Here is a 112729-nt window from a genome sequence, read left to right as displayed (position 1 = left end):
GCTGACCACCGCCGCCACCGCGAACCCCGCCAGTGACAGCACGGACTCCAGGACCGTCCAGGTCCGCAGCGTGTCCCGCTCGCTGATGCCGAAGTACTTGGCCACCATCCAAAAGCCGCCGTCGTTGACATGGGAGGCGAAAATGGAGCCCGCCGAGATGGCCATGATGACGAGGGCGACGAATGCCTGCGAGTGGTGACCCTCCGTCAGAAGCGGGGCCACGATGCCGGCGCTCGTCACGATCGCCACCGTCGCCGAGCCCTGGGCCACCCGCAGCACCAGCGAGATCAGGTACGCCAGGACGATCACTGGCAGGCCCACGTCGTGGAAGGTGTCCGACAGCGCCTGGGCGACCCCGCTGGCCTTGAGGACGGCGCCGAAGACACCGCCCGCGCCGACGACCAGCAGGATGTTGCCGACCGGCTTGAGGGACGCCGTCGACACCGTCTCCAGGGACTTGCGGGACCAGCCGCGGCGGATGCCGAGGAGGCAGTACGCGAGGAGCAGGGCGATGGTGAGGGCGACGAAGGGGCTGCCGAAGAACTCCAGGACCGAGCGGCCGGGGGACGGATCGAGGGCGATCGAGGAGAAGGTCGCGGCGAGGATCAGCACCAGGGGCGTACCGATGATGGCGAGGACCGTGGCCAGGGGTACCGGCCTCTCCTGCGGCTCCACGCCCTGCGCGCGCTGCTCGGCCACGACCGCCTGCCTGGCCTCTTCCGCCGCCTCCACCATGTCCTGCGGTACGGCGACGAAGATCCGCCTGCCGATCCAGGCGGCGTACGCCCAGGCGGCCAGTACGGCGGGCAGACCGCAGACGATGCCCATGAGGACGACCCAGCCGAGCTGCACGTGCAGCAGTCCGGCGGCGGCGACCGGGCCCGGGTGCGGCGGCAGGAAGGCGTGGGTCATGGACAGACCCGCGAGCAGGGGCAGGCAGTAGAGCAGGATCGACTTGCCGGATCGTCTGGCGGCGGCGTACACGAGCGGCGCGAGGACGAAGATGCCGACATCGAAGAAGACCGGGATACCGAAGATGAGGCCGGTCAGGCCCATCGCGAGGGGGGCTCGGCGGGCACCGAAGAGGGCCAGCAGGCGGGAGGCCAGCACCTCGGCCCCGCCGCTGACTTCGAGGATCGCGCCGAGCATGGTGCCGAGGCCGATGATGATCGCGACATGGCCGAGGATGCCGCCCATGCCGGACTCGATGGTGGAGACGGCGTCGGAGCGCTGGACGGTGCCGAAGAGTTCGGTCACCGAGAGGCCGGCCAGCAGGCCGACGGCTATGGAGACGGCGAGCAGGGCGACGAAGGGCTGGAGCCTGACTCTGATGATCAGGAAGAGCAGCAGGGCTATGCCGAGGGCGGCGACGGTGAGCAGGCCCGTGGTGCCGTCGAGGAGGAGGAGCAGGCCGCCGGTGTGGGGCGGGGCGGCGGGGGCGGGGGCGGGGGCGGCGAGCGGGAAGGACATACGGGGGTCCTCTGGATAAGTGCATCGTGCTTTCGGGCAGGGCGGATCGCGGCACGGCGGCCCAGGTGGGCGCCGTGCCGTACGGGATGTGCGGAAGCCGGGGAGTCGTCAGCTCAGGACGGCGAGGACGTCGTCAGCTCAGGACTGCGAGGACGTCGTCAGCTCAGGACGGCGAGGGAGTCGTCAGTTCAGGACGGCGAGGACGTCGATCTCGATGAGGAGGCCGGCCGGCAGACCGACGTAGACCGTGGTGCGGGCGGCGGGCGGCTGGGTGAGGCCCTGCTCCTCGAAGTAGGTGTTGTAGATCTCGTTCATCTCGGCGAAGTGGTCCACGTCGGTGAGGTAGACGCGGATCATCATCGCGTCGTCCCAGGTCGCGCCGCCTTCTTCCAGGATCGCCTTGACGTTGGCGAGGGTCTGCAGGGTCTGCTCGCGCAGGGTCGGGCCGGCGGGCGTCGGGGGCTTGCCCTCCTCGGCGGGCAGGAAGCCGACCTGGCCGGCCACCTGGAGGATGTTGCCCTTCCGCACGCCGTGCGAGAACTTCGCGGGCGGGGTGATGTGGGTCTTGGGGGTGAGCGCGGTCTTCTCGGTCATGCGGGGGTGCCCTTCACTGGCGTTCTTCCGGAGTACTCGCCGCTGATCGCGTCCGCCGTGCGGCGGACCAGCGGGAGCAGGGTGAGGAGTTCCTCGGCGGTGACGACCACGTTCGGCGCGGACACCGACATCGCGGCGACCACCCGGCCGTCGGCGCCGCGGATGGGGGCGGCGACGCAGTTGATGGACTCCTCGTGGCCACCGAGGTCGGTGGCCCAGCCCTGTTCGCGCACCGTGGCCAGTTCCTTGAGGAACGCCTCGGCGTTGGCGGTGGAACGGGCCGTGTACATCGGGTAGTCGAGCTGCTCGGCGAGTGCGCGGCGCTCGGCCGCGGGCAGGTCGGCGAGGAGCAGTTTGGCGACGGCCGCCACGGTGATGGCCACCGGCTTGCCGATCCGCGAGTACATGCGGACCGGGTAGCGGCTGTCCACCTTGTCGATGTACAGCACCTCGTTCTCCTCGTGGACCGCGAGGTGGACGGTGTGTCCGCACTGCTCGTTCAGCCGCGCGAGGTGGGGGTGGGCGATCTCGCGGATGTCGAGGTTCTCCATGGCCTCCTGGGCGAGGGCGAAGAGCCGGGCGCCGAGGCGGTAGCGCTGGTCGGACTGGCGGTAGACCAGGCCGTGTTCGTGCAGGGTGCGCAGGAGACGCAGGGCCGTGGACTTGTGCACGCCCAGGCGGTCGGCGACCTGTCCGAGGTCGGCGGGGCCCTCGGCGAGCAGCGGCAGGATGCTCAGGGCGCGGTCGACGGTCTGACTCATGGGATGTTCGCCTCCTCCTCGGCCTGCTCGGCTTGCGTCCAGCCGGGGCCGAGTCGAAGTCTCCCCCATGCGTCGTCGTCCAGGGCGGCGAGGCGGTCGGCGTGGCCGCGGGCGGGGGGTGCGGCGAGGTCGCCGGGGGTGGTGAGGGCGGCGGCGGCGAAGAGGTGCCCGTGGCGGAGGCGGTCCCGCAGGGGCAGCCCCCGGAGGGTCGCGGAGAGGAAGCCGGCGGCGAAGGCGTCCCCGGCGCCGACGTGGGCGACGACGTCCACGCCGGGTGCCCGGACGAGGACGGCGCGGCCGTCGGCGTCCGCGGGTCCCTCGGTGTTCCTCTCGAAGGCGGTGGCTCCGCCCTTGCCCTGTTTGATGACCACGATCGACGGTCCGGGCAGCGCCTCCAGGACGGCCCGGCCGCCGCGCAGCCCCCAGGCCCGGCGTGCCTCGTCGTCGCCGACGAACACGATGTCGGCGCCTCTCGCGAGCTCCAGCAGCACCTGTGGTCCGTCGGCGTCCGGCCAGAGCGCGGGCCGGTAGTTGACGTCGAAGGAGATCAGCGGCCGGCCGGGCCGGCGCGCGGTCAGCTCGCGCAGCAGCTCCAGGCAGGTGCCGGACAGCGCGGCGGTGATCCCGGACAGGTGCAGCACCCGCCCCGACCGCGCCGCCGCCAGGTCGACGTTGTCCGCGGCCATGGCGGAGGCCGCGGAGCCGGCCCGGTAGTACGCCACCTCGTGGGCGTCGGTGTCCCGGTCGGCCGCGGTACGGAAGTAGATGCCCGTGGGCCGGGCGGGGTCGGTGCGCACGGCGCCGGTGTCGACCCCGTATCCGGCGATCCGCTCCACCAGGTGCTGCCCGAAGCCGTCCGCGCCCACCCGGCTCACCCATCGTGTGGAGTGCCCGGCGGCCGCCAGCACGCAGGCGACGTTGGACTCGGCGCCGCCGATCGCGCGGTGGAAGGCGGGGACGTCCGCGAGGCGGCCCGGCCGGCTGGGCAGGAAGGTGACCATGGACTCGCCGAGTGCCACGACGTCCACGGGATCCCCCGGCTCCGCCCGGCCCACGGGTTCGTGCGGAACGGCTGAGGCGTAAGCAGCGTCGTCGATGATGACTCCTGTCGATGACCGGGCGGCGACTCCGTTGACCCGGTGTTCGCCGAGATGCTAGACACCAGTAAGCACCGCATGCAATGACCGTTGCACATCCCGCAACGGTCGAGAGAGGGGCTCGATGAGCAACGAAGCGCTCGCCCGCCAGGCCACGGAACGCCTCGCCCGCCTTGCCGAGGAACGCGTCGACCACCGCTTCAAGGGCCTCCCCGCGGACGCCGACGGACTGACGGTCGCCGAGCTGGCCGCCCAGCGCCGCAACCTCTTCCGGGACGGAGACGGCTTCACCTCCCCCGTCCTCGCCCTGTCCGCCGAGCGCCTGGAGCACAACCTCGCGCTGATGGAGACGTACACCTCCCGGCACGGCCTGGCGTTCGCCCCGCACGGCAAGACCTCGATGGCCCCGCAGCTCTTCCACCGCCAGATCGAGCACGGCGCGTGGGGCGTCACGCTGGCGGTGCCCCACCAGGTGCGGGTGGCGCGTGCGTTCGGTGTCCAGCGGGTCTTCCTCGCCAACGAGCTGGTGGACGCCCCCGCCCTGCGCTGGATCGCCGGCGAGCTGGCCGCCGACCCGGAGTTCCGTTTCGTCTGCTACGTCGACTCCGTGCGCGGGGTGGAGCTGATGGACGCGGCCCTGCGCGGCGCCGCCCGCCCCGTGGACGTGGTCGTGGAGCTGGGCGCGGGCGAGGCGGCCCGGACCGGTGTGCGTACCGAGGCGGAGTGCGCGGCCGTCGCGCAGGCCGTGACCGCCGCGACGACCCTGCGCCTGGTCGGGGTGGCGGGCTACGAGGGCGAGGTGCCGAAGGCCGATCCGGAGCGCGTGCGGTCGTATCTGCGGCGGCTGGTCGCGCTGGCCGCCGAGCTGGACAAGGGCGGACGGTTCGAGGGCGTGGAGGAGATCGTGGTGAGCGCGGGCGGCAGCGCCTGGTTCGACGCGGTGGCCGACGTCTTCGCCGGGATCCCCGAACTCTCCGCGCCCGTGCTGAAGCTGCTGCGCTCGGGGGCGTACGTCTCCCACGACGACGGGCACTACCGCAGGCTCACCCCGTTCGCCCGGGTCCCGCAGGAGGGTGCTCTGGAGCCCGCCTTCCGGCTGTGGGCACAGGTCGTCTCCCGGCCCGCCTCCGGGCAGGCTTTCGCCAACGCGGGCAAGCGGGACGCCGCCTACGACCTGGACCTGCCGGCCGCGCAGGTGGTACGCCGCGACGGTGTCGAGCGCCCGGCCACCGGCGTCACCGTGACCGGTCTGTCCGACCAGCACACCTGGCTGCGCACGGACCCGGAGGCGGACGTCGAGGTCGGGGACTGGATCGGCCTCGGCCTGTCCCACCCGTGCACGTCCTTCGACAAGTGGCAGCTGATCCCGGTCGCCGAGGCGGACGGCACGGTCGTCGACTACATCCGCACGTTCTTCTAGGAGGCCCCCCGTGGAGGACCTGGTCATCCGGGACGCCGACGTCGTCGACGGCAGCGGGGCGGACTCCTACCGCGCCGACGTCGTGATCGACGGCGGCCGGATCGTCTCCATCGTCAAGGAGGCGGCCGCCGCGGGCTGCCAACGGCCGCGTGCCGTGCGCGAGATGGACGCGGAGGGCCTGGTCCTCTCCCCCGGCTTCATCGACATGCACGCCCACTCCGACCTGGCCCTGCTGCGCGACCCCGACCACAGCGCGAAGGCCGCGCAAGGGGTCACGCTGGAGGTGCTCGGCCAGGACGGGCTGTCGTACGCGCCGGTGGACGACCGCACCCTGGAGGAGGTGCGGCGGGCGATCACCGGGTGGAACGGGTACGGCGACGGCATCGACTTCGACTGGCGGTCGGTCGGCGAGTACCTCGACCGTCTGGACCGGGGCATCGCGGTCAACGCCGCCTACCTGATCCCGCAGGGTACGGTCCGGGCGTTGGCCGTGGGCTGGGCGGACCGCGAGGCGACGCCCGAGGAGCTGGACCGGATGCGGCGGCTGGTGGCCGAGGGGCTGGAGCAGGGCGCCGTCGGGCTGTCCTCCGGACTCACCTACACCCCGGGCATGTATGCCGGGGACGTCGAACTGACCGAGCTGTGCCGGGTGGTGGCCGGGTACGGCGGCTACTACTGCCCGCACCACCGCTCCTACGGCGCCGGCGCCCTGGAGGCGTACGCCGAGATGGTCGAACTGACCCGGGAGGCCGGCTGCCCGCTGCATCTCGCGCACGCCACGATGAACTTCGGCGTGAACGAGGGCCGGGCGCCCGAGCTGCTGGCCCTGCTCGACCGGGCCCTGGACGAGGGCGCGGACATCACGCTGGACACCTATCCCTACACCCCCGGCTGCACGACCCTCGCCGCGCTGCTGCCGAGCTGGGCGAGCGAGGGCGGCCCGGAGGAGATCCTGGCCCGGCTCGCCGACCCGGTGACGGCCGCGCGGATCCGGCACGACCTGGAGGTCACCGGCTCCGACGGCTGCCACGGGGTGCCGGTGGAGTGGGAGACGATCGAGATCTCCGGGGTGAGCGATCCGGCCCTCGGTGACCACGTGGGCCGCAGTGTCCGCGAGTCGGCGGACTCGCGGGGCGAGTCCCCGTGGGTCACCGCGCACCGCCTCCTGGTGGCGGACCGGCTCGGCACGACGATCCTCCAGCACGTCGGCCACGAGGAGAACGTCCGCGCGATCATGCGGCACCGCGCGCACACCGGCGGCTCCGACGGCATCCTGCGGGGCACCAAGCCGCACCCGCGCGCGTACGGCACTTTCCCGCGCTATCTCGGGTACTACGTACGCGAGTTGGGCGTGCTGTCGCTGGAGGAGTGCGTCGCCCGCCTCACCTCCCGGCCCGCGGCGCGGCTGCGGCTGCCGGACCGCGGGCTGGTGCGCGAGGGGTACCGGGCCGACCTGGTGCTGTTCGACCCGCGGACGGTCGCCTCCGGCGCCACCTTCGCCGAGCCCCGGACGCTGCCCACCGGGATCCCGCACGTGCTCATCGACGGCCGGTTCGTCATCGAGGACGGCAGGCGGACGGACGTACTGGCGGGGCGGGCGGTCCGCCGTACCCCGGTGTGACCGCCCGCCGCCGGTGGCTACGGCTTGGGCAGGGTGCAGCCCGCCGCGGTCAGGTTGAGCGTGTTCCCGGTGGTGAAGCAGGCCGGGATGAGGTAGGTCTCCTGGGCGTAGTTGATGCCCTGGCGGACGGTGACGTTGCCGTTCGCGTCGACCTCGCACGGGTTGTTCACCGTGCACCGCTCGCCGTCCTCGTTGCCGGTGTTGTTGACGGCGACGACCTTGCCGGTGGCGGTGTCGACGACCGGTGAGCCGGAGGTGCCGCCGATGGTGTTGCAGGCGGAGGTGTAGCGGACCGAGTCCTTGAAGGTCCAGTCGCCCTCCTTCAGCCGGTAGACGAACCCGTCGACGTTGCAGCCGTAGATGCGCTTCCAGTAGCCGGAGACCACCTTGATGGTGGTGCCGGCCGTGGGGTGCGTGTCCTGCACGGTGAGCGGGCTGATCCCGTACGAGCTCTTGATCTTCGCGTACGTGGTGGTCAGCCGGTAGATGGTGACGTCCGTGTCGGTCATGGTCGAGTAGACGACCTGGTTGGCGCGGAGGGTGGCGATCTTGGTGCCGGCGGAGTTCAGCAGACCGAAGGAACGGCTGGAGGACTGGCCGGTGATGACCTCACCGGCGTCCGGCATGCCGGTCTCCAGGCAGTGGCCGTTGGTCAGCACGAGGGCCGGGTCGGTGTCGGCGGAGCCGGGGAAGCGGATGACGGAGCCGGAGCAGTTGCTGAGCGAGACGGTGCCGGCGAAGTCGACCGTGGCCTTGGCGGCCTTCGCGGTGTGCGGGGCGGTCTTGACGTCGGTGTGCGGGGCGGCCATCGCCGGGGTCGCGCCGAGCCCGGCTATCGCCAGGGCGGAAAGCGCGGCAAGGAGAGGCTTGTTCACGTGGGGGTCCCCTCTTACGACGTGGGCGACCGGAGGTGTTCCGGTCGCCCCGTTGGTTGTCATGCGCATTGTCGGCAGGGAAGAGGGGCGGGGACAAGAAGCCGCGTCAGGTCATAGGGGTTTCCCTCTGCCGAACGGCAACCGCTGCCTGTCCGCCCGGACTTGACGACGACGTTCCCGGACGGGGCGGGGGGCCGGACGGTTCGTCAGGTCAGTACGGGCGGCCCGGCCAGTCGTGGCCGTGGTGCCGGTGACCGGGGTTGCCGGGGCCGGACGTCGTCGGCGCGGCGGACGGCACAGTGGGTGTGGGGGAGACGGGGGCCGAGGTCGCGGCCGCCGGACTGCCGCTCGGCTCACGCGAGCTGCCCCCGGTGCCCCCGGATCCCGGGCCGCCGGCCGGGAGGGCGGCCGTAGGGGTCAGCGGGGCCGCGGCGGACCGGACGGCGGTGGCCGGGGCCGTCACGGCGGAGCCCGTGCCGGCCGGCGACGCCGAGGCCGGGGCGGTGGCGGCCGGGGACGCCGAGTCCGGGGTGGCGCCGGCCGTGCCGGCGGCGGGGCCGTCGGCGACCCGTCCGCCGTCCGCGGGGCGAGACCCGTCCGGGGAGCCCGATCCGGCCACAGCGGCGATCACCGCGACGGTTCCGGCCACCGCCCCCAGGGCGCCGGCGACGACCGCCACCCGTCGGCGGCCTCCCGGGCGCCGCCGCGCCCGGCGGCGCCCGGCGCGCCCCTCGCCGACGGCCGGCGGCCCGGGCTCCGGGGGCACCGGGGGCAGCTCGCGCGTCTGGTCGTACGCGTTCTGCCAGCCGTGCGCGGCGGCGGGGTCGGCGTACTCCTCGTACGCGGGGGCCGCAGCCGGCACCGGTCGGTACACGTTCGGCCGGATCCCGGGCGCGCCGCCCCCTGCGTCCATGCCGTACGCCCCCGCCTCATGCTCCCGTTCCGTGGACATGCCAGCGGATTCTAGGGACGCAAGTGACTCCCGAGACAGTCGGCGGCGTTTTCCGGGCAAATCTTCGTGTCTCACGTGGCGGAAAACACGACCCGTGAGGCATGACCGGGTCGTAAGCTCACGGACATGCAGGTGATCCAGTCGACCAAGCTCGCCAACGTCTGTTACGAGATCCGGGGTCCGGTGCTCGAAGAGGCCATGCGGCTGGAGGCGGCGGGTCACCGCATCCTCAAGCTCAACACCGGCAACCCGGCCGCCTTCGGTTTCGAGTGCCCGGCGGAGATCCTGGAGGACATCCTCCGCAACGTCTCCACCGCGCACGGCTACGGCGACGCCAAGGGCCTGCTCGCCGCCCGCCGCGCGGTCGTCATGCACAACCAGACCCTCGGCATCGAGACGGACGTCGAGCACGTCTTCATCGGCAACGGCGTCTCCGAGCTGATCGTGATGGCGATGCAGGGGCTCCTCGACGACGGCGACGAGGTCCTCGTACCGGCACCGGACTATCCCCTCTGGACGGCGGCCGTCTCCCTGTCCGGCGGTACGGCGGTGCACTACCGCTGCGACGAGCAGTCCGACTGGATGCCCGACCTCGCCGACATCGAGCGCAAGGTCACCGACCGCACCAAGGCGATCGTCGTCATCAACCCGAACAACCCCACGGGCGCCGTCTACGACGAGGCGATGCTCAAGGGGCTGACGGACATCGCCCGCCGGCACAACCTGCTGGTCTGCTCCGACGAGATCTACGACAAGATCCTCTACGACGGAGCCACCCACACCCCGACCGCGAAGGTCGCCCCCGATCTGCTCACCCTCACCTTCAACGGCATGTCGAAGGCGTACCGGGTGGCGGGCTACCGCGTCGGCTGGATGTCGATCTCCGGCCCGCGCGCCCACGCCGACTCCTACATCGAGGGCCTGACGATCCTGGCGAACATGCGGCTGTGCGCCAACATGCCGGGCCAGCACGGGGTGGTCGCCGCGCTCGGCGGTCGCCAGTCGATCAACGACCTGGTGCTGCCGGGCGGGCGGCTGAAGGAGCAGATGGACACCGCGTACGAGCTGCTGACCCAGATCCCCGGGGTGAGCTGCGTACGGCCGAGGGGCGCGCTGTACCTGTTCCCGCGCCTGGACCCGCAGGTCTTCAAGGTCAAGGACGACCGGCAGCTGGTCCTGGACCTGCTGCGGCAAGAGAAGATCATGGTCGTCCAGGGTTCCGGCTTCAACTGGCCGGAGCCGGATCACTTCCGCGTGGTGACCCTGCCGACGGTCGGCGATCTGCGCGACGCGGTGACCAGGATCGGGAACTTCCTGGACGGGTACGGCCAACCGTAGTCGACGGACTTCACTCCGTGACTCGACTCAACTTTAGACGAAATCTAAGCTAGGATGGCTTCCTGTCAGAGCACAGGAGGCCATCCGCCATGTACGAGCCGATCCGCACCAAGTCGGTCCACAGCACGATGGCCGGCACCACCTCGGACTTCCCCCACCGATCGCGCGAGGAGGAGCTGGACATCCAGCTCGCCGGTCACCTCGCCGCACTGCTCGCGGTCACCGACGAGCTGCGCGCCCTGACTCCGTCCGCCGGCCTGGACACGGCCGCCGAGCGCCTCACCGCGCAGGTGGCCCGGCTGCGCGGAGGACGTGCGCCGCTGCGCGCGGCGCCGGCCGCGGCGGGCGATCCGGGCGCACTGCACCGGCGGGCGCACACGCTCGCCGGCCGGGCGCTGGTGGTCGCCGCCTCGCGCGCGGACACGGCGGCGGCGATCCTCGCCGCCGAGCGGATGGACGCGCACACAGCCGCCCTGGCCGACCCGAAGGAACTCAGCGCTGCGCGCTGATCCCCGCCGGGTCCCCCGATCGGCCCCGGTCCGCGTGCACCCGCAGCGACGCGCGGACCGGGCGCCACACACCACGCCGCCCCGGCCGGCCTCCCGGGCCGCGACGCACCGATCACGAGGGGCCCCGCACGTCCTCGTGCGGGGCCCCTCGGGGTTGCACCACGGCCGGTCGTGACGATCGCTGGTCAGGGCACACCCCGGCCGGCCGTGGGGTCTTCGGTGGGAGTCAGCCCAGGCGCTCCACCAGCGCGCGGTACTGGTCCCACAGCTCCTTCGGGGTGTGGTCGCCGAAGGTGTCGAGGTGCTCGGGGATCAGGGCGGCCTCCTCGCGCCAGACCTCCTTGTCCACCGTGAGCAGGAAACCCAGGTCGGACTCGGACAGTTCGAGACCGTCCGTGTCGAGGGAACCCTTGGCCGGCAGGACGCCGATCGGGGTCTCGACGCCCTCGGCCCTGCCCTCCAGCCGCTCCACGATCCACTTCAGGACACGGGAGTTCTCGCCGAAGCCCGGCCAGACGAACTTGCCCTCGTCGTTCTTGCGGAACCAGTTGACGTAGTAGATCTTCGGCAGCTTGGACTGGTCCTTGTCCTTGGCGACGTCGATCCAGTGCGCCATGTAGTCGCCCATGTTGTAGCCGCAGAACGGCAGCATCGCGAACGGGTCGCGGCGCAGTTCGCCGACCTTGCCCTCGGCCGCGGCCGTCTTCTCGGAGGCCACGTTGGCGCCGAGGAAGACGCCGTGGTTCCAGTCGAAGGACTCCGTCACCAGCGGCACCGCGGTGGCGCGGCGGCCACCGAAGAGGATCGCCGAGATCGGCACGCCCTTGGGGTCCTCCCACTCCGGCGCGATGATCGGGCACTGCGAGGCGGGCACCGTGAAGCGGGCGTTGGGGTGGGCGGCCGGGGTCTGGGACGCCGGCGTCCAGTCGTTGCCCTTCCAGTCGGTCAGGTGGGCCGGGGACTCCTCGGTCATGCCCTCCCACCAGACGTCGCCGTCGTCGGTGAGCGCGACATTGGTGAAGACCGCGTTGCCCCACAGGGTCTTCATCGCGTTGGCGTTGGTGTGCTCACCGGTGCCGGGCGCGACGCCGAAGAAGCCGGCCTCGGGGTTGATCGCGTACAGCCGGCCGTCCTCGCCGAACCGCATCCAGGCGATGTCGTCGCCGATGGTCTCCACCGTCCAGCCGGAGATCGTGGGCTCCAGCATGGCGAGGTTGGTCTTGCCGCAGGCGCTCGGGAAGGCGGCGGCGACGTACTTCGACTCGCCCTGCGGCGGGGTGAGTTTGAGGATCAGCATGTGCTCGGCCAGCCAGCCCTCGTCACGGGCCATGACCGAGGCGATGCGCAGGGCGTAACACTTCTTGCCGAGCAGGGCGTTGCCGCCGTAGCCGGAGCCGTAGGACCAGATCTCGCGGTCCTCGGGGAAGTGCGAGATGTACTTGGTGGAGTTGCACGGCCAGGGGACGTCCTCCTGGCCCGGCTCCAGCGGGGCACCGAGCGTGTGGACGGCCTTGACGAAGAAGCCCTCGTCGCCCAGTTCGTCCAGGACGGCCTGGCCCATGCGCGTCATCGTGCGCATGGAGACGGCGACGTACGCGGAGTCGGTGATCTCCACGCCCAGCGCGGACAGCGGGGAGCCGAGCGGGCCCATGCAGAACGGGACGACGTACATCGTGCGGCCCCGCATCGAGCCCCGGAACAGACCCTTCTCACCGGCGAAGATCTCCCGCATCTCGGCGGGGGCCTTCCAGTGGTTGGTCGGACCGGCGTCCTGCTCCTTCTCGGAGCAGATGAAGGTGCGGTCCTCGACGCGCGCGACGTCGGTCGGGTCGGAGGCGGCGTAGTAGGAGTGCGGGCGCTTGACCGGGTCGAGCTTCCTGAACGTTCCCTTGGCGACCAGTTCCTCGCACAGCCGCTCGTACTCGGCCTCGGAGCCGTCACACCAGACCACGCTGTCCGGCTGCGTCAGTTCGGCGATCTCGTTGACCCACGAGATCAGTTCCTGGTGGTTGGTGGGGACGACGGGGGGAGCCGCGATGTCGCGCGCCACGATTGCTCCTAAATGAGGGATTTTTTGTCTTGTCCGCCCCGTGGGGGCCTCGACCCGGACGCTTCGTAGCCGCTCATCCGGTGCCGACCGCACTCATTTGATCATCCGAGTTTAGTGCCCATCTGTCCAGAGTGCATCACAGGTGAGCGGAGTGACGAATCCCACGGTTACCGTGACTCTTTGCGTCCACGTTGGGTTCAGCTGAAGGACTTTTTGCCCGGTGGCTTGGTCGACCGCGCATTGACCGGTGACTTACGGCGACGTCGGTACCATGCGGCCCATGACTGCGTCCGCCTCCGACGCGCCTCTGGACACGCCGGCCGCCGGCCGCGGTCCCGTCGCGCTCCCCCTGCCGCATCCGGTCAAGCCCAAACTCCGCGGCTGGCTGCACCTGGGCATGTTTCCGGCCGTACTCATCGCGGGCCTCGCGCTCACCGCCCTCGCCGACTCGACCAGAGGCCGCATCGCCTGCGGGATCTACGCCCTGACGGCCTGTCTGCTCTTCGGGGTCAGCGCGCTGTACCACCGGGGCGACTGGGGCCCGCGGATGGACGGCGTGCTGCGCCGCCTGGATCACGCCAACATCTTCCTGATCATCGCGGGCACCTACACCCCGCTGACCATGCTGCTCCTGCCCGGCACCAAGGGGCAGTGGCTGATGTGGGGGATCTGGGCCGCCGCGGCGGCCGGCATCGTCTTCCGCGTCTTCTGGGTCGGCGCCCCGCGCTGGCTCTACACGCCCTGCTACATCGCGATGGGCTGGGCGGCCGTCTTCTTCCTGCCCGACTTCCTGCGCACGGGCGGGGTCGCCGTCCTGGTCCTGGTGGTCGTCGGCGGTCTGCTCTACAGCGCCGGCGGGGTGATCTACGGCATCAAGCGCCCCAACCCCTCACCGCGCTGGTTCGGATTCCACGAGGTCTTCCACTCCTTCACCCTCGCCGCGTTCGTCGTCCACTACGTCGGCATCTCGCTGGTGGCCTACCAGCACGCCTGACCCCTCCCACCCGCCCTCACGGCCACGGCTCATCCGAGCCGTGGCCGTCGTGCGTTCCCCCCCCGCACGGCCACGGCCCGGACGAGCCGTGGCCGCTTTCCATCCCCTGACACCTCCCATCCATTGACAGTCCCTCGATTTTGATAGTTACTCTCATTTCATGGCTACTGTCATTCAGACTCCTGAGTCGCGGCCCGACCCCCGCCGCTGGTGGGCCCTCGGGGCCCTGATCGCGAGCATGCTCACGCTCGGCTTCGACATGACGATCCTCAACGTGGCGCTGCCGACCATGGCCGGCGACCTCGGCGCCACCACCGGCCAGCAGCAGTGGATGGCGGACGCGTACGTCGTCGTCTTCGCCGCGCTGATGCTTCCCGCCGGCCTCCTCGGCGACCGTTTCGGGCGACGGCTGATGCTGATCACCGGACTCGGTCTCTTCCTCGCCGGCTCACTGGTGGGCGCGCTGGCCGGCGACGCGCACTGGGTCATCGCCGCCCGCGCGTTCATGGGCGTCGGCGGCGCGCTCGTCACGCCGCTCGCCCTCTCGGTGCTGCCCTCGCTCTTCGGCCCCGCGGAGCGCACCAAGGCCGTCGGCGTCATCTCGGCCGCCTCGGCACTGGGCATGCCACTCGGCCCGATCATCGGCGGCTGGCTGCTGAACCACTTCTGGTGGGGCTCGGTCTTCCTCGTCAACGTCCCCATGGCCGCGATCGGCATCGCCGCCTGCGTCCTGCTGCTCCCCGAGACCAGCGACCCCGCCTCCCCGAAGGTCGACGTCCTGTCCACAGCGCTCACCGCCACCGGCCTCGGCGCCCTCATCTACGCGATCATCGAGGCACCCGACCGCGGCTGGGGCGACGCGCTGGTCCTGGCGGCGTTCGCGGCGGCCGTCGTCCTGCTCACGGCACTGGTGCTGCGCGAACGGCAGGCCACCCGCCCCATGCTCGACATGACGCTGCTGGCCCACCGCGGCTTCCTCTTCAACACGCTCGCGGCCACCCTGGTGATGTTCGTGCTGTCGGGCCTGCTGTTCGTGCTGCCCCCGTACCTCCAGGCCGTGCTCGGCCACGACGCCTTCGGCACGGGTCTGCGCCTGCTGCCGATGATGGGCGGTCTGCTGCTGGCCGCGCGGGGCGCGCAGCCGGTCGTCGCCCGGTTCGGTCCCCGGGCCGTGGTGAGCGCCGGCCTGGCCGTGCTGGCGTTCTCCGCGCTGCTCGGCAGCCGTACGACGGTCGACTCCGGCTACGGCTTCACCGCGCTGTGGCTCTCGGTCGCGGGCGTCGGGTTCGGTTTCTCCGTGGTGCCCGCGATGGACGGCGCCCTCGGCACTCTCCCCCGCGACCGGGCCGGCAGCGGTTCCGGACTGCTGATGACGTTGCGTCAGGTCGGCGCGGCGGTCGGTATCGCCCTGCTCGGCAGCCTGCTGGCGAGCGCCTTCCGCGACCGGATCGACGTGGCCGGGCTGCCGGCGAAGCTCGCGGACACCGTGGGCGACTCCGTCGTCGCCGCGCACACAGTGGCCCGGGACGCGGGCTCCGCCCACCTGGCGGCCTCCGCGAACAGCGCCTACGTCCACGGCATGGACCTGGTCCTCCTGGTGTGCGGGATCGCCGCCCTGGTCTCGGCGCTGCTGGCCGCCACGTGCCTGCCGGGCCCGGCGCCCGCCGCGCGGAACGAGTCGCGCCGCACCCCGGAGATGGTCACCTCCGGGACCGATGCCGGAGAATGACCCCCATGACGGCCGCACCTTCCCCCTACTCCCCCGCCGACCGCCCCCGACTCGGACTGCGGGAGCGGAAGAAGATCAAGACCCGTGAGGCGATCCGCGCGGCGACCTACGCGCTGGTCAAGGAGCAGGGGTACGACGCCACGACGATCGAGCAGATCGCCGACCGGGCCGAGGTGTCGCCGTCGACCGTCTTCCGTTACTTCCCGACCAAGGAGGACATCGTCCTCACGGACGAGTACGACCCCCTGATGCTGGAGGAGCTGCGCGCACGGCCCGAGGACGAGCCGTGGATGGACTCCCTGCGGCACGTGATGCGCAGGGCCCTCGGCCTGAGCGAGCGGGAGGACCCGGAGGTGCTCCGGCTGCGCGCCCGCCTCGGGGTCCAGGTCCCCGCCATCCGCTCCCGCTACTTCGAGAGCATGACGGAGACCGGCCTCATGCTCCGCCAGGCCATCGCGGAGCGCACGGGCCTCGACCCGGAGAGCCTCGAGGTGCGCGTCAGCGCGATGGCCCTCATCGGCGGGATGATGGAGGTCTCCATGTACTGGGCGGAGAACGGCTTCGAGGGCGAGCTACGGGACCTCATGGAGCGCGCCCTGGACGTCATGGAGCACGGTCTCCCTCCCGCGAACCCCTGAGGCCCACGGCACCGCCCGTGACATCCTGGCGGGGTGAACGGAACGGAGATCCACGTCGAAGTCGCCCCCGAGCTGCGTCTGTTCGTGTCGGCCGCCCGCCGTGGCGGGGCCACGGTGCTGGCCACGGACGGCGTCTCGACGCTCGGGCACGTCGTCGAGTCCCTCGGGGTCCCGCTCACCGAGGTCGGCGCGCTGGTCGTGGACGACCGCGAGGTGCCCGTCTCGCACGTCCCGGCGGCAGGAGAGCGCGTCTCGGTCCGTGCGGTGGAACGTCCCCAGCACGTCCCCGGCGCCCCCCTCCGCTTCCTCCTCGACGTCCACCTCGGCACGCTGGCCCGCCGGCTGCGGCTGCTCGGCGTGGACGCGGCCTACGAGTCGACGGACATCGGCGACCCTGCGCTGGCCGCACGCTCGGCGGCCGAGAAGCGGGTCATGCTCAGCCGCGACCGGGGCCTGCTGCGCCGCCGGGAGCTGTGGGCCGGCGCGTTCGTCCACAGCACCCGCCCCGACGACCAGCTCCACGACGTACTGGACCGCTTCGCCCCCGACCTGCGCCCCTGGACCCGCTGCACCGCCTGCAACGGGCTGCTGAAGGAGGCCACCAAGGAGGAGGTCGCCGACCAGCTCAAGGACGGTACCCAGCGGTCGTACGACGTGTTCGCCCGGTGCACGGCCTGCGGTCGCGCTTACTGGAAGGGCGCCCACCACGAGCAGCTGGAGGCGGTCGTGGAGCGGGCGTTGCGAATGCGCACCCAGGGCAGCTGAGGAGGGCCGCCGGTGCGCGGGGACCCGGCCGCGCGGCGGCCCGGGCCGGTGGACGCGCGCCGGGCCCGGGGCCGTGCTGTCGCGGTGAGGCGCCGGGCCCCTGCCGGCCCCGCTGCCCCTCAGCTGCGCCTGACGTCTCCCTTCCCGCAGGCGATGCCGTCCTTGTCGCGGTCCAGGTGGTGCCGGTCGCGGCCGTGCACCGGGAGGCGGCCGTAGCCCTTGGCGAGCAGCCACGCGCACCGATCGGCCTGCGGCATCTTCGGGAACGTCCACGGCACGCACTGGTTGATCCGGCCGTAGGCGTGGTCGCAGCCGTCGTAGCCCTCGGCCATCTTCACGTCGGGGTGCCGGTGCGCCGACCCGTGCCCCATACCGCTCATGCTGTCCGTGCCGCTCGTGCCGTCAGTACCGCTCGCACCGCTCGTGCTCGGCTCGCTCGCCGTGAGTTCGTCGGCGAAGGACTGCACCCGGGCCGCGGCGACCTGGCCCTCGGAGCCGACGCGCACCCACTTCGCCACCGACGGCACGCCGTTCGCGTCGACCACCGACAGCATGTACCAGCCGGGCGGTGCCAGGTTCGGGTTGCTGGTCAGGCTGAGGTCGATGGTGTTGCCGTCGACCGTCATCGGCAGGTCGACATAGCGCTGGTTGGGGTCGGTGGAGTGGGTGACGGCGGCCGGACGGATCAGGGACGCCTTCACCACCGGCTTGTCGACGGTGATGCGCTGCGCGGTGCCGTACGTCCAGCGGGTGCCGGCGAGCGAGGTGATCTTCGGCCGGTCTCCCTTGAACAGGTACGGCGGCTCGTAGATCGACACGCGCTGGTCGAAGGAGCCGTCACCGGGGTTGTTGCCGATGCTGAGCACCCGGCCGTCCGGCAGCAGCGTGGACGAGGAGTGGTAGGTCCGCGGGACCGGGTCGGTGGCCAGGCCCGCCTGGAAGGCGTTGGTGGCCGGGTCGTACAGGGACGCCTCGAAGACCGGGTCCTCGCGGTAGGTGTGCAGGGCGCCACCGGTCTCCAGGACCTTGCCGTCGGGCAGGATCACGGCGGAGACGTAGACCTTGCCCTGGGCGCCGGTCTGCGGACTGCCGTCGGTGTAGTGGCCCTGCGGCAGGTCGGGGGCCGGCACGTACCGCGGGGAGTCGGCCTTCATGTCGATCAGGTCGACCAGCCGGTGGGCGTCCGGGGAGACGGTGTGGTTGCCGCCGCCCATGGTGAGGACCCTCTGGTCCTGGGCGGGAGGCAGCAGGACCGACATGGACTCGTCGCGCTCGTCCTTCTTGCGCAGTCCGGGCACCTCGCCGATCGTCCCGGTGTCGTAGTCGTAGACGGAGGCACCGGTGCCGGGCAGGCCGGGGCCGAAGACATGGCTGCCGGTGTAGAAGAGGCGGCCGTCCTGGAGCAGGATCATCGACGGGTACAGGCCCCAGAAGGACCACGCCTGCCTGGCCTCGCCCATCGGCAGCCACGTGTTCCGGGCGTAGGAGAAGTGCTCGTTGACGACCGTGCCGGTGGAGTCCTCGCCGAGGCCGCCGAGCGCGACGACGTCACCGTTGCCCATCTCGGTGGCGGACGGGTACCAGTGGCCGGCCAGCATGTCGTTGACCTTGAGGTACTTGTTCTGGGCCGGGTCGAAGACGTAGCTGGTCCGCAAACCCTTGTAGCCGACGCTGCCGTCCGGGGAGGCGTAGTCCTTGTTGCCGCCGACCACCAGCACCCGGCCGTCCGGGAGCTGGACATGCCCGGCGCAGAAGAAGTCCTCCGGGGTCGGGATGTCGGTGTAGGTGCCGGTGGCCGGGTCGAACAGGGTGGTCTTGAAGGTACCGGCGGCGAACGCGGCCCGGTCGTTGCCGGAGCCCGCGATCAGCAGCACCTTGCCGGTGTGCAGGAGCACCGAGTGGATGGCGCGCACCGGGGAGTTGGTGGACTGCACGGTCCACTTGCCCCGGCACTCGGGGCCGGTGCCCCCCGTCGTGCAGGGTTCCGGGTCGGCGAGGACGGTGGCGTCGGTCATCGCGTAGTCGTCGGTGGTGAGGGTGCCGGCGCCGTACAGGGCGCCGCCCCAGGTGATCTGGTCGGTGTGGGGCGGGATGACCGGGGTGCGTACCTCGGTGCGGGTCCAGCCGGCCGCCTGGGGCAGGGTCTTCAGGTCGGTCCAGTAGACCCAGCCCTGTGCGGTGTCGTGCCGGAACAGGGTGAACGCCACGTTCGGTGTCGTGGACTTGTACCAGAACGACAGGTCGTACTGGTGGTCGGGAGCGACCCGCGGGGCGCAGGAGTTCTCCAGCATCATCGTCTTGCGGTCGCCGTCGCCGCGCCGGGTCAGCTGGATACGGACGGCGCGGCTGCCGCCGTGGGCGTCGGAGGTGACGGCGAAGGAGAAGTCGTTGTCGCCCCAGCCCGACTTCTCGAAGCACTGCGGGAACTGTGACGAACCGTCGAGGACCTCGAGGCCCGGGTTCTGCACCAGGTTGCTCACGGCGGTGGCGCGCTGGGCGCCGAGCGGGCCGAGGCCGAGTGCGGCGGTGAACAGCAGCAGGGCGGTCAGCAGCAGGCGGGTCCGGCTCGGCCGGGCTCTGGACGGTCTGCCCGGGCGGTGCGTGCCCGGACGGTAGGGCATGACGGTGTACGGCATGGCGGGTCCCCCCTCGATCGGTGACGGGTCCTGCGGATCAGCCGGCGCGGCCGATCCGGAGGATGTCGATCCGGCCGCCGCCCTCCCCGAAGGTGGCGACCGGAGTGCCGTGCGCGAACAGGGCCCGTAGCGTGGGCAGGTGCTCGCGCTCGCCGCGCAGGGCAGGTGTGGACACCACGTAGTCGATGTCCTTCCAGCCGTGCGGCAGTGTCCTGGTGACGGCCGGGTCCTGGTCCAGCTTGTAGTGCCAGATGACGCCGGTGCCGGGCCGGTATCCGGCGTCGACGGCGTCCAGCCAGAGCACGCCGTCGGTGACCAGGCGGACCTTGTCGCGGTCGCCGGTGTCCGTCTCGCGCAGCCAGCGGGCGGCGTCGCGGTAGACGCGGTTGTCGTCGGCGGTGGTGGCGAGCCGGTCCTGGTGGTACCAGGCGGGGCCGGCGACCGCCGCGGCGGCGAGGACCGCCGCGAGTGCGGCGGCGGCCCGCAGCCGGGGCCGGCCGGGCAGCCGCTCGCTCAGGACCTGGACGAGTCCGGCGAGGGTCAGCGCGAGGAAGGGCAGCACCTGCGCGATGTACATCTGCGGCAGGTAGCCGCCCGGCCGGAGCGCGACCAGGGCGAGCACCAGGACGGCGAGGGCGGCGGGCCGCAGCCTGCGTACCGGCAGCGCGCACAGGGCGGCGACGGCGCCGCCGATCAGCAGGTACGGGTCCCGGGTGAGCCAGTCCGTGAACAGCTGGTGGGCGTCGGTGCCGGCCTGGAGGGCGGAGCCGCTGCCCTCGCGGCCGCCGAGCTGGAACGTGAGCGTGCCGAGCAGCGAGACATGGCCGGCGCCGGGCAGCAGCTCACCCTTGAGCAGGGCGTACAGCGGATAGAACAGGCCGGTCAGCACGAAGCCGGAGAAGAAGCCGGCCAGGGAGAACTTGCGGGTGCTGGAGTGGCTGCCCTGCCACATCGCCACCAGCAGCACCGGCAGCAGGACGCCGATGGTCTCCTTGGAGAGCACCGCGAGCGCGAAGGACATGCCGGCCGCGACGTGGTGCCACAGGTGGCGGCGCGGCGAGAGGGCGAAGGCGAACGCGGCGAGCGCCCACAGGACGGCGAAGTTGTCCAGGTAGATCTGCCGGTGCAGGACCACCGCGAGCGGTGAGAGCGCGTACAGCAGGACGGCGCCCGCGGTGGTGGGCCGGGCCAGGCCGAGCCGGCGGCCGACGAGGTGGACGAGGACGCAGGTCACGGCGGCCACCGGGAGCATGGCGAGCCGGCCCTGGACGAAGGTGGGCAGACCGGGCCGGAGCAGGTCGGGCAGCCAGGAGACCGCGGAGAGTTGTATCCAGCCCAGCGGCGGGTGGTCGTACCAGTAGGTGTAGTGCGCGAGTTGCCCGTGCCGGACGGCCCAGGCTTGCGCGAGATAGGTGCCCTCGTCGTCGTTGGGGAACGGGTATTTCCCGATTCCCCACGCGCGTACCAGGAGCGCGATGATGATTACCGGCGCAACCCAGAAATAATCCCGTCGAAACAATGTGCGGCGCGCCGCAGCCCGTTCCTCGTGCGCATTATCGGCCGCCGGTCGGGAAACAACAGCAGTCCCCATGCGGAATCCCCCACCCCCACTTATGGCCCGACACACCTCAGGGACCTCCCCCTTGAAACCCCTGAGAAATCGGGCAGGCCGCAGCATGATGGCACAGGTCACCCTCCCTCATGTGCGGAACATAAGATTCCGATCGTGGCCGGAGGCCACATTGCCGAAGAAATACGGAACCTGCTAGCTTCACTGGAAAGCTCGCTGCGATCGCTTTCCGTTCACGCGGAAAAACCCCCGGAAGACTGGGGGTAGTACCATCCACAGGGCCCGGGGGGAACCGGGGGGTTTGATTCGGGCCCGAACGATCGCGTTCCACTGCGCGAGCACGAGGAAGACCAGGGAACCGAGGGGGGAATTCGTGGTCTCCGCTGTCCTGTTCATCGATTCCGTCGTCCTGATGATCGCCGCCGGTGTCACGCTGTGGTGGATGCTCCATGCCTGGCGCACCCCGGAGACGCTTGAGTCCACGGCGTTCGCCGAGCCCGACGGCACGTCCGGCCTGTCCTTCTCGCTGCTGGTCCCGGCCCGGCACGAGGAGGCCGTCCTGCGGCACACCGTCGAGCAGATGCTCCGCATCGACCATCCGTCCTACGAGATCCTGGTGATCGTCGGCCACGACGACCCGGGCACCGCCGCCATCGCCGAGCAACTCACCCGGGAGCACCCGGAGAGGGTCCGCACGGTCGTCGACACCCACAAGGTGAAGAACAAGCCGCGCGCCCTCAACACGGCGCTGCCGCACGCCCGCGGGCAGGTCATCGGGGTCTTCGACGCCGAGGACGTCGTCCACCCCGAGCTGCTCGGCCACGTCGACTTCGCCTTCCGGCGCGACGACGCCGACGTCGTCCAGGGCGGCGTCCAGCTCATCAACTACCAGAGCAGCTGGTACAGCCTGCGCAACTGCCTGGAGTACTTCTTCTGGTTCCGCAGCCGGCTGCATCTGCACGCCCGCAAGGGCTTCATCCCGCTGGGCGGCAACACCGTCTTCGTCCGCTCCGAGCTGCTGCGGCGGACCGGTGGCTGGGACGGCGACTGCCTCGCCGAGGACTGCGATCTGGGCGTACGGCTCTCCAGTGGCGGCGCCAAGGTCGTCGTCGCCTACCACTCCGCGCTCGTCACCCGCGAGGAGACACCCGACTCCCTCAAGGGCCTCTACAAGCAGCGCACCCGCTGGAACCAGGGCTTCCTCCAGGTGCTGCGCAAGGGCGAGTGGCGCCGGCTGCCCGGCGTCGGCCAGCGACTGCTCGCCCGCTACACACTGAGCACCCCGTTCGTGCAGGCCGCGACCGGCGTGATGATCCCGCTCGGCATCGTGGCCGCGCTGATCGGCGGCGTACCGCTGCCGTTCTCACTGTTCGCCTGGCTGCCCATGATCCCGATGGCCGCCATGGTGGTCTTCGAGGCCGTGGCGCTGCACGACTTCGGCAAGGAGTACGGCTTCCGCATCGGCGTCCGGCACTACGTCAAGCTCATCGCCGGCGGGCCGGTGTACGCGGTCGTCCTGGCCGCCGCCGCGCTGCGTGCCGTGTGGCGCGAGTACACCGGGCGGCACGACTGGGAGCTGACCTCCCATGTCGGCGCCCATCTGCCCGTGCAGACCCCGCAGCCCCAGGAGGCCCGGTGACGGCGCTGCCCGCCGATGTGTCGATCGTCGTCCCGACGTTCAACGAAGCCGACAACATCCACGCGTTGCTCACCCGCATCGCCGCCGCCGTCCCGGCGGGGCTGCGCGCGGAGGTGGTCTTCGCCGACGACTCCACGGACCGCACCTGCGCGGTGATCGAGGAGGAGGCGGCGTGCTGCCCGCTTCCCGTGGTGCTGCACCACCGGCCGGAGCCGGCCGGCGGACTGGGCGGCGCGGTGGTGGAGGGGTTCACCCGCGCCACGGCGCCCTGGATCGTCGTCATCGACGCCGACCTCCAGCACCCGCCCGAGCTGATCCGCGAGCTGATCGCGCGGGGTGAGTCGACCGGCGCGGAACTGGTCGTGGCCAGCCGCTACGCCGCCGGCGGCGACCGCGGCGGCCTGGCGGGCGGTTACCGCAAGCTGGTCTCCAGCTCCTCGACCCTGCTGACCAAGTCCCTGTTCCCGCGCGCCCTGAGCGGGCTCACCGACCCGATGAGCGGCTTCTTCGCCATCCGCCGTACGGCCGTGGACCGGGCCGCCGCCGAGGACGAGGGCCTACAGCCGCTCGGCTACAAGATCCTGCTGGAACTGGCGGTACGGTGCCGGCCGCACGGGATCGCCGAGGTGCCGTACGCCTTCGGCGAGCGGCACGCGGGCGCGTCCAAGTCCACGGCGAAGGAGGGCATGCGCTTCCTGCGCCATCTGATCACCCTGCGCACCGCCGACCCGCGGGCCCGCGCGGTCGTGTTCGGGCTGATCGGCCTGTCCGGCTTCGTCCCCAACCTCGCCCTGCTGTGGCTGCTGACCGTGACCGCCCCCGGACTGTCGTACGCCCCGGCCGAGATCATCGCCAACCAGGCCGGGCTGCTGTGGAACTTCGCCCTGATCGATTCCTTCGTCTACCGCAACCAGCGGCGCCACCACCGGCGCTCGGTACGGCTGCTCACCTTCGGGGGCGTCGGCAACGCCGACCTGGTGGCGCGGATCCCGCTCGCCGCCCTGCTCATCGCGGGCGCGGGCATGACGGCGCTGCCGGCGACCGCGCTCAGCATGGCGATCGTGTTCACGGCCCGCTTCCTGGTCGTGGACCGCTGGCTGTACCGGCGGCTGGGCGGCCGGGCGACGGCTCCCACGGTGGTGCCGACGACGGCTCCCACGGTCGTGCCGCGTGTGGTGGAGCCGGTGCCGGACCCGGTACCGGACCCGCTCGGCTGACCGTCCTGCCGCCTGCCCGGTCCGTGCCTCGCGGGCCGGGCAGGCGGCTTGTTCAGCCGGCTCACCCGGACGGCTCACCCGGACTGTTGGTCCCGGGCGGCTCGTCCGGACTGCTGGTCCCGGGCGGCTCACCCGGACTGCTGGTCCGGGCGGCTCGTGCGGCTTGTTCAGGAGGCCGACAGCTTCGCCCGCAGGGCCTCCGGGTCCGCCACCGGCAGATCGCAGACGAAGCCCCGGCAGACGTACGCGGTCGGCGCGCCGTCGACGAGGGTGCGGTCCGCGAGGAGCGGGAACTCGTCGCTGCCCGGGGTGCCGCAGGCGACGACGGCACCCGGGGCGGCGCCCAGCAGCGCCGTACGGTGCAGGGCGGCCGTCCGCTCGTCGTCCAGGGCCGGTCCGACGACGGCCACCTCGCGCGGGCCGTCCAGCAGTGCCTCGGCGACGGCGAGCCCCCACCCGATGAACCGGGGCACGCGCGGCCCGAGGGTCTTCACCACTCCCAGCGCCCGCTCGGCCGCGGTCCGGTGCGCTGCGGAGCCGGTGTGGGCGGCGTAGCTCAGCAGCGCGCCGGCCGCGGCGGTCCAGCCGGAGGGCGCGGCGTTGTCGGTGGGGTCCTGGGGCCGGCGGATGAGCTGCTCGGCGTCGGAGGCGGTGTCGTACAGGGCACCGGTCTCCGGGTCGGTGAAGCGGGCGAGCACATGGTCGAGCAGCAGTCCGGCGAATTCCAGCCAGACGCCCTCCCCGGTCACGGAGGCGAGCGCGAGGAAGCCCTCGGCGACGTCGGCGTAGTCCTCCAGGACGCCCGCGTTGGGGCCGACGCGGCCGTCCTTGCTGGTGCGGGCGAGCCGGACGTGTTCGTCCAGGTGGACGCGGACGAGCAGGTCGGCGGCGCCGAGGGCGGCCTCGGTCAGGTCGGGCCGCCCGAAGTAGGCGCCGGTCTCGGCGAGCGCGGCGATCGCGAGCCCGTTCCAGGCGGCGACGACCTTGTCGTCCCGGCCGGGGGCGGGCCGCCGCACCCTGGCGGAGAGGAGCCGCTCCCGCACCGAGGCGACCTTCCCGGCGTCGAAGACCGACTCGGTCTGCGGGAGCTGAAGGACGGACTGGCCGTGCTCGAAGGTGCCCTCGTCGGTCACTCCGAAATACCGGGCGGCGAGTTCGGCGTCCTCGCCGAGGACCTCCCGGAGCTGTCCGGGTGTCCAGGCGTAGTACGCCCCCTCCACATGCCGTCCGGTGCCGTCGTCGCTGTCGGCGTCGAGGGCGGAGGCGAAACCGCCTTCCGGCGTGCGCAGTTCGCGGACCATGAAGTCGGCCGTCTCCAGCGCGACCCGCCGGGCGAGGTCCGAGCCGGTGACCCGCCACAGGTGGGCGTACACCCGGCAGAGCAGGGCATTGTCGTAGAGCATCTTCTCGAAGTGCGGCACGATCCAGTCGCGGTCGACGGAGTACCGGGCGAACCCGCCGCCGAGCTGGTCGTAGAGACCACCCCGTGCCATCCGCTCGCAGGTGTCCCGGGCCATCTGCAACGCGCCCTCGGCGCCGGTGCGCGCGTGGTGCCGCAGCAGGAACTCCAGCACCATGGACGGCGGGAACTTGGGCGCGCCGCCGAATCCGCCGCGCTGCGCGTCGTACTCGCGGGTGAGCCCGAGGAGGGCCTGGGCCAGCTCCTGCTCGCCGGGTGCCTCGGCGGCCTGCCGGACGATCTCCCGCTGGGCGAGATCGCGCACGATCTTCCCGGCGACCTCGCTGACCTCGTCGTGCCGGGTGCTCCACGCCTGCTGGACGCCCTCCAGCACCTGCCGGAAGGAGGGCATGCCGTGGCGCGGGGCGGGCGGGAAGTAGGTGCCGAAGTAGAACGGCTCCGCGTCCGGGGTGAGGAACACGGTCATGGGCCAGCCGCCCTGCCCGGTGGCCGCCTGGACGGCCTCCATGTAGACGGCGTCGACGTCCGGCCGCTCCTCGCGGTCGACCTTGACGCTGACGAAGTGCTCGTTGAGGTAGTCGGCGGTGGCCTGGTCCTCGAACGACTCATGGGCCATGACGTGACACCAGTGGCAGCTGCTGTACCCGACGCTCAGCAGCACCGGTCTGTGCGTCCTGCGGGCCTCGTCGAAGGCACCGGCCGACCACGGCCACCAGTCGACGGGATTGTCCGCGTGCTGGAGCAGATACGGCGACGTCTCATGGGCCAGTCGATTCGGCATGACTCCATCCTGCCGCAGTACGCGGACGTCGGCCGTCAGGCCCAGAGGGTGACCTCGAGTTTCGCCAGACCGGAGGGCGGAGCGGTGATGACCTTGAAGTACACGGTGCGGCCCTCGGTCGTGGTCAGGCAGAAACGGCCGCCGCGGGTCGCCGGCAAGGTGTAGGTGCCGTTGCGCTCCACGCTCTGGGCGCACTCGTCGGCCGTCGGAGCGGCACCCGAGCCGGCCAGCGGGGCGAGTGTCGCATGGGAGTCCGGCACGAACAGGTCCGGAACACCCCCGGTCGTCGCGTTGATGATGAGGTCCGCGCCCTTGAGGGTGGAGTTCGCCACCGCGATCGGTTCGGACGTGTCGAACTCGATGTACGACCCCGAGTTGGTCGTGTCGGCCTCGATGACCTTGGGCCCGAACGCCGGCTTCGCCGCCCGGGCGCTCTCCCCGGGCTGCTCCGCCGGCTGGACGGCGGACTGGGTGGCGTCGGTGGAGCGGGACGCGGCGGACGACCGGGTGGGCGCCGGCGTCGCGCCCTTGTCGTCCGACGAACCCGGCCGGCTCACCAGGACCGTGACGATGATCCCCACCAGCGGGATCACGATCCCGACGACCCACCAGGCCCAGCGAGGCTGGTGCGGATGGTGCGGCTGGTGCGGCTGCTGTGGTCCCGGCGGCGACCCCGTGAACGCGCCGTTGTCCGCGGACATGTGCTCCCCCGACTTCCCCGGTCCTCGCCCTCGATGCGGGGATCACGATAGCCACACCCGCGAGCCTGCACGCCAACTCACCCGGCCCCCGGGCCCCCCGACGCCGTCCGCCGCGGACAAGGGCCCCACGTCCTCTGTCATGACGCCCACGGCGAGTTGCCACACTTCCCCCACAATCCGCCGATCGCCGCCCCCTCGCGCCGGCGCCTCCCGCCAAGGACACTCGTATCCCAGTGGAGTTGCCGCCGGAGGGGGACGGGACATGCGGGACGACCATCGGGCGGAGGCCGAGCGGCTGCTGGTGCGGGCCGTGGAGGAGGAGGTACGGCGTTCGGACGGGCGGATCGACGGTCAGCTGCTGCTGTCGCGGGCGCGCGGTGCGCTGGAGGCGATGTCCGGCGCGGCCGGTGAGGAGTACGAGGCGTATACCCGCGCCCTGGACGAGACGGAGGCCGGGCGGCTGACCTTCGGCCAGCGCTACGCGCGCGCCGGCGCCGGAACGGCCCTGCTGGTGGCGGCCGTTGCCGCCGTGGCCGCTGCGGTGGCCGACCTCTCCCTCGGTACCGGCGCCGGACCGGCCGTCGGCGCGGGCGTCACCGCGGCGGCGGTGGGCGCCGCCGCCACGGTGGTGAAGGTGGCCGGTGCGCATCTGCCCGCCGCCCACCACCGCGCGGGCGCGGCCGGCCAGCCGGGCGGCCCTGAGCAACTGCGGCTTCAGTGGCTGACGGCACTGGAGGTACGGGGCATCCGGCCGTTCCTCGACCAGCAGCGGGTGCTCAGCTCCTCGACGGGCGCGAAGAAGAACGGCGGCCCGGCGCTGCGCGGCACGGACAAGAGCGCGGCGGCCCGCCGGCGATCGGTGCTGGAGCAGTCGTTCGGTCATCTTCCGCAGGCCGGCGGCCCGTTCGCGGGCCGCCGGGCGGAGCTGGGCCGGATCAGACAGTGGGCGCAGGCCGCCCGGGCGGCCACCGAGACCCGGCCGACGGTGGTCGTGCTGCACGGCGAGCCCGGCTCCGGCCGGACCACGCTCGCGGTGCGCGCGGCGCACGAGCTGCGGGACCACTTCCGGGGCGCGGTGGTGGTGGACCTGCGCGGCGGCAGCCGGGAGGAGGCGCCGCTGGCCACCCGGGACGCCCTGCTGCACTTGCTGAACCGGCTGGGCGCACCGCGGGAACAGCTGCTGTTCCGGGAGCGCTCCTCCCCCGACCAGCAGGTCAAACGGCTCGGCGAGCTGTACCACCGGCATCTGACCGGTCTGCCGGTGACGATCGTGCTGGACGACGCCTCGGACCCGGAACAGGTACGCGCCCTGGTCCCGGAGCGCTCCGACAGCCTGGTGCTGGTGACGAGCCGTACGGCCCTCGAACTGCCCGCCGGCCTTCAGGCGTGGGTGCACGAGCTGCCGGTGCGGGCGCTGGACGCGGCGGGCGCCGAGGAGTTGCTGGCCGCGGCGGCCGAGGACGCGTCGGGGCCGTGCGACGCCGACTCCGCCGGCCAGGTCGGCCAGTTGTGCGGGGGGCTGCCGCTGGCACTGCGGATCGCGGGCTCGGCGCTGGGCCCGCGCTCACCGCGGCAGCTGGCCACGGACCTGGGCGCGTACGGCCCGGTGGAGCCGGTGGAGCGGGCGCTGTGGCTGCGCTACACCGACCAGCCGGAGCCCACGCGCCGGCTGGTGCGCAGGCTCGCCCTGGCGGGCCGGGCCTCGCTGGGCGCGGCGGCGGCGGCCGCGCTGCTCGCCACCGACGAGGCGGAGGCCACCCGGCACCTGGTGACGCTCGCCCGGGCCGGACTGATCGACCATGTGCGCGGCAACCGCTACCGGCTGCACGATCTGGTGCGGGCCTTCGCGCACGCGCGGCTGCTGGACGAGGAGGACCCCGCGGAGCGCGCGGCGGCGCAGGAACGGCTGATCGTGAACTACGCGGAGCTCGCCGACTCGGTGCTGCGCCTGGTCGACGGGAACATGTCGACGAGGTCGCACCAGTTCGGCTCGCACGGCTTCCCCTCGCTCGACGAGGCGCTGCGCTGGCTGGACGACGAGTCGAGCTTCATCACGGCGACCCTGCGGCACGCGGAGGGCGTGAACCAGGCACCGGTGCTGAACCTGCTCGGCGCGCTGTGCGACTACTGCCTGCTGCGCGGCGACCTGTACCGGCTCGGTGAGATCAGTGAGCTGGCGCAGTCGGTGGACCAGGGGCTGCTGGTGCGCTCGGTGCAGTGGCGTACCGGTATCGCGGCCCGGCAGCTGGGCGAGCTGGACAAGGCGCGCGCCACGCTCGCCTCGGTCGTGGACCTGTACCGGGAGGCCCATCACGACGCGGGTGCGGCTCGCGCGCTGTGCTCCCTCGGGATCACGCTGCACCACCAGGGCAACCTCGTGGAGGCGGCGGCCAGGCTCCAGGAGGCGCTGGATCTTCAGGCGGCGCCAGAGCTGGCGACGGACCGGGCGTGGACGATGCACGCGCTGGCGGCGGTCCAGCGGGACCGGGCCCGGCTGGCTCAGGCACAGGACCTGCTGGACAGCTCCCTGGTGCTGCACCGCGAGGGCGGCTCGGTGCACGGCGAGGCGTGGGCGCACTTCCAGCTGGGCCAGCTGGCGCTGCGGCTGGGGGACGTGCCGCGCGCGGAGACGGAGCTGCGGGCCGCCCTGGAGCGGTACGGCCGGACCCAGGACGCCCGCGGGGAGGCGTGGGCGCTGACCCAGCTGGCCCGGGCCCGGCTGGTGGCCGGCGAGCCGTCCGCCGCCGTGGACGGCCTGCGCCAGGCGGTCGCCCGGCACCGGGACAACGAGGACGCGCGCGGTGAGGCGTGGACGCTGTACCACCTGGGGCAGGCGCTGGAGGAGGCCGGTGAGCTGGATCAGGCGGTGCGCGATCTGGAGCGGTCCCGGACGATGTTCTCCCGGATGCGGGACGTGTACGGCCTGGCCTGCGCCCGGCACCATTCGGCGCGGGTGACCCGGGACCAGCGGGCCGCGCAGACCGGCTCGCTGCGCAACTCCGGGTTCGCCCGTCAGCTGCTGGTGGACGCGCGCGCCGACTTCCAGCGGATCGGCGTCGCCCACGGCGAGGCGTGGACCTGCCTGGAGCTGGCCGTGGTGGACGCGGGCAACGCCCGGACCCAGCAGGCGCTGGGACTGTGCGACGAGGCGCTCACCCTGTTCACGTCCTACGGCGACCGGCGCGGCGAGGACTGGGCCCGCTTCCTGCGCTGCACCCTGCTGCCGTACGCGGCGCCGGGCGGGGTGGAGGTGGGCACGGCGGTCGCCCAGGAGGAGCTGGCCCAGCTGGCCCGCGCCACGCATCCGCTGCGGGACGAGAAGCTGGGCGACTACGCCTCGGCGTACGCCCTGCTGCTGGAGCGGGGTGTCCGGCTGGAGGACGGCTGGCAGGCGTGGCGGCTGCGCATGACTCCGGACCGCCACGCCCGGGAGGTGATGGGGGTGGCGGTACCGGCGGGGCGGTGACCTTCGGGTCAGCCCCGCTCTGCGGTGGAGTCGGCCTTCTCCCCGGCCGGCTCCCCTTCGGCGGCCGGGGACTCCTTGAAGTCGACCTTCCGCATGTGCTTGCTCATCGACTTCATCAGGCCCCACACGGCCAGGGCCATCACCGCGAAGACGATGAAGCCGAGGACGCCGGGGGTGACCTTGTTCTCGTCCACCTCCTTGGCGAGGGGGACGAGATGCGTCACTGCCAGGCTCACGCTTGCGCTCATGTCAGGCATTGTCCCGGATGCCCGCGAAGAGGTCGTCCTCGGGGATGGAGGTGTCGACGAGAGACTTCGCCAGCTCGTACTCCTCGGTCGGCCAGACCTCCCTCTGGAGCTCCAGCGGCACCTTGAACCAGCCGCCGTCCGGGTCGATCTGCGTGGCGTGGGCGATCAGCGCCTTGTCACGGATCTCGAAGAAGTCCGCGCACGGCACGTGCGTGGTGAGCGTGCGCTCCGAGCGCTCGATCTCGTCCCACCGCTTGAGCCAGTCCCCGTACGGCGACTCCAGGCCGCGGTCGAGCATCGCCTGGTGCAGCGCCTCGGTGCGGGGGCGGTTGAAGCCCTGGTTGTAGTAGAGCTTCAGCGGCTGGTAGGCGGGCCCGAACTCGGCCTCCGGGTACTTCTGGGGGTCCGCCGCGCCCTCGAACGCCACCATGGAGATCTTGTGGGTCATGATGTGGTCGGGGTGCGGGTAGCCGCCGTTCTCGTCGTAGGTGGTGATCACCTGCGGGCGGAAGGAACGGATCTTGCGCACCAGCTCACCGGCGGCCTTGTCGACGTCCTCCAGGGCGAAGCAGCCCTCCGGCAGCGGCGGCAGCGGGTCGCCCTCGGGCAGGCCGGAGTCGACGAAGCCGAGCCACTCCTGCTCGACGCCGAGGATCTCGCGGGCCTCGTCCATCTCCTTCTTGCGCACCTCGTGGATGTGCTCCTCGATGTACGCGTCACCCTGGAGCTTGGGATTGAGGATGGACCCGCGCTCTCCGCCGGTGCAGGTCACCACCAGCACGTCCACCCCCTCGGACACGTACTTCGCCATGGTGGCCGCGCCCTTGCTCGACTCGTCGTCGGGGTGCGCGTGAACGGCCATCAGTCGCAACTGGTCAGTCAAGACTCAATCCTCGGTAAGTCGGCGCCCCGGGTTCGTGGGGCAATCAATGATGGCGTCCCGGAGGGACGGCGTTGAGGGGTGGCGGTCGAGCGGCGGACGAACGCTTCTATAGTGACCGAATCGGGGGACGAATAATTCCGCGGAGAGGACGATCATGAGTACCGCGAGCACGCGGCTGCCCGAGGGCCGCTACGGCCGCCCCTCGGAGGAGCGCGCCGACCGCAAGCTCAAGATCGCCGGCTCGGTGCTGGGCGCGGTGCTGCTCGCACTGATCGGCTACTTCGCCTACCACTATGTCGTGCAGAACGAGATCAGCGCCGAGGTCATCGCCTTCCAGGCCACCGACGACGCGGTCAAGGTCCATCTGGAGGTCCGCAAGGACGCCGGCGCCTCCGGGTACTGCACCCTGCGGTCCCAGTCGGCCGACGGCGCCGAGGTGGGCCGGGCCGACTTCCGCTTCTCCGGCTCGGCCACGCGGATCGACAGGGTCGTCACGCTCCGTACGACCGCGGAGGGGACGACGGCGCAGCTGCTGGGCTGTCACGCCGGCTGACGGCCGGCGGACACTCTCCGGCTTCACCCGGAATCTGCAGGCCCCGACCTGCGTTGATGTGATTCTGATGGCTTATGTCCTCCCCCTTCCGCTCGTGAATTGTTAGGCTCGTGGTTTCGCCCATCCATGAGGGAACATGCTTCTGGGTAGGGCGATGCTTTGTATTCCCAGTACCGACGAGGAGCACCCTGTGACCCAGACCAGCGAGAACGTCACCTGGCTGACCCAGGAGGCGTACAACAAGCTCAAGGACGAGCTTGCGTACCTTACTGGTCCTGCGCGCACGGAGATCGCCGCCAAGATCGCGGCCGCGCGCGAGGAGGGCGACCTGCGCGAGAACGGCGGCTACCACGCGGCCAAGGAGGAGCAGGGCAAGCAGGAGCTGCGTGTGCGCCAGCTGACCCAGCTCCTCGAGAACGCCAAGGTCGGCGAGGCGCCGGCCGCGGACGGCGCCGTCGCGCCGGGCATGGTCGTCACGATCGCCTTCGACGGTGACGAGGACGACACGATGACGTTCCTGCTCGCCTCGCGCGAGTACGCGAGCGCCGACATCGAGACGTACTCACCGCAGTCCCCGCTCGGCACGGGTGTCATGGGGCACAAGGTCGGCGAGGACGCGGAGTACGAACTGCCGAACGGAAAGAAGGCGTCCGTGCGGATCCTGAAGGCCGAGCCCTACACGGCCTGAGCCCTTCCCGGTTCGCTTCCGGCCCCCGGCAGCCCCTTGGGGCGCCGGGGGCTTGGTCATGCCCGTGAGGCGGCGGGCGGGCCGGTTCCCCCGCCGCCGGGCGCTCGCCGGGGGTGGACGCGCATCACGAGGACGAACGGACGGTGACGGCGCGCGCCCGGCGCGGTGCGCCGGGCCGGGCGGAGGCGCCGGGCCGGGCGGAGGTCAGTCGATGACCGTGTAACCGGCGTCCCGCAGAGCCTGGACGACCTCGACGCAGTGCGCCGGGCCCTTCGTCTCCAGGTGCAGCTCCACCTCTGCCTCGGTGAACCCGAGCCGGGGATCGGTACGGACATGACTCACGTCGAGGACGTTGGCGTCGACCTCCGGCAACACCCCGAGGAGTGTGGCGAGCGCGCCCGGCCGGTCCGTCAGCCGCAGCCGGACAGCCAGGTAGCGGCCCTGCGCGGCCATGCCGTGCCGCAGCACGCGCTGCATCAGCACCGGGTCGACGTTGCCGCCGGAGAGCACCGCGACGACCGGGCCCTCGAAGGCGTCCGGCGCGGCCAGCAGCGCGGCGACCGGGCTCGCCCCGGCCGGCTCGACCACCAGCTTGGCCCGCTCCAGGCAGAGCAGCAGCGCCGCCGACAGCTGGTCCTCGCTGACCGTGCGGACCTCGTCGACCAGCTCGCCGACGATCCCGAACGGCACCATGCCCGGCCGCCCCACCTTGATGCCGTCGGCCATCGTCGCCGGGTTCCGCAGCGACACCGGGTGCCCGGCGGCCAGCGAGGGCGGATAGCAGGCGGCCCCCTCCGCCTGCACGCCGACGATCCGGACCTCCGGACGGATCGCCTTCACCGCCACCGCGATACCGGCCGCGAGCCCGCCGCCGCCCATGCCGACGACGATCGTGCGCACCTCCGGGCACTGCTCCAGGATCTCCAGGCCGACCGTGCCCTGGCCGGCGATGACGTCCGGGTGGTCGAAGGGGTGGATGAACACGGCGCCGGTCTCGGCCGCGTACTCCTGGGCGGCGGCCAGCGTCTCGTCGACCACCTGGCCGTGCAGGCGCACGTCGGCGCCGTAGTCCCGGGTCGCACTGATCTTCGGCAGCGGCGCGCCCTTCGGCATGAACACCGTCGAGTGCACGCCCAGCAGCGACGAGGCCAGCGCCACGCCCTGCGCGTGGTTGCCGGCGCTCGCGGCCACCACACCGGCCGCCCGCTCCTCCGGCAGCAGCCCGGCGATCCGCACATAGGCGCCGCGCAGCTTGAACGAGCCGGTCCGCTGGAGGTTCTCGCACTTCAGCTGCACCGGCGCGCCGATCAGCTGGGACAGGTGCCGGCTGCCCTCCATCGCCGTCACCCGTGCGACGCCCGAGAGCATCTTCTGGGCGCCGCGCACGTCGTCGAGGGTCACGGAACGCAAGGGGTCGGCCGTGCGGTAGCTCATGACTCCAGCATCGCAGTTCACGTTTGCGCACGATGGGTGTGACCAAGCAGCGAGACCGGTTTGCGCAGCGCCGGTACGGTCCGGCGCCCGGCCGCGTACCCTGTCCCCCAACCCAGCAGCCTTTGATGAAGCGAGCCTCCGGCCATGCCCACAACACCTGAAATGTCGATGGACATGACGACCGTCGGTGACACCGGTCTTCTCGACACCCTCCAGCACGAGGTGGCGGTGTTCGCCCGCCGTGCCGAACAGACCCGGCTCGGCGGCGTGGGCCAGGTGCGCAACTCCATGGACCGCGCCGCGTACCTGCTGCTCAACCGCCTCGACAAGGAAGGCCCGATGGGCGTCAAGGCGCTCGCCGCGAGCATGGGGATCGACTCCTCCACGGTCACCCGGCAGGTGGCGCCCCTGGTCGACACCGGGCTCGTCAAGCGCACCTCGCACCCCGAGGACGGGCGCGCGGTGGTGCTCCAGCTGTCCCCGCGCGGCGCCGCCCGGCTGGAGGAGGTGCGCTCGTCCAGGCGTCAGCTCATGGCCGAGCTGACACACGAGTGGGCGCCGGAGGAGCGCGAGCAGTTCTGCACGCTCCTCACCCGCTTCAATCGCGCGCTCTCCGCGCGGATGACGGTGCAGGGCGTTCCGGCGGCGGAGCAGCCGCCGGCCTCCTGAGCCGGGGCACCGCACAGGAGGGCCACGGAGTCTTGACCCCGGGCCGCCGCTGGCCTCATATGAGACCGGGTCCGGGACAGGGCCCCGGCACGGGGAGGCGTGGTGCGTGATCGGCAGCTGGCCCGCGGTGCCCGCCGGGTCCGGGAGTTCGAGGCGTTCGTCGCCGGCGCGGCGGGGCGCCTGCTGCACGCGGCCACGCTGCTCACCGCGGAGGCGCCGGACGCCAACCCGCGCGCGCGACGCCTGCTGACGCTCGCCCTCGCCCACACCTACGCCCGCTGGGACCGGTTGCGCGGCGAGGACCCCTACGACTGCGCCCGCCAGTACCTCGCCACCCGCTTCGCGCGCAGCGCCTGGCACCGGTACGGCGCTCTCGGTCGCGCCCGGCCGGATCCGCGCAGTCCGCTCGCCGCGCTCTCGCCGCGGGAACGGCTGGTCCTCGTCCTGCGGCTGTACGACGGTGTGGCCGAGGAGCAGGCGGCGGCCCTGCTGGGCCTGCCCGCGGAACGCGTCCACAGCATCTGCGACCGCGCGACGGCGACCGTGCTGCATCCCGCCCCGCAGACGCCCCCACCGCCCATGAGCGGAAGGGTGGCACCGTCATGAGGCACACCGGCACGTCCCCCCGCCCACCCGGCCGCCCCGCGCGCGAAGGCCACACCACCAAGAGGCGCACCGGCGGACCCTCCCCGCTGCCCCGCCCCGCGCGCGGTCGGTGGGAGATCGGCGCCGTGGTCCGGGCGGGCGGGGGTCGGCCTCGGAGGCCGTGGTGAAGCGGGGCGAGCGGGAGGACGCCGTGCGACGGATCATGGAGCGGGCCGTGGCGCCGGTGCCTCCTGAGCTGTGCTCCGGCGCGGTGCGCCGCGGGGACCGTCTGCTGCGCCGGCGGCGGTTCGTCCGCCGGGTGCTGTGGCTGCTGGCGTGCGCGGCGGTCGTCGCGTTCGCCGTGTGGGCGGTCGGCGCCCAGCCGTGGGTGGAGCCGCCCTCGCAGACGACTCCACCGATCACCGGCTGGTGAGCCCGGCCGAGCCGACTGCTAGCCGAGGGCCTGCTTGAGGTCCTCCAGCAGGTCGTCGACGTTCTCGATGCCGACCGACAGGCGCACCAGGTCGGCCGGGACCTCCAGCAGGGAGCCGGCCACGGAGGCGTGCGTCATCCGGCCGGGGTGCTCGATGAGGGACTCGACTCCGCCGAGGGACTCGCCGAGGGTGAAGATCTTGGCGCGGTTGCACACCTCGATCGCGGCCTCCTCGCCGCCCTCGACCCGGAACGACACCATGCCGCCGAACGCCTTCATCTGCTTGACGGCGACGTCGTGGCCGGGGTGGTCGGGCAGCCCGGGGTAGCTGACGCTGGTCACGCGCGCGTGCCGGGTCAGCATGTCGGCGATCTTCGTGGCGTTCTCGCTGTGCCGGTCCATGCGCACCGCGAGGGTCTTGGTCCCGCGCAGCACCAGCCAGGAGTCGAAGGGCCCGGCGACGGCGCCCATCGCGTTCTGGTGGTAGGCCAGTTCCTCGCCGAGTGCCGGGTCGTTGACGATCAGCGCGCCGCCGACCACGTCCGAGTGACCGCCCATGTACTTGGTCAGGGAGTGGACGACGACGTCCGCGCCGAGCGACAGCGGCTGCTGCAGGTAGGGCGTGGCGAAGGTGTTGTCGACGACGAGCCTCGCGCCCGCGTCATGGGCGACCTGGGCGACGGCGGCGATGTCGGTGATGCCGAGCAGCGGGTTGGAAGGGGTCTCCACCCAGACGGCCTTGGTCCTCGAGGTGATCGCGGCCCGGACGGCGGCCGGGTCACTGGTGTCGGCGACCGACCACTCCACCCCCCAGCGGGTGGCGACCTTGGCGAAGAGCCGGAAGGTACCGCCGTAGGCGTCGTTCGGGATCACCACGTGGTCGCCGGGGGTGAGCAGCGTACGCAGCAGTGTGTCCTCGGCCGCCAGGCCGGACGCGAAGGCGAGGCCGCGGCGACCGCCCTCCAGCGCGGCGAGGTTCTCCTCCAGGGCGGTGCGGGTCGGGTTGGCGCTACGGCTGTACTCGTAGCCGCCGCGGAGCCCGCCGACGCCGTCCTGCTTGTAGGTCGAGACCTGGTAGATCGGCGGGACGACCGCGCCGGTGACGGGATCCGCGGTGTTGCCCGCGTGGATCGCGAGGGTCTCGAAGTGTTCGCTGATATGCCTGTCGCTCATGTGCACCGAGCGTAATGCGCCCGGCAGGTTCCTGACGTCCGCGATGAGCCACTCGTCATGACGTCCGTGATGAGCCACTCGTCTGGTCCGCGCCCCCGCCCGGCACGGTCCGCGATCCGCCCCAGAGGGCCCGCGACCCGGCGCACATGATCCGGGATCCGCCCCGCACGGTCCGCGATCCGCCCCACACGACCCGAGATCCCGCCCCGCGTGTTCCGCGACCGCTCCTCGTGTTCCGTGATCTGGACCGTGCTCTCCTGCCCTGCTCCCCCTGCTCCGACTCGTCCCGCGGTCCGCTGTCATGCTCCGATCGGGAGTTGTCCACAGGTCGGGGGCGGGGTTCGCCAATTGTCGGCGGCGTCTGGTTCGCTTGACGCATGGCGATTCTCTGGCTGCTGATGGCGCTGCTCATGCTGAGCTTCGTCCTGCTCCCCGTCCTGCGGCGCAGGCGCGGCGGGATCGAGCAGGTCCCTCCCGGACATCCGGACGCCGCCGACCCGGCGGCCTACGGCTTCGTGCGCCAGGAGGAGCTGGACGTGCGTCTGCCCGGCCCGGACCAGGACCTGCTGGAGGTCCTGGAACTGGTGCAGCGCACCCAGGACTACCGGGCCGCCGCCCAGTTGCTGGCCGGCACGGAGTCGGGGGGCGAGCTGCGCTGGCAGCGGGTGCAGGCATTCGCCGGCGCCGCCGCGCTGGAGCTCCAGCAGCGGCCCGGCGGGGTGCACGAGACGCCCGGCGGCCAGTGGCTGCGGGTGTGGCGGGCCGAGCAGCCCAAGGACGCGGGCGGCGCCGCCGTCCACGCGGAGTTCCTGGTGCAGCAGGCATGGCGGACGGCCACGCCGGGCACGGACGACTTCCGGATCATCATGGAGGAGGCCCGGACGGCCTGCGGGCAGGCGGCCCTGCTGGCTCCCGGCGACCCGGTTCCGTATGTCATAGAGCTGTCCATCGCGCGCGGACTGGCCTACTCGCAGGCCGAGTACGAACAGGTGTGGCTGAAGATCCTCGACCGCGCCCCGCATCACATGGGCGCGCATCTGGCCGCGCTGCACTACTGGTGCGAGAAGTGGCACGGCTCGCGCGAGCAGGCGTACTCCTTCGCCGAGGCCGCCGCGGCCCGCGCCCCGCAGGGCTCGTTGCTCGCCGCGCTCCCCCTGTTCGCGGTGTTCGAGCACCTCCCGGAGGTGAACCTGGTCGCGAGTTTCTACCAGAGCGAGGTCGTCACCAAGGCGATCCACGGCGCCCTGCACGCGGTGCACGCCACGGACCGAGACGACCCGACACTGCCGCACGTCCGGCATCTGCTGATCTCCTTCCTGGTGTGCGCGGAGCGCTGGGCAGAGGCCATGGACCAGCTGATACACGTCGACGGGCACGTCGGTGCGCTGCCGTGGACCCTGTCCGCCGACCCGGCCGCCGCCTTCGCCCTCCACCGCGCGCTGGCGGTGGCCGGTTACGAGGCCAACGGCGGCAGCCCGGCCACCCTGCCCGGCTGACCCGGCCGGCTGACCCGGGCAGGGTGGCCGGGCTGCCCGGCTGGTCCGGCAGCCGGCGGATCACTCGCCGGGCACCGGAACAGCGCCCGGACGGCACCCGTCGCCGCCCCCACGCGGCCCGCGGGCACCACTGCGTCCCAGCCGTCCCAGCCCCGGCACTCCCGCCTTTACGCCGCGCTCACATTGCCCTTCTGACCTGCGATAGGGCATACTCCGGCATCCCCCCACACCGCACGACACGCACCGACCGGCCACCGGCCCAGTGCCCCGTCGCGCCCCTTTTTCCACTGCTTTGTCATGTCCTTTTCCTGAGGTCCTGTGGGGGGATCTGCCCAATGGGCGCTACTCTGCGCGCGCTGCGCGCCCTCGTCCTGCTGCTCGGCTTCTATCTGCTGAGCCTCGTCCTGCTCGCCGCGCTGGTCGGCGTTGATGTCCTGGTGTTCAGCTGGGGACACGGCGCGCTCACGCTGAAGGTCGGCATCATCACGGTGCTGCTGGCCGCTCCCGTCGTCAGCGGCATGTTCATGCTGCGCACACCCAAGGGTGAGGACCCGCACGGCATCCTGGTCACCGACGCCGACGAGCCGCGGCTGTGGGCGCTGGTCCGGGAGCTGGCCGCGGCGTCCGGCACCCGCGCCCCCGCCCGGATCCTGCTGACCGGCGAGGTCAACGCGTCCGTCAGCGAGAATCCGCGGCTGCTCGGTCTGCTGCCCGGCCGACGCACCCTCGCGCTCGGCATCCCGCTGCTGATCGGCCTGACCGAGGCCCAGGTGCGGTCCGTGCTCGCCCATGAGTTCGGGCACTTCACCGGCGGTGACACCCGGCTGTCCGCGCTCGTCGTGCGCGGACGCGTGCAGATCGCCCGGGTCATCGGCCAGTTCCACGAAAGGGCCGACGGCAAGGTGGCGGCCGACCGGGCCCGGCAGGAGAGGGCGTCCGCCAAGCGGGTCGCCAAGGGCAAGAAGGCCAAGCAGGTCGACACCGCCGGCGTCGGGGCGACGTACCGGACGATGGCGCGGATCTACACCGCGTACGGCAAGCTCTACCTGCGCGCCTCCCTCTCCACCGCGCGCGGCCAGGAGTACGCGGCCGACCTGGCCGCCGCCCGGATCGCCGGCCGCGACGCGACCGCGTCGGCGCTGCGCGAGATCCCGGTCCTGTCCGCCTCCCACGACTTCTACCTGGACTCCTACGCCACCCTGGGCCTACAGGCGCGGATGCTGCCGCCGCGCGGCGAGTTCTTCGGCGGCTTCGGCCGGCTGCTGACCGCCCGGGAACCAGAGGTGGCGGGGCTCCGCTCGGAGCTGCCGGAGGAGCCGGCCGGGCCGTACGACTCGCATCCGCCGATCGCCGAGCGCGTACGCCGGATCGAGGCGCTGCCCACCGACGGACGCGCCGACGAGGCCAAGGAGGCGGCGCTGGCCCTGCTCACCGACCCGGCGCGCACCCTGGCCGCACTGGAGGACGCCGTCCTCATCGACGAGCTGCTCACCTACCCGCGCGCCGCCGGCTGGCAGGATCTGCTGGACGCCTCGATGGCCGCGGGCCTGTCGACCGCGCAGACCCCGCTGCACAAGGCGCTGGCCGAGTACACCGGGCAGCCGGCGACGCTGTCCGCACTGCTGGGCGTCATCGACGACGGCCGGCTGTGGCGGGTGGCGGAGCGACTGCCCCTGACGCAGGAGGCGACGGCCGCGAAGGGGCGGGCGTTCCGCGAGTTCGTACGGCCCGCGCTCCAGCGCTCGCTGCGCACGATGGTGCTGGCCGAGTTCAGCTCCCGTTCGCTGCTGCACTGGGAGTTCTCCTGGACCCGCCCGGCGTCGGTGCGGCTGCCCGGCTGGGGTTCGCAGACGGCGGACGACAGCCCCGAGGCCGTGCTGGAGGCGGCCCTGGAGGCGGCGGTCGCCGACCACCCCGACACCGAGCCGCTGCGCGCCCTGCTGCCGCCGGCGATCCAGAACGTCTGACACCCCCCACGGAAATGAACGGACCGACTCGATGACCGTCTTCTTCTGGATCCTCGGCATCCTGGCCGTCCCCACGGCGATCTTCGTGCTGTGGCTGGTCTGGGTGTTCGTGAGGGAGCTGTTCAACCCCAGCCCCGACGACGGCACGAAGGCCGCTCGGGCCGCGGAGGAGCTCGGCCTGCTGCCCGCCGAACGGCAGGACACCGAGCTCGCGGGGCCCCTGCCGCAGGAGTGGGTCACGGCGCTCGCCGCGGTGCGCGGCGGTGACTGGATGCCGGGTGCCGAGCTGCTCGCGGCGATCGGCCGGGACTGGGACCGCCGGTCCGCGTTCACCGCTCTGCTGGCCGAGATCGCGACCGAGGAGGACACCTGGCTGCTGGAGTGGGAGGCCGCACGGCGCGACGACCCGGACGCGGCCGTGGTCCGGGCGCGCAGCACGGTGTTCCTGGCCTGGGCGATACGGGGCGGCAAGCAGGCGCAGCACACCACCCGGGAGCAGTTCGACGGCTTCCACCGCACCCTGGCCACCGCCCGTGAGGAGATCGCGAAGGCGGCGGAGCTGAACCCCGACGACCCGACTCCGTTCATCGCGGAGATCTGGGTGGCGCTGGGCCTCGGCTACGCGAACGCCGAGATGGACAAGCTGTGGGCGGAGCTCACCGGCCGCGCCCCGCACCACTACGAGGCGCACTACGCGGCGCTCCAGTACTGGTGCGCGAAGTGGCGGGGTTCGGAGCGCCTCGCGGTCGAGTTCGCCGAGCGGGCGGCGGCCGACGCGCCGCTGGGCAGCCTGCTGACGGTGCTGCCGCTCGTCGCACACTTCGAGCACGACGACTCGGACACCACCGCGGCCGACAACACCCCGGAGATGGTGGCCCGGGTCGACGCGGCCCTCAAGGACGCGGCGGCGGCCGACCCGTCCCACCCGCGCCTGCCGGAGCTGCGCCACCTGCTGGCGTTCTATCTGCACCTGCAGGACCGCAACGAGGCGGCGCTGGAGCAGTTCAAGCTGGTCGACGGGTATGTGGACGCGCTGCCGTGGCGCTACCGGAACGACAAGGCCGGGTACTACTGCCAGGTCCGCGACGCGGTGGCGCAAGCGGTGGCGGAGGCCGAGGCGGCGAAGGGCTGACGGAACGGGTCCGCGGGAGGTTGTGCGGGCTGCCGGCGCCGGCGGGGCGGCCCCGTACACGACCGTGAGGTCCCCTGAGCGCTAAATCCGGCGACGGCGCCGGTGCCCGCCCCGTAGATTCGCCCCGCACGTGGACAGGGATCGAAGGGGAGGGCATGGGCAGTCGTACGTTCCTGATCGGTGGTGGCTGGGACCGCGCCGAGGTGTACGAACCGTTCCTGCGGGAGGTGCGCGGCGAGCGGCGGGTCGGGTGTCTGATCCTCGACGAGGGTGACGGGGCCGCGCAGTTCGAGCGGTACTCGGCGGCGCTGCGGAAGGCCGGCCCGTCCTGCACGCCGGTGCCCCTGCTGGTGCCGCTCGGCGGTCGGTTCGCGCCCGAGACGGCGCTGGACGGGATCGACGGGCTGCTGGTGTGCGGTGGGCTCACCCCCGCGTATCAGGAGGCGCTCGCCGGCTGCCTGGAGCGGCTGCCCCGGCTGCTGGCCGAGCGCGAGGTGCCGTACGCGGGTTTCTCCGCCGGTGCCGCCGTCGCCGCTCGGCGGGCCGTGGTCGGCGGGTGGCTGGTGGACGGGGTCCCGGTGTGCCCTGAGGAGAGCGGGGAGGACCTGTCGGAGGTCGAGGTACGGGCGGGCCTCGGGCTGGTGCCGTTCGCGGTCGACGTGCACGCGGCCCAGTGGGGGACGCTGGCCCGGCTGGTCGCGGCGGTCGGCCGGGGAGACGTGCCGTACGGGGTCGCCGTGGACGAGAACACGCTCCTCGTGGTGGGGGACGGCGAGGCCCGGGTGGCCGGCGCCGGGCGGGCCCATGTCGTACGACCGCAGCCCCCGGGAACCGTGACCGTACGGTCATACACCCCCGGCGAACGCTGGCCCACCCCCTGACCCCGCGCCCCACAAGGCAAACACGGGGCCGCAACTACGCCCCCAAGGAACGCGGGGAACCGCGCCCCACAAGGAACGCGGGGAACCGCGCCCCACAAGGGGCGCGGGGAACTGCGCGAGCAACCACAACGCACCCACAACCGGAACGCGACCGCAACCGGACACGGCCGAACCCCCACACCCCCACAACCCGCCCCCGACCACAGCGCCCCACAAGGGGCGCGGGGAACTGCGCGAGCAACCACAACGCACCCACAGCCGGAACGCGACCGCAACCGGGAGACACAACGCAACCGGAACCCGGCCGCGCGGCCGTCGATCAGATCGTGGCGGTGTCGATCACGAAGCGGTAGCGGACGTCACTGGCCTGCACCCGCTCGTACGCCTCGTTGATCTGGTCCGCACGGATCAGCTCGATCTCCGCGCCCATCCCGTGCTCGGCGCAGAAGTCCAGCATCTCCTGGGTCTCGGCGATGCCACCGATGCCGGAGCTGCTCACACTGCGCCGGTGGCCGAACAGCGACTGGAGGACGATCTGCACCGGCTCCTCGGGCAGACCGACGTTCACCATGGTGCCGTCCGTACGCAGCATGCCGAGGTACGCGGAGAAGTCGAGCGGCGCCGAGACGGTGTTCAGGATGATGTCGAACGTGCCGGCCAGCTCCTCGAAGGTCTCCGGGTCGCTGGTGGCGTAGTAGTGGTCCGCACCCAGCCGCAGCCCGTCGTCCTTCTTGCGCAGGGACTGCGACAGGACGGTGACCTCGGCCCCCAACGCGTGCGCGATCTTGACTCCCACGTGGCCGAGACCGCCCAGGCCGACGACGGCGACCTTCTTGCCGGGGCCGGCGTTCCAGTGCTTCAGGGGCGAGTAGGTGGTGATGCCCGCGCACAGCAGCGGCGCGGCCTCGTCCAGCGACAGCCCCTCGGGAATGCGCACGACGTAGTTCTCGTCGACGACGATCTTCTCCGAGTAACCGCCGTAGGTGGGCTCGCCGTCCTTGCCGGTGTCGTTGTAGGTCCAGGTGGGGCCGCCCTTGAGGCAGTACTGCTCCAGGCCGGCCCGGCAGTTGTCGCACTCGCGGCAGGAGTCGACCATGCAGCCGACGCCCACCCGGTCACCGACGGCGAACCTGGTCACGCCGGAGCCGACCTCGGAGACGACACCCGCGATCTCGTGGCCCGGGACCATGGGGAAGATGCCGGGGCGCCAGCCGTCCTGGGCCTGGTGGATGTCGGAGTGGCAGATACCGGCGAACTTGATGTCTATCAGGACGTCGAATTCGCCGACCGCTCGCCGCTCGATGGTGGTCCGCTCCAGCGGTGCCTTCGGTGCGGGCGCGGCGTAAGCAGCAACAGTGGTCATGCCGGGGTTCTCCTAGCGGAAGTCCTCGTGCCCGGTTGCCTTCCGACGGGCACGTACCCAGCGTGCATCCGATCCGCGTGCGCCACCCAGTCCACGGGTTTGCGTACGACCGCTGTGCCTACCACCAGCGAGGTCAGGCTCCTGGGCGTACGACCGGGAATACTGGACCCATGAACAGCAGGGACGAGCAAGCGGGCGCGGCAGCCGCCACCGGCCGGCCCCTGGACCGGCGGGCGGAGCTGAGCGAGTTCCTGCGGAGCCGGCGGGCCCGGCTGAAGCCCGAGGACGTGGGGCTGGCCTCCTTCGGACGGCACCGCCGGGTGCCGGGGCTGCGCCGCGAGGAGCTGGCGCAGCTGGCCGGGGTGTCGGTGGCGTACTACACCCGGCTCGAGCAGGGCAACGGCCGGAACGTGTCGGCGGAGGTGCTGGACTCGATCGCCCGGGCCCTGCGGCTCACGGACGCCGAGCACGCGCACCTCACCCACCTGGCCAAGCCGAAGGCGCACAAGAAGAAGGCGGGGGCACCGCAGCAGCAGGTGCGGCCGGCGCTGCGGCAGCTGCTGGCGGTCCTGGACGGCGTACCGGCGTACATCGTGGGCCGCCGCGCGGAGATCCTCGCCTGGAACCGGGCGGCGGCGGCCCTCTTCGGCGACTGGGCGGAGCTGGCCCCGGCCGAGCGGAACTGGGCGCGGCTGGTGTTCCTCCGGCCGGACTACCGCGACCTGTTCGTCGACTGGGAGCAGAAGGCGATCGACATCGTCTGCGCGCTGCGCATGGACGCGGGCTGCTTTCCCGACGACCCGCGCCTGTCCGCCCTGGTGGGTGAACTCTCCGTCAAGAGCGACGAGTTCCGCCGCCTGTGGGCGACCCATGACGTCAAGGAGAAGAGCCACGGCATCAAGCGCCTGCACCATCCGCTGGTCGGCGATCTCTCGCTGAACTTCGAGAGCTTCCGTCTCGCGGGCGACTCCGACCAGTCCCTGATCACGTACCACGCGGAACCGGGCTCCCCCTCGGCGGAGTCCCTGCGCCTGCTGGCCAGCTGGGGGACGGACGCGACCCACGCGGGGGCGGGCAGTTCGGCGCCGTCGCGCTGACGGAGCCGAGTGGATCTTCGCTGCCCCTTCGCCCCAGTACGGGCCGGGCGCCGCGATGCGACGAACGCGCCGATCACGCCCCAGTACGGGCCGGGCGCCGCGACGTGCCGAACGCGCCGATCACCCCTGGTACGGCGGCATCGCCCCCCAGTTCCACTTCGGCGCCGGCTGCTCCGCCGGCGGCTTGGCGTCCGGCGACGAGAAGTACACGGCCAGGCGTGTGCCCCATTCCACGTACGCCAGGAACGCCGAGCGGAACTCCGCGTCCTTCGGGAGGCCCGCGTCGTCCGCCGCGTCCTGGATGAGGTTGACCCAGCGTCGGCGCTGGGGCTCGGTGATGTGCTTGCCGAAGTGTTTGGCGACCATGTGGCCGTGGCCGCCCTGGGTTTCGGAGTACGTCGTCGGGCCGCCGAAGACCTCGCCGAGCCAGAGGGCGACGTGAGCGGTGTGTTCGGGAGCCAGGTCCGCGAAGAGGGGGGCCAGGAGGTCGTCCTTCAGGACCTTGTCGTAGAAGGTCTCGGTCAGCCGGGAGAACGCCTCCGCGCCGCCCGCCCAGTCGTACAGGGAGGGGACGGCGGCCCCTCTGCCGTGCACACCGGTCGGCCGGTAGTGGCGCATCTCCTCGATGTTCTCGACGTACGGGCGGATCTCCGCGAAGAACGGCGGAAAGAGCTCCGACGTGCGAAAGCCCTCCAGGTGCTCCTGCGTGGACGTCCAGGTGATCCGCAGGATGTAGGACTCGGGCGCCTCCTCACAGCACGTCAGTTCGTAGTCGACGCACTGCGGGGCCGCGGCCAGCCGGGCTGCCGCGCGGGTGTAGGCGGACAAGAACTCCGCCGACTGCTGCTCGGGGATGCGGTAACGGATGTACTCGATCGTGTGAGCCGTCATGCGCCCACACAAACACGAACGCTCCACCGGAGGCATCAACTCCGGCGGGCTGCCCGCTCAGCGCTCAGCGAACGACTCAGCCGGCACGTGCCCCGTTCCGCGAGCCTTGCGCACATCCTCACAACAGCGCTCGAAGGACCCGTCGGTGTTCGGCATCCGGTCCCCGGGCCGAACCGGATCCCACGGCATCCGCCGCTCCCCGCGCTCGATGTCCGCCGAGGTACGTCCTGCCGTAGCCGCTCCCCCAACGGACGGCCCGCCGGAAGCTGACGCTTCCGGCGGGCCGCTTGTCACCGGTTACCGGTCCACTCGGCTACCGACGGCTCACTTGCCGTAGTACGCGTTGTAGATCGTGATCTGTGACGTGTTGCCCTTCTTGTCGGTGATCTTGGCGCGGAACGAGACGGCCTTGTTCTTCGCCGGGTTCTTCACGGTGATCTTGCCGCCCCGGACGTCGACCTTCGTGAAGTTCCTGCCGTCGTAGGAGACGTAGACGGCGAGGGACTTCAGGTTGCCGCCCGCGGCCGAGCCCTCCACGGTGACCGGGAAGGTGACCTTCCGGCCGGCCGCGACCCGGCTGTCCAGGCCGGTCGTGGCGCCGAAGCGCAGGGCGGAGGCCGGCAGCTGGGTGATGTCGGTCGACGGCTTCTTGGAGCGGAACGTCCAGGCCGCGTCGACCCGGGTCGACGCCTCGGCCACCTTCGCGGACCGCTTGACCGAGGTGGTCAGCCGGTACGCCGCGTCACCGGCCGGGACCTTGAAGGTCTTGTCGCCGAACAGCGGGTCGTCGTTGGAGCCGACCTTGGTGCCGTTGCGGTACAGGGTGGTGTTCACCGAGGTGAGGTCCGAGTACCCGGCGTTCTTGGCGGAGTCGGCGAGCAGCGGCAGCGAACCGAAGATCTCGTTGCCGTTCCGGAAGAGGCCGAAGCCCCCGCCGACGTGCGGCCCGAAGACCGCGGTGTTGACGGTCCTGGTGTAGGTCCGGCCGGCCTTGAAGGTGAACTGGCCGAGCTCGTAGCCGGCGTCGGAGACCGGGAAGCCGTCCTGGTCCACCCCGCCGTCCTGAGTGAACTCCAGCCCCCACTGCACGCCGCCCGTGGCGGACAGGTGCAGGGTGCGGGTGCCGGGCAGGGTCTGCGGGATGCCGATGGAGGAGGCACCGGAGCTGCCGGGCAGCCAGCCCATCGCGTCGAGGGCGCCCTTCTTGCCGTGCGCCGCCGCGCCCATGCGGACCTTCACCGTGGCCAGGTCGGCCGCCTTGTAGTGCTTGGTGTAGCCGGTGGCGAGCTGCTTGACCGCGCCGCCGGAGGTGACGTCGTACTGCTCGCTCGCCCCCTTGGTCCAGTGGCCGTCCCACTGCTGCCACAGCGTCCCGGCGGGCAGCTGCGGGCCCAGGTGCGCGGTGCGGAAGTTCTTGTACGTGTCCAGGAACCAGCCGTAGCCGTACTGGCCGTCGCCGACCGTGACGTCGAAGCCGGGCGAGGCGAACTGGGACTTCAGACCCGAGGCCGGGACGGTGATGTCGACCGGCTTGGCCTTGCGCGCGTCGATGGTGATCGTCTGCTTCTTGCCGATGACCAGCTTCGGCTGCGCGATCCAGTCGATGCCCTTGGTGGCGTCCTCGGGGTCGCCGTAGATCGCGGTGTTGAGGATGTACGTGCCCTTGGGCGCGCGCGCCTTCACCGTGCCGGACTTGTCGTAGGGAGTCAGCCAGACGCCGCCCGCCAGGCCGGCCACGCCGGAGAGGTCGGCGCCGTAGTACGGGGCCGGCTTGCCGTCACGGCCGACGAACTTCAGCGTGACGTCGTACGACTCCACCTCCCGCTGCACCGCGGCGGCCGTGCGGACCGTCTGGCCGCCGCCCGTCGCCGTCACGTACGCGGAGTAGGCACCGTCGACCGTGCCGCCCAGCTTGGTGTCGACGGTGAAGCCGACCGCGGCCTGGCCGTGCGCCGGGACGGTCACCTTCGTCGCGGCGAGCTTGAAGAAGCCCGACGGGGCCGCCGCGCCCTTGGGGTTGACGGCGGTGCTGCCCAGGGTGAGCGTGACGTCCTTGTCGCCGAGGTTGCGGTACGTCAGCTGCTTGGTGACCGCCTTGTCGTCGGTGTGCGGCCACTGCTGCACACCGAAGCTCACCGACCCCGGGTCGGCGACGATCGACTGCTTGATGGCCTTGTCGACCTGGATCCGGCCCGAACCCTGCTGGAACGGGGTGTACTTGCCGCCCTTGGCGGAGCCGGTCAGCGCGCCCTTGAGCTCGGCGTAGCCCCAGTCGGGGTGCTCCTGCTTCAGGATGGCGGCGGCACCCGCGACGTGCGGGGTGGCCATCGACGTGCCGGAGATGGTGAGGTAGCCGTCGGGCTTCTCGCCGACCTCCTGGTCGATGACGCTGCCCTTGGCCGCGGCGGCGGTGATGTCCACGCCCGGCGCGGTGACGTCCGGCTTGATGGCGCCGTCGCCGACGCGCGGGCCGGTGGAGGAGAAGTCGGCGAGCTTGTCCTTGTCGTCGACGGCGCCGACGGTGAGCGCGGCGTCCGCGCTGCCCGGCGAACCGATCGACTGGGGGCCGTCGTTGCCCGCGGCGATCGCGAACAGGACGCCCTTCTCGGCGGAGAGCTTGTTGACCTCGGCCTCGAGCGGGTCGACCTCGGGAGTGTCGTAGCCGCCGAGGCTGAGGTTGATGACGTCGGCGCCCTGTGCGGCGGCCCACTCCATACCGGCGAGGATGCCGGAGTCGTCACCGGAGCCGGTGTCGTCCAGGACCTTGCCGTTGAGGAGCTTGGCGTCCGGGGCCACACCCTTGAACTTGCCGCCCGACTTGGCACCCGTGCCCGCCACGATGGAGGCGACGTGCGTGCCGTGACCGAAGTGGTCGGTGGCGTCGGCGGCGGGGGTGAAGTTCTTGGACTCGACCACCTGGTCCTTGAGGTCCGGGTGGGTGGTGTCCACACCGGTGTCCAGGACGGCGACCTTCACGCCCTTGCCGGTGTAGCCGGCCTTCCAGGCGACGGGGGCGCCGATCTGCGGCACGGACTTGTCGAGGCTGGCCTTGCGGACGCCGTCGAGCCAGACGTGCGCGATGCCGGAGGCGGTCCGGTCGCCGTCGGTGACGGCGTCCCACAGCTCGGCGGTGTCCTTGACCGGGGCCTGCACGGCGTCCGCGTTGAGCGCCTTCAGGCTGCGGAGCAGGGTGCCGGCGTCCCGGACGTCGGCCTTGGCGTCCGTGGCGGCGCCGCGGTAGCCGACGATGACCTTCAGGCCGTTCTTCTGGGCCTTGCGGGTGGCGGCCTTGTTCAGTTCGGTGACGTCGAACAGGCGCTGGTCCAGCGTGCCGGAGGCGACCAGGTGGGCCGCGTCGGCGGGTATGACCAGCGTGTGCCCGGCGGTCTTGCGGACCTGGAAGGGTATGTGCGCGCGCCCCTCGGCCCGTTCGAGGCCGACGATGCGGCCCTTGGCGTCGAGGGCGATGCGGTCGCCGGTGATCAGGGTGACGTGGTGCTTGGCGGTGAGTGCGGAGGCAGCCGCCGGGGCGGGTGCGGGTTTCGCCGACGCCGGGCTGGTCATACCCGCCGCGAGGGCGACCGCTGCGGCGGTGGCCACTCCGGCCGCAGCTGCTCTTTTCACTTGTCTGCGCAAGTTCTCCCCCTGGAGATGGTGTTCCGGGTGAATTCCCCACTCACCCGGCGGGGGGGGAGGGACTCGCACAGATGCACGCCGACCGGCCCCCCGGTTCACGAAGTATGCCGGGGGGTGATCACGTGCCTCAATAGGTGAGAGGACGGTGAGGCAACGCGGCCGAAAACCGTTACGCACCGGCGTGGACACCGTCGCGGAACGGCGAAGTGGCTCATGCGTACGGGGCGTTGTGCGCCGTCAGACGCCGGCGTTCTCCTTCACCGTGATCCTTCCCTTGCGCAGAGTGGCCACTCGGGGGGCCGTCTTCGCCAGTGCGGAGTCGTGGGTGACCATGATGAAGGTCAGCCCGTGCTCCTTCCACAGGCGTTCGAGTACGTCCATGATCTCGTCCCGCATGCCCTCCCCCGCGCCCCTTTCGGTCTGACAGGGAACCGGAGACGGTCTTGGCGAGGTCGGCGGAGGTGGTGACCGTCGTGCCCGAGACGTTCTTCTGGATGGCGCTCTTGACGCTGCCGATCTGCTGGGCGGCGTCGGTGGAGGCCGGGGCCGCCTCGGTGACCGTCATGTCCGTGCCCACGGTAGGGACGGACCGTGACGGCACCATAAGGCCGGCATAAGAGAAGGATGAGAAGGCTGCGGCCCGGCCTCCGGCACCCCGGGGCGCGGGTCCGTAAAACACCGGTGCCGCCCCGTAGAAGCCGGGCCGCCCCGTAAAACGCCGGTGCCGCCCCCGGAAGGGGCGGCACCGAACGGACGATGAGGGGACGTCAGGCGGCCGAACCGGCCTTCCACTGCGCCCAGTCCATGTTCCAGCCGTTGAGGCCGTTGTCCGGCGAGACGGTCTTGTCACCGGTGTGCTGGACGACCACGACGTCACCGATCAGGGTGTGGTTGAAGAACCACGCGGCCGGCATGTCCGGGTCGCCGGCGCCCTTCTTGTCCTGCAGGCCGACGCAGCCGTGGCTGGTGTTGGCGCTGCCGAAGACGGACGGGGCGCCCCAGTAGTTGCCGTGGATGAAGGTGCCGGAGCCGGTCAGACGCATGGCGTGCGGGACGTCCTTGATGTCGTACTCGCCCTTGCCGTCGTCGTCGGTGAAACCGACCGTCGCGCCGTTCATGCGGGTCTGCTTGAACTTCTCGGAGATCACCATCTGGCCCTCGTACGTCTTGTTGTCGGGGGACCCGGCGGAGATCGGGATGGTCTTGACGACCTTTCCGTCCTGCGTGATCTTCATCTGCTTGGTCTTCGCGTCGACGTACGAGACCTGGTTGCGGCCGATGTGGAAGGTGACCGTCTTCTGCTGGACGCCGTAGACGCCGCTGGCGCCCTCGACGCCGTCCAGCGCCAGCTTCAGCGTGACGGTGGAGCCTTCCTTCCAGTACTCCTCCGGGCGGCAGTCCATGCGGTTGGCGCTGAACCAGTGGCAGGCGACCTCCTGGCCGCTGCTGGTGCTGACCGTGATGCCCTTCTGCACGGCGGCCTTGTCGGCGATCGCCTTGTCGAAGTTGATCGACACCGGCATGCCGACCCCGACCGTGGCGCCGTTGTCCGGGGTGAAGGTGCCGATGAAGCTGTTGGCCGGGGAGACGGTGGTGAAGGAGGCGTTCTCGTGGGCTATCAGGCCCTCCGAGTCCTTGGCCTCCGCGGCGACCCTGTAGGTGGTCGAGCGCTCCAGCTGGGCGGTGGGCTTCCAGCTCTTCTTGTCGGCGGACACCTGACCGGCGACGGACTTGCCGTCCTGGGTGGTCATGGTGACGCCCGTGAGCGTGCCCTTGCTCACCGTGACGGCCGCGGAGTTGTTGATCGACGCGTTGTCGGAGCCGTCCTGTGGCGTGATCCTGATCTGCGCCGCGGACGACTTCTTGGCCGCCGCCGCGTCGGACTGGGCCTGCGAGGAGTCGCCACTGCCACCGCTCGCGGCGGCCTCTTCGCCGCCGGAACACCCCGTGAGCACCAGCACACCGCCGAGCAGGGCGGACGCAGTCATCAGACGCCTGCGCCGCTTGCTGTCCGTCATCACAAAGTTCTCCATCGTTGCCGAGTCGCGTTAACCCCGAGAGTCCCCCGCCACGAATCTTCAACGCTACGGCCGGTTCGTCCCGTTCCCCACCCCTTGCGCCTGTGGGGCATCCCACGTTCGCGGAAGCCGGTCCGCGTGCGGTGCGCGTGGTGCGGGGAATCCGTCCGTGCGCCCCCCTGGGACGACGAGACCCCGGACGGCCCTTGCCGTCCGGGGTCATGGGTGCCCTGGGACGCTCAGCCGATGCCGCCCTCTTCCTCGTCGTCCGCCCCATCTTCCTCGTCCAGGTCCCAGTCGGGCGAATCAGGGTCGTAGTCGGTCCGCTCGCTGGACCAGGACGCCTGCTGGAGCTCCACCCCGGGCACCTCGCTGACCAGGTCGAACGGATCCACCAGATAGGCCAGGGCCTCCGCGGTGTCTTCCGTCACAGCCGCCTCGGCCTGGGAACGCTCTTCCGCCGGCAGGTCCGGATCCGCGGTGAGCCTGCGCCGCGCGGCCTTGGTCACCGCGTCCTCGTCCTGCACTTCCAGCACGAGCTCCACCCGAAGCCGTACAAACCGTGATGTCTCTTCTGTGCTCATGGCGGGAGCGTACGACTGAAACCTCTCGTGACTTTCCTGTGACCCGCGCCTTTCACTAACATCGCCCCACACGGCCAATTCGCCAGCGTCACAAGGGGATCGATATTCCGTGTCATCCGCTCGCCGCCCGCTGCTGACCGCCACCGCCGCGGGCACCCTGCTCTGCGCGCTGTGGTTCGTCCCGTCCGCGAACGCCTCACAGGACGCCCCGGCGAGAGAGACGGCAGTCATGTCCGCGCCCGAGCGGATCACCCAGGTCACGCAGGCCAGGGCGGTGACGGCGACGACCGCCGGGACCGCGGACCGGTCGGCGCAGGACACCGAACTGGCCGACACGGGCAGTTTCGACACCACCCCGTACGTCGTCGGCGGCAGCCTCTTCCTCGCGGTCGGCGCCGGGTTCGTCATGTACTCGGTGCGTCGCGAACGCCTGGGATTTTAATTTTCCTTGACGCAACCTTGACAGCCCACTCATAGTTCGCCCATGAAGAGATCATCGGGCGTGCGGCTGTGCGCCACCGCGGCTGTGGGCGCACTGTCGCTCGTCCTCATCACGGGGTGCGGCGACGGGGGGTCGAAGGGCTCCGGGGACTCCTCGGGCAAGGACGCGGGGAAGCCGGCCGCGAAGGCGCTGAGCGCCACCGAGCTGACGAAGCGGATCATCGCCAAGGGTGAGGTGCCCGGGTACGAGGTGGGGTCCGTCGAGGGCGGCCTGCCCGCCAAGAGCGAGGTCAAGGCGGACGACGCCAAGTGCGACCCGCTGCTGCACACGCTGACCGGCATCGCGCCGGGCAGCCCGGCCGCGAAGACCAGCCGCATGGCCACGGAGCACAAGAAGGACCCCACGGACGACGCGACGTCCCTGGACGACATGGCCGACGGCAAGTTCGAGGACGCGATCAAGAAGTCCATGGACCTGGACGTCACCGTGGTCACCCTGGCCTCCTACGACGGCGACGGCGCCGAGCAGGCCCTGAAGTCGGTGTCCGACGCGGTCAAGGGCTGCGCGGGCGGCTTCTCCGGCGAGCAGGACGGCGAGAAGGGGAAGTTCACCGAGGTCGCCGAGGAGAAGTCCGCGGGCGTGGGTGACGAGTCGGTGGCCTTCACCGCGACCAACGACGCGGGCAAGGACGGTGTGATGCCGCTGCACGCGGAGGTCGTGCGGCACGGGAACACCCTCGCGACGTACACCACGGTCAACCTGGGCGCGGGGATGACCAAGAAGTCCTACGCGGTGCCCGCCGCGGTCGTGAAGGCGCAGGCCGCCAAGCTGAGGTGAGTCGCGGGCGAAACGTTTCGGGGCCCCGGTCGCCGCCGGGGCCCCGGTCCGTTCACCGCAGCGGGCCGGTGACCTTCTCCACGGCCGCCAGCAGCTCTCCGCCGCGCACGAAGGCGTCGGCGGCGGCCAGGTCCGGCGCCAGGAACCGGTCCGGGCCCGGGCCCTGCACACCCGCGGCGCGCGCGGCCTCGATCACGGCCCGCGAGGCGGGCGCCGGGGTGAGGCCCTCGCGCAGTTCGACGGCGCGGGTGGCCGCGTACAGCTCGATGGCGATGACCCGGGTGAGGTTGTCCACGGCGGTGCGCAGCTTGCGCGCGGCGGACCAGCCCATGGAGACGTGGTCCTCCTGCATGGCGGAGGACGGGATGGAGTCCGCCGAGGCCGGTACGGCGAGCCGCTTCAGCTCGCTGACCAGGGCGGCCTGCGTGTACTGGGCGATCATGAGCCCGGAGTCGACACCCGCGTCGTCGGCGAGGAACGGCGGCAGCCCATGGCTGCGGTTCTTGTCCAGCAGCCGGTCGGTGCGGCGCTCGGCGATGGAGCCGAGGTCGGCGGCGGCGATGGCGAGGAAGTCCAGGACGTAGGCCACCGGAGCGCCGTGGAAGTTGCCGTTGGACTCCACCCGGCCGTCCGGCAGCACCACGGGGTTGTCGACGGCGGAGGCCAGTTCGCGCTCGGCGACCAGGCGGGCGTGCGCCATGGTGTCGCGTCCGGCGCCGGCGACCTGCGGGGCGCAGCGCACGGAGTAGGCGTCCTGGACGCGCGGGGCGTCGTCCTGGTGGTGCCCGGTCAGGCCCGAGCCCTCCAGTACGGCGAGCATGTTGGCGGCGCTGTCACCCTGACCCGGGTGCGGCCGGATGGCGTGCAGTTCGGGCGCGAGGACCTTGTCGGTGCCGAGCAGGCCCTCCAGGGTGAGGGCCGCGGTGACGTCGGCGGACTTGTACAGCGTCTCCAGGTCGGCGAGGGCCATGATCAGCATGCCGAGCATGCCGTCGGTGCCGTTGAGGAGGGCGAGGCCCTCCTTCTCGCGCAGCTCGACGGGGGCGATCCCGTGCTCGGCGAGCAGCTCACCGGCGGGCCGGACACGCCCGTCGGGGCCCTCCGCCTCCCCTTCTCCCATAAGGGTGAGCGCGCAGTGCGACAGCGGGGCCAGGTCGCCGGAACAGCCGAGGGAGCCGTACTCGTGCACGACCGGGGTGATCCCGGCGTTGAGCACGTCGGCCATGGTCTGCGCGACCTCGGGCCGGACACCGGTGTGCCCCGAGCACACGGTCTTGAGCCGCAGGAACATCAGGGCCCGTACGACCTCGCGCTCCACCCGCGGGCCCATGCCGGCGGCGTGCGAGCGGACGATGTTGCGCTGCAGCTGGGCGCGCAGTTCCGGGCTGATGTGCCGGGTCGCCAGGGCACCGAAGCCGGTGGAGACGCCGTAGACCGGGTCCGGCTTGGCCGCCAGCGCGTCCACGATTCCCCGGGCCGCCGCAAGGGCCGCCACCGCCTCTGCCGACAGCTCGATGCGGGCACCGCCGCGCGCCACGGCGAGAACGTCGGACGCCGTGACACCGGACGTCCCCACCACCACAGTGTGCATATCCATATTCAGGAGCGTACGCATTGAATGCGAGGATGTCACTAGTGGGTACCGGGGGCACCCCTTACCCCATGGTGTGGGCTTCGCCTCACGCCCGGCGCCCGCGGAACCGGCGCCGCTCGGCGTGCGCGGGCGGCGGCTCGTCGGCCAACCGTACGACCGGGTCGTCCGGCCCCTCCCGGCCGGCCACCACCGGCCGGTTCAGCCGCATGGCCTTGGCCCGGTACTGGGCGGCGTCCGCGAGCCGGAACAGCCGGCGCGCGTCCCGCACCTCCCCGATCGGCTCCTCGGTCGAGGCGACCCCGCACGCGACCCCCTCGCCCAGCTCCAACTCCGCGGCGCGGCGGCACAGTTCGTCCGCCGCCTTGACCACGTCGTCGGCGGGCTGCCCGACCGCGAGCAGACAGAACTCGTCCCCGCCGAGCCGTGCGGCCAGCGCGCCCGGCACCATGGCGCCGCACAGCGACAGCACCGAGCCGAAGCGTTCGAGGAGCCGGTCGCCGACGGCGTGCCCGAGGGTGTCGTTGACCCGCTTGAGCCCGTTGAGGTCACAGACGACCAGACTGACGACGACACCCTCCGCGCGGTGCAGCTCGACGGCCTCCTCCAGGCGTACGTCCACGGCACGGCGGTTGGCCAGTCCCGTGAGGGCGTCGGTGAACGCGAGCCGACGGGCCTCCTCCAGCCGCTCGGTCTGCGCGATGCCGGCGGCGACCACGGCGGCGAGCACGGTGGCGAAGTCGGCGTCGGCCCGTGCGAACGGAGGCCGGCCGGCCGGGCGCGCCACATACAGCTCGCCCCAGGCGCGGCCGTGCAGCACCACGGGAGCGACGACGCAGCAGCCGCGGCCCCGGCGGCGCAGGGCCGCGACCCGCTGGTGGAAGTAACCGGGGGTGCCGGCGGCCGTCCCCTCGGCGGTCTCCACCCAGGCGTTGGGGCCTCCGCCGCCGGCCCACCGTTCGTGCAGGAACTCGGTGATCTCCGGGAACTGGTGCACCGGGTACGCCTCGGCCTCCGGGAACTCCTCCTCGTCCGCGGCGCGGTCGCCCACGTTCACGAGGACGCGCAGCCGGCCCAGCCCCCGTTCCCACACCGACAGCGCGGCGAAGCTGCCGTCCAGCGCGTGGCAGGCACCGAGGGCGGCGGCCTGCCAGCACTCCCGTGGGGTGTGCGCCGCCGCCATGCCCTGCGCCAGCGTCACGACCGCGACCAGCCGCTTGTCCTCACCCATTACTCCAGGTTAGGGAAGATTACGGCGATTCGGGACATCGGTGCGGCGATCAGGTGGAATGTGCGGCTATGCAGCCGAGGCCGCGGGCGGGCCCCCTCACTCTCCCGGCCACTGCGGCTTGCGCTTCTCGTTGAACGCCGCCACTCCCTCCGCCCGGTCCCCCGAGAACGCCACCGAGCGCCATGCCGCGTCCTCGACCTCCAGACCGGCCCGCAGGTCCAGCCCGTGCCCCAGCCGCAGCGCCCGCTTCGCGGCCCGCAGCCCCACGGGCGAGTTCGCGGCGATGCGCGCGCCCAGGGCCAGCGCCTCCTCGCGGTCCTGGCCCTCCTCCACCACCTGGTCCACAAGCCCCAGCTCGGCCGCCTCCGCCGCCTCGACCCGCCGCGCCGAGAAGATCAGCTCGGCCGCCCGCGCCGCACCGACCCGCCGCGGCAGCAGCTGCGTACCGCCGCCGCCCGGGATCACCCCCACGGACACCTCCGGCAGGCCCACCACGGCCGTGCGGTCGGCCACGATCAGGTCGCAGGACAGCGCCAGCTCGAACCCGCCGCCCAGCGCGAAGCCGTGCACCGCCGCGACGGTCGGCATCGGCAGCTCCAGCACCCCGGTGTACGCCGCCCGCGCCACCGGCCGCTGCCGTACGAGATCGGCGTCGGAGAAGGAGTTCCGCTCCTTCAGGTCCGCCCCCACGCAGAACGCCCGTTCGTGCGACGAGGTCAGGACCACCACCCGGGCCTCCCGGTCGCCGGCCAGGGCGGCACACGCACTCGCAAGGGAACGGGCCATCTCCGTGGAGACGGCGTTCATCGCCTTGGGCCGGTCCAGCACCAGCTCCGCGACCGGCCCGTGCCGCCGCACCAGCACGAACTCCCCGAACCGCTCCTCGCTCATGACACCCTCCGGTTAACGCGGGTTAACTCACTGTCGGCCCGATCATCGCAGCCGCACCCGGCGCCGGGAAAGCCCGGGGGGCTACGCCCGTTCGAGTGACATCCCGGCCGTCTCCCCGCACACCGCCCACAGGAGCGCATAGCGTGCGCTCCGCCATGGCGCGCCCGGGCGCGCGTCGGGGAGGGAACCCATGACACCGATACCTGCACACTCCGCCACGGCGCCGGGGAGTGCGCCGGGCGTACGGCGGGGGCGGCACCGCAAGCCCCGCCCCCGCAAGGTGCTGCTCGCCACCGGCGGTCTCGCCCTGGCCGCTGGCGTGCTCAGCCTGGTCCGCGTCACCCCGCAGCCGGGTGCCGGCGCGCCCGGCACGGCGGAGGCCGAGCCCCGGCACGACCCGGGCACAGTGGCCGCGGGCCGCTCGGCGAACACCGCGGCCACCCTCGCCGCCACCCCCACCGCGCTGCCGTCGGCGACCTCCGCCCTGGGCGGCAGGAGCCTCGCTCCGTTGCCCACCGGGTCACCGGCCCCCGGACCGGCGGGCACGGCACCGGCGGGCACGGCACCGGCGGGCGGAGCCCCGGCGCCGACCACCGCCTCGTCCCCCGCCCCCGAGACCGTCCCGACCGGCGCGCCGGACACCCCCGTCGGTACACCGCGGCCCACGCCGACGGCGTCCGCCCCGCGCCCGGCCCCGGCGACAGCGACCCCCACCCCCGCACCGAGCCGGACCCCGGCGCCGGGCCACGGCACGCCGAAGCCCGATCCCGGCGGGTGGTGCGTACCGGTGATCGGGCTGTGCGTGGACGTGTCGGGCGGCTAGTGCTGTGGCCGGAAAGGTTTGCCGGAAAGCTCGCGGCGTCCGGTGCGGTGCATCGCAAGGCGGAGCATCACCCGCGTACTGGATGTACTCGGGTGATGCGACAACGCGGCGAGGTGCCGTGCCGGGCGCCGCGAGCCGGTGAACCTTTCCGGTCACAGCACTAGGGCCGGCTGTCGCGGGGGGCGAGCAACCACGGCTCGACCACCCCGAGCCCGCGCACCGGGCGCTGCCACATCGGCTGGAGCGCGAAGCGGTACGTCGGCGGCTCCTCGCCCTCCTTCTCGGCCGCCGCGGCGGCCTCAGCGGCCTCCGCCTCCGAGACGGGCGCCTCGCCGGTGCGGATCAGCTCCTCGGCGAAGGCGCTGTCCACCAGGACGGCGTCCCGGGGCGCTATCGACGTCAGCCGGGAGGCCAGGTTGACCGTCGTACCGAACACGTCCCCCATACGGGTGGTCACCGTGCCGAACGCCATGCCGACCCGCAGCTCGGGCATCGTCTCGTCGTTCGCCAGCGTCTCCACCAGCCGCAGCGCGATGTCCGCGGCGACACCGGCGTCGTCCGCCGCGAAGAGCACCTCGTCGCCGAGGGTCTTGATCAGCCGGCCGCCGCGCGCGGCCACCAGGTCGGCGGCGGTGGTCTCGAACGCCTCGACCAGTTCGCCGAGCTCCTCTTCCTCCATCCGGCGGGTCAGCCGCGTGAACCCGACGAGGTCGGCGAAGCCGACGGCGAGCCGCCGGTCGACCATCTCCTCATCGTCGGCCGACTGCACGACACGGCCGGCCGAGGCGGCCAGCTGGCGGCGCCAGACGTAGACCAGGAACTCCTCGAGTTCGGGCAGGAGCAGTTCGACGATCGGGTACGTCACCTCGGTGCGGGTCATTCCCGGCTCGGGTGGCTCGGTCAGGCCCTCCAGAAAGGAATCCATCTGCCATTCCGCCAACCGGGCGGTGGTCTGCCCGGTGGACCGGGCCACCTGGACCGCCATGGCCTCGCTCAGCAGTCCCGCCTCCACCAGGCCGGCCAGGCGGCGCAGGGCGAGGACGTCGGCCTCGGTGAGGGCCCTGGCCTGACCGATGTCCGCGAAGCCCATGGCTCGCCAGAACCGGGACGCCAGCTCCATGGAGACGCCGGCGCTGCGGGCGGCCTGGAACGGGGTGTAGCGGCGCTCGGCGCCCAGGATGAGCTGTTCGAGCCGCAGGGCCAGCGGGTCGTCGCCGCTGTCGGGGGCGTCGGGGTCCACCCGGCCGTCCCCGCCCGCGCCGGAGCCCGTGTCGTCGACGGTCACGCCTGCTGCCCTTCCGATCTGCCACGGTCAGATATCGACCGGCCTCAACTCTACGGCAGGTGTGCGCCAGCTCACTCCCGTGGGGCACGGCCGACGCCACGCCCGCCCGGCCCCGACAACAGGTGCCCCGAGCTGCGGCGAACACCACCGACACGGCGCCACAACCGCCCACGCCACAACGGAAACACACCCGGGCCCGACGCCCCACCCGGACGGCGCCACAACCACCCACCCCCCACCGGAACACACCCAGGCCCGACGCCCGACCCGGACGGCATCGGTTCACGCGGGACGCAGATGCACGATGTCCCCCGCTCCCACCGGCTCCTGCACGCCTTCCCCCGTGGCGATGATCAGGCGTCCGTCGCCGTCCAGGGCCACCGCCTCCCCGACCAGCGACCGGTCGCCCGGCAGCTCGGCGCGGACCACGCGGCCGAGGGTCGCGCAGCCCGCGGTGTACATCTCCTGGAGGCCGCTCGCGGAAGGGTCACCGCCGGCCGCCCGCCACCGCCCGTACCAGTCCTCCAGCGACCGCAAGACGGCCCGCAGCAGCGGATCCCGGTCCGTGCCCCCCGCCCCGGCCAGCGCCAGCGACCCCGCCTGCGGTACCGGCAGCTCGTCGGCCCTGAGGGTGACGTTGATGCCGACGCCGATGACGACACCGTCGTCCCCGGCCCGCTCGGCCAGGATGCCCCCGGCCTTGCGCTCCTCCCCGCCCACGGTCACCAGCAGGTCGTTCGGCCACTTGAGGGCCGTGTCGACGCCCGCCGCCCGGGCCAGTCCGGTCGCCACCGCCACCCCGGTCAGCAGCGGCAGCCAGCCCCAGCGCGCCACCGGCACCTCGGTGGGCTTCAGCAGGACGGAGAAGAAGAGACCGGAACGCGGCGGCGCCGACCAGCGGCGGTCCAGCCGGCCCCGGCCGGCCGTCTGCTCCTCCGCCACCAGTACCGCGCCCTCGTCGGCGTCCCCGGCGGCGGCCAGCGCGGCGAGGTCGGAGTTGGTGGAACCGGTCCGCCGCACCACCTCGATGTCGCGGTACAGGCCCCCCTCCCGGACGAGCCCGCGCCGCAGCGCCGCGGCGTTCAGGGGCGGACGGTCCAGGTCGGACCAGCGGCTGTCGTCTGAAGGATTCTGCGGCGTCATGCAAGCCACCCTAGGTGTGGTAAACGACGCACTGCTGATCGGGAGGCCCAGCACTACTCTACGGATGAGTAACCGTCCCCCCTTTTGAGCAGGCAGGGAGCCGCATCCCGATGTCCGAGCCGGAAGAGCGTCACGAGATCCACGAGATCGACATTCACACGACCGCGGGAAAGCTCGCGGATCTCCAGCGCCGCATCCACGAGGCGACACACGCCGGCTCCGAGCGCGCCGTCGAAAAGCAGCACGCGAAGGGCAAGCTGACGGCCCGTGAGCGCATCGAACTCCTCCTCGACGAGGACTCGTTCGTCGAGCTGGACGAGTTCGCCCGGCACCGCTCGACCAACTTCGGGCTGGAGAACAACCGCCCCTACGGCGACGGCGTCGTCACCGGGTACGGCACGGTGGACGGCCGCCCGGTCGCCGTGTTCTCGCAGGACTTCACCGTCTTCGGCGGCGCCCTCGGCGAGGTCTACGGCCAGAAGATCGTCAAGGTCATGGACTTCGCGCTGAAGACCGGCTGCCCGGTGATCGGCATCAACGACTCCGGCGGCGCCCGCATCCAGGAGGGCGTGGCCTCCCTCGGCGCCTACGGTGAGATCTTCCGCCGCAACACCCACGCCTCCGGCGTGATCCCGCAGATCAGCCTGGTCGTCGGCCCCTGCGCCGGCGGTGCGGTCTACTCCCCGGCCATCACCGACTTCACGGTCATGGTCGACCAGACCTCGCACATGTTCATCACCGGCCCCGACGTCATCAAGACGGTCACCGGCGAGGACGTCGGCTTCGAGGAACTGGGCGGCGCCCGCACCCACAACGCCACCTCCGGCGTGGCCCACCACATGGCGGGCGACGAGAAGGACGCCATCGAGTACGTCAAGCAGCTGCTGTCGTACCTGCCGTCCAACAACCTCTCCGAGCCCCCGGTCTTCCCGGAGGAGGCGGACCTCGCCGTCAGCGCCGAGGACCTGGAGCTGGACACCCTGGTCCCGGACAGCGCGAACCAGCCGTACGACATTCGCACGGTGATCGAACACATCCTGGACGACGCCGAGTTCTTCGAGACGCAGGCCCTGTTCGCGCCGAACATCGTCACCGGCTTCGGACGGGTCGAGGGCCACCCGGTGGGCGTCGTCGCCAACCAGCCGATGCAGTTCGCCGGCTGCCTCGACATCGACGCCTCCGAGAAGGCGGCGCGCTTCGTGCGCACCTGCGACGCCTTCAACATCCCGGTGCTGACCTTCGTGGACGTGCCCGGCTTCCTGCCCGGCGTCGGCCAGGAGCACGAGGGCATCATCCGGCGCGGCGCCAAGCTGATCTTCGCCTACGCCGAGGCCACCGTCCCGCTGATCACCGTGATCACCCGCAAGGCGTTCGGCGGCGCCTACGACGTCATGGGCTCCAAGCACCTGGGCGCCGACCTCAACCTGGCGTGGCCCACCGCCCAGATCGCCGTGATGGGCGCCCAGGGCGCGGTCAACATCCTGCACCGCCGCACCATCGCCGAGGCGGAGGCGAACGGCGAGGACCTCGAAGCCGTGCGCGCGCGCCTGATCCGGGAGTACGAGGACACTCTCCTCAACCCCTACGTCGCGGCCGAGCGCGGCTACATCGACGCGGTCATCATGCCGTCCGACACCCGCGCGCACATCGTCCGCGGGTTGCGTCAGCTGCGCACCAAGCGGGAATCCCTCCCTCCGAAGAAGCACGGCAACATCCCCCTCTAGGCCCGCGGACCCTGGGAGCGGTCATGAACATCAAGGTCGTACGAGGCAACCCGACCCCGGAGGAGCTGGCCGCCGCTCTGGCGGTGGTCCGCGTCCGCGCCGCGGCGGCAGCGAGCACGCCGTCCGGCGCGGAGGGCCCGAGGGACGCGTGGTCGGATCCGTCCCGGATCGCGGCGGCCCGCGTCCCCAGCCCGGGCCCGGCGTCGTGGACGCGCACCTTCTGGCCGAGCTGAGCGTGCGCCGTCTCCGGGGGCGCGGGTCCCCCGGCCTCCGGGGACGGCACCGGCCGCCGATTTGAGTACGCCTACTCAGGCGCCGTCGCCCGGCCCGGCGGCACGCTGGTGGCATGCTGTGGTCAGACCCCGAGAACGAGCCGCCGAAGGAGCTGCGCGACGCGCAGGAGATGCTGCGGCGGCTCGGGCTCCTCGTGGCGCTGGCCATGGTCCTGATCATGATCGTCATCGGTCTGCGGTGAGCCGAGCCGCTCACGTCACCGGTCTGAGGTGAGCCGAGCCGCTCACCCTGACTAACCTGACCGCATGACTGCAACGCGCCGCAGGCGACTCGTGCTCGCCTCCCAGTCCCCCGCCCGGCTGGGCCTGCTCCGGCAGGCCGGTCTCGCCCCCGAGGTGATCGTGAGCGGCGTCGACGAGGACGCCGTCACCGCGCCGACCCCGGCCGACCTGGCGCTCGCCCTGGCCGAGGCGAAGGCGTCGGTCGTGGCGGCGAAGCCGGACGTGCAGGGCGCCCTGGTGATCGGCTGCGACTCGGTGCTGGAGCTGGACGGGCGGGCGCTCGGCAAGCCGGCCGACGCCGAGGAGGCCACCGCCCGCTGGAAGAGCATGCGGGGGCGGGCCGGAGTGCTCCAGACGGGGCACTGTGTGTGGGACACGGCGGCCAAGCGGTACGTGTCGGCGACCGCCTCCACCGTCGTCCGGTTCGGTGAGCCGAGCGACGCCGAGATCGCCGCCTACGTGGCTTCCGGCGAGCCCCTCCACGTCGCCGGCGCCTTCACCCTGGACGGCCGTTCGGCGCCGTTCATCGAGGGCATCGAGGGCGACCACGGCAATGTGATCGGCATCAGCCTGCCCCTGGTCCGCAGGCTCCTGGCCGAACTGGGTGTCGGCATCACGGAGTTGTGGGCGCCGGAGCGCTGACCTGGGCGGGGACGGTGTCCTGCGGCCCGTCCTCCCCGTCCTGCGGCTCGTCCGTACGGCTCGCCGGCGCACCCGCGCCGGTGAGGGCCGCGTCCGGCTCCGCCCGTGCGGTCGGGTCCTCCCCCCGGCCCGGCGCACCGCCGGCGGCGCTCTCCGGGCCGCCCGCGCGGTCGTACGTCATCAGGAGCAGGACGATCAGCCCGAGGACGGCGACCATGACCAGGAACGCCGTCCAGCCGACCAGGCCCCAGGCGAAGGCGCCGAGCAGGCCGTGCACCACGGCCACGCTGATCAGCAGGACACGCCCGAAGCCGGCCGGGGCGCGGTCGCGTATCGCGACGAGCACGGCCACCAGCGCGCAGAACGCGAAGTAGAGGCCGAAGATCACTCCGCCGATCTTCGAGGACATCGCCATGACGTCCGGGTCGAGGCCGGCCAGGGACATGTCCTGCCGGTCGACGACCACTCCGAGGAACCAGTTCAGCGCGGCGATGAACACGGCCTCCGCCAGGAGGACGAACGCCACGACCCATGCCACCGGCCTGCGCACCACCGGTCCCCACCCACTCTCACACCAGCAGCCTGTTACTCCAGGTACGCCCACCCGTCACCCGGCCGCCACCCCTCAAGGCTGACCCTCCGGGTCGCAGTGATTTTTTCCGCAGCGCGAACGCTACTAACGGGTAAACCCCGGGACAAGGGTTCGGGCAGCAGCAAAGAATCATTGGGCCATTCGTAGGGACTCGACAAAGAATCAGAGTGGGCCGCAGCACGCCCTCACAGAGACCTTGGCCACATGACAGGGCTAGGGTTTCCCGAAGGAGTCCTGCGTACCGAGGTGCGACATGGGCTTTCTCTGGTCGAGCGAGCCTCGCATCACGCTCCGTGTGGGCAAGCTCACCACTGGGGACGGGTCGAAGTGCCGTGTCGGCAGTCCCTAAACTCGGCTTGTTTCAAGGAGGGAGCCTCAATCGTGCGCAAGGTGCTCATCGCCAACCGTGGCGAAATCGCTGTCCGCGTGGCCCGGGCCTGCCGGGACGCCGGGATCGCGAGCGTGGCCGTCTACGCGGACCCGGACCGGGACGCTCTGCATGTCCGCGCCGCGGATGAGGCGTTCGCCCTGGGCGGTGACACCCCGGCCACCAGTTACCTGGACATCGGCAAGGTGCTGAACGCCGCCCGTGAATCCGACGCGGACGCCATCCATCCGGGCTACGGCTTCCTCTCGGAGAACGCCGAGTTCGCGCAGGCCGTCCTGGACGCCGGCCTGATCTGGATCGGCCCGCCGCCGCAGGCCATCCGCGACCTGGGTGACAAGGTCGCCGCCCGGCACATCGCCCAGCGCGCCGGCGCCCCGCTGGTGGCCGGCACGCCCGACCCCGTCTCCGGCGCCGACGAGGTCGTGGCCTTCGCCGAGGAGCACGGCCTGCCGATCGCCATCAAGGCCGCCTTCGGCGGTGGCGGCCGTGGCCTGAAGGTCGCCCGCACCCTCGAGGAGGTCCCGGAGCTGTACGACTCCGCCGTCCGTGAGGCGGTGGCCGCCTTCGGCCGCGGTGAGTGCTTCGTCGAGCGCTACCTCGACCGTCCGCGCCACGTGGAGACGCAGTGCCTGGCGGACAAGCACGGCAACGTGGTCGTGGTCTCCACCCGTGACTGCTCGCTCCAGCGCCGTCACCAGAAGCTGGTGGAGGAGGCCCCGGCGCCGTTCCTCTCCGAGGAGCAGGTCGCCGAGCTGTACCGCGCGTCCAAGGCCATCCTGCGGGAGGCCGGCTACGAGGGCGCCGGCACCTGCGAGTTCCTGGTCGGCCAGGACGGCACGATCTCCTTCCTGGAGGTCAACACCCGGCTCCAGGTCGAGCACCCGGTGACCGAGGAGGTCGCCGGCATCGACCTGGTCCGCGAGATGTTCCGCATCGCCGACGGCGAGGAACTGGGTTACGACGACCCGGTGCTGCGCGGACACTCGTTCGAGTTCCGCATCAACGGCGAGGACCCGGGCCGCAACTTCCTCCCGGCTCCCGGCACGGTCACCCGGTTCGACGCGCCGTCCGGCCCCGGCGTCCGCCTGGACGCGGGCGTGGAGGCCGGCAGCGTGATCGGCCCGGCCTGGGACTCGCTGCTCGCCAAGCTGATCGTGACCGGCCGCACCCGCAAGGAGGCCCTGGAGCGGGCCGCCCGGGCCCTGGACGAGTTCCAGGTCGAGGGCATGGCCACCGCGATCCCGTTCCACCGCGCGGTCGTCCGGGACCCGGCGTTCGGCCCGGAGCTGACCGGCTCCGCCGATCCGTTCACGGTCCACACCCGCTGGATCGAGACCGAGTTCGTCAACGAGATCAAGCCCTTCGCCGCCCCCGCCGACGCCGAGGCGGAGGAGGAACTGGGCCGTGAGACGGTCGTCGTCGAGGTCGGCGGCAAGCGCCTCGAGGTCTCCCTGCCCTCGTCTCTGGGCATGAGCCTGGCCCGCACGGGCCTCGCGGCCGGCGCCAAGCCCAAGCGCCGCGCGGCGAAGAAGTCCGGCCCGGTCGCCTCCGGCGACACCCTCGCCTCGCCGATGCAGGGCACGATCGTCAAGATCGCGGTCGAGGAGGGCCAGGAGGTCAAGGAGGGCGACCTGATCGTCGTCCTGGAGGCCATGAAGATGGAACAGCCCCTGAACGCCCACAAGGCAGGCACCATCAAGGGCCTGAACGCCGAGGTCGGCGCGTCCATCACCTCGGGCGCGGCAATCTGCGAGATCAAGGACTGAGCCGCCGTCGTACGGCAGTGAGAGGCCCCCGGTGCATTCCGGGGGCCGATCGCGTTCCGGGGGCGCTGCGCCGCCCTCGGCGCGGTCGGCGGCGCGGGCAGTGGAGATTCCCGTGCGCTGCCGCTGGGACCAGGTCCCGTGGCTTTCGTCTTCGGCGTCAGCGGTGTAGGCGCAGATGCGGCACGACACGCCCGCACCACAGGCCGTGCTCCCACCGAACCCGGTCGGCCGAGCCTGCCCCCGCTCCGTGCGGGCAGGCCCCCTCGGTGTCGGCGCTCACCGGCGCCGCAGATCCGCGACGCGCCCCCGTTCGGTGGTCGTCGGGTCTCCCAGGCCCGTGGTGGACCGTAGGGGGGAGGTGCCCGGCACGTGCCCCCTACGTGGTCCCGGCAGTGGGGCGCGGCGGCCCGCCGGGACCTGGTCACCCCCCGGGTTCCCGCTCGCCCCCGCGACGGCGATCTGCACGCCCTGGTCGGCGAGCGCCTGCAACTCCGTGGCGGCGCGGTCGTCGTGGCCGGGCGGCTCGTCGGTGACCAGCCGGGTGATGAGGTCCGTCGGCACGGTCTGGAACATCGTGTCGGTGCCGAGCTTGGTGTGGTCGGCGAGGACCACGACCTCCGCGGCGGCCTGGACGAGGGCCCGGTCGACGGATGCCGAGAGCATGTTGGAGGTGGACAGGCCCCGTTCGGCGGTGAGACCGCTCCCGGAGAGGAAGGCCCTCGACACCCGCAGGCCCTGGAGGGACTGCTCGGCGCCGGAACCGACGAGGGCGTAGTTGGAGCCACGCAGGGTGCCCCCGGTCATGACGACCTCCACCCGGTTGGCATGGGCCAACGCCTGGGCCACCAGCAGGGAGTTGGTGACGACCGTCAGGCCCGGCACACGCGCGAGGCGGCGGGCCAGCTCCTGTGTGGTCGTACCCGCCCCGACCACGATGGCCTCGCCTTCTTCGACGAGGCCCGCGGCGAGGTCGGCGATGGCCGTCTTCTCGGCGGTCGCGAGATGTGACTTCTGCGGGAAGCCGGATTCTCGCGTGAACCCGCCCGGCAGTACCGCACCGCCGTGCCGGCGGTCGAGGAGTCCTTCTGCCTCCAGTGCCCGCACGTCCCGCCGTACGGTCACTTCGGAGGTCTGGACGACGCGGGCGAGCTCACGGAGCGACACGGCACCGTTCGCTCGCACCATTTCGAGGATCAATTGGCGACGTTCAGCAGCGAACACGAAACTGACAGTAACCCCAGCGACCGTCTGCTTTCAGCAGTTTGCGCCGAATAACAGAAGTTGTTCGCATGGTAGGGCGGGAGGTGGTATAAAGCCCGCCCACCCCGACTATGCCGTCCGCATTCGCCACAACTCCCCGTGACCAGCGGGAAGTCGGGCCGGCCGTCAGGCCTCCGCGCTCGCCTTGCGGGTGTGCAGCTGCCGGGCGACCTCCGCGATCGACCCCGAAAGGGAGGGGTAGACCGTGAACGCGTTCGCGATCTGTTCGACCGTGAGGTTGTTGTCGACGGCGAGCGAGATGGGGTGGATCAGTTCCGAGGCGCGGGGCGCCACGACCACGCCGCCGACGACGATGCCCGTACCCGGCCGGCAGAAGATCTTCACGAAGCCGTCCCGGATGCCCTGCATCTTGGCGCGCGGGTTGCGCAGGAGGGGCAGCTTGACCACCCTCGCGTCGATCTTGCCCGCGTCCACGTCCGCCTGCGTGTAGCCGACCGTCGCGATCTCGGGGTCGGTGAAGACGTTCGAGGAGACCGTCTTCAGGTTCAGCGGGGCCACCGCGTCGCCGAGGAAGTGGTACATCGCGATACGTCCCTGCATGGCGGCGACGGACGCGAGGGCGAAGACACCGGTCACGTCACCGGCCGCGTACACGCCCGGAGCGGTCGTCCGGGAGACCTTGTCGGTCCAGATGTGGCCCGACTCGCGCAGTTTGACGCCGGCGTCCTCCAGACCGAGGCCCGCGCTGTTGGGGATGGCACCGACGGCCATCAGGCAGTGGGAGCCGGTGATGACCCGGCCGTCGGCCAGCGTCACCTCGACCCGGTCGCCCACGCGCTTGGCGGACTGCGCGCGGGAGCGGGCCATGACGTTCATGCCACGGCGCCGGAAGACGTCCTCCAGGACGGCGGCGGCGTCCGGGTCCTCGCCGGGCAGCACCCGGTCGCGCGAGGAGACCAGGGTGACCTTGGAGCCCAGGGCCTGGTAGGCGCCGGCGAACTCGGCGCCGGTCACGCCCGAGCCGACCACGATCAGCTCTTCCGGCAGCTCGTCGAGGTCGTAGACCTGGGTCCAGTTCAGGATCCGCTCACCGTCGGGCTGGGCGTCGGGCAGCTCGCGCGGGTGGCCGCCGGTGGCGATGAGGACGGCGTCGGCGGTGAGGGTCTCCTCGGTGCCGTCGGCGGCGGCGACGACGACCTTGCGGGACCCGTCCAGGGCCTGCATGCCGTCCAGCCGGCCGCGTCCGCGCATGACCCGCGCGCCGGCCCGCGTCACGGACGCGGTGATGTCGTGGGACTGGGCGAGCGCGAGGCGCTTCACCCGGCGGTTGACCTTGCCGAGGTCCACGCCGACCACCCGGGCCGCCCGCTCCAGCGGCGGGGTGTCGTCGGCCACGATGATCCCCAGCTCCTCGTAGGAGGAGTCGAAGGTGGTCATCACCTCGGCCGTGGCGATAAGGGTCTTCGACGGCACGCAGTCGGTCAGCACCGACGCTCCGCCCAGACCGTCGCAGTCGACGACGGTCACCTCCGCGCCGAGCTGAGCGGCCACCAGCGCCGCTTCATATCCGCCGGGTCCGCCACCGATGATCACGATCCGAGTCACGTACTCCATTGTCCCGCACGCTTCAACGTGCTACTGCCCGGGGGGCGCCCCCGAGCGGACGCGGGGCACTCGCGAAGCACTCGCAGGGCACTCGCACGGCACTCGGACGGCACTCCCGGGGCGCCTGGGGCGCACGGTGCGGCTGCCGTACCCTCTCCCCATGTCGCTCTATGCCGCGTACGCCGGCAATCTCGACGCGCGCCTGATGTCCCAGCGCGCCCCGCACTCCCCGCTGCGCGCCACCGGCTGGCTGAACGGCTGGCGGCTGACCTTCGGCGGCGAGCAGCTGGGCTGGGAGGGCGCGCTGGCGACGATCGTCGAGGATCCGCTGGCCGGGGTCTTCGTCGGCCTGTACGACATCGCGCCCATGGACGAGGAGTCGCTCGACCGGTGGGAGGGCGTGGGCCTCGACCTCTACCGGCGGGTACGTGTGCGTGTGCACACCCTGGACGGCGAGGAGTCGGCCTGGACGTACGTCCTCAACGGCTACGAGGGCGGGCTGCCGTCGGCCCGCTACCTGGGTGAGATCGCCGACGCGGCGGAGTCCGCCGGCGCACCGCACGACTACGTGATGGAACTCCGCAAGCGCCCCTGCTGAGCCGGCTCCGTCCGCCTCCCGGGGGTTTCTCCCCTTTCGACCACCGTTTGTGGAAAACGACAAGACAACGAATGCAAACCCGTGGGCTCTGTCATCTACGCGCGTAGGCGAAGACCGGTTACCCTCGTCGGCGTGAACGCATCTCTTCTTCCGGACGACATCCAGGGCGACCCCTACGCCGCCGCCGACGCCGCCGCCGCGCGCCTGCGCGCACTCACCGGCGCCGAGACCCACGACGTCGCCCTCGTGATGGGCTCCGGCTGGGCTCCGGCCGTCGACGCCCTGGGCGCACCCGACGTCGAGTTCCAGGTCACCGAACTGCCCGGTTTCCCGCCGCCGGCCGTCGAGGGGCACGGCGGCAAGATCCGCTCGTACTCCTTCGGTGACAAGCGCGCCCTGGTCTTCCTGGGCCGCACCCACTACTACGAGGGCCGTGGCGTCGCCGCCGTGGCGCACGGCGTGCGCACCGCCGTCGCCGCCGGCTGCAAGACCATCGTGCTCACCAACGGCTGCGGCGGCCTGCGCGAGGGCATGCGCCCCGGCCAGCCCGTCCTCATCAGCGACCACATCAACCTGACGGCGACGTCCCCCATCGTGGGCGCGAACTTCGTCGACCTCACCGACCTGTACTCCCCGCGCCTGCGCGCCCTGTGCAAGGAGATCGACTCCTCCCTGGAGGAGGGCGTCTACGCGCAGTTCCCCGGCCCGCACTACGAGACCCCGGCCGAGATCCGTATGGCCCGTGTCATCGGCGCGGACCTGGTCGGCATGTCCACGGTTCTCGAGGCCATCGCCGCGCGTGAGGCGGGCGCCGAGGTGCTGGGCATCTCCCTGGTCACCAACCTGGCCGCGGGCATGACCGGTGAGCCCCTCAACCACGAGGAGGTCCTCCAGGCGGGCCGCGACTCGGCGGCCCGCATGGGGCAGCTGCTGGCGCAGGTGCTGGGCAAGCTGTAAGGCGCCCGGAGCCCGTCCGCCCGCCTTCCGGCCGACCGGTTCGGACGGGCGGGCGTGCAGTCACATTCACAGGAGAGGTTGATCCCAAGGTGCACGACGATCTCATCGCCCGGGCCAAGGCATGGCTCGCCGAGGACCCGGACCAGGACACCCGCGACGAGCTGGCCGGGCTGATCGACGCCGGTGACGTCACCGGGCTGGCGGACCGCTTCAGCGGCACCCTGCAGTTCGGCACCGCCGGCCTGCGTGGCGAGCTGGGCGCCGGCCCCATGCGCATGAACCGCAGCGTCGTGATCCGCGCCGCCGCGGGCCTCGCCGCGTACCTGAAGAAGAACGGGACCCCCTGCGGGGACGGCACCGCCGGGCTCGTCGTCATCGGCTACGACGCCCGTCACAAGTCGGCCGACTTCGCCCGGGACACCGCCGCCGTGATGACCGGCGCCGGCCTGCGTGCCGCCGTGCTCCCGCGCCCGCTCCCGACCCCCGTCCTGGCCTTCGCCATACGGCACCTCGGTGCGGTCGCGGGTGTGGAGGTCACCGCCAGCCACAACCCGCCCCGGGACAACGGCTACAAGGTCTACCTCGGCGACGGCTCCCAGATCGTCCCGCCCGCCGACGCGGGGATCGCCGCCGAGATCGACGCGATCGTCTCCCTGGACGACGTGCCCCGCCCGGACGCCGGCTGGGAGATCCTGGACGACACGGTCCTGGACGCCTATCTGGCCCGTACGGACGCCGTCCTGGCGGCCGGTTCCCCGCGCACCGCCCGCACGGTCTACACGGCCATGCACGGCGTCGGCAAGGACGTCCTGCTCGCCGCGTTCGCCCGGGCCGGCTTCCCCGAGCCCGTGCTGGTCGCCGAGCAGGCCGAGCCGGACCCGGACTTCCCGACGGTCGCCTTCCCCAACCCGGAGGAGCCGGGCGCGATGGACCTGGCGTTCGCCGCGGCCCGCGCCACCGACCCGGACCTGGTCATCGCCAACGACCCCGACGCGGACCGCTGCGCGGTGGCCGTGCGGGACGGCGGCGACTGGCGGATGCTGCGCGGCGACGAGGTGGGCGCCCTGCTCGGCGCCCACCTGGTCCGGCGCGGCGCGAGCGGCACCTTCGCCGAGTCGATCGTCTCCTCCTCCCTGCTCGGCCGGATCGCCGGCAAGGCGGGACTGCCGTACGAGGAGACCCTGACCGGCTTCAAGTGGATCGCACGCGTCGACGGCCTGCGCTACGGCTACGAGGAGGCCCTCGGCTACTGCGTGGACCCGCAGGGCGTGCGCGACAAGGACGGCATCACCGCCGCGCTGCTGATCACCGAGCTGGCGTCCGTGCTGAAGGAGGAGGGCCGTACCCTCCTCGACCTGCTCGACGACCTCGCCGTGGAGCACGGCCTGCACGCCACCGACCAGCTGTCGGTGCGGGTGAAGGACCTCTCGCTGATCGCGGACGCGATGGGCCGGCTGCGCGAGCAGCCGCCGAGCGAGCTGGCGGGCCTGGCCATCACCCGGGCCGAGGACCTCACCCGGGGCACGGACAGGCTGCCGCCCACGGACGGCCTGCGCTACACCCTCGACGGCGCCCGGGTCATCGTCCGCCCGAGCGGCACCGAGCCGAAGCTGAAGTGCTACCTGGAGGTCGTCGTGCCGGTGTCCGCGCACGCCGACCTGCCGGCCGCGCGCACCCGCGCGGCCGAACTGCTGGCGGCCGTCAAGCGGGACCTGTCGGCGGCTGCCGGCATCTGATCCGTATCCGTACGACGAGGACGGGGTGTCCCCCGGCCGGGGGACACCCCGTCCTCGTCGGCGGCGACGGGCGGATCCGTGCCGGCCTCCGGCACCGCACGGCGCCCTGAGCCGCCGCGTCACATCGGCGGCCCGGCACCGAACCGCGAATCGCTTGGCATCACACGCATCGCGACAGCCACGGCCGCGGAATCACGCCGCATCACGCACGCGCGCCGCAGCCACAGCGACCACGTCATCGCTACGCATCACCCACGCACGCCACAGCCACAGCCACAGCCACGGAATCGCTTTACATCACGCGCGCATGCCACAACCGGAACCGCAACCGCAACCGCGCAGGATCCTCACCCCACCGCGAGCAGGATGGCCAGCAGCACCGCTCCGGCGACCGCGGGCGCGGCCACCTCGTAGGCCCAGCGCACGGTGACCTCCCCCTGCGCCGACTCGGCCTCCCCGCTGCGCTCCAGGAGTTCCCGCAGGTCGTCCATGACCTGGTCGGTCTCGGCGCGGGCCGGCCCGGTGTCCGGACCGCGCAGACTGAAGCCGCCGAGGCCGAGGGCGCCCGGTCCGAGCCCGCCGCCCCGGCCGCCCGGCGTCACGCCCCGGGCCTCGTCCACCGCCGCCCGCTGCTGCCGGCGGGCCGCCTTCTGGCGGGCCCGCAGGGAGACGGGGATGGCCCACAGCTGGTACTTGGCGCCGGACTTGGTGAGGACCTCGTTGGAGTATCCGGAGCGCAGGCCGGCGATCTCGCCCCAGGGCAGGGTGATCACCCGGAAGGGATTGCGGACCCGCAGCCGGTCCTCGTTCGCGAAGACCGCGGGGCGAACGGTGAAGGCGAGGATCAGCGGCACGATCAGGATCAGGCCGGCCAGCGCCAGCCACGGGGTCCGGCCGTGGCCCTTGAACAGCGCGTCGAAGCCCAGCCAGAGCACGACCAAGAGCAGCAGCACGCCGCCCGCGACCCCCAGGGGGGAGCGGTAGATCCGGTCCTTGGCGGTGGGCACCGGAGGCTGTGACGCGGGTGACGGATGGTCCGGGGTGGTCATGGCCCGATTCTGCACGACACCGCCGACCGCATGACCGCCCGCCCGGGAACCGGCGCTCATCCGTGATCTGCCGACCGGGGACGAGCAGCGGGGGTGTACAGCCGCTACGCGCGTAGATATGCTCGTCTGGTGACCATGCCCACCTCTGCACCCACAGCACACGCTCTCGCCGACGTAGCCGCGTCCGACAGCACGCTGCGCCGCTTCCTGCACGGGCTGCCCGGCGTCGACGCGGTCGGCCTGGAGGCGCGCGCCGCGGCTCTCGGTACCCGTTCCATCAAGACCACCGCGAAGGCGTACGCCATCGACCTCGCCATCTCGATGGTCGACCTGACGACGCTGGAAGGCGCGGACACCCCGGGCAAGGTCCGGGCGCTCGGCGTCAAGGCGGTCCACCCCGACCCGACGGACCGTACGGCCCCCACGACGGCCGCGGTCTGCGTCTACCCCGACATGGTGGCCGTCGCCAAGGAGGCCGTCGCCGGCTCCGGCGTGAAGGTCGCCTCGGTGGCCACCGCCTTCCCGGCCGGCCGCGCCGCTCTCGACGTGAAGCTGGCCGACGTCCGTGACGCCGTCGCCGCCGGAGCCGACGAGATCGACATGGTGATCGACCGGGGCGCGTTCCTCGCCGGCAAGTACCTGAAGGTGTACGACGAGATCGTCGCCGTGAAGGAGGCTTGCGGGACGAACGCCCGGCTGAAGGTCATCTTCGAGACCGGCGAGCTGTCGACGTACGACAACATCCGCCGCGCCTCCTGGCTCGGCATGCTGGCGGGCGCCGACTTCATCAAGACCTCCACCGGCAAGGTCGCCGTGAACGCGACCCCCGCGAACACCCTGCTGATGCTGGAGGCGGTGCGCGACTTCCGCGCCCAGACCGGCGTCCAGATCGGTGTGAAGCCCGCCGGCGGCATCCGCACCACCAAGGACGCCGTCAAGTTCCTGGTGCTGGTCAACGAGACCGCGGGCGAGGACTGGCTGGACAACCACTGGTTCCGCTTCGGCGCCTCCTCGCTGCTGAACGACCTGCTGATGCAGCGGCAGAAGCTGGCCACCGGCCGCTACTCCGGTCCCGACTACGTGACGGTGGACTGATCACCCATGGCATTCGAGTACGCACCCGCCCCCGAGTCCCGCGCGGTCGTCGACATCGCGCCCTCGTACGGCCTGTTCATCGACGGCGAGTTCACCGAGGCCGCCGACGGCAAGGTCTTCAAGACGGTCTCCCCGTCGACCGAGGAGGTCCTCTCCGAGGTCGCCCGGGCCGGCGCCGAGGACGTCGACCGCGCGGTGAAGGCCGCCCGCAAGGCGTTCGAGAAGTGGTCGGCACTGCCCGGCTCCGAGCGCGCCAAGTACCTGTTCCGTATCGCCCGCGTCATCCAGGAGCGCAGCCGTGAGCTGGCCGTCCTGGAGACGCTGGACAACGGCAAGCCGATCAAGGAGACCCGCGACGCGGACCTCCCGCTGGTCGCCGCGCACTTCTTCTACTACGCGGGCTGGGCCGACAAGCTCGACCACGCCGGCTTCGGTGCCGCCCCGCGTCCGCTGGGCGTGGCCGGCCAGGTCATCCCGTGGAACTTCCCGCTGCTGATGCTGGCGTGGAAGATCGCCCCGGCCCTCGCGACCGGCAACACGGTCGTCCTGAAGCCGGCCGAGACGACCCCGCTGTCCGCCCTGTTCTTCGCGGACATCTGCCGCCAGGCCGGCCTGCCCAAGGGTGTCGTCAACATCCTCCCGGGCTACGGCGACGCGGGGGCCGCGCTGGTCGCGCACCCGGACGTGAACAAGGTCGCCTTCACCGGCTCCACGGCCGTGGGCAAGGAGATCGCCCGTACGGTCGCGGGCACGAAGAAGAAGCTCACCCTGGAACTGGGTGGCAAGGGCGCCAACATCGTCTTCGACGACGCCCCCATCGACCAGGCCGTCGAGGGCATCGTCACCGGCATCTTCTTCAACCAGGGCCAGGTCTGCTGCGCCGGCTCCCGCCTCCTCGTCCAGGAGTCGATCCAGGACGAGCTGCTGGACTCCCTCAAGCGCCGCCTGTCCACGCTGCGCCTCGGCGACCCGCTGGACAAGAACACCGACATCGGCGCGATCAACTCCGCCGAGCAGCTGGCCCGGATCACCGCGCTGGCCGAGCGGGGCGAGGCGGAGGGTGCCGAGCGCTGGTCCCCGGCCTGCGAACTCCCCTCCTCCGGCTACTGGTTCGCGCCGACGCTGTTCACGAACGTCACCCAGGCGCACACCGTCGCCCGTGACGAGATCTTCGGCCCGGTGCTGTCCGTCCTCACCTTCCGCACGCCGGACGAGGCGGTCGCCAAGGCGAACAACACCCAGTACGGCCTGTCCGCCGGCATCTGGACCGAGAAGGGCTCCCGGATCCTGGCCGTCGCGAACAAGCTGCGCGCCGGTGTCGTCTGGTCCAACACGTTCAACAAGTTCGATCCGACCTCGCCGTTCGGCGGTTACAAGGAGTCGGGCTTCGGCCGCGAGGGCGGCCGCCACGGCCTGGAGGCTTACCTCGATGTCTGACCGTCTGAGCGTCTTCAAGACCTACAAGCTGTACGTCGGCGGGAAGTTCCCGCGTTCCGAGAGCGGCCGGGTGTACGAGGTGACCGACTCGAAGAGCAAGTGGCTGGCGAACGCGCCCCTCTCCTCCCGCAAGGACGCCCGTGACGCGGTCGTGGCCGCGCGCAAGGCGTTCGGCGGCTGGTCCGGCGCGACCGCGTACAACCGCGGCCAGGTCCTCTACCGCGTCGCGGAGATGCTGGAGGGCCGCAAGGAGCAGTTCGTCCGGGAGGTCGCGGACGCGGAGGGCCTGTCCAAGTCCAAGGCCGCGGCGGTCGTGGACGCGGCCGTCGACCGCTGGGTCTGGTACGCGGGCTGGACCGACAAGATCGCCCAGGTCATCGGCGGCGCCAACCCGGTCGCGGGCCCGTACTTCAACCTCTCCTCCCCCGAGCCGACCGGCGTGGTCGCCGTCCTGGCCCCGCAGGAGTCGTCCTTCCTCGGCCTGGTGTCGGTCGTGGCCCCGGTGATCGCCACCGGCAACACGGCGGTCGTGATCGCTTCCGAGAAGGCCCCGCTGCCGGCGCTGTCCCTGGGCGAGGTGCTGGCCACCTCCGACGTCCCGGGCGGCGTGGTCAACGTGCTGTCCGGCCGTACGGCGGAGATCGCGGCGCCGCTGGCCGCGCACCAGGACGTCAACGCGATCGACCTCGCGGGCGCGGACGAGGCGCTGGCGAAGGAGCTGGAGATCGCGGCGGCCGACAATCTGAAGCGGGTTCTGCGTCCACAGGCTGTGGATTACTTCGAGACACCGGGGACCGACCGGATGACGGCGTTCCTGGAGACGAAGACGGTGTGGCACCCCACGGGGTCGCTGGGCGCGTCGGGGTCGTCCTACTGACGGGATCCGGGCGGGGAACTGCCGCCGGCTGCCGGGTGCGGGTCCGCTCCGGCCGGTCGCGCAGTTCCCCGCGCCCCTTCCAGGCGCTCTCAGTGGCCCGGGTCGCGCAGTTCCCCGCGCCCCTTCCAGGCGCTCTCAGTGGCCCGGGTCGCCATGACGGGTGCCACCTTTGGTGCGCAGGGTAATGGTGTCGGCACGGAGGGTAGTTGAGGTGAGACTCACGCTGAAAAGCCGACCCGCGGGGTCGGCAGGGTGCCCGCCATGCGTCAAACTGGTGTTCCGTGAGCATTCATCCTCCGGCCCCCGCCCGTGTCGTGCTGTTGTGCGGCCCCTCGGGCTCGGGCAAGTCACTCGTCGCCGCCCGTTCCGGGCTTCCCGTGCTGCGCCTGGACGACTTCTACAAGGAGGCTGACGACCCGACTCTGCCCCTGGTGCAGGGGAGTTCGGACATCGACTGGGACCACCCGGAGTCGTGGGACGCGGACGTCGCGGTCGAGGCCATCTCCCGGTTGTGCGCGACGGGGTCGACGCCGGTGCCGGTGTACGACATCTCGCTGAGCGCCCGAACCGGCGAGGAGACGCTGAGCATCGGTCGTAGCCCGCTGTTCATCGCGGAGGGCATCTTCGCCGCGGAGATCGTCGAGCGCTGCCGGGAACTGGGCCTGCTCGCGGACGCGCTGTGCCTGACGCGTGGACCGGTCACCACCTTCCGGCGGCGCTTCCTGCGGGATCTGCAGGAGGGCCGCAAGTCGGTGCCGTTCCTGCTGCGCCGCGGCTGGCGGCTGATGCGCGCGGAGCGGTCGATCATCACCCGCCAGGTGGCCCTCGGCGCGCACGCGTGCGACCGGGACGAGGCGCTGGACCGGCTCGCGACAGCGGCGACGGGCCGGCCGTCCCGGCAGCAGACGGCGGTCTGACCTGCCCGGCGGAACGCGAAACGGGACGGGGTCGAGCCCTCCGTCCCACCAGTCGCCGCGTCGCGGAACGCGAAACGGGACTGGTCGAGCCCTTCGGCCCGCCAGTCCCGTTCCTGTCGCTCCCCCGTGGGCCCACCCCCCGGTGGCCCCGCTTCCCCCGTGTTCCCCCCTCAGGTCACCCCCAGTGACCCCTGACCCTCAGGCGACCAAGTCGCCGAAGGCGTCCTCCTCGTCACGGCCGAAGCTGAGGACCTCGTCCTCGCGCAGCCGGCGGAGCGACCGCCAGATGCTGGACTTCACCGTGCCGACACTGATGCCGAGTATCTCCGCGATCTCCGGGTCCGTGCGGCCCTCGTAGTAGCGCAGGACCAGCATGGTGCGCTGGAGTTCGGGCAGCCGGGCCAGCGCCTGCCACAGGACCGCGCGCAGCTCGGTGCCGCGCATCGCGTCCGTCTCGCCGGGCGTCTCCGGCAGTTCCTCGGTCGGGTACTCGTTGAGCTTGCGGCGCCGCCAGGCGCTGATGTGCAGGTTGGTCATGGTGCGGCGGAGGTATCCGCCGACCGCCGCCTTGTCGCTGATCCGGTCCCACGCCTTGTACGTCGAGAACAGCGCGCTCTGCAGCAGGTCCTCGGCCTCGAAGCGGTCGCCGGTCAGGTGGTAGGCGGTGGCGTACAGGGAGGCGCGGCGCTCCTGGACGTAGGCGGTGAACTCCGCCTCGCTCAGCGAACGGCGCTCCCCCGAGTCCTCCCCGTACGCGGTTCCCCCGTGCTCCCCCGTGTTCGCGTCGACCACCGACATGTAGGGCTGGCGCCCTTGCTGCGCAGAGGCCGGGTGCTGACGCCCGGTGCCGCGAGCGCACCCCCGCCCGCTCACAGCACCGGACTTCTCGGAGCCCCGGTGCACGTCGTGCAGGCGCGTGACCACTGCGCTGGTGCTGATGCCGTGCAGCGTGTTCATCTCGCGCTCCCCCGTCGTGGACTTCCGGTGACTCGGTCCTGCCGGGCCGGTTCCTGCTCACCGTCCGGCCCGTGACCAAAAGACTGCCGGGGCGACTTCATGGCCGTGTCCGCCGACTGTCACAGACCTGTCACAGGGGTCCCTCCCAGGACGGTCACACGCTGCGCACAGGTGGTGGCGCTGGAGAAGCCATGGCGCCGGCAGGTCGTACGACACCCCGTCCATGGGCCAGAATGAGCCCGTGCCTTCCCTGTTGCTGATCGAGGACGACGACGCCATCCGTACGGCCCTGGAGCTCTCCCTGACGCGCCAGGGACACCGGGTGGCCACCGCTGCCAGCGGCGAGGACGGTCTGAAGCTGCTGCGCGAGCAGCGGCCGGACCTGATCGTGCTGGACGTGATGCTGCCCGGCATCGACGGGTTCGAGGTGTGCCGGCGCATCCGGCGCACGGACCAGCTGCCGATCATCCTGCTGACCGCGCGCAACGACGACATCGACGTCGTGGTCGGGCTGGAGTCGGGGGCCGACGACTACGTCGTCAAGCCGGTGCAGGGGCGGGTGCTCGACGCCCGGATCCGGGCCGTGCTCAGGCGTGGGGAGCGCGAGTCCAGCGACTCGGCGACCTTCGGCAACCTCGTCATCGACCGGTCGGCCATGACCGTCACGAAGAACGGCGAGGATCTCCAGCTGACCCCGACCGAACTGCGCCTGCTGCTGGAGCTGAGCCGACGGCCCGGCCAGGCGCTGTCCCGCCAGCAGTTGCTGCGGCTGGTGTGGGAGCACGACTACCTGGGCGACTCCCGTCTGGTCGACGCGTGTGTGCAGCGGCTGCGCGCCAAGGTGGAGGACGTGCCCTCGTCCCCGACCCTGATCCGTACCGTCCGTGGTGTCGGCTACCGCCTGGACAGCCCTCAGTGACCGATACGCACAGGGGGCTGCGCGGCTGGACCGCGGGGCGCAAGGGGAGTCTGTCGCGACTGCGGTTCACCAGCCTCAGGCTGCGACTGGTGCTGGTGTTCGGGCTGGTCGCGCTCACGGCCGCGGTGTCGGCGTCGGGCATCGCCTACTGGCTCAACCGGGAGGCCGTGCTCACCCGTGCCCAGGACGCGGTGCTGCGTGACTTCCGGCAGGAGATGCAGAACCGGGCGGGTGCGTTGCCCGCGCACCCGAGCCAGGACCAACTACAGCGCGCGGCGGGCCAGATGGCCGCCAGCAGCCAGCGCTTCAGCGTGCTCCTGGTCGCCCAGGACGCCGACGGCAAGACGGTGTACGGCAACTCGGGCGGCATCAACGGTTTCGCGCTGGAGGACGTGCCCGAGTCGCTGCGCACGGCCGTGGCCAAGCGGCAGCAGGTGTCCGGCGCCAACAAGGAGCCGTACCACCTCTACTGGCAGCGGGTGGTGGACCACGGCACGCCCTATCTGGTGGCCGGCACGCGCGTCATCGGCGGCGGTCCGACCGGCTACATGGCCAAGTCCCTGGAGCCGGAGGCGAAGGACCTGAACTCGCTGGCCTGGTCGCTGGGCATCGCCACCGGACTCGCGCTGATCGGTGCCGCGCTGCTCGCGCAGGCCGCCGCGACGACCGTGCTGAAGCCGGTGCACCGGCTCGGCGTGGCCGCCCGCCGGCTCGGCGAGGGCAGGCTGGACACCCGGCTGCGGGTGTCCGGCACCGACGAACTCGCCGATCTGTCCCGGACGTTCAACAACGCGGCCGAGGCGCTGGAGCAGCGGGTCGCGGAGATGGCCGCGCGGGACGACGCGTCCCGCCGGTTCGTCGCCGACATGTCGCATGAGCTGCGCACCCCGCTCACCGCCATCACCGCCGTCACGGAGGTCCTGGAGGAGGAGCTGGAGTCGGAGGCCGGGGGCATCGACCCGATGGTCGAGCCCGCCGTCCGGCTGGTGGTCAGCGAGACGCGCCGGCTGAACGACCTGGTCGAGAACCTGATGGAGGTCACCCGCTTCGACGCGGGCACCGCCCGGCTGGTCCTGGACGACGTCGACGTCGCCGACCAGATCACCGCCTGCATCGACGCCCGCGCCTGGCTGGACGCGGTCGATCTGGACGTCGAGCGCGGCCTGCACGCCCGCCTGGACCCGCGCCGCCTGGACGTCATCCTCGCCAACCTGATCGGCAACGCGCTCAAGCACGGCGGCTCGCCGGTGCGGGTGACGGTGCGGAAAGCGGACGATTCGATCCAGATCCAGGTCCGCGACCACGGGCCCGGCATCCCCGAGGAAGTCCTCCCGCACGTCTTCGACCGCTTCTACAAGGCGAGCGCCTCCCGGCCGCGCTCCGAGGGCAGCGGACTCGGCCTCTCCATCGCCCTGGAGAACGCCCACATCCACGGCGGCGAGATCATCGCCGCCAACTCCCCGGAGGGCGGAGCGGTGTTCACGCTCCGGCTGCCACAGGACCCCTCACGGCTGACCGAGGAGGACGGCGGGGGCGACACGGACAGCGAGACCGACCGGGACGACGCGGGAAAGGAGGGGTCATGACCGTACGACGCCTGCTGGCGCTGCCCCTCCTGGGCGCGCTGCTCACCGGCTGCGGCATCCGGGCCACGGAGGTGCCGACCGACTTCGGGGCGGCGCCGTCCCGGGTGCCGTGCTCGCTGGCCGGGCCGGATGGGTCCACGCAGTCCTCGCGCGGGGTGCCGGTGCAGGTCTTCCTGCTGTGCGGCGCCTCCCTGGTGGCCGTGGACCGCGCCGTGCGGGTGCCGGAGGGCACCCCGGACGCCCGGCGCCGGGTGATCGTGGCGCAGGGGCTGCTGGACCAGCTCGCCGCCTCGCCGTCGGCCGCGGAGCGCTCCGCGGGCTATACGACGTATGTGCCGGGCGGCCTCGGCGTGAGCGGGCCCGGTCCGAAGGACCCCGAGGACACGCTGCGCCTGAGCACGGCGCCCTCGCGTCTCACCTCCTACGCCCTGGCCCAGCTGGTGTGCACCCTGTCCGACTCGGCGGCGACGGAGGACGACGGCTCGGTCATCCTGGGTGGTCCGGGGCCGGGCCCCCTGCGGCGCTACGAGTGCACCGACGACGTCCGCGACCATCCCGGCACCGCCCAGCCGCCGTCCGGCGGGGTCACAGGCGGCTAGCAGTCCGTCGCGGGCATGTGCCGCCGGGCCGTCCGGGCCGCCGCCGGCGGCGGCCCGGACGGCCCGAACCCCGCCCCGGAAACGACACACCTGCGCCGAAACGTTTCCACTGCGGAACCAATCGCGCCCACCCTGACGTCTAGGGGGGCGTGCAGCGTCAAGGCTCCATCGGCGGCAGCGCCGCGATCCGCATCCGGGTGACAGGAGGTGTCCTCCTCGTCGCGCACCTCGCCCTCGTCACCTGGCTGATGCTGCTTCCCCTGGACGTCCCCTGGGTGATGCCCCCCAATCTGCGCCCGCTGGCCGGCATCCGGGCCGATCTGGCGCTGGGCTGGCCGGGCGCCGCCAGACCCCTCGGCGAGGGCCTCGCGCTGCTGGCGCCGCTGGGCGTGCTGCTGCCCCTGGCGCACGGCAGGCTCACCGTCTCCCCGTTCGCCTCGCTGATGCGTACGGGCGCGGCCGGCGCTCTGCTCTCCCTCGGTATCGCCTTGTTGCAGACCGGCGTGCCGGGCCGGGTCGTGGACGTCGACTCCGTGCTGCTGAACACGACGGGTGTCGTCCTGGCCCACCTGGCCGTCGTACCGGCGGGCCGGGCCTGGCTGCGGCGGCAGCAGGCACGGGAACCCGGCGGGGCCGGGCAGGCGGTAGCCGTCCAGGAGGAGCTGTCTCAGGGACGTACCCCGACGATTCCCAGGGTCGGTATCGCCCCGTAGAGGGATGCTTCGTCCCGTTCGTCTCCGTACCGTGGACAACAGTTGAGGGGTCCCGACCGGGGCCCCGCCACCGGCTCGTGAGCGAGCCGACGACCGCGGAGGAGCCGACATGACCGCCCTTGCCCGCCCCACCCACGGCCGGATGATCGGCGGAGTCTGCGCCGCACTCGCCCGGCGTTTCGGCACCTCGGCCACGACGATGCGGGTGATCTTCCTGGTCTCCTGCCTGCTGCCGGGCCCGCAGTTCCTGGTCTACATAGCGCTGTGGCTGCTGCTGCCGTCCGAGGACAAGGCCCGCACCGCCTGGTGAGCACGGCGCGCAGGCCGTGGGCCCGAGGGCATCGAGGCCCGTGGGCCCGAGGGCGGGGACGCCCGTAGCGCCGAGGGCGTGGAGACGCGGAGGCGTGCGTACGCCGCTGGGGCGCTCCCGGACGGTTGCGGGGCGCCCCAGCGGCGTCGTACGGCCGGCGGTGTCAGCCGATCGGAATCCCGTTCACCGGCACCCCGTGCGTGGGCAGACCCGTGCTCTTCAGCGGCAGTCCGCCGAGCAGCCCGGCGGCCGGCGCGGTCGGCCCCTGCGCGAGGACCTTCCGCACGGCGGGCTGGGCGGCGGTGACACCGGCGCCCAAACCACCCTGCCCCTGGGCGAGCGCCTCGGTGGCACCCGGCAGCGCCTTGCCGACGTTCTCGGCCGGCAGCGTCTTGGTGACGGTGCCCAGGACCTGCGTGGCGTCCGGGGCGGCCGGGGCGGCGTCGGCCGCGCCCGCGCCGACGGCGGCGATGACGGCACCGAGGGCGGCGACGCCCAGGGTCTTGGCAGCAGCGTGCTTCATGGTGAATGCGTCCTTGCCTGCGGAGAACGGGTGATCACAAACGAGCTGAGCGGTCCACGACCGTAAACATGCCGGACCACCCGCCGCAAACACCGAAATGCGGACGGCTTGTGAAAGCGCGTCCGCATTCCGTGCCGGCCGGAACCCGGCGACTATGCCCCGAAACCGCCGAAACCGCTGGTAGACGCGGTCTGCTGGAAAAGCCATTCGGACTTCAACTCGGCATATCCGGGCTTGATCACGTCATTGATCATCGCGAGTCGTTCATCGAAAGGAATGAACGCTGATTTCATCGCATTGACGGAGAACCACTGGAGGTCGTCGAGCGTATAACCGAATGCGTCGACGAGGTGCTCGAATTCCCGGCTCAGGCTGGTGTGCGACATCAGCCGGTTGTCGGTGTTCACCGTGGCCCTGAAGTGCAGCCGTCGCAGCAGCCCGATCGGGTGCTCGGCGTAGGAGGGGGCGGCGCCGGTCTGGAGGTTGGAGCTGGGGCACAGCTCCAGCGGGATCCGCTTGTCCCGCACGTAGGAGGCGAGCCGGCCGAGGCTGACCGAGCCGTCCTCGTGGACCTCGATGTCGTCGATGATCCGCACCCCGTGCCCGAGCCGGTCGGCGCCGCACCACTGCAGCGCCTGCCAGATGGAGGGCAGTCCGAACGCCTCGCCGGCATGGATGGTGAAGTGGTTGTTCTCCCGCTTCAGGTACTCGAAGGCGTCGAGGTGGCGGGTGGGCGGGTAGCCGGCCTCGGCACCGGCGATGTCGAAGCCGACCACGCCGGAGTCCCGGTGACGGTTGGCGAGTTCGGCGATCTCCAGGGAACGGGCCGCGTGCCGCATGGCGGTCAGCAGAGCGCCGACCCGGATCCGGTGGCCGTTCTCCCGGGCCAGCCGCTCACCCTGCCGGAACCCCTCGTTGACGGCAACGACCACCTCTTCCAGGGTCAGTCCCGCGTCGAGGTGCTGCTCGGGCGCGTACCGCACCTCGGCGTAGACGACCCCGTCCTCGGCGAGGTCCTCGGCGCACTCCCGGGCGACCCGGACCAGGGCCTCCCGGGTCTGCATCACGCCGACGGTGTGCCGGAAGGTCTCCAGATACCGTTCCAGCGAGCCGGAGTCGGCCGCTTCCTGGAACCAGATCCCCAGCTTGCCCGGGTCGGTCTCGGGAAGCTCGGTGTACCCGGTCTCCCGGGCGAGTTCGACGACGGTCCCCGGGCGGAGCCCGCCGTCGAGATGATCGTGCAGCAGTACCTTGGGCGCCCGGCGGATCTGGTCCGGCGTCGGAACGTGTGCCGGCACGGGCGCCGGGACGGCCCCCGTGGGTGCAGTCTGGCTCGTCATTTCCGCACTCTAACTCCTACGCGCGTAGAGCGCCCGGTGCGCGCGGCGGCTGTTTTCCGGCACTTTTCCGCCGATACGGAACGGTGACCCCCAGGACGGGTTTCGTACACCGCGCCTTCTGACACTGTTCTGTCATGGGACAGCAAGCGAGGCCGGTCCGAACGGCCGGGCTGGGCAAGGCAGTCGGTCCGCAGCCGATGCCGGTGAGCGGAGCGGTGCTGCTGCTCCCCGGCGGGGAGGAGGTCTCCGCCCGCCGACCGTCCTCCGTCCGGGGGACGGCCCTCATCCGCTCACTGGGCCGCGCACTCGCCCGCGCGGGCCGTACCGAGGGGCTGGCCGTCCACCCCGTCCGCTACCGCTACCGCGGCTGGAACGGCAGCGAGGCACATCCGGCGGCGGACGCCGAGTGGGCCGCCGACGAGGTCGTACGACGCTACGGGGACGTTCCCGTGTGTCTGGTCGGCGTGGACATGGGCGCACGCGCGGCGCTGCGGGTGGGCGGTCATGAGGCCGTCAACTCCGTGGTGGCACTGGCCCCCTGGCTGCCGGAGGAGGACGTCGCCGCAGCCGCCGAGCCGGTCAAGCAGCTGGTCGGGCGCCGGGTGCTGATCGCGCACGGCACGAACGACGAACGGACCGATCCCGAGCTGTCGTTCCGGTTCGCGGCGCGGGCGAAGAAGGTGAACCGGGAGGTGTGCCGGTTCGAAGTGCACTCCGACAGACACGGTCTGCACGGTCACCGCGGCGAAGTGCTCTGCCTGGCGGCGGACTTCGTGATGGGCGCGCTGTTCGGGTGTCCGGTGTCGCGGCCGGTGGAGGACGCGCTGGCCGCGCCGCCGCCGATCGGGCTCCGGATGCCGTTGGCCGCGGGGTTCGGCCGGTCGCTGAAGCGGTAGCGCGCGGGGGGCCGGGGCGCGGGCTCGGTCGCTGACGCGATAGGGCTCGGCGGACGCGCGCGGAATCCGGGGCGCGGGCGCGTGGGAGTTCCCGCGCGGTTCCATGCGCCCCTCGGGCCGGCCGCCCCTCAGGCCGGCAGCAGATTGCCGCTCAGGCCGGCAGCAGGTTGCCCCTCCTGGAGAGCAGGAACTTCTTGAACGCGGCCACCGGTGGGGTGTCCGGGCGGTCCGCCAGCCAGGCGACGCCGATCTCGCGGGCCGCCCGGGGGGCCGTGACCGTCAGTTCCACCACGCCCGGCCTCGGGACAGTCGGCGGCGGCAGGAGGGCCACCCCCAGCCCGGCCGCCACCAGGCCCCTCAACGTCTCCGCCTCCTCGCCCTCGAAGGCGACCCGGGGGCGGAAGCCGGCCTCGCCGCACAGCGAGTCGAAGATGCGGCGCAGGCCGTAGCCGGGCTCCAGGGTGACGAACGTTTCCTCGGCCGCCTCGGCCAGCCGGACCCGGCGGCGGCCGGCCAGGCGGTGGTCCGCGGGGACGACCAGGCGGAGCTTCTGCTCGTCCAGCCGGCGGGCCACCAGGTCGGGCGCGTCGGGGACGGGCGAGGTGAGACAGAGGTCCAGCTCGCCCGCCCGGAGCCGCTCCAGCATCGCCTCGCCGTAGTTCTGGACCAGGCTGAAGCGGACCCGCGGGTGGTCGGCGCGGAAGGCGTGCAGCAGCCCGGGTACGGTCTCGGCGCCCATGGTGTGCAGGAAGCCGAAGGCGACCTTGCCGGTGGCCGGGTCGGCGTCCGCGCGGACCTCCTCGGCGGCGCGCTCGACCTCGGCGAGGGCCCGCTCGACGGAGGCGAGGAAGGTGCGGCCCGCGGTGGTGAGCGAGACGGTCCGGCCGTGCCGGGCGAACAGGTCGACGCCGAGGTCCTGCTCCAGCCGGGCCATCGCCCGGGAGAGGGTGGACTGGGGGACGCTCATCGCCTGGGCGGCCCGGGTGACGTGCTCGGTACGGGCGACGCCGGCGAAGTAGGCGAGGCGGGGCGCCAGCAACAGCGCCATGTCTTCTGTGTCACCGGTCCGTGACAGCCGCGCCTGTGACCTCTGCTGATGCTCCATGGGAACGATTATCGCGAATCCATGCATTGGACGGATGAGAGGCGCGGTACCTACGGTCGAAGCATGTCACCCGCCAGTACCGAGGCGTCCACCAGCGTGGACGCCGTTCTCCCCGCCCCTGCCTCCTACTCCGACTCCCGTCTGACCCCGGGCGGCCCCGGCTACCGCCGGATGAGCTTCGCCCTCTTCCTCGCCGGGGTCGCGACCTTCGCCCTCCTCTACTCCACCCAGGCGCTGCTGCCGCTGATCTCCGGGGAGTTCGGGGTCGCGGCGAGCGAGGCGAGCTGGACCGTGGCGGCCGCGACCGGCGGGCTGGCCCTGTTCGTCCTGCCCATGAGCGCCCTGTCGGAGCGTTACGGCCGCCGTACGGTGATGACGGCCTCCCTGGCCGTCGCCGTCACGGTCGGCATGCTGGTGCCCTTCGCGCCGTCGATCGGCGCGCTGGTGGTGCTGCGCGGGGTGCAGGGTGCGGCGCTGGCCGGTCTTCCGGCCTCGGCGACGGCCTACCTCGCCGAGGAGGTGCGGCCGAAGGCGCTGGTCACGGCGATCGGACTGTTCGTGGCGGGCAACAGCGTCGGCGGCATGAGCGGCCGGGTGATCACCGGCTGGGTCGCCCAGGAGTGGGGCTGGCGGGTCTCGGTCGGCGTGATCGGCGCGCTCGCGGTCGCCTGCGCGGTGGCCTTCCGGCTGCTGCTGCCGGCGCCGAAGCACTTCACGGCGGGCTCGCTGCGCCCCCGCGTGCTGCTCGGCACGGTCCGCGGACACCTCTCCGACCCGCTGCTGCGCCGTCTGTACGCGATCGGCGCGCTGTTCATGACGGTGTTCGGCGGTGTCTACACGGTGATCGGCTACCGGCTGACGGCGGAGCCGTTCGGGCTGCCGCAGGGCATCGTGGGCTCGATCTTCCTGGTCTACCTGGTGGGTACGGTCTCGGCGTCCACCGCGGGCCGGCTGGTGGGCCGGCTGGGCCGCCGGGGCGCGCTCTACCTGGCGGGCGGTACGACGGCGGCGGGTCTGCTCCTGTCCCTGACCTCCTGCCTGCCGCTGGTCCTGCTCGGTCTGGTCCTGATCACGGCGGGTTTCTTCGCCGGGCACGCGGTCGCCTCCTCGGCGGTCAGCAAGACGGCCACGCACGGCCGCGCCCAGGCGTCGGCGCTGTACCAGTCGGCGTACTACATCGGCTCCAGCCTGGGCAGCACCGTCGGCGCGATGGCCTTCCACTCGGACGGCTGGACGGGCACGGTCGGTGTCGGTCTGCTCGCGGTCCTCGGCGTCGTCACGATCACCGTCCTCGGCTCGCGGGCCGCCCGGGTGGACGCCCGACGGGAGCCGGTGGGGGCGCACTGAGTCGGCGCACGCCGCTCCACCCCGCAAAGCAACCGTTCTGATCTGGGCGTTTTCTCACTTCGGGGGCCATTGTCAGTGGGCTGCGGTAGCTTCCCAAGTGCTGGGGCGCGAAGGCGCGCTACAGGACGGCCACAGGGGTGGGTGGACGATGGGCAACGGCACGGCGACGGCGGACCTGGACGTCGCACTGGAGAGGCACCGGACCGAGCTGACGGGGTACTGCTACCGCATGCTCGGCTCCTCCTTCGAGGCCGAGGACGCGGTGCAGGACACCCTGGTGCGCGCCTGGCGGAGCTACGAGAAGTTCGAGGGCCGCTCCTCGCTGCGCTCGTGGCTGTACCGGATCGCGACGAACGTGTGCCTGGACATGCTGGCGGCGGGCAACAAGCGGGCGCGGCCCATGGACCTGACCGAGTCGACCCCGCTCGCCCGGGCGGCGCTCTCGCCGCGCCCGGAGAACACCTGGCTGGAGCCGATGCCCGACGCGCGCGTCCTGCCCGCGGTCCAGGACCCGGCGGAGGCCGCCGTCGCCAAGGAGACCGTCCGGCTCGCCTTCATGGCGGCCCTCCAGCAGCTGCCGCCCAAGCAGCGGGCGGTGCTGATCCTGCGCGAGGTGCTCGCCTGGAAGGCGAGCGAGGTGGCCGAACTGCTGGGTACCTCGGTCGCCTCGGTGAACAGCGCGCTTCAGCGGGCCCGCGCCACGCTCGCGGAGCGCGCGGACGCGGGGGCCGAGGGTGCGGTGTCCGACCCGCTGGACGAGGAGCAGCAAAAGCTCCTGGAGCGCTACGTGAAGGCGTTCGAGGGCTATGACATGGCGGCGCTGACGGCGTTGCTGCACGAGGACGCCATCATGACGATGCCGCCGTTCGACCTGTGGCTGCGCGGCACCGCCGACATCACCGGCTTCATGACCACCATCGGCGCCTCCTGCGCCGGTTCCCGCCTGCTGCCGGTCCGGGCCAACGGCCTGCCGGGCTTCGCGCACTACAAGCCGGACCCGGAGAACGGGGGGTTCAGCCCGTGGGCGGTGCAGGTGCTGGAGATCTCAGACGGCCGGATCACCGGTTTCCACTGCTTCCTCGACACCCAGCGCTGGTTCCCGCTCTTCGGCCTGCCCCTCCACCTGGAAGCGGAGGCCGACGAGGTCGAGAAGGGCGTGTAGCGCGGGATCGGCGTCCCGCAGCCGTATCCGCCCGCCGGCCCGGCGGGCGGTCAGCTCCAACCGGGCGAGCAGGTCGACGGCGGCCAGCCCGGGGGGTCCGAGCCCGCCCACGTCGCAGACGACGACCGGGGCGCCCCTGATCTCCAGCAGCGCCCTCAGGTCGTCGCAGAGCCCCGGCACCGCGTTGCGGGTGACGGGGCCGGCGAGCATGAGCACGGGCGGTGTCTTGGCGTCCACGTGCGGTAGACCGGCGACGGGGCCGTAACTCATCGCGCACCGGGCCGGCTGACGGAGATCACATTGACCGGTTCCCCTCCCCGGCCGGAGGGTTGGCCCTGTGACGGGGGTGCTGAGCGGGTTCGCGGTGATCGCGGTCGTCATCGTGGTGGGCTACCTGCTCGGACGGCGTGGCACGCTCGGTGAGCAGGGCCGCGAGGTGCTGACGCGGCTGGCCTTCGCGGTGGCCGGTCCGGCGCTCCTGTTCACCACCCTCGCGCGGGCGGACCTCTCCGTCCTCTTCTCCAGCCGGCTGCTGGTGACGGCGCTGAGCACGATGGCGGTCGCCGGGCTGTTCGTGGCGGTGGGTGTGCTGCGGCACTGGGGAGTGGGCCGTACCACGATCGGCGCCCTGTGCTCCGGTTACGTCAACTCGGGCAACCTGGGCATCCCGATCGCCGCGTACGTGCTGGGCGACGCGTCCCTGGTGGCGCCGGTGCTGCTCTTCCAGGTCGTGCTGGTCACGCCCGTCGCCCTGACGGTCCTGGATCTGTCCGGTCCGGGCGGGAAGGACTCGGTGGGGCGGCGTCTGCTGACCCCGCTGCGCAACCCGATCGCGGTCGGCTCGCTGTCCGGAGCGGTGGTTGCGGCGGCGGGCTGGCAGCTGCCCGGTCCGCTCATGAATCCGCTGAGCCTGATCGGGGGCATGTCCGTCCCCGCGGCGCTGCTGTCCTTCGGCATGTCCCTGCACGGCAACCCGGCCCCCGGCCGCGGGCAGGACAGCCGGCTGGTCCTGCTGTCGGTCGCGCTGAAGTCGCTGGGCCAGCCGCTCGTGGCGTGGGCGCTGGCCAGGGGTGTCTTCGGTCTGCACGGCGCCACGCTGCTGGACGTGGTGGTGACCGCGGCCCTGCCGGGCGCCCAGAACCTGTTCACCTACGCCAGCCGCTACCGAGTGGCCGAGTCCCTGGCCCGCGAGTCGGTCCTGCTGTCGACGGTGGTGTCGGTACCGGTGCTGGTGGGGGTGGCGGCGGTGCTGGGGTGAAACCGGTCAGTCGACGGGGAACGCGCCGGTGCCAATGGCGATGGCGATGGCGATGGCGATGGCGAGGTCGATGGCGAGGTCGAACGGTTCCGGCAGCTTGAGGGGATCGCCGAACTTCACGGCGCCGGGGACCCGGTGGACGTCACCCTTCGGCTCGCCGTAGAGCGTCGCGGTGGGGCCTTTTGGGGCCCAGCGGTCGGCCAGGGGCCGAACGGGACCGGCGGTGGTCCACCGGTCCCGTTCATCCGAACGATGAAAGTCCAGGTCAGGCGATACGTTCCCGCACCACCGACGTGGCCTGGAAGTCGGTGCCCGCCGCCGCGATGTCGTACGAGCCCGTCACGGCCTGGAGCGCGTACTCGAAGCGCTCGGGGGTGTCGGTGTGCAGGGTGAGCAGGGGCTGGCCCTCGGTCACCGTGTCGCCCGGCTTGGCGTGCATCTCCACGCCCGCCGCCGCCTGCACCGGGTCCTCCTTGCGGGCGCGGCCGGCGCCCAGACGCCAGGCGGCGACGCCGATGTCGTAGGCGTCGAGGCGGGTCAGGACGCCGGTGGACGGGGCCTTGATGACGTGCTGCTCCTTCGAGGTGGGCAGCTCGGCGTCGGGGTCGCCGCCCTGGGCCGCGATCATCCGGCGCCACACGTCCATCGCGGAGCCGTCGGCCAGGGCCTTCGCGGGGTCCGCGTCCTTGATGCCGGCCGCGTCGAGCATCTCGCGGGCCAGGGCCACGGTCAGCTCCACCACGTCCGCCGGACCGCCGCCGGCCAGGACCTCCACCGACTCGCGGACCTCCAGCGCGTTGCCCGCGGTCAGGCCCAGCGGGGTCGACATGTCCGTCAGCAGCGCGACCGTCTTCACGCCGTGGTCGGTGCCGAGACCGACCATGGTGGACGCCAGCTCGCGGGCGTCCTCGATCGTCTTCATGAAGGCGCCCGTGCCGACCTTCACGTCCAGGACCAGGGAGCCGGTGCCCTCGGCGATCTTCTTCGACATGATCGAGGAGGCGATCAGCGGGATCGCCTCCACCGTGCCGGTCACGTCACGCAGGGCGTACAGCTTCTTGTCCGCGGGGGCCAGGCCGTCGCCGGCCGCGCAGATCACCGCGCCCGTGGTGTCGAGGACGTGCAGCATCTCCTCGTTGGAGAGCAGGGCGCGCCAGCCGGGGATCGACTCCAGCTTGTCCAGGGTGCCGCCGGTGTGACCGAGGCCGCGGCCGGACAGCTGCGGGACGGCGGCCCCGCACGCGGCGACGAGCGGGGCGAGCGGCAGGGTGATCTTGTCGCCGACGCCGCCGGTGGAGTGCTTGTCGGCCGTCGGGCGGGACAGCGACGAGAAGTCCATGCGCTCACCGGAGGCGATCATCGCCGCGGTCCAGCGGGCGATCTCGTGGCGGTTCATGCCGTTCAGCAGGATCGCCATGGCGAGCGAGGACATCTGCTCGTCGGCGACCTCGCCCCGGGTGTACGCGTCGATGACCCAGTCGATCTGCTCGTCGGTCAGTTCGCCGCGGTCCCGCTTGGTGCGGATGACGGAGATGGCGTCCATGGCCATGGCTGATGGCTTCCTTCCGGGAGGTGCGAAGGTGTACGGCCCCCCTGAGCGGATCAGGGGGGCCGTACGGGAGTTACTTGGTGAGATGGTCCGGGCCGAATGCCTGGGGCAGCATCTCGGAGAGCGTCAGGACGCCCTCGGGGGTGTCGAGGAGCAGGCCCGGGCCGCCGAACTCGTAGAGCAGCTGGCGGCAGCGGCCACAGGGCACCAGGAGGGCGCCCTCGCCGTCCACGCAGGTGAAGTGCGTCAGACGGCCGCCACCCGTGCGCTGGAGCTGCGAGACCAGGCCGCACTCGGCGCACAGGCCGAGGCCGTAGGAGGCGTTCTCGACGTTGCAGCCGGTGACGACACGGCCGTCGTCGACCAGGGCCGCCACGCCGACCGGGTAGCCCGAGTAGGGGGCGTAGGCGTGGGACATGGCCTCCCGCGCCTCGGCGCGCAGCGCCTCCCAGTCGAAGCCGGCGGCTTGCGCGGTCACTTGCCCTGGCCCTTCCGGTACCGCATGCCGTCCGCCTTCGGCATGCGCAGGCGCTGCGCGGACAGCGACAGCACGAGCAGCGTGACGATGTACGGGGTGGCGCCCACGAAGTCGCTCGGGACCTCGTCGGTGAGCAGGTACCAGACCAGCACCAGCGCGGCCATGACGGCGCTGATCACGCCCTGCACCACGGCCTTCTTGTACAGCTTCCAGCCGGCCAGCAGCGCGAGCAGGACGACCAGCAGGAGCAGCAGGGCGTGGACCGTGACGCCGCCGTTGCGCAGCTGGAGCGCGTCGGAGTAACCGAACAGGCCCGCGCCCATCGCGAGGCCGCCGGGGCGCCAGTTGCCGAAGATCATGGCGGCGAGTCCGATGTAGCCGCGGCCTCCGGTCTGGCCCTCCAGGTAGGTGTGCGAGGTGACCAGCGCGAGGAACGCGCCGCCGAGGCCGGCGAGGCCGCCGGAGATGGCGACGGCCGCGTACTTGTACCGGTAGACGTTGACGCCGAGCGACTCCGCGGCGACCGGGTTCTCACCGCAGGAGCGCAGCCGCAGGCCGAAGGCGGTGCGCCACAGCACCCACCAGCTGCCGACGAACAGCAGCACGGCGAGGATCGTGATCACGGACAGGTTGGTGATCAGACCGCCGATGATGCCGGCGAGGTCGGAGACCAGGAACCAGTGGTGCTTCTCGATCGACGCCAGACCGTCCGAGAGGCCGGGGATGGTGACGTCGGGCAGCGAGTCCGCGGGCGGGGACTGCTTGGGGTTGCCGCCCGCCTCCGCGGCCTTGCCGTCGGCGAAGAACAGCTTGGCGAGGTACTGGGTGGCACCGAGCGCGAGCAGGTTGACGGCGACACCGGAGACGATGTGGTCGACGCCGAAGGTGATCGTGGCGACGGCGTGCACCAGACCGCCGAGGACACCGAAGCCGATGCCGCACAGCAGGCCGAGCCAGGGGCTGGACTGCCAGCCGATCCAGCCGGCGCCGAAGGTGCCGAGGATCATCATGCCTTCGAGGCCGATGTTGACCACGCCGGCCCGCTCGGACCACAGGCCGGCGAGTCCGGCGAGGCCGATCGGCACGGCGAGACCGAGGGCGGCGGCGACCTGTCCGGCGGAGTCGAGCTGGTCGGCGCCGGTGATCACGCGGACGGCCGCTACGAGCAGCAGGGCGCCGGCGACGATCATGAGGATCTGGCCGAGGGAACGGCCCGAGCGCTGAGGCGCGCCTGCCGCCTTGGGCGCCGCGGGCGGCGGCGCGTCGGTCATCGTGGCAGTCATCACGCCACCTCCTGCTTCTTCGTCGGGGCGGCGGCCTGCGCGGCGAGTTCGGCGCCGACCTTCTGCTGCTGGCGCTTGAGGCCGTAGCGTCGTACGACTTCATAGGCGATCACGACGCAGAGGACGATGACGCCCTGGATGACGCCGAGGATCTCCTTGTCGTAGCCCTCGAACTCGAGATGGTTGGTGGTGCGCTCCAGGAAGCCCCAGAGCAGGGCGCCGAGCGCGATCCCGACCGGGTTGTTGCGGCCGAGCAGCGCGATGGCGATGCCGGTGAAGCCGATCCCGGTGGGGAAGCTGTTGTCGTACTGGTGGCTCTCGTTCAGCAGCGTGGGCATGCCGATCAGACCGGCCACCGCACCCGAGATGATCATGCTGGTGGCGACCATCTTCTTCACCGACACACCGCTCGCGGAGGCGGCGCTCTCGGACTGGCCGACCGTGCGCAGGTCGAAGCCGAACCGGGTGCGGCCGAGCACGAACCAGTACGCGAGACCGACGATCACGGCGACGACGATGAAGCCGTCCAGGACGCCGGCCGGGCCGGTGTCGATCGAGAAGAAGAACGAGGACGACGGCAGCGGCTTGGTGGAGACGAGGGTCCCGCCCTGCTGGAGCTCGCCCAGCCGGTCGGGCTGGAGCAGGTAGCCGATGATCGCGGTGGCGATCGAGTTCAGCATGATGGTCGCGATGACCTCGCTGACGCCCCGGGTCACCTTGAGCACGCCGGCGATGGCCGCCCACAGGGCGCCGGTCGCCATGGCACAGATCATGATCAGCGGGATGGCTATCCAGCCGGGCACGGTCAGCGCGCCGCCGAGGACGGCGGCGATGAACGCGGCGAGCCGGTACTGGCCGTCGACACCGATGTTGAACAGGTTCATGCGGAAGCCGATGGCCACCGCGACACCCGCGAGGTAGTACGTCGTCGCCTTGTTCAGGATGTAGACCTGGCTGTCGCTGGCGAAGCCGTAGGTCGTCATGTCGCTGAAGGCGGCGCCGGGGTTCTTGCCGGTCGCGAGGATCACCAGGGCGGTGACGACGAGCGCGGCGACGACCGCCAGCACCGGCGCGGCGATGCCGAGGAACAGCCGCTCCTTGTCGATCCGTGAGGTCAGCTTCTTCATCGCTCGTCGTCCTCTGTGTGCTCCAGGTGGCCGGTGGCCGCACCCGTCATGGCGGAGCCCAGCTCTTCGGGGGTGATGGTGGCGGGGTCGGCGTCGGCGACCAGACGGCCGCGGTACATCACCCGCAGGGTGTCGGAGAGGCCGATCAGCTCGTCCAGGTCGGCGGAGATCAGCAGTACGGCCAGGCCCTCGCGGCGGGCCTCGCGGATGTAGTCCCAGATGGCCGCCTGGGCGCCGACGTCCACGCCACGGGTGGGGTGGGCGGCGATGAGCAGCTTGGGGTCGTGGCTCATCTCGCGGCCGACGATCAGCTTCTGCTGGTTGCCGCCGGACAGCGAGGCCGCGGTGACGTCGATGCCGGGCGTGCGCACGTCGTACGCCTGCACGATCCGCTCGGTGTCGGCACGGGCCGCCTTGATGTCGAGCAGTCCGGCGCGCGAGTTCGGCTTCTCGGTGACGTGGCCGAGGATGCGGTTCTCCCACAGCGGTGCTTCCAGGAGCAGGCCGTGGCGATGGCGGTCCTCGGGGATGTAGCCGATGCCGGCCTCGCGGCGGTCGCGGGTGGCGGCGCGGGAGATGTCGGTGCCGTCGAGGGTGACGACACCGGCGTCGGGCTGCCGCATGCCCATGATCGCCTCGACCAGCTCGGACTGGCCGTTGCCCTCCACACCGGCGATGCCGAGGACCTCACCCTTGTGGATGGTGAAGGAGACCTCGTCCAGGATGATCCGCTCGATGCCGTCGAGGTCGGTCTGCGACAGGTGCAGGCCGTCCAGTTCGAGCATCGGGGCGTCCGTGACGGTGGACTCCTCGGTCTCCGGGGTGGGCAGCTCGCTGCCGACCATCAGTTCGGCGAGCTGCTTGGGGGTGGTGCCCCGCGGCTCGACCGTGCCGACGGTGGTGCCGCGCCGGATGACGGTGATCTCGTCGGCGACCGACAGCACCTCGCCCAGCTTGTGGGAGATGAAGATGACGGTGAGGCCCTCGGCCTTGAGCTCGCGCAGGTTGTCGAAGAGCGCGTCGACCTCCTGCGGCACGAGCACGGCGGTCGGCTCGTCGAGGATGAGGGTCTTGGCGCCGCGGTAGAGGACCTTGAGGATCTCCACGCGCTGGCGGTCGGCGACGCCCAGCTCCTCGACGAGGACGTCGGGCCGGACGTTCAGGCTGTAGGCGTCCGAGATCTCCTTGATCTTGGCGCGGGCCTTGCCCCCGATGCCGTGCAGCTTCTCCGCGCCGAGGACGACGTTCTCCAGCACGGTGAGGTTGTCGGCGAGCATGAAGTGCTGGTGCACCATGCCGATGCCGCGGGCGATGGCGTCGCCGGGGTTGTGCAGGACGACCTGCTCGCCGTTGACCGTGATGGTGCCCTCGTCCGGCTGCTGCATGCCGTAGAGGATCTTCATCAGGGTGGACTTGCCGGCGCCGTTCTCACCGCACAGGGCATGGACGGTGCCCGTACGGACCGTGATGTCGATGTCGCGGTTGGCGACGACGCCGGGGAAACGCTTGGTGATGCCGCGCAGTTCGACGGCAGCGGGAGGGCTGGACGCGTTGATGGCGCACTCTCCTCGGGGAAAGGGGCTGCGGGGAGGGGGCAGGCGTCGGCGACGCTAGCGCGGCAACTCCGTGCTACACGCGTAGAGTTGACACATTGTTATGGCTCGGCGAGGGGCTCCGAAGGGCGCCCCGCGCCGAGCCTGGAGTCCGACGGGACCCGTCAGGTCACGGGGTGGTCTTGACCTTGATCGAGCCGTCGACGATCTTCTTCTTCGCCGCGTCCAGCTTGGCCTGGATGTCGTCGATGAAGCCGCCGCTGGTGGCCAGCGAAACGCCGTCCTTGGCGAGCGAGTAGCTGTTGGTGCCGGTCAGCGGCTTGCCGTCGTGGACCGACTTGACGAAGTCGTAGACACCGACGTCGACGTTCTTGACCATCGAGGTCAGGATCGCCTTCTTGTACTTGGCCAGACCCGGGATGTTGTACTGGTCCGAGTCCACGCCGATGGCCCAGGCGCCCTTCTTGCCGGCGACGGCCTCGATCGCGCCGTTGCCGGAGGAGCCGGCCGCCGTGTAGATGACGTCGGCGCCGTTGTCCAGCATGCCCTGCGCGGCCTCCTTGCCCTTGTCGGGGCTGGCGAAGCCGGAGGTGTCCGAGCCGTGCGACAGGTACTGCGTGTCGATCTTGATCTTCGGGTTGGTGTCCTTGACGCCCTGGACGTAACCCGCCTCGAACTTCTTGATCAGCGGGACGTCGACACCACCGATGAAGCCGACGTGCTTCGTCTTGGTCTTCAGCGCCGCGGCGACACCGGCCAGGTAGGAGCCCTGCTCCTCGGTGAAGTTGATGCTGTCGACGTTCTTGGCGTTCACGACCGAGTCGACGATGCCGAAGCTGGTCTTCGGGTACTTCGCGGCGACCTTGGTCATGGAGGCGGCGTAGGCGTAGCCGACACCGACGACCGGGTTGTAGCCCGCCTCCGCCAGGTCCGACAGACGCTGCTCACGGTCGGCCTCGGTGTCGGAGGTCTTGGCGGTCAGTTCCTTGATCTCGCCGCCGAACTCCTTCTTGGCCTTGTCGGCACCGCGCGCGGCGGAGTCGTTGAAGGAGCGGTCACCACGGCCGCCGACGTCGAACGCGAGACCGATCTTGACGCCCTTGCCGTCGCCCGAGGGGGACGAGCCGGCGTCGTTGTCGGAGGAGGTGCTGCCACAGGCAGTGGCAGTCAGTGCGAGTGCTGCGGACGCGATACACGCAGCGGAAAGCTTGGCTACCCGGCGCACGGGAAGGCTCCTTCACCTGACCTGAGCGCCATGTCGGCGCTTGATGGGAGCACCATGCCAGTGCTCCAGCCGAGACGCCCCATCGGCGTCGGCTTCGCGGCATCGTAACGCGCGTAGATGTCGCAAAAAACCCTCTCGCGAAGCCGTTATCGATTCGAGGCAAACGGTGTCTGAACTCGAACTGAGGGCCTTCTCACGGCGTTGTTGCGGACAGTATGCGAATGGCTTGCTTCTGTGTTGCGCCGGTCAGGGGAACGGCCCCCGAGGGGGCCGTCCGCTCACCCTCGCGTCGCGTCGGTGTCCAGGAAGGCCGCGGCGGTGAACATCTCCACGCCGACCGTGATCGCACGCTCGTCGGCGTCGAAGTCACCCTGGTGGAGATCGCGCACCGTGCGCTCACCGGGCCGGCGCACCCCGAGGCGGGCCATCGCTCCCGGCACCTCCTCCAGGTACCAGGAGAAGTCCTCGCCGCCGAGGCTCTGCTCCGTGCTCTCCACGGAACGCATGCCCCGCCGGGCGACCATGGCCCGGCGCAGCAGCTCGGTGGACTGCCGGTCGTTCACCACGGGCGGCACGCCCCGCATGTAGTTGATCTCCGACTTGGCGCGGTGCAGCGTGGCGACCTCGTCGATGGCCTCGTGCACGATGTCGGGCGCGTCCCGCCAGGCGTCCAGATCCAGGCAGCGGATGGTCCCGGACAGCTCGGCGTGCTGCGGCACGACGTTCGGGGCATGGCCGGACTCGATCCGGCCCCAGGTCAGCGCGAGCCCGGCGCGGGTGTCGACGCGCCGCGCGATGAGCGCGGGCACGTCGATGGCCACGCGGGCGGCGGCGGTGACCAGGTCGGTGGTCAGGTGGGGACGGGCGGTGTGCCCGCCGGGTCCGTCGAGCGCGATCTCCAGCCGGTCGCAGGCACTGGTGATCGGCCCGTGCCGCAGCCCGACCTTCCCCGCGTCCACCCGGGGGTCGCAGTGCACGGCCAGGATCCGGCCGACGCCTTCGAGCACCCCGTCGGCGATGGCGCCGAGAGCCCCGCCGGGCAGCACCTCCTCGGCGGGCTGGAACACCAGCCGCACCGGACGGGACAGCAGCCGCTTGGCGTGCAGGTCGGCGAGGACGAGCCCGGCGCCGAGGACGACGCTGGTGTGCACGTCGTGGCCGCAGGCGTGGGCGCGGTCGGGCACGGTCGAGCGGTAGGGGCAGTCCGTCTTGGTGTCCGGGATGGGCAGCGCGTCGATGTCCGCGCGCAGCGCCAGGATGGGTACGGCCGAACGCTCACCCTCCGTGACCCCGATGTCGCAGACGAGTCCGGTTCCGGTGGCGAGGACTCGGGGCCGGAGCCCTGCCTGCTCGAGCCGCTCCTTGATCGCGGCGGTCGTACGGAACTCCTGGTTGCCCAGCTCGGGGTGCATGTGCAAGTCGCGGCGGAAGGCGACGAGTTCGGCGTGCAGGGACTCGCTCAGCACGCCGGGGAGCACATCCCCCGAAAGGCCGGCCTCGGACTCTAGGGACATCAATTGCTTCACCCTCTGAAGGGTAGGACGCCCACTGATCAACTACCCCTCGATCAACAAAAGTTCAGCCCGTTAGGGGAAGAAAATCTGACCGGCGGACGCATGGCGGCGGACTACGGTGGGTAAAACCTCTGCTTCCTCTCTCCACCCATACCACGCATCACAGCAATCACGCGCGCGATGTCCACGAACCGGACCCCGCCCGCTTCATCCGGCTGATGCGTACGCCGGTCTTCGCCCGGGGCCGAGGTGCGTGCCGGAGCCGTCGGCGGTCATGTCGCATCCGGTGAGGGTGGTGAACATGAGGGGCACGGCGACCGCCAGGACGCCCGGCCTGATCTTCACGTCGGGGAGTCTCTCCCACTTCACATGATCCCAGGAACCGGGCCCGTCCGGGAACGTGTCGAACGCCGGCCACCGTCGTCTGCGTAGTGGCCGTAGGGCGCGTCCGTGACAATCTTGTCCGGTGCGTCATAGCCCAGCCAGGTGATCGTGGAGACGGATCGACCGCCGGCCTCGTGCGGGCGGAACCGTGTGCCGCCGCATCCGCTTCCAGTCGCTCCCGCACCAGCTGGAAAACGGTACGGCGATGCGACCGCGGAGCACCTGAGCATCCGTACCCACGGCCGACGGCCGCGGGTCGGGCCGGGCTACTCCGGGCTCACCGCTGCCAGCCGGTGGACGTCCCGGGCCGTGTCGGTCACGCCCGACAGGAAGCCCTGGGCCCGTGGGGAGGCGGTGTCCGTGAGCCAGGTCGGGTCGATGTCGCAGACCGCCACCCGGACGCCCGTGCCGGCCAGGGCCAGCGGGAGGGTGTGCACCACCGTGGAGGGGAAGCTGAGGACCGTCCGGCCGATGGGACCGCGACGGGCGATCAGTTCCAGCGGCAGGTCCGGACGCACTATCTCCAGTCCCGTCTCGACGGCCAGGCGGTGCAGCTTGTCGGTGCTCTCCCGGCGGTGGGCGAAGTAGCGGGCGGCGCCGTGCGCCTTGGCCAGGTGGCGGACGGCCTCCAGATAGCAGTCGCCGTCCACGACCCCGGTCTCCACCAGGGAGGTGCCGACCATGTCCGCGCCCTTGGTGATGCGCGGCGGTCCGAAGCGGGCGCGGGTCCAGGCGAAGTCGTTGGCGGTGACGGTGACGCCCTCGGGGGTCTCGGTCACCGGCATGGAGGAGAAGACCTCGACGCGCCGGTGGTCGCTCGGGGTGAGGCGGCGCCGGGCGGAGGAGGAGACCGGCGCGAAGAGCAGGTCGCGGGCGCCGGGCCGGCCGCCCTTGCGGTGCCAGCGGACCAGGCGTTCACCACGGGCCAGCTGGGCGACGAACTCCATCGTCGCCGTGCCGTCGTCGACCACGACCAGGTCCTTGGCCCGGGTGATGGTCAACAGGAGCTGCACGTAGCGGGAGAACGGGTCCCCCATCACGATGCGGTCGGCCCGGCGGAGGGAACCCGCCAGGCCGCCGATCGTGTGGAACGGCGCGGTCGTACCGCCCCGCGCCTCTTCCCAGCGCACCAGGTACCCCTCGTCCCGGGCCAGGTCGGCCATCCGGCGCAGCTGGCCCCGGGTCATGGGGTCGGTCGGGGACAGGACGACGACGGTGAGCTCCGCGTCGGCCGGCTGTATGGCACCGGCCGGCATCCGCCGGGCCTGTGCGGGCACGGCCTGCCGTTCCGGCTCGGCGCCGCCGCGCCGACCGTGCAGGTGCGCCCACTCCAGTACGTTCAGCAGCTGTACCGGGCTCTCCACGAAGGCGAGCGTGTGGGCAGGGGGGCCGGCCTGACCGGCGCGGGGGCTCATCGGCGTACGACCGTCCCGTCGTAGGGCAGCTAAGGCGATCAGGGTGCTCAGACCGAGACCGGCTCGCCCGCCGCCGCGGCGATCTCCGCCTCGGCGACGACACCGGCGACGCGGCGCAGCTTCTTCATCGGGCCCAGCTCGGAGTCGTAGACCTTCTTGACGCCGTCGCCGAGGGACGCCTCGATGGTGCGGATGTCACGGACGAGGCGGGTGAGGCCCTGAGGCTCCACGGAGGCGGCCTGGTCGGAGCCCCACATGGCGCGGTCGAGGGTGATGTGACGCTCGACGAAGGTCGCCCCGAGCGCGACCGCGGCGAGGGTGGTCTGCAGGCCCGTCTCGTGACCGGAGTAACCGATCGGGACGTTCGGGAACTCCTTCTCCAGCGTGTTGATCGCGCGGAGGTTCAGCTCCTCGGCCTTGGCCGGGTAGGTGGAGGTGGCGTGGCACATGAGGATGTTGTCGCTGCCCAGGACCTCGACCGCGTGGCGGATCTGCTTCGGCGTCGACATGCCGGTGGAGAGGATCACCGAGCGGCCGGTGGCGCGCAGGGCGCGCAGCAGCTCGTCGTCCGTGAGGGAGGCGGAGGCCACCTTGTGGGCGGGGACGTCGAACTTCTCCAGGAAGGCGACGGCCTCGGTGTCCCACGGGGAGGCGAACCAGTCGATCCCCTTCTCCTTGCAGTACTGGTCGATCTGGCGGTACTCGTCCTCACCGAACTCCACGCGGTGGCGGTAGTCGATGTAGGTCATCCGGCCCCAGGGGGTGTCGCGCTCGATGTCCCACTGGTCGCGGGGCGTGCAGATCTCGGGGGTGCGCTTCTGGAACTTGACGGCGTCACAGCCGGCCTCGGCGGCCACGTCGATCAGCTTGAAGGCGTTCTCCAGCTCACCGTTGTGGTTGATGCCGATCTCGCCGCAGATGTAGACGGGCTTGCCGGGGCCTACCTCGCGCGAACCGAACGTGCGCAGACGGGAGTTGGTGCTCATCAGGGGGTGTCCTTACTTGGGGAGGGAATCGAGAGAGGGGCCGAGGATCCAGCTGGCGATCTCTCGGATCGCGCCGTCGCCGCCGGGGACGGTGGTGACCGCGCGTGCGGCGCCGCGTACGACGTCATGGGCGCTCGCGACCGCCACGGGCCAGCCGACGAGGGCGAAGCACGGGAGGTCGTTGACGTCGTTGCCGACGTAGAGCACGCGCTCCGGCGCGATGCCCTGCTCCTCGCACCACTGCTTCAGGGCGAGGTCTTTCCGGTCGATGCCGTGCAGCACGGGGATCTTCAGCTTCCGTGCCCGGGCGGCGACGACCGGGTTCTGTTCCGTGGACAGGATCAGCATCTTCAGGCCGCTCCTGCGCAGCGCCGCGATGCCGAGTCCGTCACCGCGGTGCACGGCGACGAACTCCCGTCCGTCGGAGTCGACCAGCACCCGGTCGTCGGTCTGGGTGCCGTCGAAGTCCAGTACGACCGCGTCCACGTCGTCGGCGGTCGGCAGCGAACCGGGGCGGTCCGCGTCGAAGAGGGGGGCGAGGGCCCGGGCCCGCGCCAGGTCGTGCGGGTCGTCGATCTCCAGCACCCGGGCCGGGTCGGTGCGCACCAGCTCGGTGTGGCCGAAGAAGCGGTGGCGCTGCTCGCGGAAGCCGGCCGCGTCCATGGCGTAGGCGGCGCCGGTCTCCAGGAAGTCCTGGGGGCGGTCCTGGCGGCGCGGGCGGTAGGACTTGTCGTGGTTGACGCCCGCCCCGCCCTCGGCCTCCACCTCGGCCTCCCGCCAGATGAAGCCGTGGAAGGGAGCCACGGTGACGGCGGTGTCGGCGCCGTTCTCGGCGACCGCGGCGGCCACCCCGTCGATGTCCTCGCGGATCAGGAACGGGCTGGTGCACTGCACGAGCAGGACCACGTCGACCGCGGCGCCGTGCAGCGCCTCGTGGGTGTCCATGGCGTGCAGGACCGCGGCCTCCGAGGTGGCGGTGTCACCGGCGATGGCGGCGGGCCGCAGCACGACCTCGGCGCCGGCCTCCCGCGCGGCGGCGGCGATGGCCTGGTCGTCGGTGGAGACGACGACATCGGTCACCAGCCGGGTCGCCCGGCACTCGCGCACCGCGCGCGCCACCAGCGGGACACCGCCCACGGGGGCGAGGTTCTTCGCGGGGACGCCCTTGGAGCCGCCGCGCGCGGGGATCACCGCGAGCACCCGGCGGACCGTTGCGGCCGGTCCGGCTTCCGAGTGGGACATGGGGTCTACTCCTTGCAGTGAGGTCACAGCTCGCCCATCCGCCGGATCACGGGGGCGACCCGCTGGACGCCGTGCCGGTAGGCGCCTCGCGCGGCCCGGCGCACGATCTGCCGGACGGGACCGGGCGCCTTGTCGGCGGCGGGCGCGCCGGGCAGCGGTACGCCGTCGGGGCCGAGGTGATGACGGGCGAGGATGCCGGGCAGATAACCGGGCGCGGTCTCGCGGGTGTAGTAAGGGTTCAGGGGCGGCAGGCCGCCCGGCCGGTCCAGCAGCTTGGCGATGCGCTCGCGGGCGGTGTCGAACGCGGTGGCGTAGGAACCTCCCCCGGAGGAGGTGCCCGCGGCCGCCACGCCCTGCCGGGCCACCCACTCCTCGTCCGGCACCGGCCGGTGCCCGGCGTCGAGCTGGTCCCAGGAGGCGAGGCAGCCCGAGCCGGTGAAGTGGTGGTTACCGAGCACCTCGCGCACCCCGAGGTCGGTGAGGACGGCCGTGGGGATACGGCGGTGCAGGGCCTCCAGGGCGGCGGTGGAGCTGACCGTGACGAGCAGGTCGGTGCGGTCGAGCACCTCGCCCATGTGCCCGTACACCAGACGGAAGTTGGCCGGCAGGTCCTTGCCCTGGACCAGCTTCTGGTACGGCAGCTCCTCGATGTGGGTGGTGTGCTCGCCGGGCTTGGAGCGCAGCTTCAGCAGCACCTCGCGCCCGGGGTGCCGCCGGGCGTGTTCCACCAGGCGGTCGAGCAGGTAGACGCGGTCCCGGCGGTTGTCCGGCACGGACGGCTGGACCGCGAACACCACCGTGTAGGGCTCGTGTTCGCCGGTGTAGGGCGCGCCGCCCAGGAAGGGCAGCGCGACCTCGGTGACCGAGGAGGCGTCGGCGCCCACCCCCTCGTACACGGCCCGGAACCGGTCCGCGTCATGGCGGGAGTTGGCGAGGACGAGGTCCGCGCCGTGCCGCAGCAGCAGTCCGTCGGTGAGCTTCTCGTAGACGACCCCGACATAGCCGGTGACGACCACGGGACGCCGCCCGGAGCCCCAGGCGGCGCGCAGCCCGTGCAGCATCGCCTGGACGCCGCCGCCGACCAGGGCGAGGACGAGGATGTCGTACGACTCCTCGGTCATGGCGCGCACGAACTCGACGCCGGTGACCTCGTTCAGGGAGTCGGCCTGGACGCCGACCTCCCCGAGCTGGCGGGCGGTTGGGGTGGCGCGTCCCCGCAGCAGATAGCCGTCGAGCCGGACCTCGGCAGCCGCGGGAGCGAGGCGCTGCGCGGTGAGCGCGCCCCACTTCCAGCGGGTGTCGGAGTCCGCGAGGACGGCGACCCGCAGGGACTTCGTAGCACTTGCTGGCACATCGAAGACGCTAGGAAGCGATTCCAAGGTTCCACCCAACCTGAATACAACAAACGGTTAACAGCGCGTCGCCGAATGGCGAATCAGGCGCTGATCACACCGGAAAACAGTCTGGTTCACAGCTTTGCCACGTGTAGTTCACCTGAAATCAAGGAGACAGTCAGGACGCGGGCCGGGCTTCCCTCTAACGTCATCCGGGTGGTGAAGCTCTCGGTCATCGTGCCCTTCTACAACGTCCAGCAATACGCGCCAGACACGCTGAAGAGCCTGCGTGCGAACACGCGTGAGGACTTCGAATTCATTCTCGTCGACGACTGCTCGCGCGACGAGACTCCGGAGATCCTGGCGCGCGCGGAACGCGAACTGCCCGGCGCGGTCCTGGTCAGACATGAGCAGAACGGAGGGCTGGCGACCGCGCGCAACACCGGCATCGACCGGGCGCGCGGCGAGTACCTGACGTTCCTGGACGGTGACGACTGGCTCGCCCCCGGGTACTACCCGCAACTGGTCGCGGCCATGGACGAGCTGGGCTGCGACTTCGTCCGCACCGACCATGTGCAGTGCACCGGCCGGGCCCGTGCCGTCCACCGGGTCCCGCAGGGCCGCCGCGGTGTCGTGCTGAACCCGCGGGACACGATCCTGCCCGCGGACCGGTCCACCTCCGTCGACTACGCGTACGCGTGGGCGGGCGTCTATCACCGCCGGCTCGTCGACCAGGGCCTGCTGCACTTCACCCACGGGCTGCGCACGGCCGAGGACCGGCCGTGGATCTGGAAGCTGCACCGGGAGGCGAAGTCTTTCGCCGCCGTCGGTCTGCTCGGCGTGTATTACCGGCGCGGGGTCGCTTCGTCGCTCACCCAGATCGGTGATGTCCGTCAACTGGATTTCATCCGCGCATTCGACCAGGTGATCGAGGAAACGGCGCGGGATCCCGAGGCCGATAAGCTGCTGCCGAAAGCCGTGCGCACGTATTGCGCCATCATGGCCCATCACCTCGGATCGATCGAGAGGTTCGAACCCGCCGTGGCTCGACAATTGCGTTCCCTGAGCGCGGCCGCGCTGAAAAGGCTGCCGCAGGACGTGCTGGCGCAGGTCCTGGACTCGATGGACCCGCAGCGCGCGAGCCGGCTGCGGCGGCTCAGGCGCCGGCCGGCCGGGGCCCGGACGGTGGCCGCCTGATGCCCCGCACCACCCACATCTTCTGCGCGTCGACGCTGTATGGAGCGGCCACCCTGGCCGCCGCCCTCGACGCGGGGTTGTTCGCACCGGCGGACCGCCGGCTGCTCGTCGTCACCAACAACGCGGCCAACCCCGAGACCACGCCGTCCGTGGACCGGATGCCGGGCTTCCCCGGCATCGGCGACCGCTTCGACGGGGTGCTGTCCTGGAACGAGGCCATCGCGCCCCTGCACCCGAGCGGTTGGGGCCCACGCGCCAACGACATTCCCATGTGGGAGCGGTACGTACGGCTGCTGTGGGGGCTCGGTGACGACCAGATCCAGCTCACCGTGGAATCCGTGCAGGTCAATCCGGCGCTCGCGCTGTGCCAGCTGTTCACCGGCGCTCCCGTCGATGTCTACGCCGACGGCCTCATAAGCTATGGCCCCACGCGCGACAAGATCGACCCGTTGGTCGGCACGCGCATCGAGCGTCTCCTCCACCTCGACCTGGTCCCCGGGCTGACCCCGCTGCTGCTCACCGAGTTCGGTGTGCGGCCGGAACTGGTGCCCACCGAGGTGTTCCTGAAGGTGCTGGAGGAACTCACCGAGGACGAAACCGAGCTGCCGGGCACCGGCGAGCCGCGGCCCGCGCTGCTCCTCGGCCAGTACCTCTCGGCGCTGGACATCCTCAGTGCCGCCGAGGAGGAGGAACTGCACCTGAGGATGGTGCGCGGCGCGGTGGCGCTCGGCCATCGCAGGCTGGTCTTCAAGCCGCACCCGGTGGCGCCCGCCCACTGGTCACGGCTGCTGGAGAAGGAGGCGGACCGGCTCGGCGCCGAACTCACCGTGCTCGACGTGCCCGTGCTCGCCGAGGTGGCGTTCCGGCGGCTGCGTCCCGCACTGGTCGTCGGCTGCTTCTCCACCGCGCTGTTCACGGCGGCCGCGCTGTACGGTCTGCCCGTCGCCCGGGTCGGCACCGACACCGTCCTGGCCCGGCTCACGCCCTACCAGAACAGCAACCGGGTCCCGGTCACCATCGCCGACGCGCTGCTGCCCGAGCTCGGCGACGGCGAGAGCGTGTCCGGCTGGTCGATGCCTTCGCGGGAACGCGTGGACGAACTGGCCGCGCTGCTCGCGGCGGTGGGCTTCGCCATGCAGCCGAAGATCTATCCGGAGCTGCGGGGTGCCGCCGAGAGCTACCTCTCCCGGCACCTCGACCCGCACACCTGGCGCTACTTCAAGCGCCGCCGGCTGACGTCGCTGGCCCTCCCGGGCGCGGTGCCCGCGCAGTTGTCGTTCATCCCACGCAACGCGACCGTGCGCCGGATCGCCCGCCGGGCCCGGGCGCTGGCGCGGCGCTGAGTCCGCCGCCTGCCCCCGCGTCTTCCCCCGCGTCTTCCCACGCCTCTTCCCACGCGTCGCTCCCCGCAGGACCGGGGGGCGACGCGCTTTTTCTGCACCCGGACGTCAACCAGGCGCCACATCTTTCACCCGCACGACATCTGTGCGATTGCTGCACGTCAACTTTGGATCGCTTTTCCTCCGTCGGGGTTGCGTAGCGTCGTTTCGTTGACTCACGGACGACACCGGATTTCGCACCCGCCGAAAGAGGCCCACGATGAAATCGGCCGACCAGACCCTCGCACCGGCGAGCACTGTCGGGGCGCTGCCCGCAGAACGGCTGCCGGTTCCCGGCACGTTGCCGGCCGGCCCCGTCCGCAAGCGCGCGGGTGACCGGCTGCGTGCCCTGGACGGGCTGCGACTGCTGGCCGCGCTGATGGTCTGCCTCTACCACTTCGCGGGCAAGAACGGAGAGGTCGCCTCCTCCTGGCACCAGTCCCCGGGCAAGGTGTTCCCGACCCTGTCACAAGCGGCGACCTACGGCTGCCTGGGCGTCCAGTTCTTCTTCGTCATCAGCGGCTTCGTGATCTGCATGAGCAGCTGGGGCCGCACCCTGGGTGACTTCTTCCGCTCCCGCGTCTCCCGGCTCTATCCGGCCTACTGGGCGGCCCTGCTCATCGTGGGCGCCGCCGCGGTCCTCCTGCCGGTGGTGGTGCACCCGCTCAGGTCGGACGAGTTCCTGATGAACTTCACCATGCTGCAGCAGCCGATGGGCGTGCCGCGGGTGCTGGGCGTGTGCTGGACGCTCTGGGTGGAGATGCGGTTCTACGTGCTCTTCGCGCTCTTCGTGATCTGGCGGGGCGTCACCTACCGGCGGGTGGTGACCTTCTGCATCCTGTGGACACTGGCCGGCGCCTTCGCCCGCGTCGCCGACCTCCCGCTCACCGACGAGCTGGTGATGCGGGACCACGCGCCGTACTTCATCGGCGGCCTGGCCCTCTACCTGATCCACCGCTTCGGCAGCGACCTGCTGCTGTGGGGCATCGTCGGCATGTCCTTCCTGCTGGGACAGCGCTACTCGGTCACGGCCCTGTGGCACCCGGGCGCGCACGGCGGCTTCCCACGCGATCCGCACGTCATCCAGGCAATCGTCTTCCTGTCCTTCGCGGCGGTCGCGGTGGTGGCGCTGGGCTGGACGCGCTGGGCCGACTGGCGCTGGCTGTCGGTGGCCGGGGCGCTGACGTACCCCTTCTACCTGATCCACGAGCACCTGGGCTGGTTCGTCATCCGGGTGCTGCACCGGGGCGTCGGCCTCGGCCCGTGGCCCACGCTCGCCGCGACGGTGGCCGGGCTGCTGGGGCTCGCCTGGCTGATGCACCGCTTCGTGGAACGGCCGTTCGGGCCCCGGCTGAAGCGGGCGCTGGCGGCGAAGCGGCCGAGGGCCGTCCCCGTGCGCTGAGCGGGCCCGCGCCGCAGGTGAAAGACGGCGGCCGGTGGGAGCGGATCACTCCCACCGGCCGCCGTGTCGTTCCCGGGTGCAGTTACCGCTGGCGTGCGCGGATCTGCTTCACGGCCTTGCGCACGGCGGGGTGGCGGCGCAGCGCCTCGGCCCGTACGGGGCTGCCGCCGGGCAGGCGGAGCGCGGTCAGGCGGCGCTTCTTGAAGTACTGCGGACACTCGGCGAGGTGCGCGCCCAGCCAGGCGGCGGCTTCCTCGTGCAGGCCGGGGTGCTTGCGGGACTGCATGCAGTAGCCGACGGTGCGCACGAGCGGCCCGAGCCTGTCGCCGAGCGAGCCGAGCGGGAGCGGGGCGCCCGTCTCGTCGCGTTCCGCGTCGGGCAGGGCCGCGTCGATGATCGTGAGCGGGATGCGGTTGCTGTTCTCGTACGGCGTGATGCGGTCCAGGAGCAGTTCCGTGCCCACCCGGGCGACCGGGATGCCGTAGAAGGCGGCGGCCGTCATCAACGCGGTGGAGAAGCAGCCGACGACCAGTTCCGGCTTCAGGTGGGCGAAGACCGTCTCGGCGAGCACCGGCTCGCTCAGCACGGTCAGCCGCACCCCGAGTGCCGTGGCCTGCGCCTCCAGCGACTTGTTGTAGACGGAAGGAGCGCTGGGGTGGGGCTTGAAGAGGACGGCGCGGTGTCCGGCGCGGGCGGCGGCGCGCAGCATCCGGACGTGGAGTTCCTCCTCCTCGTCCTGCGTGATCAGGTTGATGGCCGAGAGGTACTGGCCGAGCAGCACCGCGGTGGGGCGGTCGTCGGCGGGGAGCCGGTCGGCGAGGATCCCGGCTCCCTCCGCACCGATCTGGGAGAGGACCTCGACGATGGACTCGTTCGGCACGGCCACGGGCTCCACCCCGTACTCGGCCAGGAGCATCGGACGCAGCCCGGGTATCAGGTCGAGGTGGAGCACCCGCGCGATGCGGCTGCTCATGCCGTGCGGGATGCGGTTGCGGGTGGGGCCGTAGCTCATCAGGCCGTCCGCGTACACGTGGATCGGGCTGTCGGCGAAGATGTCGGCCACCGCGCGGGAGGGGTTGGCCTGGATCGACTCGCAGGCGATCTCGACCGGCTCGTCACCCAGGTTCCAGGCCAGGCGTACGGCCTTCTCCCACAGCACCAGGTCCTTGCCGCGCGGCGACCAGCCGGCCGGGTGGTGCGGGGAGATGAAGTCGTTCCAGGAGCGGACCTCGTCGAACTCCGGGCGCAGCCGCTCGAATCCGGGCATCCGGTCCAGCGGGGTGCCGACCTCGGGGACGGCGGCGGTGTTGCTGACCACGAGGATGCGGCGGTGCTCGGCGCGCGGGCCGAAGAGCCCGGCGCGCAGGGCGGCGGTGACGGTGGCGGCCGCGTACTGGGTGGCCGAGAAGAAGATCTGGGTCGCCCCGCGCCGGGGCGTGCCCCCGGCCGTCGCCGGGGCCGTGCCCGCGCCGGTGTCCGTACGGTCCGTGCCGCTCATGCGGCGACTCCCTTCATGCCGCCGCGTATGCGCCGCAGGACGTGTACGCGTGCCTCGCCCATGCCGACGAGGGCTTCGTTCAGTTCTTCCTCCGACATCCGCATCAGCGTCTCACCGGCCAGCTGCCGCAGCCTGGCCGCGACGCTGCGTTCGAACCGGTCCCGGTTCAGGAGCTGGTGGGCGATGACGACGCAGTAGTTGCGCAGCGCCTTCTTGCGCAGCGTGCCGACCTCGGGGTCGTCGGCGAGTTCGCCGAGGACCAGGTCGAAGGAGCGGAAGAAGTCCAGCTGGCGCACGTCGCCGATCTGGGTGAGCGAGCTGGCGACGCCCCTGCGGTAGAAGACGCCGCGCAGGCTGGCGACGGCGTAGGACTCCGCCCTGCGGTGCAGCTCCCAGATCCAGGGGCGGTCCTCGGCGGTGCGCAGCCCGTCGTGGAAGCGCAGCAGACCGCGGTCGAGCAGGCGCCGGTGGTAGATGCCGGCCCAGGCGTACGGGTAGTCCACCATGGTCGTCTCGTCGACGGGAAGGATGGAGCTGCGCGGGTCGAGCGCGGTGTGCCGGCGTCCTTCCGGCGCCCGGTGGACGGCGCGTTCGACGCCGGTCACCTGGACGTGGTCGGTGCGTACGAAGTCCACATCCAGGCGCTCGATCCGGTCCACCAGGCTCTCGAGGTAGCCGGGGGCGAGCCAGTCGTCGCCGTCGAGGAAGGTGAGGTAGCGGCCTTCCGCCGCGTCGATGCCGGTGTTGCGCGCGGTGGCCAGTCCGCCGTTCTGCTCGTGCCGGATCACCCTGCTGTTCGGCAGCCGTTTCGTCAGTTCCAGCAACGCCTCATACGTCTTGTCCTTGGTCGACCGGTCCTCGATGAGAAGGAACTCGAAGTCGCTTCGGGCGTTGTGGACAAGACTGGCGACCGTCTCCGATATATACGCCTCGACGTTGTAGCAGGGGATGATCACCGACAGTTTCGGGGAGCGGTTGGTCACACGTACACCCGGGCTCTCTCAGGGGCAGGTCATCTCAGGGGCAGGTCGCTGCGACCGTGGAATGTGTTCGACGGTCGCTGCGACCGTAGAAAGTGTTCGACTCCGGGCAGCAACCCCGGCCGGAACACGAGGTGAACGAGAAGTGGCGGCATGAAGTCGCCCCTCGGGGTACACCCGTACGTCACCGGTCGAACGCACACCCAGGGTCCGCGCGCCCGCGCTCAGCCGATGCCGTACCGCGCCGCGATGCCCGTGATCAACAGCTGAAGCCCCTCCTCGAACTGCTCGTCGTAACCGTCGAAGAGCAGCTTCCCGGCCTCGGCGGCCAGCGGGTACTCGGCCATCCGCCGGGCGCGTTCCTCGACGTCGTAGCCCTCCCGGCGTTCGTCCGGCAGCGGCTGTACCCCCTGCTCCTCGGTGACGAAGCCGAGGGTGTACATGTGCGTGGTGCGGGCCGCCCGGACGGCATCGGCGAGCGTGAAGCCGGCCTCCGTCAGCAGGCGCAGGGTCGCCTCCATCTCGCGTGCGTGGTCCACGCCCGTGAAGCGTGAGCCGCTGTAGACCTTGGCGCCGTCGCGGTAACCGAGCAGCACGGCGCGCAGTCCGCGGTTGGCCTTCAGCAGCCGCTCCCGCCAGGTGTCGGCGGGGTCGAGCGTGGCACCGGCGACCATCCGCCGGTACATCTCCGTCGCCATCTCGTCCAGCAGCGCCTGCTTGTCCTTGAAGTGCCAGTACAGGGCGGGCGCCTTGACGTCCAGCTCCCTGGCGATGGCACGCAGGGTCAGCCCCTCCAGACCGACCTCGTTCAGCAGCCGCAGCGCCGTGTCGGCGACGCGTCGGCGGTCCAGGGGGGCACGTTTCTCGGGACTCACGCTTGACAGCTTAACAGCGTTAAGGGCACGGTGGTCGGCGACGGCACTTAACAGCGTTAAGGAGATGTGGCATGGATGTCGTGATCGTGGGAGCGGGTCCGACGGGTCTGGCCCTCGGCATCGACCTCGCCCGCCGCGGGGTGGAGGCCCTGGTGGTGGAGCGGGAGGAGGGACTCTTCCCCGGCTCGCGCGGCAAGGGGATCCAGCCCCGCACCCAGGAGGTCTTCGACGACCTCGGTGTCCTGGACGCGATCCGGGCGGTCGGCGGCCCCTACCCGGCCCGGATGATCTGGAAGGACGGCGAGCGGATCGGCGAGCAGCCGATGTTCGAGGAGATCCCGGCGGACGAGGGCACGCCGTACACCGATGCGCTGATGGTCGCGCAGTGGCGGACCCAGGAGGTGCTGTACGCGCGGCTGGTGGAGCTGGGCGGCCGGGTGGCCTTCGGACGCGAGGTGACGGGTCTGGAGCAGGACGCGGACGGCGTGACCGTGCGGTTCACCGACGGCACGACCGCCCGCGCGGGATACGTCGTCGCGGCCGACGGGGGCCGCTCGGTGATCCGGCGCACGCTGGGTGTCGGCATGACCGGGGAGACGGTCGACCCGGCGTCGTTCCTGGTGGCCGACGTACGGCTGACGGGCCTCGACCGCGACCACTGGCACACGTTCCCGGCGGCCGGGGAAACCGGCCTCGCGCTGTGCCCGCTCGCCGGCACGGACGACTTCCAGCTCCAGGGACGCCTGCCCGAGGGCACCGGGGTCGAGCTGTCCCTGGACGGTGTCCGGAAGCTGGTGGCCGCGTACACGCACCTGGACGCCGGGCACGTGACCGAGCTGCGCTGGATCTCCGACTTCCGGCCGCGCACCGGCCTGGCGGAGCGATTCCGGGTGGGCCGGGTGTTCCTGGCGGGCGACGCGGCGCACGTCCACTCCCCGGCCGGCGGCCAGGGCCTGAACACCAGCGTCCAGGACGCCTACAACCTGGGCTGGAAACTGGGCGCGGTGCTGCGGGCCGGGGCGCCTGAGGCGCTGCTGGACACCTACGAGGAGGAGCGGCGCGCCAACGCGGCCGACATGCTGGGCCTGTCGACGGCGGTGCACCGCGGGGAGGTGCAGCGCGGCAAGGCGACGGTGCAGTTGGGGCTGGGCTACCGGGAGTCCTCGCTCAGCGTGGACTCCCGTACGGCTGCGGCCGGGATCCGGGCGGGGGACCGGGCACCGGACGGCAGGGCGGACGGCGTACGGCTCTTCGACG

Annotated in this window: 99 protein-coding genes and 2 pseudogenes (2 of these 101 running past the window's edge); 50 read left to right on the top strand and 51 right to left on the bottom strand. The window is 71.7% G+C overall.

Annotation, left to right across the window (positions count from 1 at the left end; translation table 11 throughout):
• The 4 genes from ACIGYR_RS26260 to ACIGYR_RS26245 all read right to left on the bottom strand — a co-directional run.
• Positions 1-1470 carry the 5' portion of a GntP family permease gene (locus ACIGYR_RS26260; protein ID WP_399597350.1) on the bottom strand. It extends 15 nt beyond the left edge of the window, so the window shows 1470 of its 1485 coding nt (coding positions 1-1470); its start codon is at positions 1468-1470; the stop codon falls past the left edge of the window.
• Between the two features lie 183 nt (positions 1471-1653).
• The gene (locus tag ACIGYR_RS26255) at positions 1654-2064 is read right to left on the bottom strand and encodes a RidA family protein (protein WP_399597348.1); all 411 of its coding nucleotides are present in this window, start codon (positions 2062-2064) and stop codon (positions 1654-1656) included.
• Positions 2061-2825 (bottom strand): IclR family transcriptional regulator, encoded by a 765-nt coding sequence (locus ACIGYR_RS26250; protein ID WP_399597346.1) that lies wholly within the window; start codon positions 2823-2825, stop codon positions 2061-2063. Before ACIGYR_RS26250 ends, ACIGYR_RS26255 begins: the two co-directional genes overlap by 4 nt.
• Positions 2822-3853 carry a sugar kinase gene (locus tag ACIGYR_RS26245; protein ID WP_399597343.1) on the bottom strand — a complete coding sequence of 344 codons (1032 nt, stop codon included), beginning with the start codon at positions 3851-3853 and terminating at the stop codon, positions 2822-2824. Before ACIGYR_RS26245 ends, ACIGYR_RS26250 begins: the two co-directional genes overlap by 4 nt.
• Before the next feature lie 193 nt (positions 3854-4046).
• Here ACIGYR_RS26245 and ACIGYR_RS26240 point away from each other — a divergent pair, with 193 nt between their 5' ends.
• Both ACIGYR_RS26240 and ACIGYR_RS26235 read left to right on the top strand, forming a co-directional pair.
• Entirely contained in the window at positions 4047-5342 is a 1296-nt protein-coding gene (locus ACIGYR_RS26240) for an amino acid deaminase (protein WP_399597341.1), read from the top strand.
• Between the two features lie 10 nt (positions 5343-5352).
• Positions 5353-6963, top strand: coding sequence for an amidohydrolase family protein (locus ACIGYR_RS26235; RefSeq protein ID WP_399597339.1), 1611 nt, complete (start codon positions 5353-5355; stop codon positions 6961-6963).
• A gap of 17 nt (positions 6964-6980) precedes the next feature.
• Here ACIGYR_RS26235 and ACIGYR_RS26230 read toward each other — a convergent pair whose 3' ends face one another.
• On the bottom strand, positions 6981-7838 hold the full coding sequence (locus ACIGYR_RS26230; protein ID WP_399597336.1) for a serine protease: 858 nt from the start codon (positions 7836-7838) through the stop codon (positions 6981-6983).
• Between the two features lie 211 nt (positions 7839-8049).
• Complete coding sequence (locus ACIGYR_RS26225; RefSeq protein WP_399597333.1) at positions 8050-8790, bottom strand: hypothetical protein; 741 nt, start codon at positions 8788-8790, stop codon at positions 8050-8052.
• A 126-nt stretch (positions 8791-8916) separates the two neighbouring features.
• Between ACIGYR_RS26225 and ACIGYR_RS26220 the strand changes: the two genes are divergently transcribed.
• The gene (locus ACIGYR_RS26220) at positions 8917-10128 is read left to right on the top strand and encodes a pyridoxal phosphate-dependent aminotransferase (protein WP_399597330.1); all 1212 of its coding nucleotides are present in this window, start codon (positions 8917-8919) and stop codon (positions 10126-10128) included.
• 89 nt (positions 10129-10217) lie between these two features.
• The gene (locus ACIGYR_RS26215; protein ID WP_399597328.1) at positions 10218-10637 is read left to right on the top strand and encodes a hypothetical protein; all 420 of its coding nucleotides are present in this window, start codon (positions 10218-10220) and stop codon (positions 10635-10637) included.
• A gap of 226 nt (positions 10638-10863) precedes the next feature.
• Here the strand turns inward: ACIGYR_RS26215 and ACIGYR_RS26210 are convergent, their stop codons facing one another.
• Positions 10864-12687, bottom strand: coding sequence for a phosphoenolpyruvate carboxykinase (GTP) (locus tag ACIGYR_RS26210; RefSeq protein ID WP_391840175.1), 1824 nt, complete (start codon positions 12685-12687; stop codon positions 10864-10866).
• Positions 12688-12967: 280 nt separating this feature from the next.
• Between ACIGYR_RS26210 and ACIGYR_RS26205 the strand changes: the two genes are divergently transcribed.
• From ACIGYR_RS26205 to ACIGYR_RS26190, 4 genes are all read left to right on the top strand, one after another.
• Complete coding sequence (locus tag ACIGYR_RS26205) at positions 12968-13681, top strand: hemolysin III family protein (RefSeq protein WP_391840174.1); 714 nt, start codon at positions 12968-12970, stop codon at positions 13679-13681.
• 160 nt (positions 13682-13841) lie between these two features.
• Positions 13842-15410: an MFS transporter gene (locus tag ACIGYR_RS26200; RefSeq protein ID WP_399597324.1), complete on the top strand. Its 1569-nt coding sequence runs from the start codon at positions 13842-13844 to the stop codon at positions 15408-15410.
• Positions 15407-16048: a TetR/AcrR family transcriptional regulator gene (locus ACIGYR_RS26195; protein WP_399597321.1), complete on the top strand. Its 642-nt coding sequence runs from the start codon at positions 15407-15409 to the stop codon at positions 16046-16048. The genes ACIGYR_RS26200 and ACIGYR_RS26195 overlap by 4 nt, the downstream gene beginning before the upstream one ends.
• A gap of 33 nt (positions 16049-16081) precedes the next feature.
• Positions 16082-16813, top strand: a complete 732-nt coding sequence (locus ACIGYR_RS26190; RefSeq protein WP_391840170.1) for a Mut7-C RNAse domain-containing protein — start codon at positions 16082-16084, stop codon at positions 16811-16813.
• A gap of 119 nt (positions 16814-16932) precedes the next feature.
• Here the strand turns inward: ACIGYR_RS26190 and ACIGYR_RS26185 are convergent, their stop codons facing one another.
• Both ACIGYR_RS26185 and ACIGYR_RS26180 read right to left on the bottom strand, forming a co-directional pair.
• Positions 16933-19449, bottom strand: a complete 2517-nt coding sequence (locus tag ACIGYR_RS26185; protein WP_399597318.1) for a galactose oxidase-like domain-containing protein — start codon at positions 19447-19449, stop codon at positions 16933-16935.
• Positions 19450-19486: 37 nt separating this feature from the next.
• Entirely contained in the window at positions 19487-20968 is a 1482-nt protein-coding gene (locus ACIGYR_RS26180) for an ArnT family glycosyltransferase (RefSeq protein WP_399597314.1), read from the bottom strand.
• Positions 20969-21431: 463 nt separating this feature from the next.
• On the opposite strand from ACIGYR_RS26180, the gene ACIGYR_RS26175 reads away from it, so the two are divergent.
• A complete protein-coding gene (locus ACIGYR_RS26175) occupies positions 21432-22658 on the top strand; it encodes a glycosyltransferase (RefSeq protein ID WP_399598616.1) in 1227 nt (408 codons plus the stop codon).
• Entirely contained in the window at positions 22655-23875 is a 1221-nt protein-coding gene (locus ACIGYR_RS26170) for a glycosyltransferase (RefSeq protein ID WP_399597311.1), read from the top strand. Before ACIGYR_RS26175 ends, ACIGYR_RS26170 begins: the two co-directional genes overlap by 4 nt.
• A 167-nt stretch (positions 23876-24042) precedes the next feature.
• Here the strand turns inward: ACIGYR_RS26170 and ACIGYR_RS26165 are convergent, their stop codons facing one another.
• Positions 24043-26076: a thioredoxin domain-containing protein gene (locus ACIGYR_RS26165; RefSeq protein ID WP_399597308.1), complete on the bottom strand. Its 2034-nt coding sequence runs from the start codon at positions 26074-26076 to the stop codon at positions 24043-24045.
• 35 nt (positions 26077-26111) lie between these two features.
• Positions 26112-26777, bottom strand: coding sequence for a hypothetical protein (locus ACIGYR_RS26160; RefSeq protein WP_399597306.1), 666 nt, complete (start codon positions 26775-26777; stop codon positions 26112-26114).
• Between the two features lie 262 nt (positions 26778-27039).
• On the opposite strand from ACIGYR_RS26160, the gene ACIGYR_RS26155 reads away from it, so the two are divergent.
• Complete coding sequence (locus ACIGYR_RS26155; RefSeq protein WP_399597303.1) at positions 27040-30243, top strand: tetratricopeptide repeat protein; 3204 nt, start codon at positions 27040-27042, stop codon at positions 30241-30243.
• A gap of 8 nt (positions 30244-30251) precedes the next feature.
• Here ACIGYR_RS26155 and ACIGYR_RS26150 read toward each other — a convergent pair whose 3' ends face one another.
• A complete protein-coding gene (locus ACIGYR_RS26150) occupies positions 30252-30500 on the bottom strand; it encodes a hypothetical protein (RefSeq protein WP_399597300.1) in 249 nt (82 codons plus the stop codon).
• Complete coding sequence (gene mca / locus ACIGYR_RS26145; RefSeq protein WP_391840155.1) at positions 30493-31374, bottom strand: mycothiol conjugate amidase Mca; 882 nt, start codon at positions 31372-31374, stop codon at positions 30493-30495. The genes ACIGYR_RS26150 and mca overlap by 8 nt, the downstream gene beginning before the upstream one ends.
• A gap of 154 nt (positions 31375-31528) precedes the next feature.
• Here mca and ACIGYR_RS26140 point away from each other — a divergent pair, with 154 nt between their 5' ends.
• On the top strand, positions 31529-31927 hold the full coding sequence (locus ACIGYR_RS26140) for a DUF4307 domain-containing protein (RefSeq protein WP_391840153.1): 399 nt from the start codon (positions 31529-31531) through the stop codon (positions 31925-31927).
• Between the two features lie 190 nt (positions 31928-32117).
• Complete coding sequence (greA, locus tag ACIGYR_RS26135; RefSeq protein WP_391840151.1) at positions 32118-32615, top strand: transcription elongation factor GreA; 498 nt, start codon at positions 32118-32120, stop codon at positions 32613-32615.
• Positions 32616-32819: 204 nt separating this feature from the next.
• On the opposite strand, the gene ilvA is transcribed toward greA, so the two are convergent.
• Entirely contained in the window at positions 32820-34049 is a 1230-nt protein-coding gene (gene ilvA, locus ACIGYR_RS26130) for a threonine ammonia-lyase (protein ID WP_399597296.1), read from the bottom strand.
• Between the two features lie 162 nt (positions 34050-34211).
• Between ilvA and ACIGYR_RS26125 the strand changes: the two genes are divergently transcribed.
• The 3 genes from ACIGYR_RS26125 to ACIGYR_RS26115 all read left to right on the top strand — a co-directional run bounded on the left by ACIGYR_RS26125 (position 34212) and on the right by ACIGYR_RS26115 (position 35736).
• On the top strand, positions 34212-34718 hold the full coding sequence (locus tag ACIGYR_RS26125; protein WP_391841010.1) for a MarR family winged helix-turn-helix transcriptional regulator: 507 nt from the start codon (positions 34212-34214) through the stop codon (positions 34716-34718).
• 102 nt (positions 34719-34820) lie between these two features.
• Positions 34821-35324 carry a sigma factor-like helix-turn-helix DNA-binding protein gene (locus tag ACIGYR_RS26120; protein ID WP_399597293.1) on the top strand — a complete coding sequence of 168 codons (504 nt, stop codon included), beginning with the start codon at positions 34821-34823 and terminating at the stop codon, positions 35322-35324.
• 163 nt (positions 35325-35487) lie between these two features.
• Complete coding sequence (locus tag ACIGYR_RS26115; RefSeq protein ID WP_391840145.1) at positions 35488-35736, top strand: hypothetical protein; 249 nt, start codon at positions 35488-35490, stop codon at positions 35734-35736.
• Between the two features lie 18 nt (positions 35737-35754).
• On the opposite strand, the gene ACIGYR_RS26110 is transcribed toward ACIGYR_RS26115, so the two are convergent.
• A complete protein-coding gene (locus ACIGYR_RS26110) occupies positions 35755-36909 on the bottom strand; it encodes a cystathionine gamma-synthase (RefSeq protein ID WP_391840144.1) in 1155 nt (384 codons plus the stop codon).
• Positions 36910-37286: 377 nt separating this feature from the next.
• Here ACIGYR_RS26110 and ACIGYR_RS26105 point away from each other — a divergent pair, with 377 nt between their 5' ends.
• The 4 genes from ACIGYR_RS26105 to ACIGYR_RS26090 all read left to right on the top strand — a co-directional run bounded on the left by ACIGYR_RS26105 (position 37287) and on the right by ACIGYR_RS26090 (position 42385).
• Positions 37287-38405, top strand: a complete 1119-nt coding sequence (locus ACIGYR_RS26105) for a hypothetical protein (protein ID WP_399597291.1) — start codon at positions 37287-37289, stop codon at positions 38403-38405.
• A 335-nt stretch (positions 38406-38740) separates the two neighbouring features.
• Positions 38741-40372 (top strand): M48 family metallopeptidase, encoded by a 1632-nt coding sequence (locus ACIGYR_RS26100; protein WP_399597288.1) that lies wholly within the window; start codon positions 38741-38743, stop codon positions 40370-40372.
• A gap of 31 nt (positions 40373-40403) precedes the next feature.
• Positions 40404-41504 (top strand): hypothetical protein, encoded by a 1101-nt coding sequence (locus ACIGYR_RS26095; protein WP_391840138.1) that lies wholly within the window; start codon positions 40404-40406, stop codon positions 41502-41504.
• A 155-nt stretch (positions 41505-41659) separates the two neighbouring features.
• The gene (locus ACIGYR_RS26090; protein WP_399597286.1) at positions 41660-42385 is read left to right on the top strand and encodes a hypothetical protein; all 726 of its coding nucleotides are present in this window, start codon (positions 41660-41662) and stop codon (positions 42383-42385) included.
• 319 nt (positions 42386-42704) lie between these two features.
• Here the strand turns inward: ACIGYR_RS26090 and ACIGYR_RS26085 are convergent, their stop codons facing one another.
• Positions 42705-43748, bottom strand: a complete 1044-nt coding sequence (locus ACIGYR_RS26085) for an NAD(P)-dependent alcohol dehydrogenase (protein WP_399597284.1) — start codon at positions 43746-43748, stop codon at positions 42705-42707.
• Positions 43749-43918: 170 nt separating this feature from the next.
• Between ACIGYR_RS26085 and ACIGYR_RS26080 the strand changes: the two genes are divergently transcribed.
• Positions 43919-44845 (top strand): helix-turn-helix domain-containing protein, encoded by a 927-nt coding sequence (locus ACIGYR_RS26080; RefSeq protein ID WP_391840132.1) that lies wholly within the window; start codon positions 43919-43921, stop codon positions 44843-44845.
• Positions 44846-44965: 120 nt separating this feature from the next.
• On the opposite strand, the gene ACIGYR_RS26075 is transcribed toward ACIGYR_RS26080, so the two are convergent.
• The 3 genes and pseudogenes from ACIGYR_RS26075 to ACIGYR_RS26065 all read right to left on the bottom strand — a co-directional run.
• The gene (locus ACIGYR_RS26075) at positions 44966-45736 is read right to left on the bottom strand and encodes a group II truncated hemoglobin (RefSeq protein ID WP_391840131.1); all 771 of its coding nucleotides are present in this window, start codon (positions 45734-45736) and stop codon (positions 44966-44968) included.
• A 324-nt stretch (positions 45737-46060) separates the two neighbouring features.
• On the bottom strand, positions 46061-49300 hold the full coding sequence (locus ACIGYR_RS26070) for a S8 family peptidase (protein WP_399598613.1): 3240 nt from the start codon (positions 49298-49300) through the stop codon (positions 46061-46063).
• Between the two features lie 309 nt (positions 49301-49609).
• Positions 49610-49774 (bottom strand): annotated as a pseudogene (locus ACIGYR_RS26065) (ABC transporter ATP-binding protein); the annotation flags it as partial.
• A gap of 41 nt (positions 49775-49815) precedes the next feature.
• Between ACIGYR_RS26065 and ACIGYR_RS26060 the strand changes: the two are divergent.
• On the top strand, positions 49816-49989 hold the full coding sequence (locus tag ACIGYR_RS26060) for a hypothetical protein (RefSeq protein ID WP_399598678.1): 174 nt from the start codon (positions 49816-49818) through the stop codon (positions 49987-49989).
• 150 nt (positions 49990-50139) lie between these two features.
• Here ACIGYR_RS26060 and ACIGYR_RS26055 read toward each other — a convergent pair whose 3' ends face one another.
• Positions 50140-51390 carry an Ig-like domain-containing protein gene (locus ACIGYR_RS26055; protein ID WP_399597280.1) on the bottom strand — a complete coding sequence of 417 codons (1251 nt, stop codon included), beginning with the start codon at positions 51388-51390 and terminating at the stop codon, positions 50140-50142.
• A gap of 239 nt (positions 51391-51629) precedes the next feature.
• A complete protein-coding gene (locus tag ACIGYR_RS26050) occupies positions 51630-51974 on the bottom strand; it encodes a hypothetical protein (protein WP_399597277.1) in 345 nt (114 codons plus the stop codon).
• A 109-nt stretch (positions 51975-52083) separates the two neighbouring features.
• Here ACIGYR_RS26050 and ACIGYR_RS26045 point away from each other — a divergent pair, with 109 nt between their 5' ends.
• Both ACIGYR_RS26045 and ACIGYR_RS26040 read left to right on the top strand, forming a co-directional pair.
• Positions 52084-52416: an LAETG motif-containing sortase-dependent surface protein gene (locus tag ACIGYR_RS26045; protein ID WP_399597274.1), complete on the top strand. Its 333-nt coding sequence runs from the start codon at positions 52084-52086 to the stop codon at positions 52414-52416.
• Between the two features lie 42 nt (positions 52417-52458).
• The gene (locus ACIGYR_RS26040) at positions 52459-53253 is read left to right on the top strand and encodes a hypothetical protein (RefSeq protein ID WP_399597272.1); all 795 of its coding nucleotides are present in this window, start codon (positions 52459-52461) and stop codon (positions 53251-53253) included.
• 52 nt (positions 53254-53305) lie between these two features.
• Here ACIGYR_RS26040 and hutH read toward each other — a convergent pair whose 3' ends face one another.
• The 3 genes from hutH to ACIGYR_RS26025 all read right to left on the bottom strand — a co-directional run bounded on the left by hutH (position 53306) and on the right by ACIGYR_RS26025 (position 56966).
• On the bottom strand, positions 53306-54844 hold the full coding sequence (gene hutH, locus ACIGYR_RS26035) for a histidine ammonia-lyase (protein ID WP_391841006.1): 1539 nt from the start codon (positions 54842-54844) through the stop codon (positions 53306-53308).
• Between the two features lie 88 nt (positions 54845-54932).
• Entirely contained in the window at positions 54933-56075 is a 1143-nt protein-coding gene (locus ACIGYR_RS26030; RefSeq protein WP_399597269.1) for a diguanylate cyclase domain-containing protein, read from the bottom strand.
• Between the two features lie 96 nt (positions 56076-56171).
• Positions 56172-56966: an enoyl-CoA hydratase/isomerase family protein gene (locus tag ACIGYR_RS26025; protein ID WP_399597266.1), complete on the bottom strand. Its 795-nt coding sequence runs from the start codon at positions 56964-56966 to the stop codon at positions 56172-56174.
• A 190-nt stretch (positions 56967-57156) separates the two neighbouring features.
• On the opposite strand from ACIGYR_RS26025, the gene ACIGYR_RS26020 reads away from it, so the two are divergent.
• A complete protein-coding gene (locus ACIGYR_RS26020; RefSeq protein WP_399597264.1) occupies positions 57157-57789 on the top strand; it encodes a hypothetical protein in 633 nt (210 codons plus the stop codon).
• Positions 57790-57949: 160 nt separating this feature from the next.
• On the opposite strand, the gene ACIGYR_RS26015 is transcribed toward ACIGYR_RS26020, so the two are convergent.
• Both ACIGYR_RS26015 and ACIGYR_RS26010 read right to left on the bottom strand, forming a co-directional pair.
• A complete protein-coding gene (locus ACIGYR_RS26015) occupies positions 57950-59074 on the bottom strand; it encodes an adenylate/guanylate cyclase domain-containing protein (protein ID WP_391840117.1) in 1125 nt (374 codons plus the stop codon).
• 282 nt (positions 59075-59356) lie between these two features.
• The gene (locus ACIGYR_RS26010; protein ID WP_391840115.1) at positions 59357-60217 is read right to left on the bottom strand and encodes a biotin--[acetyl-CoA-carboxylase] ligase; all 861 of its coding nucleotides are present in this window, start codon (positions 60215-60217) and stop codon (positions 59357-59359) included.
• 110 nt (positions 60218-60327) lie between these two features.
• Here ACIGYR_RS26010 and ACIGYR_RS26005 point away from each other — a divergent pair, with 110 nt between their 5' ends.
• The 4 genes from ACIGYR_RS26005 (at position 60328) to ACIGYR_RS25990 (ending at position 63098) form a co-directional block, all read left to right on the top strand.
• Positions 60328-61941, top strand: coding sequence for an acyl-CoA carboxylase subunit beta (locus ACIGYR_RS26005; protein WP_391840113.1), 1614 nt, complete (start codon positions 60328-60330; stop codon positions 61939-61941).
• Between the two features lie 23 nt (positions 61942-61964).
• A complete protein-coding gene (locus tag ACIGYR_RS26000) occupies positions 61965-62174 on the top strand; it encodes an acyl-CoA carboxylase epsilon subunit (protein WP_345048180.1) in 210 nt (69 codons plus the stop codon).
• Positions 62175-62287: 113 nt separating this feature from the next.
• Positions 62288-62416: a morphogenic membrane protein MmpB gene (gene mmpB / locus ACIGYR_RS25995; protein WP_391840110.1), complete on the top strand. Its 129-nt coding sequence runs from the start codon at positions 62288-62290 to the stop codon at positions 62414-62416.
• Positions 62417-62480: 64 nt separating this feature from the next.
• The gene (locus tag ACIGYR_RS25990; RefSeq protein WP_391840109.1) at positions 62481-63098 is read left to right on the top strand and encodes a Maf family protein; all 618 of its coding nucleotides are present in this window, start codon (positions 62481-62483) and stop codon (positions 63096-63098) included.
• On the opposite strand, the gene ACIGYR_RS25985 is transcribed toward ACIGYR_RS25990, so the two are convergent.
• The gene (locus ACIGYR_RS25985) at positions 63070-63636 is read right to left on the bottom strand and encodes a hypothetical protein (protein WP_399597257.1); all 567 of its coding nucleotides are present in this window, start codon (positions 63634-63636) and stop codon (positions 63070-63072) included. The two genes, ACIGYR_RS25990 and ACIGYR_RS25985, sit on opposite strands and share 29 nt — an antisense overlap.
• Before the next feature lie 435 nt (positions 63637-64071).
• Between ACIGYR_RS25985 and ACIGYR_RS25980 the strand changes: the two genes are divergently transcribed.
• Positions 64072-65844 carry an acetyl/propionyl/methylcrotonyl-CoA carboxylase subunit alpha gene (locus ACIGYR_RS25980; protein WP_399597254.1) on the top strand — a complete coding sequence of 591 codons (1773 nt, stop codon included), beginning with the start codon at positions 64072-64074 and terminating at the stop codon, positions 65842-65844.
• Between the two features lie 276 nt (positions 65845-66120).
• Here the strand turns inward: ACIGYR_RS25980 and ACIGYR_RS25975 are convergent, their stop codons facing one another.
• Positions 66121-67041, bottom strand: a complete 921-nt coding sequence (locus ACIGYR_RS25975; RefSeq protein WP_399598609.1) for a DeoR/GlpR family DNA-binding transcription regulator — start codon at positions 67039-67041, stop codon at positions 66121-66123.
• Positions 67042-67230: 189 nt separating this feature from the next.
• Positions 67231-68679 carry an NAD(P)H-quinone dehydrogenase gene (locus ACIGYR_RS25970; RefSeq protein WP_399597251.1) on the bottom strand — a complete coding sequence of 483 codons (1449 nt, stop codon included), beginning with the start codon at positions 68677-68679 and terminating at the stop codon, positions 67231-67233.
• 151 nt (positions 68680-68830) lie between these two features.
• Between ACIGYR_RS25970 and ACIGYR_RS25965 the strand changes: the two genes are divergently transcribed.
• The 3 genes from ACIGYR_RS25965 (at position 68831) to ACIGYR_RS25955 (ending at position 71961) form a co-directional block, all read left to right on the top strand.
• On the top strand, positions 68831-69268 hold the full coding sequence (locus tag ACIGYR_RS25965) for a gamma-glutamylcyclotransferase (RefSeq protein WP_399597250.1): 438 nt from the start codon (positions 68831-68833) through the stop codon (positions 69266-69268).
• Between the two features lie 132 nt (positions 69269-69400).
• Positions 69401-70225 carry a purine-nucleoside phosphorylase gene (locus ACIGYR_RS25960; RefSeq protein WP_391840098.1) on the top strand — a complete coding sequence of 275 codons (825 nt, stop codon included), beginning with the start codon at positions 69401-69403 and terminating at the stop codon, positions 70223-70225.
• Positions 70226-70314: 89 nt separating this feature from the next.
• Positions 70315-71961 (top strand): phospho-sugar mutase, encoded by a 1647-nt coding sequence (locus ACIGYR_RS25955; protein ID WP_399597248.1) that lies wholly within the window; start codon positions 70315-70317, stop codon positions 71959-71961.
• A 347-nt stretch (positions 71962-72308) separates the two neighbouring features.
• Here ACIGYR_RS25955 and ACIGYR_RS25950 read toward each other — a convergent pair whose 3' ends face one another.
• Complete coding sequence (locus ACIGYR_RS25950; RefSeq protein ID WP_399597246.1) at positions 72309-73010, bottom strand: PH domain-containing protein; 702 nt, start codon at positions 73008-73010, stop codon at positions 72309-72311.
• A 135-nt stretch (positions 73011-73145) separates the two neighbouring features.
• On the opposite strand from ACIGYR_RS25950, the gene deoC reads away from it, so the two are divergent.
• From deoC to ACIGYR_RS25930, 4 genes are all read left to right on the top strand, one after another.
• A complete protein-coding gene (gene deoC / locus ACIGYR_RS25945; protein ID WP_399598607.1) occupies positions 73146-74105 on the top strand; it encodes a deoxyribose-phosphate aldolase in 960 nt (319 codons plus the stop codon).
• 6 nt (positions 74106-74111) lie between these two features.
• Positions 74112-75542: an aldehyde dehydrogenase family protein gene (locus ACIGYR_RS25940; protein WP_391840093.1), complete on the top strand. Its 1431-nt coding sequence runs from the start codon at positions 74112-74114 to the stop codon at positions 75540-75542.
• Complete coding sequence (locus tag ACIGYR_RS25935) at positions 75535-76419, top strand: aldehyde dehydrogenase family protein (protein WP_391840091.1); 885 nt, start codon at positions 75535-75537, stop codon at positions 76417-76419. The genes ACIGYR_RS25940 and ACIGYR_RS25935 overlap by 8 nt, the downstream gene beginning before the upstream one ends.
• 281 nt (positions 76420-76700) lie before the next feature.
• The gene (locus tag ACIGYR_RS25930; RefSeq protein ID WP_399597243.1) at positions 76701-77336 is read left to right on the top strand and encodes a uridine kinase; all 636 of its coding nucleotides are present in this window, start codon (positions 76701-76703) and stop codon (positions 77334-77336) included.
• Positions 77337-77534: 198 nt separating this feature from the next.
• On the opposite strand, the gene ACIGYR_RS25925 is transcribed toward ACIGYR_RS25930, so the two are convergent.
• Complete coding sequence (locus ACIGYR_RS25925; RefSeq protein ID WP_399597240.1) at positions 77535-78293, bottom strand: SigE family RNA polymerase sigma factor; 759 nt, start codon at positions 78291-78293, stop codon at positions 77535-77537.
• A gap of 241 nt (positions 78294-78534) precedes the next feature.
• Here ACIGYR_RS25925 and afsQ1 point away from each other — a divergent pair, with 241 nt between their 5' ends.
• The 5 genes from afsQ1 (at position 78535) to ACIGYR_RS25900 (ending at position 82420) form a co-directional block, all read left to right on the top strand.
• Positions 78535-79212 carry a two-component system response regulator AfsQ1 gene (gene afsQ1 / locus ACIGYR_RS25920; RefSeq protein ID WP_184965132.1) on the top strand — a complete coding sequence of 226 codons (678 nt, stop codon included), beginning with the start codon at positions 78535-78537 and terminating at the stop codon, positions 79210-79212.
• On the top strand, positions 79209-80798 hold the full coding sequence (locus tag ACIGYR_RS25915; protein ID WP_399597238.1) for an ATP-binding protein: 1590 nt from the start codon (positions 79209-79211) through the stop codon (positions 80796-80798). Before afsQ1 ends, ACIGYR_RS25915 begins: the two co-directional genes overlap by 4 nt.
• Entirely contained in the window at positions 80795-81397 is a 603-nt protein-coding gene (locus ACIGYR_RS25910; protein WP_399597236.1) for a hypothetical protein, read from the top strand. The genes ACIGYR_RS25915 and ACIGYR_RS25910 overlap by 4 nt, the downstream gene beginning before the upstream one ends.
• 149 nt (positions 81398-81546) lie before the next feature.
• Entirely contained in the window at positions 81547-82110 is a 564-nt protein-coding gene (locus ACIGYR_RS25905; protein WP_399597233.1) for a VanZ family protein, read from the top strand.
• A gap of 109 nt (positions 82111-82219) precedes the next feature.
• Entirely contained in the window at positions 82220-82420 is a 201-nt protein-coding gene (locus ACIGYR_RS25900; RefSeq protein ID WP_345048154.1) for a PspC domain-containing protein, read from the top strand.
• A gap of 163 nt (positions 82421-82583) precedes the next feature.
• Here ACIGYR_RS25900 and ACIGYR_RS25895 read toward each other — a convergent pair whose 3' ends face one another.
• Complete coding sequence (locus ACIGYR_RS25895; protein WP_399597230.1) at positions 82584-82943, bottom strand: ATP-binding protein; 360 nt, start codon at positions 82941-82943, stop codon at positions 82584-82586.
• A 152-nt stretch (positions 82944-83095) separates the two neighbouring features.
• A complete protein-coding gene (locus ACIGYR_RS25890; RefSeq protein ID WP_399597227.1) occupies positions 83096-84283 on the bottom strand; it encodes an adenosine deaminase in 1188 nt (395 codons plus the stop codon).
• Between the two features lie 134 nt (positions 84284-84417).
• On the opposite strand from ACIGYR_RS25890, the gene ACIGYR_RS25885 reads away from it, so the two are divergent.
• Complete coding sequence (locus tag ACIGYR_RS25885) at positions 84418-85179, top strand: alpha/beta hydrolase (protein ID WP_399597223.1); 762 nt, start codon at positions 84418-84420, stop codon at positions 85177-85179.
• A gap of 151 nt (positions 85180-85330) precedes the next feature.
• Here ACIGYR_RS25885 and ACIGYR_RS25880 read toward each other — a convergent pair whose 3' ends face one another.
• Positions 85331-86284, bottom strand: a complete 954-nt coding sequence (locus ACIGYR_RS25880) for a LysR family transcriptional regulator (RefSeq protein WP_399597221.1) — start codon at positions 86282-86284, stop codon at positions 85331-85333.
• Positions 86285-86347: 63 nt separating this feature from the next.
• On the opposite strand from ACIGYR_RS25880, the gene ACIGYR_RS25875 reads away from it, so the two are divergent.
• Both ACIGYR_RS25875 and ACIGYR_RS25870 read left to right on the top strand, forming a co-directional pair.
• Entirely contained in the window at positions 86348-87631 is a 1284-nt protein-coding gene (locus ACIGYR_RS25875; RefSeq protein WP_399597218.1) for an MFS transporter, read from the top strand.
• 148 nt (positions 87632-87779) lie between these two features.
• A complete protein-coding gene (locus ACIGYR_RS25870; RefSeq protein ID WP_399597215.1) occupies positions 87780-88793 on the top strand; it encodes a sigma-70 family RNA polymerase sigma factor in 1014 nt (337 codons plus the stop codon).
• Here the strand turns inward: ACIGYR_RS25870 and ACIGYR_RS25865 are convergent.
• Positions 88677-89063 carry an STAS domain-containing protein gene (locus tag ACIGYR_RS25865; RefSeq protein WP_391840067.1) on the bottom strand — a complete coding sequence of 129 codons (387 nt, stop codon included), beginning with the start codon at positions 89061-89063 and terminating at the stop codon, positions 88677-88679. The two genes, ACIGYR_RS25870 and ACIGYR_RS25865, sit on opposite strands and share 117 nt — an antisense overlap.
• 67 nt (positions 89064-89130) lie before the next feature.
• Here ACIGYR_RS25865 and ACIGYR_RS25860 point away from each other — a divergent pair, with 67 nt between their 5' ends.
• Positions 89131-90051: an AEC family transporter gene (locus ACIGYR_RS25860; RefSeq protein ID WP_399597212.1), complete on the top strand. Its 921-nt coding sequence runs from the start codon at positions 89131-89133 to the stop codon at positions 90049-90051.
• A 6-nt stretch (positions 90052-90057) separates the two neighbouring features.
• On the opposite strand, the pseudogene ACIGYR_RS25855 reads toward ACIGYR_RS25860, so the two are convergent.
• The 13 genes and pseudogenes from ACIGYR_RS25855 to ACIGYR_RS25795 all read right to left on the bottom strand — a co-directional run.
• Positions 90058-90282: pseudogene (locus ACIGYR_RS25855) on the bottom strand (hypothetical protein); the annotation flags it as partial.
• Between the two features lie 34 nt (positions 90283-90316).
• Positions 90317-91594, bottom strand: coding sequence for a thymidine phosphorylase (locus ACIGYR_RS25850; protein ID WP_399598604.1), 1278 nt, complete (start codon positions 91592-91594; stop codon positions 90317-90319).
• 79 nt (positions 91595-91673) lie between these two features.
• Entirely contained in the window at positions 91674-92078 is a 405-nt protein-coding gene (locus ACIGYR_RS25845) for a cytidine deaminase (protein ID WP_399597210.1), read from the bottom strand.
• Complete coding sequence (locus ACIGYR_RS25840) at positions 92075-93361, bottom strand: ABC transporter permease (RefSeq protein WP_399597207.1); 1287 nt, start codon at positions 93359-93361, stop codon at positions 92075-92077. Before ACIGYR_RS25840 ends, ACIGYR_RS25845 begins: the two co-directional genes overlap by 4 nt.
• The gene (locus ACIGYR_RS25835; RefSeq protein WP_399597204.1) at positions 93361-94488 is read right to left on the bottom strand and encodes an ABC transporter permease; all 1128 of its coding nucleotides are present in this window, start codon (positions 94486-94488) and stop codon (positions 93361-93363) included. Before ACIGYR_RS25835 ends, ACIGYR_RS25840 begins: the two co-directional genes overlap by 1 nt.
• A complete protein-coding gene (locus ACIGYR_RS25830) occupies positions 94485-96011 on the bottom strand; it encodes an ABC transporter ATP-binding protein (RefSeq protein ID WP_399598601.1) in 1527 nt (508 codons plus the stop codon). Before ACIGYR_RS25830 ends, ACIGYR_RS25835 begins: the two co-directional genes overlap by 4 nt.
• Positions 96012-96210: 199 nt before the next feature.
• Positions 96211-97266: a BMP family protein gene (locus ACIGYR_RS25825; RefSeq protein WP_399597202.1), complete on the bottom strand. Its 1056-nt coding sequence runs from the start codon at positions 97264-97266 to the stop codon at positions 96211-96213.
• A 278-nt stretch (positions 97267-97544) separates the two neighbouring features.
• Positions 97545-98780 carry an amidohydrolase gene (locus ACIGYR_RS25820; protein WP_391840055.1) on the bottom strand — a complete coding sequence of 412 codons (1236 nt, stop codon included), beginning with the start codon at positions 98778-98780 and terminating at the stop codon, positions 97545-97547.
• Between the two features lie 207 nt (positions 98781-98987).
• Entirely contained in the window at positions 98988-99125 is a 138-nt protein-coding gene (locus ACIGYR_RS25815; protein ID WP_399597198.1) for a hypothetical protein, read from the bottom strand.
• 305 nt (positions 99126-99430) lie between these two features.
• Complete coding sequence (locus ACIGYR_RS25810) at positions 99431-100579, bottom strand: hypothetical protein (RefSeq protein WP_399597196.1); 1149 nt, start codon at positions 100577-100579, stop codon at positions 99431-99433.
• Positions 100580-100626: 47 nt separating this feature from the next.
• Positions 100627-101565, bottom strand: coding sequence for an N-acetylneuraminate synthase family protein (locus tag ACIGYR_RS25805; protein ID WP_399597193.1), 939 nt, complete (start codon positions 101563-101565; stop codon positions 100627-100629).
• Between the two features lie 12 nt (positions 101566-101577).
• Positions 101578-102807: a cytidylyltransferase domain-containing protein gene (locus tag ACIGYR_RS25800; RefSeq protein WP_391840050.1), complete on the bottom strand. Its 1230-nt coding sequence runs from the start codon at positions 102805-102807 to the stop codon at positions 101578-101580.
• Between the two features lie 23 nt (positions 102808-102830).
• Positions 102831-104159 (bottom strand): DUF6716 putative glycosyltransferase, encoded by a 1329-nt coding sequence (locus ACIGYR_RS25795; protein WP_399597189.1) that lies wholly within the window; start codon positions 104157-104159, stop codon positions 102831-102833.
• A gap of 198 nt (positions 104160-104357) precedes the next feature.
• Here ACIGYR_RS25795 and ACIGYR_RS25790 point away from each other — a divergent pair, with 198 nt between their 5' ends.
• From ACIGYR_RS25790 to ACIGYR_RS25780, 3 genes are all read left to right on the top strand, one after another.
• Positions 104358-105338 carry a glycosyltransferase family 2 protein gene (locus ACIGYR_RS25790; RefSeq protein WP_399598598.1) on the top strand — a complete coding sequence of 327 codons (981 nt, stop codon included), beginning with the start codon at positions 104358-104360 and terminating at the stop codon, positions 105336-105338.
• Positions 105338-106681, top strand: coding sequence for a polysialyltransferase family glycosyltransferase (locus ACIGYR_RS25785; protein WP_391840047.1), 1344 nt, complete (start codon positions 105338-105340; stop codon positions 106679-106681). Before ACIGYR_RS25790 ends, ACIGYR_RS25785 begins: the two co-directional genes overlap by 1 nt.
• Positions 106682-106937: 256 nt before the next feature.
• Positions 106938-108119: an acyltransferase family protein gene (locus ACIGYR_RS25780; RefSeq protein ID WP_399597186.1), complete on the top strand. Its 1182-nt coding sequence runs from the start codon at positions 106938-106940 to the stop codon at positions 108117-108119.
• 82 nt (positions 108120-108201) lie between these two features.
• Here ACIGYR_RS25780 and ACIGYR_RS25775 read toward each other — a convergent pair whose 3' ends face one another.
• The 3 genes from ACIGYR_RS25775 to ACIGYR_RS25765 all read right to left on the bottom strand — a co-directional run bounded on the left by ACIGYR_RS25775 (position 108202) and on the right by ACIGYR_RS25765 (position 111472).
• Positions 108202-109617 carry a polysialyltransferase family glycosyltransferase gene (locus ACIGYR_RS25775; protein WP_399597183.1) on the bottom strand — a complete coding sequence of 472 codons (1416 nt, stop codon included), beginning with the start codon at positions 109615-109617 and terminating at the stop codon, positions 108202-108204.
• Positions 109614-110600, bottom strand: a complete 987-nt coding sequence (locus ACIGYR_RS25770; protein WP_399597181.1) for a glycosyltransferase family 2 protein — start codon at positions 110598-110600, stop codon at positions 109614-109616. Before ACIGYR_RS25770 ends, ACIGYR_RS25775 begins: the two co-directional genes overlap by 4 nt.
• 221 nt (positions 110601-110821) lie before the next feature.
• Positions 110822-111472 carry a TetR/AcrR family transcriptional regulator C-terminal domain-containing protein gene (locus ACIGYR_RS25765; protein WP_399597179.1) on the bottom strand — a complete coding sequence of 217 codons (651 nt, stop codon included), beginning with the start codon at positions 111470-111472 and terminating at the stop codon, positions 110822-110824.
• Positions 111473-111543: 71 nt separating this feature from the next.
• Between ACIGYR_RS25765 and ACIGYR_RS25760 the strand changes: the two genes are divergently transcribed.
• On the top strand, positions 111544-112729 hold the 5' portion of the coding sequence (locus ACIGYR_RS25760) for an FAD-dependent monooxygenase (RefSeq protein WP_399597177.1). It continues 191 nt past the right edge of the window; only the first 1186 of its 1377 coding nucleotides appear in the window; the start codon lies at positions 111544-111546; the stop codon falls past the right edge of the window.

The organism is Streptomyces sp. NPDC053076, from assembly GCF_044546845.1.
GTDB lineage: Bacteria > Actinomycetota > Actinomycetes > Streptomycetales > Streptomycetaceae > Streptomyces.
The sequence above is the reverse complement of the archived record's forward strand: the minus strand, read 5'-3'. Positions and strand labels throughout refer to the sequence as shown.

What these genes read in the sequence shown, in the direction of transcription:
- ACIGYR_RS26255 (WP_399597348.1), bottom strand. Translation starts at nt 2,064, where the DNA reads ATGACCGAGAAGACCGCGCTCACCCCCAAGACCCACATCACCCCGCCC.
- ACIGYR_RS26250 (WP_399597346.1), bottom strand. Translation starts at nt 2,825, where the DNA reads ATGAGTCAGACCGTCGACCGCGCCCTGAGCATCCTGCCGCTGCTCGCC.
- ACIGYR_RS26240 (WP_399597341.1), top strand. Translation starts at nt 4,047, where the DNA reads ATGAGCAACGAAGCGCTCGCCCGCCAGGCCACGGAACGCCTCGCCCGC.
- ACIGYR_RS26225 (WP_399597333.1), bottom strand. Translation starts at nt 8,790, where the DNA reads ATGTCCACGGAACGGGAGCATGAGGCGGGGGCGTACGGCATGGACGCA.
- ACIGYR_RS26220 (WP_399597330.1), top strand. Translation starts at nt 8,917, where the DNA reads ATGCAGGTGATCCAGTCGACCAAGCTCGCCAACGTCTGTTACGAGATC.
- ACIGYR_RS26215 (WP_399597328.1), top strand. Translation starts at nt 10,218, where the DNA reads ATGTACGAGCCGATCCGCACCAAGTCGGTCCACAGCACGATGGCCGGC.
- ACIGYR_RS26205 (WP_391840174.1), top strand. Translation starts at nt 12,968, where the DNA reads ATGACTGCGTCCGCCTCCGACGCGCCTCTGGACACGCCGGCCGCCGGC.
- ACIGYR_RS26200 (WP_399597324.1), top strand. Translation starts at nt 13,842, where the DNA reads ATGGCTACTGTCATTCAGACTCCTGAGTCGCGGCCCGACCCCCGCCGC.
- ACIGYR_RS26195 (WP_399597321.1), top strand. Translation starts at nt 15,407, where the DNA reads ATGACCCCCATGACGGCCGCACCTTCCCCCTACTCCCCCGCCGACCGC.
- ACIGYR_RS26185 (WP_399597318.1), bottom strand. Translation starts at nt 19,449, where the DNA reads ATGCCGTACACCGTCATGCCCTACCGTCCGGGCACGCACCGCCCGGGC.
- ACIGYR_RS26175 (WP_399598616.1), top strand. Translation starts at nt 21,432, where the DNA reads ATGATCGCCGCCGGTGTCACGCTGTGGTGGATGCTCCATGCCTGGCGC.
- ACIGYR_RS26165 (WP_399597308.1), bottom strand. Translation starts at nt 26,076, where the DNA reads ATGCCGAATCGACTGGCCCATGAGACGTCGCCGTATCTGCTCCAGCAC.
- ACIGYR_RS26160 (WP_399597306.1), bottom strand. Translation starts at nt 26,777, where the DNA reads ATGTCCGCGGACAACGGCGCGTTCACGGGGTCGCCGCCGGGACCACAG.
- ACIGYR_RS26155 (WP_399597303.1), top strand. Translation starts at nt 27,040, where the DNA reads ATGCGGGACGACCATCGGGCGGAGGCCGAGCGGCTGCTGGTGCGGGCC.
- ACIGYR_RS26150 (WP_399597300.1), bottom strand. Translation starts at nt 30,500, where the DNA reads ATGCCTGACATGAGCGCAAGCGTGAGCCTGGCAGTGACGCATCTCGTC.
- ACIGYR_RS26140 (WP_391840153.1), top strand. Translation starts at nt 31,529, where the DNA reads ATGAGTACCGCGAGCACGCGGCTGCCCGAGGGCCGCTACGGCCGCCCC.
- ilvA (WP_399597296.1), bottom strand. Translation starts at nt 34,049, where the DNA reads ATGAGCTACCGCACGGCCGACCCCTTGCGTTCCGTGACCCTCGACGAC.
- ACIGYR_RS26125 (WP_391841010.1), top strand. Translation starts at nt 34,212, where the DNA reads ATGTCGATGGACATGACGACCGTCGGTGACACCGGTCTTCTCGACACC.
- ACIGYR_RS26110 (WP_391840144.1), bottom strand. Translation starts at nt 36,909, where the DNA reads ATGAGCGACAGGCATATCAGCGAACACTTCGAGACCCTCGCGATCCAC.
- ACIGYR_RS26105 (WP_399597291.1), top strand. Translation starts at nt 37,287, where the DNA reads ATGGCGATTCTCTGGCTGCTGATGGCGCTGCTCATGCTGAGCTTCGTC.
- ACIGYR_RS26100 (WP_399597288.1), top strand. Translation starts at nt 38,741, where the DNA reads ATGGGCGCTACTCTGCGCGCGCTGCGCGCCCTCGTCCTGCTGCTCGGC.
- ACIGYR_RS26095 (WP_391840138.1), top strand. Translation starts at nt 40,404, where the DNA reads ATGACCGTCTTCTTCTGGATCCTCGGCATCCTGGCCGTCCCCACGGCG.
- ACIGYR_RS26090 (WP_399597286.1), top strand. Translation starts at nt 41,660, where the DNA reads ATGGGCAGTCGTACGTTCCTGATCGGTGGTGGCTGGGACCGCGCCGAG.
- ACIGYR_RS26085 (WP_399597284.1), bottom strand. Translation starts at nt 43,748, where the DNA reads ATGACCACTGTTGCTGCTTACGCCGCGCCCGCACCGAAGGCACCGCTG.
- ACIGYR_RS26080 (WP_391840132.1), top strand. Translation starts at nt 43,919, where the DNA reads ATGAACAGCAGGGACGAGCAAGCGGGCGCGGCAGCCGCCACCGGCCGG.
- ACIGYR_RS26075 (WP_391840131.1), bottom strand. Translation starts at nt 45,736, where the DNA reads ATGACGGCTCACACGATCGAGTACATCCGTTACCGCATCCCCGAGCAG.
- ACIGYR_RS26070 (WP_399598613.1), bottom strand. Translation starts at nt 49,300, where the DNA reads ATGACCAGCCCGGCGTCGGCGAAACCCGCACCCGCCCCGGCGGCTGCC.
- ACIGYR_RS26055 (WP_399597280.1), bottom strand. Translation starts at nt 51,390, where the DNA reads ATGACGGACAGCAAGCGGCGCAGGCGTCTGATGACTGCGTCCGCCCTG.
- ACIGYR_RS26050 (WP_399597277.1), bottom strand. Translation starts at nt 51,974, where the DNA reads ATGAGCACAGAAGAGACATCACGGTTTGTACGGCTTCGGGTGGAGCTC.
- ACIGYR_RS26040 (WP_399597272.1), top strand. Translation starts at nt 52,459, where the DNA reads ATGAAGAGATCATCGGGCGTGCGGCTGTGCGCCACCGCGGCTGTGGGC.
- hutH (WP_391841006.1), bottom strand. Translation starts at nt 54,844, where the DNA reads ATGCACACTGTGGTGGTGGGGACGTCCGGTGTCACGGCGTCCGACGTT.
- ACIGYR_RS26030 (WP_399597269.1), bottom strand. Translation starts at nt 56,075, where the DNA reads ATGGGTGAGGACAAGCGGCTGGTCGCGGTCGTGACGCTGGCGCAGGGC.
- ACIGYR_RS26025 (WP_399597266.1), bottom strand. Translation starts at nt 56,966, where the DNA reads ATGAGCGAGGAGCGGTTCGGGGAGTTCGTGCTGGTGCGGCGGCACGGG.
- ACIGYR_RS26020 (WP_399597264.1), top strand. Translation starts at nt 57,157, where the DNA reads ATGACACCGATACCTGCACACTCCGCCACGGCGCCGGGGAGTGCGCCG.
- ACIGYR_RS26010 (WP_391840115.1), bottom strand. Translation starts at nt 60,217, where the DNA reads ATGACGCCGCAGAATCCTTCAGACGACAGCCGCTGGTCCGACCTGGAC.
- ACIGYR_RS26005 (WP_391840113.1), top strand. Translation starts at nt 60,328, where the DNA reads ATGTCCGAGCCGGAAGAGCGTCACGAGATCCACGAGATCGACATTCAC.
- ACIGYR_RS26000 (WP_345048180.1), top strand. Translation starts at nt 61,965, where the DNA reads ATGAACATCAAGGTCGTACGAGGCAACCCGACCCCGGAGGAGCTGGCC.
- mmpB (WP_391840110.1), top strand. Translation starts at nt 62,288, where the DNA reads ATGCTGTGGTCAGACCCCGAGAACGAGCCGCCGAAGGAGCTGCGCGAC.
- ACIGYR_RS25990 (WP_391840109.1), top strand. Translation starts at nt 62,481, where the DNA reads ATGACTGCAACGCGCCGCAGGCGACTCGTGCTCGCCTCCCAGTCCCCC.
- ACIGYR_RS25970 (WP_399597251.1), bottom strand. Translation starts at nt 68,679, where the DNA reads ATGGAGTACGTGACTCGGATCGTGATCATCGGTGGCGGACCCGGCGGA.
- ACIGYR_RS25965 (WP_399597250.1), top strand. Translation starts at nt 68,831, where the DNA reads ATGTCGCTCTATGCCGCGTACGCCGGCAATCTCGACGCGCGCCTGATG.
- ACIGYR_RS25950 (WP_399597246.1), bottom strand. Translation starts at nt 73,010, where the DNA reads ATGACCACCCCGGACCATCCGTCACCCGCGTCACAGCCTCCGGTGCCC.
- deoC (WP_399598607.1), top strand. Translation starts at nt 73,146, where the DNA reads ATGCCCACCTCTGCACCCACAGCACACGCTCTCGCCGACGTAGCCGCG.
- ACIGYR_RS25940 (WP_391840093.1), top strand. Translation starts at nt 74,112, where the DNA reads ATGGCATTCGAGTACGCACCCGCCCCCGAGTCCCGCGCGGTCGTCGAC.
- ACIGYR_RS25935 (WP_391840091.1), top strand. Translation starts at nt 75,535, where the DNA reads ATGTCTGACCGTCTGAGCGTCTTCAAGACCTACAAGCTGTACGTCGGC.
- ACIGYR_RS25925 (WP_399597240.1), bottom strand. Translation starts at nt 78,293, where the DNA reads ATGAACACGCTGCACGGCATCAGCACCAGCGCAGTGGTCACGCGCCTG.
- ACIGYR_RS25910 (WP_399597236.1), top strand. Translation starts at nt 80,795, where the DNA reads ATGACCGTACGACGCCTGCTGGCGCTGCCCCTCCTGGGCGCGCTGCTC.
- ACIGYR_RS25900 (WP_345048154.1), top strand. Translation starts at nt 82,220, where the DNA reads ATGACCGCCCTTGCCCGCCCCACCCACGGCCGGATGATCGGCGGAGTC.
- ACIGYR_RS25895 (WP_399597230.1), bottom strand. Translation starts at nt 82,943, where the DNA reads ATGAAGCACGCTGCTGCCAAGACCCTGGGCGTCGCCGCCCTCGGTGCC.
- ACIGYR_RS25890 (WP_399597227.1), bottom strand. Translation starts at nt 84,283, where the DNA reads ATGACGAGCCAGACTGCACCCACGGGGGCCGTCCCGGCGCCCGTGCCG.
- ACIGYR_RS25885 (WP_399597223.1), top strand. Translation starts at nt 84,418, where the DNA reads ATGGGACAGCAAGCGAGGCCGGTCCGAACGGCCGGGCTGGGCAAGGCA.
- ACIGYR_RS25880 (WP_399597221.1), bottom strand. Translation starts at nt 86,284, where the DNA reads ATGGAGCATCAGCAGAGGTCACAGGCGCGGCTGTCACGGACCGGTGAC.
- ACIGYR_RS25875 (WP_399597218.1), top strand. Translation starts at nt 86,348, where the DNA reads ATGTCACCCGCCAGTACCGAGGCGTCCACCAGCGTGGACGCCGTTCTC.
- ACIGYR_RS25870 (WP_399597215.1), top strand. Translation starts at nt 87,780, where the DNA reads ATGGGCAACGGCACGGCGACGGCGGACCTGGACGTCGCACTGGAGAGG.
- ACIGYR_RS25865 (WP_391840067.1), bottom strand. Translation starts at nt 89,063, where the DNA reads ATGAGTTACGGCCCCGTCGCCGGTCTACCGCACGTGGACGCCAAGACA.
- ACIGYR_RS25850 (WP_399598604.1), bottom strand. Translation starts at nt 91,594, where the DNA reads ATGGACGCCATCTCCGTCATCCGCACCAAGCGGGACCGCGGCGAACTG.
- ACIGYR_RS25840 (WP_399597207.1), bottom strand. Translation starts at nt 93,361, where the DNA reads ATGACTGCCACGATGACCGACGCGCCGCCGCCCGCGGCGCCCAAGGCG.
- ACIGYR_RS25835 (WP_399597204.1), bottom strand. Translation starts at nt 94,488, where the DNA reads ATGAAGAAGCTGACCTCACGGATCGACAAGGAGCGGCTGTTCCTCGGC.
- ACIGYR_RS25820 (WP_391840055.1), bottom strand. Translation starts at nt 98,780, where the DNA reads ATGTCCCTAGAGTCCGAGGCCGGCCTTTCGGGGGATGTGCTCCCCGGC.
- ACIGYR_RS25810 (WP_399597196.1), bottom strand. Translation starts at nt 100,579, where the DNA reads ATGAGCCCCCGCGCCGGTCAGGCCGGCCCCCCTGCCCACACGCTCGCC.
- ACIGYR_RS25805 (WP_399597193.1), bottom strand. Translation starts at nt 101,565, where the DNA reads ATGAGCACCAACTCCCGTCTGCGCACGTTCGGTTCGCGCGAGGTAGGC.
- ACIGYR_RS25800 (WP_391840050.1), bottom strand. Translation starts at nt 102,807, where the DNA reads ATGTCCCACTCGGAAGCCGGACCGGCCGCAACGGTCCGCCGGGTGCTC.
- ACIGYR_RS25785 (WP_391840047.1), top strand. Translation starts at nt 105,338, where the DNA reads ATGCCCCGCACCACCCACATCTTCTGCGCGTCGACGCTGTATGGAGCG.
- ACIGYR_RS25780 (WP_399597186.1), top strand. Translation starts at nt 106,938, where the DNA reads ATGAAATCGGCCGACCAGACCCTCGCACCGGCGAGCACTGTCGGGGCG.
- ACIGYR_RS25775 (WP_399597183.1), bottom strand. Translation starts at nt 109,617, where the DNA reads ATGAGCGGCACGGACCGTACGGACACCGGCGCGGGCACGGCCCCGGCG.